The sequence below is a fragment of the Streptomyces sp. NPDC101194 genome (genome assembly GCF_044767885.1).
GTDB lineage: Bacteria > Actinomycetota > Actinomycetes > Streptomycetales > Streptomycetaceae > Streptomyces.
On the sequence record NZ_JBIWOS010000001.1, the window covers coordinates 792,815 to 906,117 of the forward strand.

Annotated in this window: 100 protein-coding genes, 1 other RNA gene, 2 pseudogenes and 1 riboswitch (2 of these 104 running past the window's edge); of the genes and pseudogenes, 44 read left to right on the forward strand and 59 right to left on the reverse strand. The window is 71.8% G+C overall.

Features of this window, described 5'->3' with window-relative positions; genetic code table 11:
- On the reverse strand, window positions 1-231 hold the beginning of the coding sequence (locus ACIRP2_RS03495; protein ID WP_404247149.1) for a DUF2330 domain-containing protein. The gene continues 864 nt to the left of window position 1, outside the view; only the first 231 of its 1,095 coding nucleotides appear in the window; its start codon is at window positions 229-231; its stop codon lies off the left edge, out of view.
- A gap of 335 nt (window positions 232-566) precedes the next feature.
- Here ACIRP2_RS03495 and ACIRP2_RS03500 point away from each other — a divergent pair, with 335 nt between their 5' ends.
- The gene (locus ACIRP2_RS03500; protein ID WP_404246084.1) at window positions 567-2,600 is read left to right on the forward strand and encodes a bifunctional glycosyltransferase 87/phosphatase PAP2 family protein; all 2,034 of its coding nucleotides are present in this window, start codon (window positions 567-569) and stop codon (window positions 2,598-2,600) included.
- Between the two features lie 148 nt (window positions 2,601-2,748).
- Here the strand turns inward: ACIRP2_RS03500 and ACIRP2_RS03505 are convergent, their stop codons facing one another.
- Both ACIRP2_RS03505 and ACIRP2_RS03510 read right to left on the reverse strand, forming a co-directional pair.
- Complete coding sequence (locus ACIRP2_RS03505) at window positions 2,749-3,741, reverse strand: AEC family transporter (RefSeq protein WP_404246086.1); 993 nt, start codon at window positions 3,739-3,741, stop codon at window positions 2,749-2,751.
- Between the two features lie 132 nt (window positions 3,742-3,873).
- A complete protein-coding gene (locus ACIRP2_RS03510; RefSeq protein WP_404246089.1) occupies window positions 3,874-5,151 on the reverse strand; it encodes a cytochrome P450 in 1,278 nt (425 codons plus the stop codon).
- 281 nt (window positions 5,152-5,432) lie between these two features.
- On the opposite strand from ACIRP2_RS03510, the gene ACIRP2_RS03515 reads away from it, so the two are divergent.
- Window positions 5,433-6,602 (forward strand): steroid 3-ketoacyl-CoA thiolase, encoded by a 1,170-nt coding sequence (locus tag ACIRP2_RS03515; protein WP_351086656.1) that lies wholly within the window; start codon window positions 5,433-5,435, stop codon window positions 6,600-6,602.
- A 141-nt stretch (window positions 6,603-6,743) separates the two neighbouring features.
- The gene (locus ACIRP2_RS03520) at window positions 6,744-8,027 is read left to right on the forward strand and encodes an alpha/beta hydrolase (RefSeq protein ID WP_404246092.1); all 1,284 of its coding nucleotides are present in this window, start codon (window positions 6,744-6,746) and stop codon (window positions 8,025-8,027) included.
- 73 nt (window positions 8,028-8,100) lie between these two features.
- Here ACIRP2_RS03520 and ACIRP2_RS03525 read toward each other — a convergent pair whose 3' ends face one another.
- From ACIRP2_RS03525 to ACIRP2_RS03565, 9 genes are all read right to left on the reverse strand, one after another.
- The gene (locus ACIRP2_RS03525) at window positions 8,101-8,715 is read right to left on the reverse strand and encodes a hypothetical protein (RefSeq protein WP_404246094.1); all 615 of its coding nucleotides are present in this window, start codon (window positions 8,713-8,715) and stop codon (window positions 8,101-8,103) included.
- A 260-nt stretch (window positions 8,716-8,975) separates the two neighbouring features.
- Complete coding sequence (locus ACIRP2_RS03530; protein WP_404246096.1) at window positions 8,976-9,416, reverse strand: transglycosylase SLT domain-containing protein; 441 nt, start codon at window positions 9,414-9,416, stop codon at window positions 8,976-8,978.
- 321 nt (window positions 9,417-9,737) lie between these two features.
- Window positions 9,738-10,589: an ECF transporter S component gene (locus tag ACIRP2_RS03535; RefSeq protein WP_404246098.1), complete on the reverse strand. Its 852-nt coding sequence runs from the start codon at window positions 10,587-10,589 to the stop codon at window positions 9,738-9,740.
- The gene (locus tag ACIRP2_RS03540; RefSeq protein WP_404246100.1) at window positions 10,586-12,310 is read right to left on the reverse strand and encodes an ATP-binding cassette domain-containing protein; all 1,725 of its coding nucleotides are present in this window, start codon (window positions 12,308-12,310) and stop codon (window positions 10,586-10,588) included. The genes ACIRP2_RS03535 and ACIRP2_RS03540 overlap by 4 nt, the downstream gene beginning before the upstream one ends.
- The gene (locus ACIRP2_RS03545) at window positions 12,307-13,482 is read right to left on the reverse strand and encodes an energy-coupling factor transporter transmembrane protein EcfT (protein ID WP_404246102.1); all 1,176 of its coding nucleotides are present in this window, start codon (window positions 13,480-13,482) and stop codon (window positions 12,307-12,309) included. Before ACIRP2_RS03545 ends, ACIRP2_RS03540 begins: the two co-directional genes overlap by 4 nt.
- Window positions 13,479-14,165, reverse strand: a complete 687-nt coding sequence (locus tag ACIRP2_RS03550; protein WP_404246104.1) for an SCO2322 family protein — start codon at window positions 14,163-14,165, stop codon at window positions 13,479-13,481. The genes ACIRP2_RS03545 and ACIRP2_RS03550 overlap by 4 nt, the downstream gene beginning before the upstream one ends.
- On the reverse strand, window positions 14,162-15,436 hold the full coding sequence (locus ACIRP2_RS03555; RefSeq protein ID WP_404246106.1) for a prenyltransferase/squalene oxidase repeat-containing protein: 1,275 nt from the start codon (window positions 15,434-15,436) through the stop codon (window positions 14,162-14,164). Before ACIRP2_RS03555 ends, ACIRP2_RS03550 begins: the two co-directional genes overlap by 4 nt.
- A gap of 107 nt (window positions 15,437-15,543) precedes the next feature.
- Window positions 15,544-15,679: riboswitch (cobalamin riboswitch) on the reverse strand.
- Between the two features lie 176 nt (window positions 15,680-15,855).
- Window positions 15,856-16,911 (reverse strand): MBL fold metallo-hydrolase, encoded by a 1,056-nt coding sequence (locus ACIRP2_RS03560; protein WP_404246108.1) that lies wholly within the window; start codon window positions 16,909-16,911, stop codon window positions 15,856-15,858.
- Between the two features lie 379 nt (window positions 16,912-17,290).
- Window positions 17,291-17,713, reverse strand: coding sequence for a lipocalin-like domain-containing protein (locus tag ACIRP2_RS03565; RefSeq protein ID WP_404246110.1), 423 nt, complete (start codon window positions 17,711-17,713; stop codon window positions 17,291-17,293).
- A gap of 316 nt (window positions 17,714-18,029) precedes the next feature.
- Here ACIRP2_RS03565 and ACIRP2_RS03570 point away from each other — a divergent pair, with 316 nt between their 5' ends.
- Window positions 18,030-19,490 carry an aldehyde dehydrogenase gene (locus ACIRP2_RS03570; protein WP_404246112.1) on the forward strand — a complete coding sequence of 487 codons (1,461 nt, stop codon included), beginning with the start codon at window positions 18,030-18,032 and terminating at the stop codon, window positions 19,488-19,490.
- The gene (locus ACIRP2_RS03575; RefSeq protein ID WP_404246114.1) at window positions 19,490-19,723 is read left to right on the forward strand and encodes a ferredoxin; all 234 of its coding nucleotides are present in this window, start codon (window positions 19,490-19,492) and stop codon (window positions 19,721-19,723) included. Before ACIRP2_RS03570 ends, ACIRP2_RS03575 begins: the two co-directional genes overlap by 1 nt.
- 155 nt (window positions 19,724-19,878) lie before the next feature.
- Here ACIRP2_RS03575 and ACIRP2_RS03580 read toward each other — a convergent pair whose 3' ends face one another.
- Together ACIRP2_RS03580 and ACIRP2_RS03585 are read right to left on the reverse strand one after the other, a co-directional pair.
- Window positions 19,879-20,331, reverse strand: a complete 453-nt coding sequence (locus ACIRP2_RS03580) for a hypothetical protein (RefSeq protein WP_404246116.1) — start codon at window positions 20,329-20,331, stop codon at window positions 19,879-19,881.
- A gap of 429 nt (window positions 20,332-20,760) precedes the next feature.
- Window positions 20,761-22,233, reverse strand: a complete 1,473-nt coding sequence (locus tag ACIRP2_RS03585) for a PHB depolymerase family esterase (protein ID WP_404246118.1) — start codon at window positions 22,231-22,233, stop codon at window positions 20,761-20,763.
- A 226-nt stretch (window positions 22,234-22,459) separates the two neighbouring features.
- Here ACIRP2_RS03585 and ACIRP2_RS03590 point away from each other — a divergent pair, with 226 nt between their 5' ends.
- Window positions 22,460-23,446: an aldo/keto reductase gene (locus ACIRP2_RS03590; protein WP_404246120.1), complete on the forward strand. Its 987-nt coding sequence runs from the start codon at window positions 22,460-22,462 to the stop codon at window positions 23,444-23,446.
- Between the two features lie 363 nt (window positions 23,447-23,809).
- Here the strand turns inward: ACIRP2_RS03590 and ACIRP2_RS03595 are convergent, their stop codons facing one another.
- The 5 genes from ACIRP2_RS03595 to ACIRP2_RS03615 are packed head-to-tail and all read right to left on the reverse strand — an operon-like array spanning window position 23,810 to window position 30,174.
- Window positions 23,810-24,745, reverse strand: a complete 936-nt coding sequence (locus ACIRP2_RS03595) for an ROK family protein (RefSeq protein WP_404246122.1) — start codon at window positions 24,743-24,745, stop codon at window positions 23,810-23,812.
- Entirely contained in the window at window positions 24,742-26,451 is a 1,710-nt protein-coding gene (locus ACIRP2_RS03600) for a dipeptide ABC transporter ATP-binding protein (RefSeq protein ID WP_404246124.1), read from the reverse strand. Before ACIRP2_RS03600 ends, ACIRP2_RS03595 begins: the two co-directional genes overlap by 4 nt.
- Complete coding sequence (locus ACIRP2_RS03605; protein WP_404246126.1) at window positions 26,448-27,347, reverse strand: ABC transporter permease; 900 nt, start codon at window positions 27,345-27,347, stop codon at window positions 26,448-26,450. Before ACIRP2_RS03605 ends, ACIRP2_RS03600 begins: the two co-directional genes overlap by 4 nt.
- On the reverse strand, window positions 27,344-28,303 hold the full coding sequence (locus ACIRP2_RS03610; protein ID WP_404246128.1) for an ABC transporter permease: 960 nt from the start codon (window positions 28,301-28,303) through the stop codon (window positions 27,344-27,346). The genes ACIRP2_RS03605 and ACIRP2_RS03610 overlap by 4 nt, the downstream gene beginning before the upstream one ends.
- A 50-nt stretch (window positions 28,304-28,353) precedes the next feature.
- Complete coding sequence (locus ACIRP2_RS03615; RefSeq protein WP_404246130.1) at window positions 28,354-30,174, reverse strand: peptide ABC transporter substrate-binding protein; 1,821 nt, start codon at window positions 30,172-30,174, stop codon at window positions 28,354-28,356.
- 282 nt (window positions 30,175-30,456) lie between these two features.
- Here ACIRP2_RS03615 and ACIRP2_RS03620 point away from each other — a divergent pair, with 282 nt between their 5' ends.
- From ACIRP2_RS03620 to ACIRP2_RS03640, 5 genes are all read left to right on the forward strand, one after another.
- Window positions 30,457-31,677, forward strand: a complete 1,221-nt coding sequence (locus tag ACIRP2_RS03620) for an ROK family protein (RefSeq protein ID WP_404246132.1) — start codon at window positions 30,457-30,459, stop codon at window positions 31,675-31,677.
- Between the two features lie 22 nt (window positions 31,678-31,699).
- Window positions 31,700-33,223: a M81 family metallopeptidase gene (locus ACIRP2_RS03625; protein WP_404246134.1), complete on the forward strand. Its 1,524-nt coding sequence runs from the start codon at window positions 31,700-31,702 to the stop codon at window positions 33,221-33,223.
- Window positions 33,220-33,975, forward strand: coding sequence for a copper homeostasis protein CutC (locus ACIRP2_RS03630; protein ID WP_404246137.1), 756 nt, complete (start codon window positions 33,220-33,222; stop codon window positions 33,973-33,975). Before ACIRP2_RS03625 ends, ACIRP2_RS03630 begins: the two co-directional genes overlap by 4 nt.
- Window positions 33,976-34,349: 374 nt before the next feature.
- A complete protein-coding gene (locus ACIRP2_RS03635) occupies window positions 34,350-35,192 on the forward strand; it encodes a 3-hydroxybutyrate dehydrogenase (RefSeq protein ID WP_404246139.1) in 843 nt (280 codons plus the stop codon).
- Window positions 35,193-35,222: 30 nt separating this feature from the next.
- A complete protein-coding gene (locus tag ACIRP2_RS03640) occupies window positions 35,223-37,199 on the forward strand; it encodes a helix-turn-helix domain-containing protein (protein ID WP_404246141.1) in 1,977 nt (658 codons plus the stop codon).
- A gap of 53 nt (window positions 37,200-37,252) precedes the next feature.
- On the opposite strand, the gene ACIRP2_RS03645 is transcribed toward ACIRP2_RS03640, so the two are convergent.
- From ACIRP2_RS03645 to ACIRP2_RS03680, 8 genes are all read right to left on the reverse strand, one after another.
- Entirely contained in the window at window positions 37,253-38,173 is a 921-nt protein-coding gene (locus tag ACIRP2_RS03645) for an alpha/beta hydrolase (RefSeq protein ID WP_404246143.1), read from the reverse strand.
- A complete protein-coding gene (locus ACIRP2_RS03650) occupies window positions 38,170-39,324 on the reverse strand; it encodes a branched-chain amino acid ABC transporter permease (protein ID WP_404246145.1) in 1,155 nt (384 codons plus the stop codon). The genes ACIRP2_RS03645 and ACIRP2_RS03650 overlap by 4 nt, the downstream gene beginning before the upstream one ends.
- Complete coding sequence (locus ACIRP2_RS03655; RefSeq protein WP_404246147.1) at window positions 39,321-40,208, reverse strand: branched-chain amino acid ABC transporter permease; 888 nt, start codon at window positions 40,206-40,208, stop codon at window positions 39,321-39,323. The genes ACIRP2_RS03650 and ACIRP2_RS03655 overlap by 4 nt, the downstream gene beginning before the upstream one ends.
- Window positions 40,208-40,951 (reverse strand): ABC transporter ATP-binding protein, encoded by a 744-nt coding sequence (locus ACIRP2_RS03660; RefSeq protein ID WP_404246148.1) that lies wholly within the window; start codon window positions 40,949-40,951, stop codon window positions 40,208-40,210. Before ACIRP2_RS03660 ends, ACIRP2_RS03655 begins: the two co-directional genes overlap by 1 nt.
- Complete coding sequence (locus ACIRP2_RS03665; RefSeq protein WP_404246149.1) at window positions 40,948-41,739, reverse strand: ABC transporter ATP-binding protein; 792 nt, start codon at window positions 41,737-41,739, stop codon at window positions 40,948-40,950. Before ACIRP2_RS03665 ends, ACIRP2_RS03660 begins: the two co-directional genes overlap by 4 nt.
- A 3-nt stretch (window positions 41,740-41,742) precedes the next feature.
- Window positions 41,743-42,990: a substrate-binding domain-containing protein gene (locus ACIRP2_RS03670; RefSeq protein WP_404246151.1), complete on the reverse strand. Its 1,248-nt coding sequence runs from the start codon at window positions 42,988-42,990 to the stop codon at window positions 41,743-41,745.
- Window positions 42,991-43,181: 191 nt separating this feature from the next.
- Window positions 43,182-43,532 (reverse strand): DUF4190 domain-containing protein, encoded by a 351-nt coding sequence (locus ACIRP2_RS03675; RefSeq protein WP_404246153.1) that lies wholly within the window; start codon window positions 43,530-43,532, stop codon window positions 43,182-43,184.
- A gap of 92 nt (window positions 43,533-43,624) precedes the next feature.
- Window positions 43,625-44,254 carry a TetR family transcriptional regulator gene (locus ACIRP2_RS03680; protein WP_404246155.1) on the reverse strand — a complete coding sequence of 210 codons (630 nt, stop codon included), beginning with the start codon at window positions 44,252-44,254 and terminating at the stop codon, window positions 43,625-43,627.
- Between the two features lie 230 nt (window positions 44,255-44,484).
- Here ACIRP2_RS03680 and ACIRP2_RS03685 point away from each other — a divergent pair, with 230 nt between their 5' ends.
- The 3 genes from ACIRP2_RS03685 (at window position 44,485) to ACIRP2_RS03695 (ending at window position 47,704) form a co-directional block, all read left to right on the forward strand.
- A complete protein-coding gene (locus ACIRP2_RS03685) occupies window positions 44,485-45,816 on the forward strand; it encodes a glycosyltransferase family 4 protein (RefSeq protein ID WP_404246157.1) in 1,332 nt (443 codons plus the stop codon).
- 62 nt (window positions 45,817-45,878) lie between these two features.
- Window positions 45,879-46,634 (forward strand): class I SAM-dependent methyltransferase, encoded by a 756-nt coding sequence (locus tag ACIRP2_RS03690; protein WP_404246159.1) that lies wholly within the window; start codon window positions 45,879-45,881, stop codon window positions 46,632-46,634.
- Complete coding sequence (locus tag ACIRP2_RS03695) at window positions 46,631-47,704, forward strand: prenyltransferase (protein ID WP_404246161.1); 1,074 nt, start codon at window positions 46,631-46,633, stop codon at window positions 47,702-47,704. The genes ACIRP2_RS03690 and ACIRP2_RS03695 overlap by 4 nt, the downstream gene beginning before the upstream one ends.
- Window positions 47,705-47,823: 119 nt before the next feature.
- Here ACIRP2_RS03695 and ACIRP2_RS03700 read toward each other — a convergent pair whose 3' ends face one another.
- Window positions 47,824-48,021 (reverse strand): hypothetical protein, encoded by a 198-nt coding sequence (locus ACIRP2_RS03700; RefSeq protein ID WP_404246163.1) that lies wholly within the window; start codon window positions 48,019-48,021, stop codon window positions 47,824-47,826.
- Window positions 48,022-48,374: 353 nt separating this feature from the next.
- On the opposite strand from ACIRP2_RS03700, the gene ACIRP2_RS03705 reads away from it, so the two are divergent.
- The 5 genes and pseudogenes from ACIRP2_RS03705 to ACIRP2_RS03725 all read left to right on the forward strand — a co-directional run bounded on the left by ACIRP2_RS03705 (window position 48,375) and on the right by ACIRP2_RS03725 (window position 54,701).
- On the forward strand, window positions 48,375-51,344 hold the full coding sequence (locus ACIRP2_RS03705) for a BTAD domain-containing putative transcriptional regulator (protein WP_404246165.1): 2,970 nt from the start codon (window positions 48,375-48,377) through the stop codon (window positions 51,342-51,344).
- A 189-nt stretch (window positions 51,345-51,533) separates the two neighbouring features.
- Window positions 51,534-52,085 carry a hypothetical protein gene (locus ACIRP2_RS03710; RefSeq protein ID WP_404247151.1) on the forward strand — a complete coding sequence of 184 codons (552 nt, stop codon included), beginning with the start codon at window positions 51,534-51,536 and terminating at the stop codon, window positions 52,083-52,085.
- Between the two features lie 40 nt (window positions 52,086-52,125).
- Window positions 52,126-52,902, forward strand: a complete 777-nt coding sequence (locus ACIRP2_RS03715) for a maleylpyruvate isomerase family mycothiol-dependent enzyme (RefSeq protein WP_404246167.1) — start codon at window positions 52,126-52,128, stop codon at window positions 52,900-52,902.
- A 111-nt stretch (window positions 52,903-53,013) separates the two neighbouring features.
- Window positions 53,014-54,094 (forward strand): annotated as a pseudogene (locus tag ACIRP2_RS03720) (PHP domain-containing protein).
- Between the two features lie 4 nt (window positions 54,095-54,098).
- Window positions 54,099-54,701 (forward strand): VOC family protein, encoded by a 603-nt coding sequence (locus ACIRP2_RS03725; protein WP_404246170.1) that lies wholly within the window; start codon window positions 54,099-54,101, stop codon window positions 54,699-54,701.
- 93 nt (window positions 54,702-54,794) lie between these two features.
- Here ACIRP2_RS03725 and ACIRP2_RS03730 read toward each other — a convergent pair whose 3' ends face one another.
- From ACIRP2_RS03730 to ACIRP2_RS03770, 9 genes are all read right to left on the reverse strand, one after another.
- Complete coding sequence (locus ACIRP2_RS03730; protein WP_404246172.1) at window positions 54,795-55,802, reverse strand: LLM class F420-dependent oxidoreductase; 1,008 nt, start codon at window positions 55,800-55,802, stop codon at window positions 54,795-54,797.
- A 122-nt stretch (window positions 55,803-55,924) separates the two neighbouring features.
- Window positions 55,925-56,752, reverse strand: a complete 828-nt coding sequence (locus tag ACIRP2_RS03735) for a hypothetical protein (RefSeq protein ID WP_404246174.1) — start codon at window positions 56,750-56,752, stop codon at window positions 55,925-55,927.
- Window positions 56,753-56,942: 190 nt separating this feature from the next.
- Window positions 56,943-57,884: an N-acetylmuramoyl-L-alanine amidase gene (locus ACIRP2_RS03740; RefSeq protein WP_404246176.1), complete on the reverse strand. Its 942-nt coding sequence runs from the start codon at window positions 57,882-57,884 to the stop codon at window positions 56,943-56,945.
- Window positions 57,885-57,908: 24 nt separating this feature from the next.
- On the reverse strand, window positions 57,909-58,565 hold the full coding sequence (locus ACIRP2_RS03745) for a class I SAM-dependent methyltransferase (protein ID WP_404246178.1): 657 nt from the start codon (window positions 58,563-58,565) through the stop codon (window positions 57,909-57,911).
- 230 nt (window positions 58,566-58,795) lie between these two features.
- Window positions 58,796-60,058: an MFS transporter gene (locus tag ACIRP2_RS03750; protein WP_404246180.1), complete on the reverse strand. Its 1,263-nt coding sequence runs from the start codon at window positions 60,056-60,058 to the stop codon at window positions 58,796-58,798.
- Window positions 60,059-60,387: 329 nt separating this feature from the next.
- Window positions 60,388-61,038: a GntR family transcriptional regulator gene (locus ACIRP2_RS03755; RefSeq protein WP_404246182.1), complete on the reverse strand. Its 651-nt coding sequence runs from the start codon at window positions 61,036-61,038 to the stop codon at window positions 60,388-60,390.
- Window positions 61,039-61,398: 360 nt separating this feature from the next.
- Window positions 61,399-62,727: a M20/M25/M40 family metallo-hydrolase gene (locus ACIRP2_RS03760; RefSeq protein ID WP_404246183.1), complete on the reverse strand. Its 1,329-nt coding sequence runs from the start codon at window positions 62,725-62,727 to the stop codon at window positions 61,399-61,401.
- Entirely contained in the window at window positions 62,724-64,112 is a 1,389-nt protein-coding gene (locus ACIRP2_RS03765; protein ID WP_404246185.1) for a cytosine permease, read from the reverse strand. Before ACIRP2_RS03765 ends, ACIRP2_RS03760 begins: the two co-directional genes overlap by 4 nt.
- Window positions 64,112-65,065 (reverse strand): DUF1177 domain-containing protein, encoded by a 954-nt coding sequence (locus ACIRP2_RS03770; protein WP_404246187.1) that lies wholly within the window; start codon window positions 65,063-65,065, stop codon window positions 64,112-64,114. Before ACIRP2_RS03770 ends, ACIRP2_RS03765 begins: the two co-directional genes overlap by 1 nt.
- A gap of 173 nt (window positions 65,066-65,238) precedes the next feature.
- On the opposite strand from ACIRP2_RS03770, the gene ACIRP2_RS03775 reads away from it, so the two are divergent.
- Window positions 65,239-66,069 carry an IclR family transcriptional regulator gene (locus tag ACIRP2_RS03775; protein ID WP_404246189.1) on the forward strand — a complete coding sequence of 277 codons (831 nt, stop codon included), beginning with the start codon at window positions 65,239-65,241 and terminating at the stop codon, window positions 66,067-66,069.
- 44 nt (window positions 66,070-66,113) lie between these two features.
- A complete protein-coding gene (gene pepE / locus ACIRP2_RS03780; protein ID WP_404246191.1) occupies window positions 66,114-66,842 on the forward strand; it encodes a dipeptidase PepE in 729 nt (242 codons plus the stop codon).
- A gap of 45 nt (window positions 66,843-66,887) precedes the next feature.
- Here the strand turns inward: pepE and ACIRP2_RS03785 are convergent, their stop codons facing one another.
- A complete protein-coding gene (locus ACIRP2_RS03785; RefSeq protein WP_404246193.1) occupies window positions 66,888-68,702 on the reverse strand; it encodes an MFS transporter in 1,815 nt (604 codons plus the stop codon).
- 366 nt (window positions 68,703-69,068) lie between these two features.
- Between ACIRP2_RS03785 and ACIRP2_RS03790 the strand changes: the two genes are divergently transcribed.
- The 3 genes from ACIRP2_RS03790 (at window position 69,069) to ACIRP2_RS03800 (ending at window position 73,991) form a co-directional block, all read left to right on the forward strand.
- Window positions 69,069-71,246, forward strand: a complete 2,178-nt coding sequence (locus ACIRP2_RS03790; protein WP_404246195.1) for an acyl-CoA dehydrogenase — start codon at window positions 69,069-69,071, stop codon at window positions 71,244-71,246.
- A gap of 39 nt (window positions 71,247-71,285) precedes the next feature.
- Window positions 71,286-72,482, forward strand: a complete 1,197-nt coding sequence (locus tag ACIRP2_RS03795; protein WP_404247153.1) for a lipid-transfer protein — start codon at window positions 71,286-71,288, stop codon at window positions 72,480-72,482.
- Between the two features lie 78 nt (window positions 72,483-72,560).
- Complete coding sequence (locus ACIRP2_RS03800; protein WP_404246197.1) at window positions 72,561-73,991, forward strand: MFS transporter; 1,431 nt, start codon at window positions 72,561-72,563, stop codon at window positions 73,989-73,991.
- A 56-nt stretch (window positions 73,992-74,047) separates the two neighbouring features.
- On the opposite strand, the gene ACIRP2_RS03805 is transcribed toward ACIRP2_RS03800, so the two are convergent.
- Genes ACIRP2_RS03805 through ACIRP2_RS03820 form a run of 4 tightly spaced genes read right to left on the reverse strand, consistent with a single transcriptional unit; the run spans window position 74,048 to window position 77,599 of the window.
- Window positions 74,048-74,680 (reverse strand): response regulator, encoded by a 633-nt coding sequence (locus ACIRP2_RS03805; RefSeq protein WP_404247155.1) that lies wholly within the window; start codon window positions 74,678-74,680, stop codon window positions 74,048-74,050.
- A gap of 5 nt (window positions 74,681-74,685) precedes the next feature.
- Window positions 74,686-75,918 carry a sensor histidine kinase gene (locus ACIRP2_RS03810; RefSeq protein WP_404246200.1) on the reverse strand — a complete coding sequence of 411 codons (1,233 nt, stop codon included), beginning with the start codon at window positions 75,916-75,918 and terminating at the stop codon, window positions 74,686-74,688.
- 11 nt (window positions 75,919-75,929) lie between these two features.
- Window positions 75,930-76,649 carry an ABC transporter permease gene (locus tag ACIRP2_RS03815; protein WP_404246202.1) on the reverse strand — a complete coding sequence of 240 codons (720 nt, stop codon included), beginning with the start codon at window positions 76,647-76,649 and terminating at the stop codon, window positions 75,930-75,932.
- Window positions 76,649-77,599: an ABC transporter ATP-binding protein gene (locus tag ACIRP2_RS03820; protein ID WP_404246204.1), complete on the reverse strand. Its 951-nt coding sequence runs from the start codon at window positions 77,597-77,599 to the stop codon at window positions 76,649-76,651. Before ACIRP2_RS03820 ends, ACIRP2_RS03815 begins: the two co-directional genes overlap by 1 nt.
- 271 nt (window positions 77,600-77,870) lie before the next feature.
- Here ACIRP2_RS03820 and ACIRP2_RS03825 point away from each other — a divergent pair, with 271 nt between their 5' ends.
- From ACIRP2_RS03825 to ACIRP2_RS03835, 3 genes are read left to right on the forward strand one after another with little or no spacing between them, the layout of a single operon-like run.
- Complete coding sequence (locus ACIRP2_RS03825; protein ID WP_404246206.1) at window positions 77,871-78,743, forward strand: MaoC/PaaZ C-terminal domain-containing protein; 873 nt, start codon at window positions 77,871-77,873, stop codon at window positions 78,741-78,743.
- A gap of 43 nt (window positions 78,744-78,786) precedes the next feature.
- On the forward strand, window positions 78,787-79,863 hold the full coding sequence (locus ACIRP2_RS03830; protein ID WP_404246208.1) for a Zn-dependent alcohol dehydrogenase: 1,077 nt from the start codon (window positions 78,787-78,789) through the stop codon (window positions 79,861-79,863).
- Window positions 79,864-79,913: 50 nt separating this feature from the next.
- Entirely contained in the window at window positions 79,914-80,855 is a 942-nt protein-coding gene (locus tag ACIRP2_RS03835) for a 3-oxoacyl-ACP reductase (RefSeq protein WP_404246210.1), read from the forward strand.
- A 77-nt stretch (window positions 80,856-80,932) separates the two neighbouring features.
- Here ACIRP2_RS03835 and ACIRP2_RS03840 read toward each other — a convergent pair whose 3' ends face one another.
- Both ACIRP2_RS03840 and ACIRP2_RS03845 read right to left on the reverse strand, forming a co-directional pair.
- A complete protein-coding gene (locus tag ACIRP2_RS03840; protein WP_404246212.1) occupies window positions 80,933-81,106 on the reverse strand; it encodes a hypothetical protein in 174 nt (57 codons plus the stop codon).
- Window positions 81,107-81,219: 113 nt separating this feature from the next.
- Entirely contained in the window at window positions 81,220-82,578 is a 1,359-nt protein-coding gene (locus tag ACIRP2_RS03845; RefSeq protein ID WP_404246214.1) for a hypothetical protein, read from the reverse strand.
- A 194-nt stretch (window positions 82,579-82,772) separates the two neighbouring features.
- Here ACIRP2_RS03845 and ACIRP2_RS03850 point away from each other — a divergent pair, with 194 nt between their 5' ends.
- The 4 genes from ACIRP2_RS03850 to ACIRP2_RS03865 all read left to right on the forward strand — a co-directional run bounded on the left by ACIRP2_RS03850 (window position 82,773) and on the right by ACIRP2_RS03865 (window position 86,906).
- Window positions 82,773-83,816, forward strand: a complete 1,044-nt coding sequence (locus tag ACIRP2_RS03850) for an ABC transporter substrate-binding protein (RefSeq protein WP_404246216.1) — start codon at window positions 82,773-82,775, stop codon at window positions 83,814-83,816.
- A 221-nt stretch (window positions 83,817-84,037) separates the two neighbouring features.
- Window positions 84,038-84,880 (forward strand): Nif3-like dinuclear metal center hexameric protein, encoded by an 843-nt coding sequence (locus tag ACIRP2_RS03855; protein WP_404246219.1) that lies wholly within the window; start codon window positions 84,038-84,040, stop codon window positions 84,878-84,880.
- Window positions 84,877-85,620, forward strand: a complete 744-nt coding sequence (locus ACIRP2_RS03860) for a zinc ribbon domain-containing protein (protein ID WP_404247157.1) — start codon at window positions 84,877-84,879, stop codon at window positions 85,618-85,620. The genes ACIRP2_RS03855 and ACIRP2_RS03860 overlap by 4 nt, the downstream gene beginning before the upstream one ends.
- A complete protein-coding gene (locus tag ACIRP2_RS03865; protein ID WP_404246221.1) occupies window positions 85,620-86,906 on the forward strand; it encodes a bifunctional RNase H/acid phosphatase in 1,287 nt (428 codons plus the stop codon). The genes ACIRP2_RS03860 and ACIRP2_RS03865 overlap by 1 nt, the downstream gene beginning before the upstream one ends.
- A 78-nt stretch (window positions 86,907-86,984) precedes the next feature.
- Here the strand turns inward: ACIRP2_RS03865 and eda are convergent, their stop codons facing one another.
- Both eda and yaaA read right to left on the reverse strand, forming a co-directional pair.
- The gene (gene eda, locus ACIRP2_RS03870; protein ID WP_404246223.1) at window positions 86,985-87,605 is read right to left on the reverse strand and encodes a bifunctional 4-hydroxy-2-oxoglutarate aldolase/2-dehydro-3-deoxy-phosphogluconate aldolase; all 621 of its coding nucleotides are present in this window, start codon (window positions 87,603-87,605) and stop codon (window positions 86,985-86,987) included.
- A gap of 73 nt (window positions 87,606-87,678) precedes the next feature.
- Window positions 87,679-88,479, reverse strand: coding sequence for a peroxide stress protein YaaA (yaaA, locus tag ACIRP2_RS03875; protein WP_404246225.1), 801 nt, complete (start codon window positions 88,477-88,479; stop codon window positions 87,679-87,681).
- Between the two features lie 134 nt (window positions 88,480-88,613).
- Here yaaA and ACIRP2_RS03880 point away from each other — a divergent pair, with 134 nt between their 5' ends.
- Complete coding sequence (locus ACIRP2_RS03880; RefSeq protein ID WP_404246227.1) at window positions 88,614-90,056, forward strand: RNB domain-containing ribonuclease; 1,443 nt, start codon at window positions 88,614-88,616, stop codon at window positions 90,054-90,056.
- Here the strand turns inward: ACIRP2_RS03880 and ACIRP2_RS03885 are convergent.
- Complete coding sequence (locus ACIRP2_RS03885; protein WP_404246229.1) at window positions 90,001-90,864, reverse strand: hypothetical protein; 864 nt, start codon at window positions 90,862-90,864, stop codon at window positions 90,001-90,003. The two genes, ACIRP2_RS03880 and ACIRP2_RS03885, sit on opposite strands and share 56 nt — an antisense overlap.
- Entirely contained in the window at window positions 90,861-91,604 is a 744-nt protein-coding gene (locus ACIRP2_RS03890; RefSeq protein WP_404246231.1) for a MerR family transcriptional regulator, read from the reverse strand. Before ACIRP2_RS03890 ends, ACIRP2_RS03885 begins: the two co-directional genes overlap by 4 nt.
- 179 nt (window positions 91,605-91,783) lie before the next feature.
- Between ACIRP2_RS03890 and ACIRP2_RS03895 the strand changes: the two genes are divergently transcribed.
- A complete protein-coding gene (locus ACIRP2_RS03895; protein WP_404247159.1) occupies window positions 91,784-92,353 on the forward strand; it encodes a Uma2 family endonuclease in 570 nt (189 codons plus the stop codon).
- A 52-nt stretch (window positions 92,354-92,405) separates the two neighbouring features.
- Window positions 92,406-92,807, forward strand: an RNA gene (gene rnpB / locus ACIRP2_RS03900) — RNase P RNA component class A.
- A 107-nt stretch (window positions 92,808-92,914) separates the two neighbouring features.
- On the opposite strand, the gene ACIRP2_RS03905 is transcribed toward rnpB, so the two are convergent.
- Window positions 92,915-94,069 (reverse strand): glutathione-independent formaldehyde dehydrogenase, encoded by a 1,155-nt coding sequence (locus ACIRP2_RS03905; protein WP_404246233.1) that lies wholly within the window; start codon window positions 94,067-94,069, stop codon window positions 92,915-92,917.
- A 432-nt stretch (window positions 94,070-94,501) separates the two neighbouring features.
- Between ACIRP2_RS03905 and ACIRP2_RS03910 the strand changes: the two genes are divergently transcribed.
- The 3 genes and pseudogenes from ACIRP2_RS03910 to ACIRP2_RS03920 all read left to right on the forward strand — a co-directional run bounded on the left by ACIRP2_RS03910 (window position 94,502) and on the right by ACIRP2_RS03920 (window position 96,614).
- Complete coding sequence (locus ACIRP2_RS03910) at window positions 94,502-95,392, forward strand: metallophosphoesterase family protein (protein WP_404246235.1); 891 nt, start codon at window positions 94,502-94,504, stop codon at window positions 95,390-95,392.
- 43 nt (window positions 95,393-95,435) lie between these two features.
- Window positions 95,436-95,537, forward strand: a pseudogene (locus ACIRP2_RS03915) (glycosyltransferase family 2 protein); the annotation flags it as partial.
- Between the two features lie 264 nt (window positions 95,538-95,801).
- On the forward strand, window positions 95,802-96,614 hold the full coding sequence (locus ACIRP2_RS03920) for a class I SAM-dependent methyltransferase (RefSeq protein ID WP_404246237.1): 813 nt from the start codon (window positions 95,802-95,804) through the stop codon (window positions 96,612-96,614).
- 15 nt (window positions 96,615-96,629) lie between these two features.
- On the opposite strand, the gene ACIRP2_RS03925 is transcribed toward ACIRP2_RS03920, so the two are convergent.
- Window positions 96,630-97,292 carry a ScbR family autoregulator-binding transcription factor gene (locus ACIRP2_RS03925; protein ID WP_404246239.1) on the reverse strand — a complete coding sequence of 221 codons (663 nt, stop codon included), beginning with the start codon at window positions 97,290-97,292 and terminating at the stop codon, window positions 96,630-96,632.
- Window positions 97,293-97,425: 133 nt separating this feature from the next.
- Between ACIRP2_RS03925 and ACIRP2_RS03930 the strand changes: the two genes are divergently transcribed.
- The gene (locus ACIRP2_RS03930; protein WP_404246241.1) at window positions 97,426-98,478 is read left to right on the forward strand and encodes a ScbA/BarX family gamma-butyrolactone biosynthesis protein; all 1,053 of its coding nucleotides are present in this window, start codon (window positions 97,426-97,428) and stop codon (window positions 98,476-98,478) included.
- A complete protein-coding gene (locus tag ACIRP2_RS03935) occupies window positions 98,475-99,404 on the forward strand; it encodes an NAD-dependent epimerase/dehydratase family protein (RefSeq protein WP_404246243.1) in 930 nt (309 codons plus the stop codon). Before ACIRP2_RS03930 ends, ACIRP2_RS03935 begins: the two co-directional genes overlap by 4 nt.
- Window positions 99,405-99,426: 22 nt before the next feature.
- Here the strand turns inward: ACIRP2_RS03935 and ACIRP2_RS03940 are convergent, their stop codons facing one another.
- The 3 genes from ACIRP2_RS03940 to ACIRP2_RS03950 all read right to left on the reverse strand — a co-directional run bounded on the left by ACIRP2_RS03940 (window position 99,427) and on the right by ACIRP2_RS03950 (window position 101,773).
- Entirely contained in the window at window positions 99,427-100,308 is an 882-nt protein-coding gene (locus ACIRP2_RS03940) for a PhzF family phenazine biosynthesis protein (protein WP_404246245.1), read from the reverse strand.
- 79 nt (window positions 100,309-100,387) lie between these two features.
- Complete coding sequence (locus ACIRP2_RS03945) at window positions 100,388-100,855, reverse strand: lamin tail domain-containing protein (RefSeq protein WP_404246247.1); 468 nt, start codon at window positions 100,853-100,855, stop codon at window positions 100,388-100,390.
- A gap of 147 nt (window positions 100,856-101,002) precedes the next feature.
- Window positions 101,003-101,773 (reverse strand): SDR family oxidoreductase, encoded by a 771-nt coding sequence (locus ACIRP2_RS03950; protein WP_404246249.1) that lies wholly within the window; start codon window positions 101,771-101,773, stop codon window positions 101,003-101,005.
- Window positions 101,774-102,035: 262 nt separating this feature from the next.
- On the opposite strand from ACIRP2_RS03950, the gene ACIRP2_RS03955 reads away from it, so the two are divergent.
- On the forward strand, window positions 102,036-103,664 hold the full coding sequence (locus tag ACIRP2_RS03955; RefSeq protein WP_404246251.1) for an alkaline phosphatase D family protein: 1,629 nt from the start codon (window positions 102,036-102,038) through the stop codon (window positions 103,662-103,664).
- A gap of 45 nt (window positions 103,665-103,709) precedes the next feature.
- Here ACIRP2_RS03955 and ACIRP2_RS03960 read toward each other — a convergent pair whose 3' ends face one another.
- Window positions 103,710-104,714, reverse strand: coding sequence for a Gfo/Idh/MocA family protein (locus tag ACIRP2_RS03960; RefSeq protein ID WP_404247161.1), 1,005 nt, complete (start codon window positions 104,712-104,714; stop codon window positions 103,710-103,712).
- A gap of 87 nt (window positions 104,715-104,801) precedes the next feature.
- On the opposite strand from ACIRP2_RS03960, the gene ACIRP2_RS03965 reads away from it, so the two are divergent.
- On the forward strand, window positions 104,802-106,124 hold the full coding sequence (locus ACIRP2_RS03965) for a multidrug effflux MFS transporter (RefSeq protein ID WP_404246253.1): 1,323 nt from the start codon (window positions 104,802-104,804) through the stop codon (window positions 106,122-106,124).
- Between the two features lie 166 nt (window positions 106,125-106,290).
- On the opposite strand, the gene ACIRP2_RS03970 is transcribed toward ACIRP2_RS03965, so the two are convergent.
- Window positions 106,291-107,598: a hypothetical protein gene (locus ACIRP2_RS03970; protein WP_404246255.1), complete on the reverse strand. Its 1,308-nt coding sequence runs from the start codon at window positions 107,596-107,598 to the stop codon at window positions 106,291-106,293.
- A 141-nt stretch (window positions 107,599-107,739) separates the two neighbouring features.
- On the opposite strand from ACIRP2_RS03970, the gene ACIRP2_RS03975 reads away from it, so the two are divergent.
- Window positions 107,740-108,747, forward strand: a complete 1,008-nt coding sequence (locus ACIRP2_RS03975; RefSeq protein WP_404246257.1) for a small ribosomal subunit Rsm22 family protein — start codon at window positions 107,740-107,742, stop codon at window positions 108,745-108,747.
- Window positions 108,748-108,783: 36 nt separating this feature from the next.
- Here ACIRP2_RS03975 and ddaH read toward each other — a convergent pair whose 3' ends face one another.
- Window positions 108,784-109,599 (reverse strand): dimethylargininase, encoded by an 816-nt coding sequence (gene ddaH, locus ACIRP2_RS03980; RefSeq protein WP_404246259.1) that lies wholly within the window; start codon window positions 109,597-109,599, stop codon window positions 108,784-108,786.
- A gap of 171 nt (window positions 109,600-109,770) precedes the next feature.
- Here ddaH and ACIRP2_RS03985 point away from each other — a divergent pair, with 171 nt between their 5' ends.
- Together ACIRP2_RS03985 and ACIRP2_RS03990 are read left to right on the forward strand one after the other, a co-directional pair.
- A complete protein-coding gene (locus ACIRP2_RS03985; RefSeq protein ID WP_404246261.1) occupies window positions 109,771-110,409 on the forward strand; it encodes a TetR/AcrR family transcriptional regulator in 639 nt (212 codons plus the stop codon).
- Between the two features lie 122 nt (window positions 110,410-110,531).
- A complete protein-coding gene (locus ACIRP2_RS03990) occupies window positions 110,532-111,278 on the forward strand; it encodes a bifunctional DNA primase/polymerase (RefSeq protein ID WP_404246263.1) in 747 nt (248 codons plus the stop codon).
- 115 nt (window positions 111,279-111,393) lie between these two features.
- Here the strand turns inward: ACIRP2_RS03990 and ACIRP2_RS03995 are convergent, their stop codons facing one another.
- The 3 genes in view from ACIRP2_RS03995 to efeB are tightly spaced (at most 17 nt apart) and all read right to left on the reverse strand, a layout consistent with a single transcriptional unit that may run on beyond the window.
- Entirely contained in the window at window positions 111,394-112,326 is a 933-nt protein-coding gene (locus ACIRP2_RS03995; protein WP_404246265.1) for a hypothetical protein, read from the reverse strand.
- Window positions 112,259-113,230, reverse strand: a complete 972-nt coding sequence (efeU, locus tag ACIRP2_RS04000; RefSeq protein WP_404246267.1) for an iron uptake transporter permease EfeU — start codon at window positions 113,228-113,230, stop codon at window positions 112,259-112,261. Before efeU ends, ACIRP2_RS03995 begins: the two co-directional genes overlap by 68 nt.
- 17 nt (window positions 113,231-113,247) lie before the next feature.
- Window positions 113,248-113,303: the 3' portion of an iron uptake transporter deferrochelatase/peroxidase subunit gene (efeB, locus tag ACIRP2_RS04005; protein WP_404246269.1), read on the reverse strand. Its footprint extends 1,222 nt past the window's final position; only the last 56 of its 1,278 coding nucleotides appear in the window; the start codon falls outside the window, past its right edge; it ends in the stop codon at window positions 113,248-113,250.

Sequence of the window (113,303 nt, forward strand, 5' to 3'; positions counted from 1 at the left end):
ATCACCGAGCTCCACGCTCGCCCGGTGCGGTACCGGCATGATCCAGGCCGCCTCGGGGGCGTCCCCGCGCACCGTGAGCCGCATGACGATCTGCTCGGTACGGCCGTCCCAGTCCACCACCGAGGTCTCCCGGTCGACCGAGACCTGCGTCGCCCTGCTCGGGACCATCGCCCCGCAGCCGCACGCGTAGGCCGGGCTGATCAGCGATCCCAGCTGCAGCGACACCAGCATCAGCACCAGCGACAGCGCACGAACCGCCCATGAGCGCCCCTCGTCCCCGGCGCTCCGCTTCCCGCCCGCGCATCGCATGTCCCGTCTTCCTCCCCCGTGATCGACGAACACGGGGGAGGACGTGGGAACCACCGGTCCGGTTCCGGCACGGCCGCCCGACCGGTTTGCCCTTCCGGACGTTCTTTCGGGAAAAGGCGAACGACAGTCAGGCGAAGAGATGGGGGATTGTGTCTATTTCATAGCGCAATGCGAAGGTTTCACAGCACGCCCGGGTCGAGGGACGGCTACCGAAACGGCGGGAGGGTCGGCGCAGCGTGGCGAATGCGGAGCACAGCGTGAGCGGAGACGCGGCGACGGGGGCGAGGACCAGGGCTGCTCGGGCCCTGCTCTGGATCGTGGTGGCCGCACTGGCCGTACGGCAGGCGGTGGTGGTGCTGCGGCAACCGCCGGAGGAGCGGCTCACCGACCTGGAGACCTGGACCGGTGAGAACGGTGTCCTGCATGTCACGGGATCGCTGTACGACACCGACCGCTTCACCGGCACGCCGTTCGCCGGGCTGGTGCTGAAGCCACTGACCAGGGCGGCGGAGCAGAGCCTGGGTGTCGCCTGGACCTTCGGTTCGCTGCTGCTCGTCGCCGCCCTGGGCATCATCGCGGCCCGCGCGCTGCCGGGCCCGGTCACCCGCCGCGCCGCTCTGCCGGCCGCCCCTGTCGCGATCAGCCTGCTGATGCTCTCCCTGCCGGTCCGCAACACGTTCCACCTGGGGCAGACCAGCATCCTGCCGGTCCTGCTGGTGCTGCTGGCCTGTTTCACGGTGCGCGGAGAACGCGCCTCGGGTCTGCTGATCGGCCTCGCGGCCGCGCTCCAGCCGACCGTGCTGCTCTTCGCGATCCTGTTCCGGCTCACCGGCCGCAGGCGGGCGGCCGTGACCGGAAGTGCCGCGTTCGCCGCCTGCACCGCGCTGGCCTGGGCCGCGATGCCACGCGACTCGTGGACCTACTGGGTGCACCATGTCGCGGGCGCCGGGCTCGGCGACGACCCGGACAGCCTCGCCAACCAGTCCCTGCACGGCGCGCTGCTCCGTTTCGGACTGGCGGGACCGTTCGAGATCGTGCTGTTCGTGGTGCTCGCCGTCGTCGTCTGCTGTCTCGGACTGCGCCGAGCCGTACGGTACGCGCGCGACGGGCAGCTGCTCCTCGCTGTCGCCGTGACCGGCTGCGTCGCCGTCGCCGTCTCCCCGACCGCTTGGCAGCACCAGCTGCTGTGGCTGCTGCTCGCCGTGGTCGGCCGGGTCGGCAGGCGGGCCTCCGACCGGCTGATGTGGCCCGGGGTCGTGGTGCTCGTGATCACGCTGCCGGCGCAGATGCTGCTGCCGGGCATGCCGGTGCTCTTCCCCGTTCGCGACAACGCCCTGCTGCTCGCGGCGCTCGGTGCGGCCTGTGCCGCTCCGTTCCTGTCGCGCACCTCGCCGTACTGGCAGCAGCCGATCCCCGCGGACCACGCCGTTCTGGCCCCGGCCCGCTGGAGCCGTGTCCCCCTGCTGCCGTTCCGGCGGCGGGTGCTCGGCCGACCCAACCTGCTGCTGGAGCTGCTGCTGATCAGGGTCGTGTACTCCGTGTACGTGGAGGTCAGGCTCGCGGCGACGGCCGGCCGCGCCACCGCCGAACACCACGGCCGCCAGATCCATGCCCTGGAGCAGTGGCTCCACATCGACATCGAGCACTGGGCCAACCACGCGGTCGTCGAGGTCGTCCGGCTGAGGGACTTCTTCGACTTCTACTACTCGACGTTCCACTTCATCGTGCCGCTGACGGTCCTCGGCGTGCTGTACGTACGGCGTCCCGCGGACTACCGCTGGGTCCGCAGTTCCATCGGCTTCGCCACACTCCTCGCGCTGGTCGGCTTCTGGCTCTGTCCGCTGGCCCCTCCACGGTTGATGCCGGGGCTCGGCTTCATCGACACGGTCCACGGCGTCCAGGACTTCGCGAAGCCGGACTACGGAACGCTGACCTCGATGACCAATCAGTACGCGGCGATGCCCTCGCTGCATTTCGGCTGGTCGCTCTGGTGCGCAGTGGTCGTCGTCATGCTGGCCCCGAAGGTGTGGATGAAGGCGCTGGGGTTGCTGCACCCGTTGTTCACGGTCTCCGCGATCATTGCCACGGCCAATCACTGGGTGCTGGACGCGGTGGGCGGCGCGGTCGTCGTCGCGCTCGGCTTCGGACTGACCCACCTGCTGTCGGGGCCCCGGAAGCTGCGCTTGCCGACCGTGCCGGCGGCGGCAGGACCCCTGGACGACCTGGCGGTTCCGGTTCAGCGTCCGGCCGCGAGGCCGACCGGCGACGCGGTGGGCGGCAAACGCAGGTGACCACGCCCGGGAGAGTGCCGTCCGGGTGCTGAACCCCGAGGCGCCGAAGGGGTACCGGGGACGAACCCGTCGTTCCCCGCACCCCTTCGGCATGGATCGCCGCTCGACCAGCATCCGTCCATCCGCGCCGGACCGCCACTCGAACGGCTCAGGGGGCCGACCCCAGGGCCCAGGTGGCGAGGGACAGCGTGGCCATGGACACCACGGTCGAGGCCACCACCGAGTTGCGGGCCGGGCGGGTGTCCAGGCCGTACTGCTGGGCGTAGATGAAGGCGTTCTGAGCAGTCGGCAGCGCCGAGCAGAGCACGACGGCCAGCAGCTGATGGTCCGGCAGACGCAGCAGCGGGCCGCCGACGACGAAGGCGGTCAGGGGCTGGACCAGCGTCTTGAGGGCAACCGCCACCACGACCTCCGCACGCCGCGTGCGCCCCGCTCCTTCTTCGCGCTCACCGCCGTTCGCGGGTTCCGTCGCCGGACCGTCGGTCGGACGGCCGTTCAGGGAGAGGCCCAGCGTGATCAGGGCCGTCGGCACCGCGGCGGCGCCGAGCAGGTCGCAGGAGTGGGTGAGGGCGTGCGGCAGCCGGACTCCGAGCGCGGAGACGACGACACCCAGCAGCGAGGCCATGATGACGGGGTTGCGGACCGGCATGGTCAGCATCCGCCGGAGCACGACGCCCTTTCGGGTACCCGGCCCCTGCCCCGTGCCCGCGTCCAGCAGCGTCAGGATCACGGGAGAGACCAACAGCACCTGGAACAGGATGATCTGGGCGACGAACGACGCGTCACCGAGGACCTGGACCGCCACCGGGATGCCGAGATTGGCGGAATTGACGTAGCCGGCCGTCATGCTGCCGATCGCCCGGTCGGCCGTGCCCCGGCCGAAGAACCGGCTGGCCACCACGAAGCCGAGACCGCAGACCAGCGTCGTACCCGCCGCGAAGGCCACCATCGACGCGTCGGCGAAGTCGGCCGGCCGTGCCCCGGAAACCATGACGAACAGGGCCGCAGGCATGGCCACATGGAAGACGAACCGGCCGAGCACCGCTTCCGCCTGAACGCCGAGGAGACCGCTGCGGCCGGCCGCGCAGCCGATGGCGGTGAGGATCCAGATGGGGGCGAAGGCGGAGAGCAGATCGTGCATTCCCGCCATGATCCTCGCGCGGATGTGCTTGTTCCGCGTGGGGGTTCGAGCGGTACGGGGCTTCCGGTACGGGCGGCGGGGGCCGGGGCGTGAGGGAGGCGGCCCCCGCCGTCCGAAGCCGGAACAGGGTCGTCAGTCCCCGGCGGTACCGATGCCCGCACCGCGTGCGGCGGTGCTGACCTGCAGTTGCTTGATCCCGTTGAGCCAGGCCGAGCGCAGCCGCCGGGGGTCGCCGACCAGTCGCAGGTCCGGCAGCACGTCGGCGATCGCGTTGAAGATCAGGTCGATCTCCATCACCGCGAGGGACTTGCCGAGGCAGAAGTGCGGACCGCCGCCGCCGAAGCCGAGGTGGGGGTTGGGATCGCGGGAGATGTCGAAGGTCTCCGGGTTCTCGAAGACCTCGGGGTCGTTGTTGGCCGAGGAGTAGAACAGCCCGACCCTGTCGCCCTTCTTGATGTGCTGTCCGCCGAGTTCGAGGTCCTGGGTGGCGGTCCGCTGGAAGGAGACCACGGGAGTGGCCCAGCGGACGATCTCCTCGGCGGTGGTCCCCGGTCGCTCGCGCTTGTACAGCTCCCACTCGTCGGGGTGGGTGAGGAAGGCGTGCATGCCGTGGCTGATGGCGTTACGGGTGGTCTCGTTCCCGGCGACGGCGAGCAGGATCACGAAGAAGCCGAACTCGTCGGAGGAGAGGTTCCCCTGTCCCTCGGCGGCGACCAGTTGGGAGACGATGTCCTTGGCCGGGCACTCCTTGCGGGCGGCCGCGAGGTTCATCGAGTACGAGACGATCTCCATGGCCGCCTCGGTGCCGACCTCCTCGGTGATCGCGTACTCGGGATCGTCGTACGCGGCCATCTTGTTGGACCAGTCGAAGATCTTGGACCGGTCCTCCTGCGGTACGCCGATGAGCTCGGCGATGGCCTGGAGCGGCAGTTCGACGGCGATGTTGGTGACGAAGTCGAACGAACCGTCGTCGTCGGCGGAGGCGAGAGCCGCCTCGACGATCGAGCGGGCGCGGCTGCGGAGGGCCTGTTCCAGGGAGCGGATCGCCCGGGGCGTGAAGCCCCGCTGGACGATCTGGCGGACCCGGGTGTGTTCGGGCGGGTCCATGTTCAGCATGATCAGCTTCTGGACGTCGATCTGGTCGCGGCTGATCGACTCGTTGAAGCGGATGACCGCCGTATTGATGTGCGAGGAGAACAGTTCGGGGTGGGTGGAGACGTACTTGACGTCCGCGTGCCGGGTGACGACCCAGTAGCCCTCGTCGTCGAAACCGGAGATACCGGCCGGCTGGGTGCACCACCAGACCGGTGCGGTCTGCCGCATCTGTGCGAACTCCGGGTGCGGAATGCGGGCTTGGAGCAGGTCGGGGTCGGTGAAGTCGAACCCTTCGGGCAGATGGGGGCAGGGCATCGGCAACTCCAGGTCGGTCCGAGAGCCGCCCGAACGATGTCTGACGACCCATCAGAAGTTGCCCGAAACGTAGTAACGAGTTCTACAACTGGCAAGAGGGGTGGCCCGATCTGTTGCGTGAAGAGTGGGTGAGGCAGGTATGAAGCGGGCGCAAGGTGCGTGCAAGACCCTTGCGTACCCGGGGTAAGGCTCATAAGACTGCTCGAAGAACTAGAACGCGTACTAGTTCCCTCCGTGGGCGCCGGGACGCCCCTGCGGAAGGGCGAGGAGAGGACGAGCTCATGGCCGCGGAACCCGTCATCGTCGAAGCCGTACGCACCCCCATCGGCAAGCGCGGAGGCGCGCTCGCCAATCTGCATCCCGCCTATCTGCTGGGCGAGACCTACCGGGAACTTCTCGGTCGCACCGGCATCCACGCCGACTGCGTGGAACAGATCGTCGGCGGTACGGTCACCCACGCCGGCGAACAGTCCATGAATCCGGCCCGCAACGCCTGGCTCACCGTGGGCCTTCCGTACGAGACCGCCGCCACCACCGTGGACTGCCAGTGCGGATCCTCGCAGCAGGCCTCGCACATGGTCGCCAACATGGTCGCGGCCGGAGTGATCGACATCGGCATCAGCTGTGGTGTCGAGGCCATGTCGCGGGTGCCGCTGGGCAGCGGCTCCAAGCACGGACCGGGAAAGCCCTGGCCCGACGAGTGGAACGTCGACCTGCCCAACCAGTTCGAGGCGGCCGAGCGCATCGCCCGCAACCGCGGCCTGACCCGGGAGAACGTCGACTCGCTCGGGCTGATCTCGCAGGAGCGGGCGGCCGTCGCCTGGGCCGAGGAGCGGTTCAAACGGGAGACGTACGCGGTACAGGTGCCGACCACCGAGGAGGAGCAGGCGGCCGGTGAGGGAATGTGGCGTCTGGTCGACCGGGACGAGGGGCTCCGGGACACCACGATGGAGGGCCTCGGCCGGCTCAAGCCGGTCATGCCCACCGCGATCCACACCGCGGGCAACTCCTCCCAGATATCCGACGGCGCCTGCGCGATCATGTGGGCGTCCAAGCGGATGGCGCGCGCGCTCAAGCTCAAGCCGCGCGCCCGGATCGTCGCCCAGGCGCTCGTCGGCTCCGACCCGCACTTCCACCTCGACGGACCGATCGACGCGACCCGCGCGGTGCTCGGCAAGGCCGGGATGTCGCTCAAGGACATCGACATCGTCGAGATCAACGAGGCCTTCGCCTCCGTGGTGCTGAGCTGGGCCCAGGTCTTCGGGCAGGACCTCGAGAAGGTCAATGTCAACGGCGGGGCCATCGCCCTCGGCCACCCGGTGGGCGCCACCGGTGCCCGCCTGATCACCACGGCACTGCACGAACTGGAGCGCCGGGACAAGGAGTTCGCGCTGATCACGATGTGCGCGGGCGGCGCGCTGGCCACCGGCACCATCATCCAGCGGCTCTGACGTCGAGTCGGCGGGCGGGATTCGGCGGCTGCGACACCGCACCGACGGGGAAGGCCCCTGGCCGGGGTGTCGTCAGGTGTACCTCCGGTCGGGGGCCCAGGCCGATACCCGTGCCGCGTCCGGCTGCATAGCGTCATGGGCATGGAAAACAACAGCTCGACGCACCAGTCGACTCGGAACGAGCGACGCCGCACCGCCCGCCGCGGACTGGCCGCCGCCACCGTGGTCGTCCTGGCCGCACTCGGCACCGCGCCCGCCGTCGCCCAGCAGCCCGCCGACGCGGCCGGGTCCTCCCGCACGGTCACGGCACGAGACAGGGGGGACCTGCTGTCCCTCACCTCCGTGGCCGACCTCGGCCGCGCCGACGTGGCCCGTTTCCTCGCCTCCGGGGGGATGGCGACCGACACCGTCCGCCACGGCCTGCGGGCCTACCGCATCACCTACCGCACCGTCACCCCGCAGGGCGCCCCCACCACCGCCACCGGACTCCTCGTCCTCCCCAAGGGCGGCCCGCACCGACTGGACCTGGTCTCCGACACCCACGGCACGATGGCCCACCGCGACTACGCGCCGTCCGTCGGCGAGGACTTCGGCCGCTTCGCCCCCTATCTCCACGCCTCGGCGGGCCGTGCCGTCGCCGCCCCCGACTACCTCGGGCTCGGCAGGGGGCCGGGCCGCCACCCGTACATGGACACCAAATCCGCCGTCACCGCCTCCGTCGACATGCTGCGGGCCTCCCGCACCGCCGCCCAGCGGCTGGACCGCCCGCTCACCGGCGACGTGTACGCGAGCGGCTTCTCCCAGGGCGGCCAGGTCGCGATGGCCCTGGGCAGAGCCCTCGACAACGGCGCCGACCGGCACTTCAGGCTCCGTGCCCTCGCCCCCGTCTCCGGGCCGTACGACATCGAGCATGCCGAGATGCCCGCCCTGTTCGACGGCCGGGTCAACGACATCAGCGGCATCTTCTACATGACGTACTTCCTCACCGCGCAGAACAGGATTCACCCGCTCTACAAGGATCCCTCCGAAGCATTCCGGGAGCCGTACGCCGGAATCGTCGACGACCTGTTCGACACCAACCACGTCGAGGAGCAGATCATCCCGGCGCTGCCCGGCACTCTGAAGGAACTGCTCACCGACGACTACTACCGGCAGGTCCAGCACCCCACCGGTGCTCTGCTGGCCGCGGTGCGCGCCCAGGACGGCACCTGTGCCTGGAAGCCGGACGTGCCCGTGCGCCTGTACTCCTCGTCGGGCGACACCGATGTGCCGATCGCCAACGCCCGCAACTGCGCGGCCGACCTGGCGGCGCGTGGTGTGCGGGCCCGGGTGGTCGACCAGGGGACGACCGACCACAACACCACGTACATGAAGTCGGGGCCCCAGATCGTGTGCTGGTTCGACACGGTCGCCGCGCGGCACTGATGCCGGCGGGAGCGGATCCGGCCGGGGTCCCGGCCGGATCCACGCCGCGGGGGCGGCGGGCAAAGACGCCCGCTCAGTACGGCACGTGGGTGGGGAAGGTGGCCGTGGGGCTGAACAGTGCCGCGTACCCGTCCTCGTGGTGGCGGCGGTGCCGACCGGACCGGCTCACCTCGGCGACCGGGGTCGCGAGCGTGAGCAGCCCGTCGTTGGCGAGCTCCTGCACGCGCATCAGCAGCGCCCTCACCTCCAGGCCGAGTTCGGCGGCGACCGTCTGCAGGTCCAGGCCGGACTCCCAGCTCCACAGCAGCACGGAGTCCATGCTGGGCGACCAGAACACCGTGTTCTCCACCTCGACGGGCGCTGCCGCGGCAGGGGCGGGGGCCGGCGGTGCCATGTCCGGTGGCGGGACGACCATCTCCTCACGCGGGTGCGGCAATGGGATCTCGGGCACCGCGGGGGGTTCTTCCGTTGGCTCCGGCGCCGTCTGCGGCGGCCGCCGCAGGAGTTCCTCGGCGAGCGACCGCGCGTCGGTGCGACCCACCGTGCGACGTGCTAATCGCACCTCGCGTTCGTTGAGGCCCATCAAGTCCGCGATCGAGCCGTCGTCGCCGACCGTGACGGCGAATGCCGCGAGCGTCCTGCTGCGCTCGGCCTGCGCCTCGTCCAGCAACGCCTGTGCCTGACGCATGCGTTCGTCGCTGGCACAGAAAGCTTCCGCCAGGACGGTGTTCCGATCCCAGAATTCACGAGGTTCCACGTAGGTGACAACGCTCCGGCGGCCGTCGGGAACGGACGGCTGAGCAAAATGCGCCTAGATGGACCAACGGGTAATTATGTTGGCCAAGTTATATGAACTAATCCGTTTGCCAAGTCTTGAAGCGGTCCTGCGGCGTGGCGAAGGCCCCGACCGGTGGTCGGGGCCTTCGGGCGGGCTCGGGAGCCGCCGACTCAGTACCAGTGGTTGGCCTGCCAGAACGACCAGGCGGCGCACGGGCTGCCGTAGCGGGACTTCATGTAGTCCATGCCCCACTTGATCTGGGTCGTGGGGTTGGTCCTCCAGTCGGCGCCCGCGGAGGCCATCTTCGAACCGGGCAGGGCCTGAACGAGGCCGTACGCGCCGGACGAGGCGTTGGTCGCACCGGGGTTCCAGTTGCTCTCGCGCTGGACGATGTTGCTGAAGCACCGGAACTGCGCGGCGTCGCCGATCATCGACCTGGCCGTGTCCTGCGCGCCTGCCGCGAGGGCCGTCGGCGCGGTGGCCGGTGCGGCCACGGCCGGGGTGACGCCGAGGGCCACACCGGTGGCGCCGAGAAGCACGGCGGTGCCGGCGACGGCGGACTTGCGGCGGGCGGTGCGGGGCAGGGCGAGGATGTCACGGGTGAACGGCACAGGAGTCCTTACGTCGGGTACGGGGGAGTCGCGGACCGGTCCGGATCGTGCGCTCGTGCGGTGGACCGGTCTTCGTCGACCGCGGTCCGTTCGCGAGGGATCCGGCGGCGCTCGGCGACGTGATCCAGTGTGAGCGGCGGCTTTCGGTCGTGGCAACGACCTCCGGTACGAACCCGTCTCGCACCCGGAGCCGAAGGTCCCGCACGGTCCGGACCACCCCGAAGGGCTCCTGAGCAGGTCGGAGCCGATGCGGGACGGTGCCCACCGCGGCCGCGGGGCCACTACCCGGCTTCGTGGAGGACCAACGCCCTGTGGGAGCCCTCACCCACCGGAGGCGTCGAATGTGACCCGGGCCTCGAAGGCGGCCCGGCGCGTGGCCCGGCGCAGCGCCTTCAGCAGCGTCGGGCCGATGGCGAGGGTCAGCACCACGGTGAGTACGGCCCGGCCCAGGTCCCAGCCGAGCGAGGTCGCCGTGCAGTACGCGAGGAAGCGGACCAGGTTCTCCGCCAGCGGGTCACCCGCGTGGAACGAGATCCCCGAACCGAGACCGGGCACGATCGTCCAGCCGTACAGGTTCATCACCGTGCCGTACGCGAACGCCGCCACGAACCCGTACACCGCGAGCATCAGCGACTCGGCCCGACCGCGCAGCCGGTCCGGCCCCGGCAGCAGGCCCGCGCCCATCGTGAACCAGCCCATCGACAGCATCTGGAACGGCATCCACGGCCCCACTCCGCCGGTGAGCAGCGCGGAGGCGAACATCGTCACCGAGCCGAGCACGAAGCCGAAGCCGGGCCCGAGCACCCGGCCGCTCAGCACCATCAGGAAGAACATCGGTTCCAGCCCCGCCGTGCCCGCGCCCAGTGGACGCAGCGCGGCGCCGACCGCCGCCAGCACCCCCAGCATCGCCACCGCCTTCGCGTCGAGGCCAGAGTCCGCGATCACCGCGACGACCACGCCGACCAGCAGCGGCAGCAGCGCGGCGAACAGCCACGGCGCGTCCCGGGAGTGCGCCAGACCGGAGTCCGCGCCGGCCAGCAGCGGCCAGCCGAACGCGACCACGCCGATCGCGCTGATCAGGACGAGCGCGGCGATCGCGCGCGGCCCCAGACGGATCGGCCGTACCGGGCGCCGGTTTGTGGTGCGGCCCTTCTCGCCGGCCTTCGTGCTCATGCCCCGGCTCCCAGTGCGCGACGCACCTGTGTCACGGTCAGCCACTCCTGCGGGGCGAGGATCTTCGCGGTCTGCGGGGCGAACGCCGGGGAGGAGACCACCACCTGCCGGGTCTCCCCGTCCGCGACGATCTCCCCGTCGGCGAGTATCACCACGCGGTGCGCCAGCTCGGCGGCGAGCTCCACGTCGTGCGTGGCCAGGACGATCGCGTGGCCCTCGGCCGCGAGCGCGCGCAGCACCGTGACCAGCCGGGCCTTCGCCGCGTAGTCCAGGCCCCGGGTCGGCTCGTCCAGGAGCAGCAGTGGAGGTCTCGCGGTGAGCACGACGGCCAGGGCGAGCGCGAGCCGCTGGCCCTCGGACAGATCACGGGGGTGGGTGTCGTCCGGCACACCGGGCAGCAGCTCGGAGACCAGGGCCCGGCAACTGCCCGCCGCGGCGCCCGCGTCGGCGTCGGCCGCGGCGCACTCGGCGGCGACCGTGTCCGCGTACAGCAGATCGCGCGGCTCCTGCGGTACGAGCCCGACCCGGCGCACCATCTCGCGCGGCTGCGTGCGGTGCGGGGTCCGGCCGCCGACGAGGACGGTGCCGGTGGTGGGCTCGACCATCCCCACGAGCGCGGCCAGCAGGGTGGATTTGCCCGCACCGTTGCGGCCCATCAGGGCGACCGTCTCGCCGGCGGCGACGGTGAGCGTCACCCCGCGCAGCGCCTCGACGCGTCCACGCCGTACGCCGAGCCGCTCGACGCGGGCCGGGATGTCGCCCACGGGACCGGGAGCGGCGGTGGTGGTCCGGGCGCCGCGGCCCAGCAGCCGGGCGAGGGCACCGTGCCGCGCCGGTGCGGGGACGGCGGGCAGCGGGGCCACCGCGGTCCCGGCCGGTCCGGACGGCGCGGCGGGCGGCCGTGCCGACGCCAGCCGTTCGCGCAGACCGGCCGCGCGGCGCCGGGCGTCGCGGACCGAGAGCGGCAGCGGTTCCCAGCCCGCCAGCCGGCCCAGCGCGACGACCGGCGGGTGGACCGGGGAGACGGCCATGATCTCCGCGGGCGCGCCCATGACCGGTGCCGCGCCCGGTGACGGCAGCAGGACGACCTGGTCCGCGTACTGCACCACCCGCTCCAGCCGGTGCTCCGCCATCAGGACCGTCGTACCGAGGTCGTGCACCAGCCGCTGGAGCACGGCGAGGACCTCCTCGGCCGCCGCCGGGTCCAGCGCGGACGTCGGCTCGTCGAGGACCAGGACCTTCGGGTGCGGGGTGAGCACCGAGCCGATCGCGACCCGCTGCTGCTGGCCGCCGGAGAGCGTGGCGATCGGCCGGTCGCGCAGCCCGGCCAGACCCAGCAGGTCGAGGGTCTCCTCGACCCGCCGCCGCATCACGTCGGGGGCCAGACCCAGCGACTCCATCCCGTACGCCAGCTCGTCCTCGACCGTGTCGGTGACGAAGTGGGAGAGCGGGTCCTGACCCACCGTGCCGACCAGATCGGCGAGTTCGCGTGGTTTGTGGGTACGGGTGTCGCGCCCGTCGACCGTGACCCGGCCGCTCAGCGTGCCGCCGGTGAAGTGCGGCACCAGGCCGGAAACGGCGCCCAGCAGCGTCGACTTGCCGACCCCGGACGGGCCGACGAGCAGCACCAACTCGCCCTCCGGGACGGTCAGATCGACCCCGGACAGGGTGGGGCGCTCGGTGCCCTCGTAGCGCACCGAGACATGCTCGAACCGGATCACTGGCTCTCCTTGGAATGCGGGGCGCCCACCGGGGGCGGCACGGGCGCCACCACGGCGGGCAACAGCCCGATCAGCACCGCCGCCGCGGGCCACAGCGGAAGCACCGGCGCGGCCAGCGGTACGACGCCCGGCCGCAGCGCCTCCGCGTCGACACCGCCCGCCCAGACCATCGCCACGGCCACGGCGACCCCCGAACCCGCCACCAGCCAGGCCCGCACACCCCACCGGTCGGGCCGGTAGCGGGTGCGGACCGAGCGGGCCCCGCCGAGCCGCAGCCCGGCCATCGCGGCGACCAGCCCGGCGATCAGCAGCGGCAGTCCGTACACCGCGCCCTGCGCGGCCAGCAGCCCGTACGTGCCCGCGCACACTCCGAGCAGTCCGCCGAGCGTGAGGACGTTCGTGGTGTGCCGGACGGCGGGCGGGACCTGGGCCGTGCGCCCGTATCCGCGCGCGTCCATCGAGGCCGCCACCGCCACCGACCGCTCCAACGCACCCTCCAGGACCGGCAGTCCGATCTGGAGCACCGCCTTGACGCCACCGGTCGGACGGCCCCGCAGCCGCCGTGCGGTGCGCAGCCGCGCCACGTCGGCGACCATGTTCGGCGCGAACGTCATGGCGACGACGACGGCGACCCCCGCCTCGTACAGCGCACCCGGCAGCGACTTCAGCAGCCGGGCCGGGTTGGCGAGCGAGTTCGCCGCACCGAGGCAGATCAGCAGGGTCGCCAGCTTCGCCCCGTCGTACAGCGCGAAGACCAGTTGCTCGGCGGTGACCCGGCCGCCGATCCTGACGCCCTTCGCCCAGTCGGGCAGCGGCACCTCGGGGAGCGTGAACACCGGATGCGTCCCGGGGATCGGCGAACCGAGGAAGACCGAGAAGACCAGCCGCACACCGACGACGAACAACCCGATCTTGATGAACGCCCCGTACGAACGGGCCCACGGCGCGTCCGTGCGGCGCGCCGCGACCACATAGCCCGCGACCCCCACCAGCAGCCCGAGCAGCAGTGGATTGGTGGTCCGGGACGCGGCGGTGGCGAGACCGAGCGCCCACAGCCACCAGGCCCCGGCGGGCAGGGCGTTGCTCCGGGTCGCCCCGGGGGCGCGCAGCGGCCGGTGCGGCCGGACGGTGCCGGTGGCGCCGGTCACCGGGCCGCTGGTCGGGGCGGTCATCCGCGGCGGCGGCGGGCCTGCACGACTGCGGCGATGCCGAGGAGGAGAACGGCGCCGACGCCGACGAGCACCCCGGCGGACGGCCCGCCGCCGGAGCCGCCCGACCCGGCGGAGGCGGCGGCGGGGGCGGAGGCGCCCGGGGACGCCGCCGCGGAAGGTGTCGCGTGGCCGTCGCCCGAGACCTGTTCGCCGCAGCCCGAGCCCGGATAGCCGGAGATGGCGCAGAGCAGCGCGTCGCTGCTGTAACGCAGCGGTCCGGCCACCGAGGCGAGCGCCTCGGCGGTGCTCGCGTCCGGGGCGACCCGCGCGCACGCGGTACGCGGGGCGGGCGGCGTCTCGTCGGCCGGGGCGTCCGCCGCCGTACCCGGGTCGATGACCAGCGCGACCCGCTTGGTGCCGTCCTGGGCCGGGGTGTCCGCGCAGATCTTCGCGAAATCGGGGGAGCGGCGCGGCTTCGCCGAGTCCTGGGAGTCCTCGCTGACCGAGAACCGGAAGCCCTGCACCGTGCCGTCGTCCGGCCGGACCAGGGAGGGGCCCTGGGTGGCGTACGTCCAGCCGGTGCCGGAGCTCTCCCAGAACGACCAGTACCGGTAGCCGGCCGCCTGGGCCGTCCCCGCGCCGAGCACGGTCAGGACGGCAGCCAGGGCCACCAGCAGCGCGGTGGCCCTTCCCGCCCGCCTCACAGCTGCCGGTTCTTGCGCCGACCGCTGATCAGGAAGGCCGCGGCCGCGGCGACGACGAGGCCGATGCCGATGAACCACCACACGCCACCGATCACGTCGTCGCCGCTGTGCACCTGGTCCTTCTCCGTGGCCTCGTACCCGGTGTCGGCGGACGGGTCGGGCGTCGTGACGGCCGCGGGCGTGGGACCGGTCGCGTTCAGCCGGTCGACGAGGTCGACGCCGTTGAAGTCGCGCGCGTCGGAGCCGGTCGCGTGCGCGGCCAGGACCAGCTGCGCGTAGGCGGCGGGACCGTTCTGCTCGGCCCAGGGGCCGGAGTTCTTCTTCAGCCAGGCCACGGCCTTGGCGGCCTTGTCCTGGTGGCCCGCGGCGGACAGGGCGACGACCGCGTCCGCGGTGTTGCCGAAGTCGGGCTGCGGGGTGGTGTCGGTGGCGCCGGGCATCGGGGCCAGGTCGAGGTGGCCGCTCGTGGCGAGGGCGTTCGCGAGGTAGTGGGCGCCGTTCTGGGCGGCCTGCTCGGGCGTGGGATCGGACCCCGGGTGGCAGCTGGTCCCCTTGACCGCGGCGTTGTTCCCGACGGCCAGCGCCTTGCCCATCGTGCCGAGCACGGCGGCCGCGGTGGCGTCCGCGTTGGCGGCGAGCTTGCCGGCCTTGTCGGGCTGGTAGGCGAAGGCGCCGCCGTCCTTGCCGCCGCACGGGATCGCGAGCGCGAGCAGCGGGGAGTAGGGGGTCTTGCCGCCCGGTGTGGTGATGTCCGCGAGCCGCTGGCCCTGCCGGGCGAGGGCGCCGATCACCAGCGAGGTGGAGTTGGCGTCGCTGGGCGCGCCGGCGGTGTAGCCCCAGCCGCCGTCCTCGTTCTGTACGGACTTCAGCCAGCGGACCGAGTTGTTCACGGTGTCCCGGTGCCCGCCCACCTCGACGAACGCCTGGACGGCGGCCGCGGTGGCATTGGTGTCCAGCACCGTCTTCTCGGTGCAGGGCCGGGAGACGTCGGGCCGGTACGCGGCGTAGGCGCCGTTGCCGCACTGCTGGGCGATCAGCCAGTCCACCGACTCCGTGGCGGGCGTGACGCCCTCCAGCCGCTGGGCGAGGAAGGCCAGCGACTGCCGCCAGACACCGTCGTAGGTCGGGTCCTTCGTGCCGTACAGCCCGGACGGCAGGGCGACGGACGGTGAAGGGGAGGGGGACGGCGCCGCCACCGCGACCGGGGCAGCGGCCGCACAGAGCACGGTGGCGATGGCGGCGAGCGTTGCCGCGCTGCGGCGTACGGTCATGGCGGGCGGGGCCTCTCCTGCGGGGAACCGGGCACAGGCACGCTCAGGCACCAGGCTCCGGCTCCGTATACCTCGACGGTGCCGACCACCGGGGTTCCGGAGGTCGCGAGCCGGTCACGACCGGGGACAGGGCATTCCGACTCACCGTCTGCGACGACGGTTCACGGCTGCGTGGTCAGCGCCGGATTCGCACCGGCTTCCCCCTGAACGGGCATGATGACGACCCGCACACTCTACCGGGCGGGGTCGGACGGGTTCCGGGGCCGTCCGGGGCCCGTCCCCCACGGGACGGCCGGCGGCCCGGTGCGGCCCCCGGCGGGCGACGGTTCACCGCGCCTGCCGGAAGCCCGGCCCGTGCCGGAGCCCGAGCGCCCGGGAGAGGCCGGACGAGCCCCCCGCCCGACGGCCCGCCGCGCCCTTCACACCGCGATGTACGTCACCGGCTCGCTCCCCGCCACCGCCTCCGCGCGCCCCAGCCTGACCAGACGCCGCAGGTGAGCCTCGGCCTCCGAGACGGCGATGTTCCGCGAACCGTGCGAGATCTGCTCCCACGGCCGGTTCCACTCCATCCGCTCGGCCAGCTCCCACGGCGTGAGCGGTGCGGCCAGCAGCTTGAGCAGTCCGGTCAGCCGCTCCTCGTGATGGTCCAGGAGTTCCCGTACGCGCCCCGCGGCGTCCGTGAACGCGTACTGGTGGGCGGGCAGCACCTCCGCCACGCCGAGCCGGCCGATGTGCTCCAGCGAGCCGAGGTAGTCACCGATGGGGTCTCCCCCGGCGGCGGGGGCGGCGCCCTGCGCGGCGTCCGGGTCCTCGTACAGCCCGATGTGCGGGCTGATCCCCGGCAGCAGATGATCCCCCGAGAACAGGCGCCCCCGGCCCGGCAGATTCCCCGGATGCTCCTCCTCCAGATGCAGACAGACATGACCGGGCGTGTGCCCCGGAGTCCAGATCGCCCGCAGTCGGCGGCCCGCCAGGTCGAGGAGCTCACCCGGAACGATCTCCCGGTCCGGGAGCGCGGACCGCAGCCCCGGCAGCGTGCGCATCCGACCGCCCTCGACCGCGGCCCGCAGCGGCGCGAGATGCTCCTCGGGCGCACCGACCGCGGTGAGCTTCGTCAGGAGGTACGACAGCCAGGTGCCGGGCCGGGCCTCACGGGTGCGTCGCACGATCGCGGCGTCCGCCGCGTGCATGGCGATCCAGGCCCCGGACGCCTCGCGCACCTGACCGGAGAGGCCGTGGTGGTCGGGATGGTGATGGGTGATGACCACCCCGTGGATGTCGCCGATGCCCGTACCGATGGCGTCGAGCCCGGCGGTGAGGGTGTCCCACGCCTCCGGATCGTCCCAGCCCGTGTCGATCAGGACCGGCCCGCGACCGGTGTCGAGGACATGGACGAGGGTGTGGCCGAGCGGATTGTCCGGGATGGGGACCTTGATGCTGTGCACGCCCCCGCCATGGTCGGTCACCTGCGTCATGGGCTCCCCATCTCTCTTCGAGGCCTGGTCGGCGCACCGGACGTACGGGTGTGCGGCGCACCGCGCCCACTGTAACGAGAACTTGTTTCAGTAGTAGCCCCGGTCGACCATCTGTCGGTACGTCCATCTGCCCTGCGCAGCCGGGGAGTTCGGAGTGCCCGGGATCGCGGGACGGCCGCCGACGGCCCGCGGGGCGGCCGCGCCGGTGGGATGCCGGGCGCGGGCCGCCCCACGTTCTTGCCCGTGGCCCGTGGCCCGTGTGCGTCCTGCGCCGCGCGGGCCACGGTCCATGCGTCGGCGCGGGGCGGTCCGTACGGCCGGAGCCCCGCGCCGGGCGGTGGATCCGGGTCACCGGCCGGTGACCCGGATCACTCGTCGATCAAGCGGCGTCCGTGGCCGGCCGGTGCCACACGAGTCGCGGGGTGCGCGCGCCGTCGCCGGTTCCCTCGGTCGGGGGGAGCAGGGTTAATCGGTCCCCCTCCACCCGCCATCGGCGCTCCTGAGTGGTGCCGACCCATGGGCGCAGGGATGCCACGTGCAGATGGTGGACGACCCGGTCGCCCGTCACCTCGTAGGTGCCCGCGTACCCCAGGTACGGAGAAGTCCTGAACAGGGTCGCGGTGTCGACCGGTCCGGCCGCCCCCTCCGGGGCGGACTCGGGGTCCGGGTTCAGCATGCTCACCGACATGTGGCCGTCGGCGGTGTAGGTGATCAGCCCTGTCGGACTCTGCCCGAGGGGGTGTTCGAGCGTGTCGCCGGAGGCGTCCATGATGGCGACGGTGCTCAGCAACCAGGCGCCCACGAGGGGGTGTTCGGAGGTTCCTGGCCCGGGGGTGGATGGGCGATTCGGTTCGGTGCGGGATGGGGTGTGCACGTGATTCCCTTCTGAGCTGGTGGAATTCGGAACGTCTGGAGCGGGTGCGTGGGGGACGTGGTCGTTCTCGTCCCTACCCGTGCGGCACGCCGTGGAAGCGAGGGGCCTGTCGCGAAAGCCCGGGTGGCGCGACGACGGCCGTCCGGCCGCGCGCGTCGTCGAAGCCGTGGACTCCTGGAACTGGAACTGGTATCAGTTCTGACACAGAGTCAGGTAACGTGCCGGGTCGCGGGAGGCAGCAGCCATGACCGAGCTTGTCGAACACGGAAAACTGTTCATCGGCGGGGAGTTGGTCGATCCGCTGGGCCGGGATGTCATCGAGGTCGTGTCGCCCCACACCGAACAGGTCATCGGCCGGGTGCCGCACGCCTGCGAGGGGGACGTGGACCGGGCCGTCGCCGCCGCCCGGCGGGCGTTCGACGAGGGGCCCTGGCCGCGGATGGCCCTGGACGAGCGGATCGCGGTGATCACCCGGATCAAGGACGCGTTCGCGGTGCGGTACGAGGAGATCGCCCGGGTCATCAGTTCGGAGAACGGCACCCCGTACACGTCGAGCGTCATGGTGCAGGCGCTCGCCGCGATGATGGTGTGGGACGCGGCGATCACCGTCGCCCGCACCTTCCCGTACGAGGAGCGCCGGGACGGGGCTCTCGGTCCGCTGCTGGTGCGCCGGGAGCCGGTCGGGGTGGTCGCGGCCGTGGTGCCGTGGAACGTTCCGCAGTTCACCGCCGCCGCGAAGCTCGCGCCCGCGCTGCTGGCCGGCTGCTCCGCCGTGCTCAAGGTCTCGCCCGAATCCCCTCTGGACGCCTACATCCTGGCCGACATCGTGGCCGAGGCCGGGCTGCCGGAGGGGGTGCTGTCGATCCTGCCCGCCGACCGCGAGGTCAGCGAGTACCTGGTGGGGCACCCCGGCGTCGACAAGGTGTCGTTCACCGGGTCCGTGGCCGCCGGGCGGCGGGTGATGGAGGTCGCGTCCCGCAACCTCACCCGGGTCACACTGGAACTGGGCGGCAAGTCCGCCGCCGTGATCCTCCCGGACGCCGATCCGGGGACGGCCGTCGCCGGGATCGTCCCCTTCGCCTGGATGATCAACGGCCAGGCGTGCGTCGCCCAGACCCGCATCCTCGTCCCGCGCTCCCGCTACGACGAGACGGCCGAGGCGTTCGCCGCCGCCGCGAGCGCGCTGCGGGTCGGCGACCCGCTCGACCCCGCCACCGAACTCGGCCCCCTCGTCGCGCGGCGCCAGCAGCAGCGGTCGCTCGACTACATCAGGATCGGCCAGGACGAGGGCGCCAAGATCCTCACCGGCGGCGGACGTCCGGCGTCACAGGACCGGGGCTGGTACGTGGAGCCGACCCTCTTCGGTGACGTCGACAACTCCATGCGCGTCGCCCGCGAGGAGATCTTCGGTCCCGTCATCTGCCTCCTGCCGTACGGTGACGAGGACGAGGCCGTACGGATCGCCAACGACTCCGAGTACGGCCTCAGCGGCAGTGTCTGGACCGCCGACACCGAACGCGGCATCGACATCGCCCGCCGGGTCAGAACGGGCACGTACAGCGTCAACACCTTCAGTCTCGACATGCTCGGTCCGTTCGGCGGTTACAAGAACTCCGGTCTGGGCCGGGAGTTCGGGCCCGAGGGATACGCCGAGTACTTCGAGCACAAGATGATTCACCTGCCGGCCGGATACGAGGGGGCGTGATGGGCGACCGCTGGGCCGTGGAGGTCGACCGCGGGATCTGCATCGGTTCCGGAATGTGTGTGAACCACGCCCCGGGGGGATTCGCGCTGGATTCCGCCCGGCAGTCCCGTCCGTCGGCCCCGGAGACCGACGCCAACGAACAGGTGCTCGCGGCGGCCGAGGGATGCCCGGTCGAGGCGATCACGATCACGCTGGCCGGCTCGGGGGAGGTCGTCTTCCCGCCGGAGGACTGAGGGTTGCCCCCCCCGGCGGGCGCACGACGACGGCTTCGGCACCTCGCCGCGTCGTCGGGACGTCCGCATGCATCCGGCATGCGGACGTCCCTTCGGGAGGGGTGTTGCGGGAAACGGCCTGCGAGCCGGCCCGGAGGCGGGCGGGCGCGTCCGGATCAGCGGGAGGGGAAAGGTGCCAGGCGGCGGTCCCATTCGTCCGCGGCCCGGCGCAGTTCCTCGGTGCTGGTCCTGATCTCGATGACGTACTCGTCCTGTCCCTTGTCGCCGTCCCGCCACGCGGGCGACGCCTCGTAGCAGAGGTGCACGCGGACCGCCCCGGCGCCGTGGTCCCCGGCGGCGTGGCTGAAGGACAGAACGGGCTCCAGGAAGGCGAGATCCGGCAGCGCGCCCGTCAGCGTCTCGCCTCCGGCCGCACGCAGCCACGGCGATATCTGACGGGCCTCGCCGGTCAGCAGGCACGGGTCGGTGAAGGACCAACTGGCCTCGGGTGTGGTCACCTCACCCTCGACGACCAACCAGTTGTCGTCGTACCGGTCGCCGACGACCACCGGGAACTGATAGCGCAGCGGGCGTAATTCGATGCGGTGTTCCTGATCCGTGAGCAGCACCGCCCAAGGGTGTCACGCACCATGGCGCACACGAACATGAATAAACGCAAAACAAGCCGAATGTGGGAGACCGCGGATCCCGGAACGCGCGGCCTTCCTCCGTGAAACGGTCTCCTCAATGGTGAGTTGGCTGATTTCGATGCCGATGTACCGATAGTCGGCCGGGAGTTCGCGAAGTGTGCGGGCTTCTGGGCCGCCTTGATCCCCATGGCGAGGGGGCGGACGGGTCGCACGCCGGCATCGAAGGACAGCACGGGACGAAATCGTCGGTAGTCCTGATAGGCACGAAAGGAAACCGCCTGCGACGACAATCGGTGCAGCCCGTGTTCCGGAAGTCGTGAGTGAGTACGACGATGTCATGGCGACGGGATTGCCCGGCGCGGCCACGACGTCTCCGCCCCGCGATACCCGCCCGATCGCGGACCCGGTTCAACCGGCCGTGCAGCCACGGTCCGCGACCACGAAATACCCTGCCGGCGACTCCTTCAGCGTGTGCGTGACGAAGACGTTGTACAGGCCCATGTCCTCGCCCGAGCCGTTGGCGTACACGTACCCGCCCGTGGTGTGCGCCCTCCCCGCCGTCACCTGCGCGTAGTTCGTCGCCGTGAAGCAGCGCGCGGGTGCGGAGCCGTCGGTGGTCGCCGTCACCGGCGGTGAGGCGGCGCCGGACGTGCCCGATCCGTCCACCGCCGTCACGGTGTACCGGTAGGCGGTGCCGGCCGCGAGCCCCGTGTCCGTGTACGTCGTGGAGGCGGGGGAGGCGACCTTCGCGCCGTCGCGGTGGACCGTGTAGGAGGCCGCGCCCGGGACCGCGTTCCAGGACAGCGAGGCGCTGTTCGCGGTGACGGACGCGACCTGGAGGCCGGACGGGGCGGGGAGTTGTCCGCCGCCGCCGGGTGCGCCCCGGTCCAGGCCCCAGAAGACGCCGGTGTGGTACGTCGAGCAGATGGCGTTCAGGAAGTACGCGGCGGTCGTACCGCACTGGTCGGTGCCCGATCCCGGACCCACCGCCAGGCCGTGGCCCATGCCGGAGACGGAGTACGTCACCACGGCGGGCCTTCCGGAGGCGTCGTCGTAGACGCTGCGCGTCGTGTTCCCGGGGAGCGAGTCCGTGGACGACGGGGTCTGGCCGATGCCCCAGACGTCGGTCCACTGGTCGCGCAGGGCCGTGGCGTTGGCGGGGTACACGGTGTAGTCGGAGGTGCCCTGCCAGATCGCCACGCGGGGCCAGGGGCCCGAGTAGCCGGGGTAGGAGCCGCGTACCTTGTCGCCCCACTGCGCGGGTGTCAGTTTCTGCGGGCCCGTCTGGCAGCCGGACGCGGCGGACTGGCTCGTCGCGCACTGGGCGGGCAGGCCCGAGGCCACGGAACCGCCCGCGAACACGTCCGGGTACGCCGCCAGCAGGTCGGCCGTCATCCCGCCGCCCGCCGAGAGGCCGGTGACGTACACCCGGCGGGCGTCCGAGCCGTACTGCTGCTTCGCGTACTCGACCATCTGCACGATCGAGGCGGCCTCGCCCCTGCCCCGGGTGTCCTCGGCCGGGTCGAACCAGCCGAAGCAGGACAGCGCGTTGTTGGCGGACGTGGTCTGCGGGAAGACCACGGCGAAGCCCCACAGATCGGCGTACTTCGGCCAGCCCGAGTTCGTGTAGTAGTCGTCGGCGGTCTGCGTGCAGCCGTGCAGGGCGATCACCAGCGGCGCGTCGGCGGCCAGATCCGCCGGGGCGTACTCGTACATCCGGAGGTTGCCGGGGTTCGAGCCGAAGCCGGTGACCTGCTGCAGACCGCCGGCGGCAGCGGCCGGCTGTACGGCTGCGACGGTGCTCGTCGTCGCCGTGACGAGGGCGAGGGCGGCCGTGGTCGCGACGCGCCGGAGCAGGCGTCGCAGGGTCGATGGGCGCACGGGTGCCTCCCTGAGTGAGGTCCGGACAGTGGGGGCTGTCCGATGCGGGCGAGTGCGGGGCGGACGCTATGAGCAGTTGTCCGCCGCGCCCATGGGCCCCGCGGACACTGCCCGCGCACGGCTGTGTGCGCCGCCCCTCTTGCGCCCGTTGACATGGAGCGCGCTCCAACATGCAGACTCCCCGTCGACGCCCGTACAGACACGGGCAGTTGGGAAAGGACCCCGCATGCGATACCGCACCATCGGCACCGACCCCGCCGGCCGCCGGGAGGTGAGTGTGCTCAGCCTCGGCGCGATGCTGATGGGCACACGCACCGACGAGGCGACGTCGTTCGCGATTCTCGACCGGTACGCCGAGGCCGGCGGAACCTTCATCGACACGTCCGACAACTACGCGTTCTGGATCAACGGCACCCGGGGCGGGGAGAGCGAGCAGCTGCTCGGCCGCTGGCGCCGCAGCCGCGGTGTCGGGGACGAGATCGTCATCGCCACCAAGCTCGGGGGGCGGCCGAACGTCCCGGCCACCGATTTCTCCCAAGGCATCGAAGGGCTCTCGGCCCAGGTGATACGGGAGTCCGCGGAGCGCAGCCGGGAGCATCTCGGCGTGGACAGGCTGGATCTGCTGTACGCGCATGTCCAGGACCGGAGCGTGCCGATGGCGGAGACCGTCGAGGCCTTCGCGGAACTGGTCACCGAAGGCACCGTCGGCCTGCTCGGGGTGAGCAACCACTGGGCGTGGCAGGTGGAACGCGCCCGCAGGATCGCGGCGGACGCCGGGCTGCCGGGGTACGACGTCCTCCAGTACCACCACACCTATCTGCGCAGGCGCACGGACGCGCCGAGCCGGCGTTCCCCCGACGGCCAGGAGGGCGTGGCGGGCGGGGACCTGCTCAGCTATCTGCGGGACGAGCCCTCGCTCGTGCCGGTGGCCTACTCACCGCTGCTGGCCGGGGCCTACGTCCGCGCGGACAAGCCGCTGGGCCCGGAGTTCGACCACCCGGGCACCCCCGTCCGGCAGGCGGCGCTGCGGGCGGTGGCCGAGGAGACCGGGGCGACCGTCAACCAGGTGGTGCTGGCCTGGCTCATCGGCGGCGACATCCCGTTCGTCCCGCTGGTCGGGGCCTCCTCGGTCGCGCAGCTGGACGAGAGCCTGGCCGCGGTGGACCTGGAGCTGACCGCGGAGCAGCGGGCGGCGCTGGACGCGGCTCACTGACAGCCCCGGACGGGCGCCTTGATCGCCCCGGACGTCGCCCGCCGACAGCCCCCGGCGAGGGCCCGCACCGTGCACGCCGCCATCATGCCGAGGTACGACGGTGTGTGCACCGACCCGGCGCGACGCGGGCTCCGGCCTCCTCACGGTGACGACCGGCGAGGAGAGCCGCCCGGCCGAAGGCGGGCACGACGATGTCGATGTCGCTCCGGTCGGAGCCGCGGGCGACGCCCTGCATGGTCGTGAACAGCCGCGGCAACCATGTCGTCCTGCGCAAGCCCGGATCCGCGAGGCCGCGGCGTATCCGGGCTCGACAGCCATCGGAGAGGCATCGGAGCGTAGGTGCGGGACCCCCGACCGGCCTCCTCAGACTTCGACCCCCGTCGCGAGTTCCTGTCGCACCCGTGCCGCGGCGCCGACCGGTACGGCGTCGGCCCCCAGGGCGGCCCTGACCAGCCGGACAGGGTGGCCGCTGACCGGCGGGTCGGCGGCCAGCGACGCCAGGATGAGGGGGTTCAGCAAGGGCCAGGCGTGGCTGACCCCGCCGCCGACCACCACCGTGGTGATGTCCACGACGCCCGCTGTCATCACGATCGCCCGTGCGATCCCGGCACCGGCGGCCCGGTACACCGCGAGGGCGTCCTGGTCACCGCGGCCGGCGGCCTGCGCGACCTCGCGGGCGGTCAGTCGGCGGCCGGTGCGGTCCGCGTAACGGGCGCCGATGGAACGGCCGGAGGCCAGGGTCTCCAGATGGCCCCGGCCGCCGCACGAGCAGAGCAGATCACCGAAGCCGGGGATGTGCCCGATCTCGCCGGCCGCACCGTGCGGCCCGGCGAACAGCGCGCCGCCGGTCCACAGCGCGCCGCCGACCCCGGTGCCCAGCGTCATCCCGAGGACGTCCGACTCGCCGCGCACGGCGCCGCCGGACACCTCGCCGTAGAGGAAGGCGTTGACGTCGTTGTCCAGGAACGCCGGGACACCCAGTGCCTCCTCGACGGCGTCCGTCACCGCGAAGCCGGCCCAGCCGGCGAAGGAGTCGCTGGCCACCAGGATCCGGCCGGTGGCGGAGTCCACCACGCCGGCCGCGCCGACCCCGCAGCCGGCGAGCCGGCCGGGGGTGCGCTCCAGCAGCGGGGCCAGCGCGGCCAGGGCCGCGCCGATCATGGCCCGGCCGCCGTCGGCCGCCGGAGTCGCCACCTCCGCGCGGTCCAGTACGGTCAGGTCCTCGGCGCAGACCACCACCTGGGTCGTGGTGCCGCCGATGTCCACTCCGGCGAAGAGCGTACGGTCACAAAGGCTCATACCTGCGCCTCCATCCGGCCGGCCGCGAGGGTGGCCAGACGTTCGGCTCTGCGGCCGCGCTGGATCACCGGGTCGGGCACCGGCACGGCGGCCAGCAGCCGACGGGTGTAGTCGGTCTCCGGGTGCAGCAGGGTCGCCCCGGTGGGGCCCTGCTCCTCGATCCGGCCGGCCCGCATCACCACGACGCGCTGCGCGAAGTGCTGTACGACGGCCAGGTCGTGGGAGACGAAGAGACAGGCGAAGCCCAGCTCGTGCTGGAGCTCGGAGATCACTTCGAGCACCGCCTCCTGCACGCTCACGTCGAGCGCGCTGGTGGGCTCGTCGGCGACCAGCAGCCGGGGCTCCAGGACCAGGGCGCGGGCCAGGCTGACCCGCTGGCGCTGACCGCCGGACAGCTCCCGGGGTGCGCGCCGGGCGAGTTCGCGCGGCAGCCGGACCCGGTCGAGGACGTCGGCGACCTTGCTCTGGCGGTCCTTGGCGGAGAGCTCGCGGCGGTGCACCCTGAGCGGTTCGGCGATGCATTCGCCGACCGTCATCCGGGCGTCCAGCGAGGCCACCGGGTCCTGGAGGACCACGCCGATACCGGCCCGCAGCGCCCGGCGGGCGCGGGACCGGGTGCGGCCGAGGTCGGTGCCGAACAGCGAGACGGTGCCGGAACTCGGCGGGATCAGACCGAGCGCGACCCGGGATGCGGTGGACTTTCCGGAGCCCGACTCGCCCACCAGGCCCAGGGTCTCCCCGGCGTGGACGGCGAGCGAGACCCCGTCGAGGGCGCGCACGGCGCCCTTGCCACGGCCGAACACCACGGAGATGTCGCGGAGTTCGACCACCGGCTCGGTGTCCGGGCGGTCGGCGGCGGCCGGCGCGGACGGCGGACCCGCCTCGGCGACCGACAGCCGTGGCACCGCGGCCAGCAGCCGCTCGGTGTACTCGTGGGACGGGCGGAGCAGTACGTCCTCGACCGGTCCGGTCTCCACGATCTCGCCGTGGTACATCACGGCGACCCGGTCGGCGAAGTCCGCGACCACGCCCATGTTGTGGGTGACCAGCAGGACGCCGGTGCCGGTCTCGACGGCGAGCCGGCGCAGCAGGTCGAGGATCTCGGCCTGCACCGTGACGTCCAGCGCGGTGGTCGGCTCGTCGGCGATCAGCAGGGCCGGTTCGTTGGCGATGGCCATGGCGATGACCACCCGCTGGCGCTGTCCGCCGGAGAGCTGGAACGGGTAGGCGGTGGCCCGCCTCTCCGGCTCGGGGATGCCGACCTTGCGGAGGAGTTCGACGGCTTCGGCGGCGGCCTCCTTGGCGGACACCTTGCGGTGGTTGCGGATCACCTCGGCGATCTGCCTGCCGATCCGGGTCAGCGGGTCGAGCGCGGTGGCCGGCTCCTGGAACACCATGGAGACGGTCCGGCCGCGCAGCGCCGCCAGGTCGGCCTCGCGGGCGCCGACCACCTGGTTGCCGGCGATGGTGGCGCTGCCGGTGGCACGGGCGTTGCCGGCCAGCAGGCCCATCGCGGCCAGCGCGATGGTGGACTTGCCGGAACCCGACTCGCCGACCAGGGCGAGCGTCTCGCCGGGGCGGACGTGCAGGGAGACGCCCCGGACGGCCGGCACCTCGCCGGTCTCGGTGGTGAAGACGACACCGAGGTCGTCGAGTTCGAGAATCGGCCCGGCCGGCGGGGCGGCGGAGCCCTGGGTGGCGGTCATCCGCGTCCCCTCACATCGAATGCGTCGCGGAGTCCGTCCCCGATCGCGTTGAACGCCCACACCACCAGGATGATGGCCAGGCCCGGCGGCAGGATGAGCCACCAGTAGCCGGAGTAGGCGGCGGTGAGACCGGCCGAGAGCATGCCGCCCCAGTCGGTGGCCGGCGGCTGGACGCCCAGGCCCAGGTAGGAGACGTAGGCGACCAGCAGGATGGCGTCGGCGATCTGGAAGGTGGCCGCGACGATGATGGTCGAGACCGAGTTCGGCAGGATGTGCCGGGTGATCGCCCGGGCGTGCGTCCCGCCGATGGCGCGCAGGGTCAGGACGTAGTCGCGGTTCTTCAGGGAGAGCGTTTCGGCCCTGATCAGCCGGGACGGCACCAGCCAGGAGACGAAGCCCAGGATGACGATCAGTCCGGTCAGGCCCGGGGTGGTGATGGCGGAAACCACCAGCAGGATGAAGAGCGCCGGGATGGCGATCCCCGCGTCCACGATCCGCATCATGACCGCGTCGACCCAGCCGCCCGCGTAGCCGGCGACGGCACCCCACAGCGTGCCGATCACGGTGGCCAGGATGCCTGCGGCGAGGCCGACGATCAGCGACACCTTGCCGCCGTACATCAGTCGGCCCAGCTCGTCGTGGCCGACCGCGTCGGTGCCGAGCCAGTGCGAACCGCTGGGGGCGAGGTTGACCTGCTGGAGCATCGTGTGGGTCTGGTCGGTGGAATACACCAGCGGACCGGCGAAGCAGAGCAGGAAGAAGAAGACTACGACGCCGAGCCCGACCACGGCGAGCCGGTTGCGCAGGAAGCGCCGGACGGCGAGGCGGGAGCCGGACGCCGTGGCGACGGTGGTGGCCGTGCCGGGCACCTGGCCCGGCTGGATGACGGCGCTCATGCCCGGCCTGCCTTCACTCGGGGGTCGATGATCCGCTGGACGACGTCGGCGAGCAGCGTGCCGACCACCGTGGCGGTCGCGATGACCAGCACGCAGCCCAGCAGCACCGGGTAGTCGGAGGACTGCGCGGCGGTCCAGAAGAGCAGCCCCATACCGGGGTAGTTGAAGAGCTGCTCGACCACCAGGGCGCCGCCGAACAGCACCGGCACGTAGTAGCCGAGCATGGCGACCACCGGCGTCAGCGAGTTGCGGAACACATGCCGCCACAGGATGGCGCGGGAGCGGGAACCGCCGGCCCGCGCCGTCCTGACGTAGTCCTCGGAGAGGTTCTCCAGGGTGGCCGCCCGCATGTAGCGGCTGAACACCGCGATCATCGAGGCGGCACCGGCGACGACCGGCAGCACCAGCGCCTGCGGTTCGGAGAACACCTGGGCGAGCGTGTCGCCCTGCGGGGCCTGGGACGGGAACCACGGCAGTACCTGACTGAACACCAGCACCAGGATCAGCCCGAGGAAGTACACGGGCGTGGAGTAGGCGATGAAGCTCAGCGTGGTGATGACGTAGTCGACCGGCTTGTTGCGCCGGACGGCCTGCCACATGCCCAGTGGGATGGCCAGTGCGAGGCCGAGAAACGCCGACAGGGCGGTGAGGAGCAGGGTCTTGGCCAGCCGCTCGGTGATGAGCTGGGAGACCGGCTCATTGAGGGTGTACGAGGTTCCGAGGTCGCCGTGCAGCAGCTGGTTCAGGTAGTAGAAGTACTGCACGGGAAGTGGCTTGTCGAGGCCCTGCTCGTGGTTGAAGGACGCGATCTGCTGCGCCGTGGCCTGCGGGCCGAGGATCCCGCGAGCGGGACCCCCGGGCAGGGCGTGCAGCAGACCGAAGACCACGATCGTCACGATGACGATCACCACGAGGGCTTGGAGGACCCGCCTGATCAGGTACGAGGAAGTGCTCATGTGTTTTCCGGTCGCTTCGGCTCAGTGGTACGCGGGGTCACCGGCCGGGCTCACTTGGTCGTCCACTTCCACATGGCGGGGTGGAAGTTGGCGAGCGAGTCCTGGGCGAAGCCGCCCAGCCCCTTCTTGACCACGGAGACCTGGTAGTCCGGCTCGGGCAGCCAGATGACCGGGAGGTCCTTGGCCAGGGCCGCGCTGTACTTCTGCACCGCCTCGTCGGAGGAGGAGGTGGTGGTCTGGGTGACCAGCTTGTCCACGGCGGGGTTGGAGTAGCTGCCGAAGTTGGAGCCGCCGCCGGTGGAGAAGAGCGAGTCACCGCTCGGGTAGGCCGGGAAGTACCAGCTGCCCGCGGTGCCGAAGAACGACAGCTGCCACTTGCAGGCGGCCTGGTCGGCCTTGCACTGGCCGGCCTGCGAGAGGACCGAGTTGACCGGGGCGGTCTTGATGGTGAAGTCGATGCCGGTCTTGGCGAACGACGACTGCAGGGCGCTCATCATGTTGTCGGTCACGGTCGAACCGGACTGCGAGAGCACCTGCATCCGGAACTTGGTGCCCTTGTCCACGCCGGCGCCGCACTGGTTGTCGCCGGTGCCCGGCGCGGTGCACACCATGGTGCCGTTCTGCTCGGTCCAGCCGTGGTCGGTCAGCAGCTGCTTCGCCTTGGAGGTGGAGAACGGGTACGGGTTGTTCTCCTGCTCCGACGAGACGAAGGACGAGCTCTGGCCCTGCGGGATCGGGCCGTAGGTGGGGACCGCGGTGCCGTTGAAGACGACCTTGGAGAGGGTGGTCTGGTCCACCGACATCTGGATCGCCTGGCGGGCGTAGAGCTGCTTGAACACCGCTCCCATGGCCGGGTTGTTGAAGTTGTAGGGCATGTACGTGATGGCCCAGCCGGACCACGGCTTCAGCGTGTAGCCCTTGGCGGTGAAGGACGACTCCTGGCTGAGGTTGGTGGCGTTGATGTAGCCGTAGTCGACGGTGCCTGCCCGGAGAGCGTTCTCCTCGGCGTCCGTGGTGGTGAACGGCAGCAGGTTCACGGTCTTGATGTTGGCCTTGCCGCCGCCGTCGTACTTGGCGTTGGCCGTCAGCTGGACTTTGCCGGCCGTGGAGAACGACTTGATGGTGTACGGGCCGCTGACCGTCTTCCAGAGCGGGTCGGTGGCGTAACCGGAGATCTTCTTGGCGGCGTCGTTCAGGTACGTCCAGACCTTCTTGGCGCCCGCTGCGGTGCGGTCGAGGTCCGACACGCTGCCCGAGTCGCTGGTCTTGTCCCAGACGTGCTGCGGCATCGGGCGGATCATGCTCAACTCGTTGCCGAGCATCCACTGCTGGTTGTAGGCCTGGTCGAAGGTGATGGTGAAGTGCGTGTCGTCGACGATCTTCAGCGAGGTCCAGTTGTCCGGCGCCTTGCCCGGGCTGTAGCTGGCCCAGTCCGCCTTGTTGGCCTTGACCAGGTTGAACCAGAACTCCACGTCGCGGGAGGTGATCTGCTTGCCGTCGCTCCAGTGCCGGTCGCCGAGCGTGATCGTGACGCTCTTGCTGTCCTTGGCGAAGTCGGCGGCGGTGGCGAGCGAGTTGTCCTTGTTCCAGCCGACCTTGCCGGTGGAGCCGTCGTACGCGATCAGCGGCTCCCAGAGGGACTGGGATATGGAGGAGTTGTTGGTGTTCAGGTGTGCGGCGGTGCCGACCGGGAGGATCCAGTTCGGCGTGAAGTTGGCCGGCAGTGCGTAGTTGATGCTGTCCGACGAGCCGGAGGCGGACGACGACGAGGTGCCGCCCCCGGAACAACCGGTCAGCAGAGCACCTGTGGTGACAGCGGCGCCCACGACAAGGGCCCAGCGGCGGCTGTTCGCCGTGTGAGCAAGGAACATGACTCTCCTCAGAGTGAAAGGACCCGTATGTCCGGGACCGGCACTGCGTTCACGACAGCTAACGCCGGACACGTCGAAGAAACAAACAAGAATTAGTAAAAAGTAAGTTACTGCACCTCTGAAAAAAGCCCTCTCGCCTCGATCACTCCCCTCTGTTGGGGGTGTTTGGGTGGATTGAATGGGTTTCAGGTAGGGCCTACTTCCTTCGCGAAGCTGTTCCCCCGTGCCGAGCGCGGGCGTATTGTCTTCGCCACACCCATCGTTGCGGAAGTTACTTCGTACATGACTGAAATAAGTGCATGGGATCGCAGGGCCGCAAAAGGCACTCCAGCCCTCGCCGCGCGGGTCCTGGAACTCGTCGCATCGGGCCAGGCCTCGTCACGCGCCGAACTCGCCGGACTGCTGGGGGCTGCCGCCTCCACCATCTCTCTCACCGTGGCCCATTTGGTGGAGCGCGGGCTGATCGCCGAGGAGGGCACCCAGTCCTCCACCGGCGGACGCCCCCGCAAAGTGCTGAGACTGGGAAGCAACGACGAGTTCGCGGTCGCCGCCGACCTCGGCGGTCGGCACGCCCGGATCGGTGTGGTGCTGCCCGGCGGCGGTCTGACCGATGTCTCGACCGTCCCCTTCGAGATCGCTGACGGCCCCGAGGCGGCTCTGCCCCGGCTCGCCGAGACCCTGGAGGCGCTGGCCGAGCAGCGCGGACGTGGCCGGCTGCGCGGGGTCGGGCTCTCGCTCCCGGGGCCGGTGGACATCGCGTCGGGGTCGGTCGTCCTGCCGTCGCGGATGCCGGGCTGGAACCGTTTCCCGGTCACCGCCTGGCTGGAGGAACGCTTCGGCGTCCCGGCCGCCGTGGACAACGACGCCAACTGCATGGCGGTCGGCGAGCACACCGTACGGCCTGCCGGGCACCGGCAGACGATCATGGTGAAGATCGGCTCCGCGATCGGCGCCGGCGTCATCGTCGACGGACGCCTCTACCGGGGCGGTACCGGCGCGGCCGGTGACATCACCCACATCCGGATCGACGCCGGCGCCGACACCCCCTGCTCCTGCGGCAACACCGGCTGCCTGGAAACCGTGGCGTCCGGCGCCGCCCTGGTCCGCATCCTGCGCGAGCGCGGGGCCGATGTCAGCAGCCCCGAGGATGTGGCCCGGCTGGCCATGGACGCCGACCCGGAGGCCACCCGCGCGGTCCGCAGGGCCGGCGACTACCTCGGCCAAGTGCTCGCCGCCAACGTCAACTTCTTCAATCCGGACGCCGTCTACCTCGGCGGCATCCTCTCCACCCTGGAACCGTTCGTCGCCGCCGTGCGCAGCCAGCTCTACGAGAGCTGCCACCCGCTCGTCACCGAACACCTCATCATCGAGCGGGCCGGCCTCGGCGCCGACGCCGGACTGGTCGGCGCAGGGCAGTTCGCCCTGCAGCGCGCCCTGGCCCGCGCCCTGAGCGAGGTCGGCGCCGCCGACCGGTTCCGCACCCCAGCGCCCCGTCACGTCTGACGCCCCACCCCTACGAGGAGCCATGTCGCAATCCCGCACCGCCGCCGCCCGCCCGGTCATAGCCATCGCCGGACTCGGCATCGAGTCGTCCACGTTCTCCCCCGCTCGCACCCGGGCCGCCGCCTTCCACCCCTCGCGCGGTGCCGAAGTGCTGGACCGCTACCCCTTCCTGGCCCCCGGTGAGGAACTGCGCGAGGCGGCCGACTGGCACGGCGCCCTGGTCGGCAAGTCGCTGCCGGGCGGCACCGTCACCGCCGCCGCCTGGGCCGAGCTGACCGACGAGCTGATCGAACGGCTCGCCGCGCTTCCCCGGCCGGACGGCCTCTGGTACGACATCCACGGCGCGATGACCGTGGAGGGCGTCGACGACGCCGAGGCGGTGCTGCTGGAGCGCATCCGCGCCACCGTCGGCCCCGACGTGATCATCTCCACCTCGATGGACCTGCACGGCAACGTCTCCCGCGAACTCGCCCACGGCAGCGACCTGATCACCTGCTACCGGATGGCCCCGCACGAGGACCACATGGAGACCAAGGAGCGGGCCGTCCGCAACCTGGTGGACCTGCTGGTCTCCGGCGCGCCCCGCCCGGTCAAGGCCTGGGTGCCGGTGCCGGTGCTGCTGGCCGGCGAGCAGACCTCCACCCGGATCGAGCCGGCCAGGAGCGTGTACGCGGCCGTGGACGAGGTCGAGGCCACGGACGGCGTGATCGACGCCGCGATATGGGTCGGCTACGCCTGGGCCGACGAACCGCGCAACCGCGCCGTGGTGGTGGTGACCGGCACCGACCGGGCCGCCGTGTCGGCCGGTGCCGAGCGCCTGGCCGAGGGCTTCTGGAAGGCCCGCGACGACTTCGACTTCGTCGCCCCGACCGGCACCTTCGACGGCATCCTGGACGAGGCCCTGGACTCCGACCGGCGCCCGTACTTCATCAGCGACACCGGGGACAACCCGACCGCCGGCGGCGCCGGTGACGTGACCTGGGGCCTGACCCGGCTGCTGGCCCGCCCGGAGTTCCAGAAGGACGACGGTCCGACCGTCGTCTACGCCTCGGTGCCCGGACCGGCCGCGGTCGAGACCGCCGTCGCCGCGGGGATCGGCGCCACCGTCACGGTCACCGCCGGCGCCGAGGTGGACGACCGGCACGCGGGCCCGGTCACCCTGACCGGCACGGTGCACGCCATCCGGCACGGAGATCGCGACGCCCGGACCGAGGTCGTGATCCGGGTGGGCAGCGTCTACGCGATCCTCACCGAGCTGCGCAAGCCCTACCACCACGAGCACGACTTCACCGACCTGGACCTCGACCCGCGCGGCGCCGACATCGTGATCGTGAAGATCGGCTACCTGGAGCCCGAACTCTTCGACATGTCGGTCGGGTGGAAGATGGCGCTCACGCCCGGCGGTGTGGACCAGGACCTGGTGCGCCTGGGCCACCACCGCATCCGCCGCCCGATGTTCCCCTTCGACCGCGAGATGGCCGACCCGGATCTGTCGGCCCGCATCATCTCCGCCTCCGACCAGCCGCTGACCGGGGACGACGAGTGACCGCGCGCCCCGCCCTGGAGATTGCCGTCACCTCACCGGCCGGCGCCCGGACCGCCCGGGAGCACGGCGCCGACCGGGTCGAACTCTGCGCCGCCCTGGAGCTGGGGGGCCTGACCCCGTCGGCAGCCCTGGTGGAGGCGGTCGCCGCGGAAGGGCTGCCGGTGCAGGTGCTGGTCAGGTGCCGGCCCGGCGACTTCGTCCATGACGCGGAGGAGATCGAGCTCATGGCCGCCGAGGTGCGGTCCGTCATCGCCTCCGGTGCCTCCGGTGTGGTGATCGGCGCGCTGACCGCCGACGGCGCCCTGGACACCGTGGCGGTCGCCCGGCTCGCCGAAGCGGCCCGCGCCTCGGGCCGCCCGGTGGACATCACCCTGCACCGCGCCATCGACCAGGCCGCCGACCCGGTGGCCACCGCCGCACTGCTGCCTTCACTCGGTCTCACCCGGGTCCTCACCTCGGGCGGCGCTCCCGCCGCGGCCGACGGGCTGGCGGCGATCGCCGCGATGGCCGCCGCCGCACCCGGGGTGCAGGTGATGGCCGGCGGCGGCGTGCGCCCCGCCGACATCCCGGCCCTGACCTCGGTCGGCGTCGCCGCTGTCCATCTCTCCGCCAAGGCGAGGGCGCTGCCCCGGCGCGGCGGCACGTGGATACCGCTCGGCGCCGGGGGCGCGTCGGCCGAGCAGGACACCCACTTCGTCACCGACCCCGAAGTGGTGGCCGAGGCACGACGGGCGGTGGAGGCGGCGGGCTGACCTCGGGCCGGGGCACGAGCCGGCGGTACGCGACGGAGTCGCCCTGCCCCCGTCCCGGCGGGGGCCCCGGCACCATGCCCTCCTGCACCTCTGCCGTAACGACATCCGTTCGTCCCGCCGGCCGGCGCCTCCTTCGCCGCGCAGCTCGACGACAGCCCGGCCGCCGTGGACGTGGAGCTGACCACCGAGCAGTGGGCGGCGCTCGACCCGGCTCACCGGCAGCCCCGGTCCCGGTGCCCCGATCGCCCCGGACGCCGCTCGCCGACAGCCCCCGGCGAGGACTCGCACCATGTACGCCGCCACCATGCCGGAGCGCGTCGGTGTGTGCACCGACCCCGTGTGACGTGGGCTTCGTCCTCCTTACGGTGACGACCATGGAGACTCCTCAGAGCCCGGACCACGGGCCAGGCGCGCACGCCGCCCCGCTCACCGTCCCGTCGCCCGCCGCCGGCTCCGCGCAGGCATCCGCAGACCGGCCCCTCGCCGGGCGCACCGCCCTGGTGACCGGTGGTGCGAGCGGCATCGGGCGGGCCTGCGCACAGGCCCTGGCCGCCGCGGGCGCCCACGTCCATGTGGTGGACAAGGCCGCGCGAGCCGCCGGGGACCTGGCCGAGACGCTCGGCGGGACGGCGTGGGTGGTGGATCTGTCGGTGCCCGAGGCGGTGGACACGCTGCCCGCGGACGCGGACATCGTGGTCAACAACGCCGGGCTCCAGCACGTGGCCCCGGTGCATGAATTCCCGCCGGACCGCTTCGCGCTGATCCAGCGCGTCATGGTGGAGGCCCCGTTCCGCATCTTGCGCCGGACCCTGCCGGGCATGTACCAACGCGGCTGGGGGCGCGTGGTCAACATCTCGTCCGTGCACGGCCTGCGGGCCAGCCCCTACAAATCGGCCTATGTGACGGCCAAGCACGCACTGGAGGGACTCAGCAAGGTGGTCGCGCTCGAAGCGGCGGAACACGGGGTGACGAGCAACTGCGTGAACCCCGGGTACGTACGCACCCCCCTGGTCGAGAACCAGATCGCGGACCAGGCCCGTACGCACGGCATCTCCGAGGCGGAGGTGGTGGGCCGGATCATGCTGGAACGCAGCGCGATCAAGCGGCTCATCGAACCCGACGAGGTCGCCGAGGCCGTGCTGTGGCTCTGCGGACCGCGTACCGGGCACATCACCGGCACCTCGCTCTCCATGGACGGCGGCTGGACCGCCAACTGACCTCCCGCCCCCTACGAACGCTGGCCGCCCATGTCTGAACCGTCCGCCTCCGCCGCTCCCCATCTGCGGCGTCTGTTCGAACTGCTGGCCGACGACGCCCCCGCCGAGGCACTGGGCGCCGTCTCCTCGCAGGCACGGGCCGCCGGCGTGCCCGCGGGCGATCTGGCGGAGGTGGAGCGGGCCACCGCCACCGCCCTGCGGATCAGGGGCGCCCTGCGACAGCACCGGCGCCGCGAGCTCCAGCTCACCGCGCTCTTCGACACCGCGGGTGATCTCGCCGCCTCCCGCGACCTGGACGAGGTGCTGAAGGCCATCGTCCGCCGGGCCAGGATGCTGCTCGGCACGGACACGGCGTATCTCACGCTCCCCGACGAGGAGGCGGGGGACACCTACATGCGGGTCACCGACGGGTCGGTGTCGGTGCTCTTCCAGCGGTTGCGGCTGGAGCTCGGCCATGGGCTCGGCGGTCTGGTGGCCCAGACCGCGAGCCCGTACGCGACCCACGACTACCGCACCGACGACCGCTTCCACCACACCCGCAACATCAACGCCGGGGTGCTGGACGAGGGGCTCGTCGCGATCCTGGGCGTGCCCCTGCTCCTGGGCTCCAGCCGCGGCGGTACGGGAAAGGTGATCGGCGTCCTCTTCGCGGCCGACCGCGCGCCCCGCGTCTTCAGCCCCGACGAGGTCGCCCTGCTGTGCTCCCTCGCCGCACACGCCGCCATCGCCATCGACACCGCCCGCGCTCTCGCCGACACCCGGTCCGCCCTGGACGAACTGGCCGGGGCGAACGCCGAACTGGCCGAGGCGAACGCGGCCGTGCGGGCGCACTCGGCGGCCATGCGGCGGGCCGAGGAGTCCCACGACCGGCTGACCGACCTGGTCCTGCGCGGCCGCGACGTCAAGGACGTCGCCGAGGCGGTCGCGGGGCTGCTGGACTCCCCGCTCACCATTCACGACCCGGGCGGCCGACTGCTGGCGGCCGTCCGGCCCGACGGCGCGGACTTCGCCGCCGACAGCACGGACGCCGGATGGCTGGCCGAGACCGCCGAGGCGTCCCGTACCGGAGCCCGTGCCGTGCACCGCGACGGCCGGTGGATCTGTGCCGTCCTCGCCGGACAGGAACTCCTGGCCGGTCTCGTCCTGCACCGGCGCGAGCAGCTCGACGACTCCGACCGGCGGCTGTTCGAACGGGCCTCGGTGGTCACCGGACTCCTTCTGCTGCTGCGCCGCACGGTCGCCGAGACCGAGAACCGGGTCCGCGGCGAGCTGATCAGCGACCTGCTGACCGACGCGGACCGCGACCCGGCCGGACTCGCCGAACGCGGCCGACGCCTCGGCATCGACCTCGACCGTCCGCACCTGCTGCTGGTGGCCGAGGGCGGAACCCGGGAGCGGCTGGCCCCTGCCGCGATGCGCTATCTGTTCGGCGGGGACATCCATGGGGTGAGCGCCGAACACGCCGGGCACGTGGTGCTGCTGATAGCGAGCGACGGCCCCGCCCCGGCCGCCGGTGACGCGGCGCGCTCGGCCGCCGCCCAGCTCGGGCAGCTGATCCAGGCCCCGGTCACCGTCGCCGCCACCGGACCGGCGCGCGGCGCCCGCGAGCTGGCCTCCGCCTACGGGGAGGCCGCCCGCTGCCTGCGCGCCATGCGAGTCCTGGGGCGTACCGGGGAAGGCGCGTGCGTCGACGAACTCGGCTTCCTGGGCGTGGTGCTGGGCAATGCCCAGGACGTCGACGGGTTCGTCTCGGCGACGCTGGGGCCGCTGCTGGAGTACGACGCGCAGCGCGGCACGCAGCTCGTGCGGACCCTCGGCGCCTATTTCGGTTCCGGGGGCAGTCTCATCCGCGCCAAGGACGAACTTCACGTGCACGTCAATACGGTGGTGCAGCGCCTGGACCGGGTGCAGGTGCTGCTGGGACGGGACTGGAACGAGCCGGGGCGAGCCCTGGAGATCCAACTCGCCCTGCGCCTGCACCGGTTGGCGGGCGGCCGGGATCGGTAGCGGGCGCCCGGCCGCTCGGGGCGGGCCTGCGCGAGTGGGTTCGCGGAGGTGGCTCAGGTCCCGGGCGGGGCGGTGGCGCCGGACGCGCTCGGGATCCCGGTCAGGGCCAGCAGGCGGCGGGCGATCTCCTGCGCGCCCGCCTCGCCCGTCAGCAGCGTGTAGTGGTTGACGTCCCGTACGGGCACCGGCGTCACCTCCGTGTCGCCGAGCCCGGCCGCCGCCAGGCGGGTCTCGTCGTACAGGCCCTGCTCCTCGTCCATCAGCCCCCGCTGCGCCCACAGCAGCGTCGCCGGGGCGGGCAGTTTCCGTACCGCCGTCAGCACCTCCTCGTCGAAGAGGCCGATACCGTCGGTGCGTACCGCCTCGATCCGGCAGGTCGAGCGCATGGCGGGCTCGTCCCCGGTCAGGTCCCGCTGGATGTACGCGTCCACCTCGGCCGACCAGCCGGCCGCGAACGCGGGGTGCGCCTGCCAGAACGAGCGGTACGCGGCCCGGTCGGCGAAGGTCATCGACAGCCGGTCCATGGCCGGGCCGATCACGGCGGTCATCAGTTCGTCCGGGGAGAGATGGGTGGGGGCGGGGAAACCGATGCCGCCGTCGACCAGCAGGAGCGGCCCGAACCGTCCCGGATGCCGTACGGCGGCCAGCGCCGCCACGAACGCGCCCATCGAATGGCCCGCCAGCACCACCCGGTCCAGCCCCAGCGCCTCGGCCAGGGCGGCGGCGTCATCGGTGTGCGCGGCGATCCCGTACGGACCCGGCAGGGCCGAACTCCCGGCCCGGCCGCGCAGATCCGGGGCGATCAGGGTGAGGCGGCCCTCCAGCCGCCTCGCCACCGCGGCCCAGGACAGCGCGTTGGCCGTGATGCCGTGCAGGGCGACGACGGTCGGCGCGTCCGGATCCGCGGCCGGCCACCGCAGTACCGCCAGCTCGCCCCCGGTCACGGGGACCTGAATCTCTTCGTACGCAATCACGGGCGTCCGTTCTCCTTCCGGGCCTGCACGGCCGGGAGCGTTTCGGTGGCGGCGGGCCCGCGGCGCACCGCGGCCAGTCGGGACGGCAGCCGGGCCAGGCCGCCGGGCAGCAGGTGTACCACGGCCACGAACAGCACACCCAGCAGGAACAGCGGCTGGGAGAGCGGGACCCGCAGTACCGCGGGCAGGTCGGCGACCGCGCCCGACCCGGCCAGATCGCCGAGCCGGTGATCGGCCCAGGTGTAGAGGATGCCGCCGACCATCGGGCCCCAGCGGGTGCCCGATCCGCCGAGCACCACCATCACCAGCAGGGACAGCGTGAAGTCGGAGGTGGTCGTCTGCGGGGTCGAGCCGCCGGTGAGCAGCAGATGCACGAGTCCGCCCAGCGCGGCCAGCGCTCCCGCCAGGACGAAGGCCGTCAGCTTGAATCCGTACGGCTTCAGCCCCAGCACCTCCACCCGGCGTTCGTTCTCCCTGATGCCCTCCCAGACCCGGCCGGTGGGGGAGCGGACCGCCCAGTGGACGACGGCGAGGGTGAGGACGAGGTAGGCGAGCGCCACCCAGTAGAGGTTCGCGGTGTGTTCGATGCCGACGAGCCCGGACGGCAGCAGATCGGCGGGGGCGGCCCGCCCCTCCTCGCCGCCGGTGAGGCCGCCGGGGTTGCGCGAGACCAGGATCGAGCCCGCCTGGGCGAAGGCCAGCGTCACCATGGAGAAGCCGATGCCGGTGACCCGCAGGCTCACCGATCCCAGCACCAGCGCGAGCACGATCCCGGAGCAGAGGCCCAGCAGCGCGGAGACGGCGAACGGGAGGCCCGCCTCCAGCAGGAACACATTGGTGGCGTAACTGCCCACGGCGAAGTAGAGCGCATGCCCGAAGGAGAGCAGCCCGGTGCGGCCGAGCAGCAGGTCGTATCCGGTCGCCAGGGCGCCGAACAGCAGGCAGGTGGCCAGGAGTTGCAGACTTCCCGGGCTGCCGAGGGGGCCGTCCAGGAGGCCGGGCAGCGGCAGTGCGCTGTACGGCGCGACGGCGAGGACCAGCAGGGCGGCGGCGGGCCACCAGCGGCGCAGCAGCCGGGCCGTGTTCCCGGGCGCCGGAACGACCGTGTGCCGGTCGCCGGTGCGGTCGTGTGTCTCGGTGGCGGTGCTCACGCGAGCCTCCCGGTCAGTCCGCGCGGACGCAGAAGCAGCAGCGCGGCGAGCAGGACGACGACGGCCAGGTCGCCGAGACCCGCTGCGGTGTAGTAGTTGGCGAACTGCTGGACCAGGCCGATGACGACGGACGCCACGGCGGCGCCGGTCACCGAGCCCATGCCTCCGGTGACCACGACGACGAACGCGAAGATCAGCAGCGAGGTGCCCTGCCGGGGGTCGACCGAACCGAAGTACAGCCCGCCCAGCGCCCCGCCGAGCGCGGCGGCGCAGCCACCGATCGCGAAGACCAGTGTGAACGCCCGTCGCACGTCGATGCCGAGGGCGGTGACCATCGCCCGGTCCTCGACCCCGGCCCGCACCACCAGACCGTGCCGGGTGCGGCCGAGGAAGAGCCGCAGCGCCACGAGGACGACGACCGCCGCCGCGACCAGCACCAGCCGGTTGACCGGGACCTGTGCGCCGAACAGGCCGAAGGTGCCGGACAGCGCCTTCGGTCCGGGGAAGGTCCGGGCGTCCGAGCCCCAGATCCCCGACAGCAGCGCGGGGACGGCGAGCCCCACCCCGACCGTGGCGAGCACCTGCTCGCGCGGCCGGGTGTAGAGCGGGCGGACGACGGCGAGTTCCAGCAGCACGGCGGCGGCGGCGCCCACCGCCGTACCGAACAGGACCGCGAGGACGAACCCCGCTCCGCCCGGTCCGGCGCCCGGCAGATGGCCGGACGCCGCCCACCAGGTGCCGTACGCGCCGATGGAGAGCAGCGCCCCGTGCGCGAAGTTGAGCACGTCCATCAGGCCGAAGATCAGTGAGAGTCCCGACGCGATCAGGAAGTAGAGCGCCCCCAGGCCGAGTCCGGTCATGGTGAGCAGGACGACGGTGGACATCAGGAATCCGCCTCCACGGTGTGTGCGGTGAGCGGGCCGTGGCCCACACCGAGCAGCCTGCGGGCCGCCTCCGCGTCGCCCAGCAGCTCGGTGGCCGGCCCCTGATGGGCCGTCCGGCCGTCGGCGAGCACCGCGCAGTGCTCGGCCAGGCGTCGCACGACGGCCAGGTTCTGCTCCACGAGCAGTACCGGCACCGCCTCGGCGGCCCGCTCCAGCACCTGGGCGACCTCGGTGACCACCTTGGGCGCCAGGCCCTTGGTGGGTTCATCGGCGATGATCAGCCGGTTCCCGTTCAGGAGGGTCCGCCCGATGGCCACCATCTGCTGCTGCCCGCCGGACAGCGTCCCGGCCAACTGCCGCTCGCGTGCCTTCAGTTCGGGAAAGAGCTCATGGACGAGCGGGTAGTCGGGCCCGTCCGCGCCGCGCCGCTCGGCCAGGCGCAGGTTCTCCGCCACGGTCAGCCCGGCGAAGACGCCCCGGTCCTCGGGGGCGTAGCCGATGCCCAGCCGCACCACGGTGTGGGTGGGCATCGACACGGTCTCCGCGCCGTCCAGCCGGACGCTGCCGGTGCGCGGGACGAGACCGAGGACGCCGCGCACGGTCGTGGTCTTCCCGGCGCCGTTGCGGCCGAGGAGCGCGGTCACCCCGTGCCGGGCGACGTCCAGGTCCACGCCGTGCAGGATGTGCCGGCCGCCGATCAGGACCCGCAGGTCCCGTACGGCGAGCAGGGTCCCTGTCGTCACAACCCCTCCCCGAGGTAGGCCTGTTGCACGGTCGGGTCGGCGGTCACGGCGTCGGGCGTGTCCAGCGCCAGCAGCCGTCCGTGGTGCATCACGGCGAGCCGGTCGGCCAGACCCAGCAGCACGTCCATGTGGTGCTCGACCATCAGGACGGTGCGGCCCTCGTCCCGGTGCAGGGTGCGGATGAGTTCGGTCAGCGCGGGGACCTCCTCGGCGCTGACCCCGGCCATCGGCTCGTCCAGCAGCATCAGCCGCGGCTCGCCCACCAGCAGCACCGCCAGCTCCAGCTTCCGCTTCTCGCCGTGCGACAGCTCGGACGCCGGGGCCGCGGCCCGGTGGCCGAGGCCGGTGCGCTCCAGTACGCCGGTCACCTCGGCCGTGTACGGGCGGGCACGCCGCCACAGCCGGTACGAACCGCCCCGGGCGGCCTGCGCGGCGAGCCGGACGTGGTCGGCCACGGTCGTCCCGGGCCAGAGGCTGGACGTCTGGAACGTGCGGCCGATGCCGTGCCTCGCCCGCGCGTGCGCGGGGCGGTCCGTCATGTCCGTACCGTCCAGCTCGATGGTGCCCGACGTGGCCGTGGTCAGCCCGCTGATCAGGTTGAACAGTGAGGTCTTGCCCGCCCCGTTGGGGCCGATGAAGGCGAGGAACTCGCCCTCGTGGACGCTCAGGGTGACGTCCTCGACGATCGTCGCCCCGCCGACGCCCCAGCCGAGGCCGGTCAGCCGGAGCACCGGAGCCGTGGTCCGCGCCCCGGCCGGCTGTTCCGCGGTGGTGTCCGGTGCGGCCATCGGTCAGCCCGCCGAGGGCTTCACGGGCGGCGCCACCTTGTCCATCGGCTCGGTGCCCACCAGCTCCGGCCGGGCACCGGACCCCTTCCCCCGGAGCTTCGCGACGAACATCGGCTGCACCAGTGCGTGGTCCTCCGCACGGATCTCCTCCTTGCCCTTCACGCCGTCGAAGCTCCAGCCCTCCAGGGCCTTGACCATGGCGGCGGAGTCGGTGGCGCCGCCCTCCTCCACGGCGCGCACGACCATCTGCGCCGCGGTGAAGCCGTCGGGGGTGAACAGGTCAGGGGTGCCGCCCGCCTCGGTGACCGCGTCGAGCATGGACTTCTCCACGGCGTTGCCGCCGCCCGCGCCGGGGAAGTAGTGCGCCAGGAACGACACCTTGGAACCGGCGTTCCCGAAGACCGGGTACGAGGCCGTTCCGGCGAGGCCGGTGACGACCTTGCTCGCGCTCAGCACGCCCTGCTGGTCCAGCGCGGTCCACAGCGCCGGCGCGGTGGACCCGGCCCAGGCGACGAAGACCAGATCGGGCCTGCCCGCCTTGACCTGTCGGGCGAAGGGGGTCAGGTCCGTGGCACTGGGCGGAGCCAGTACGGAGCCCACCTTCGCGCCCTCGGCCCCGAGGACGGCCTTCACGGCGGCGACGTTGGCCTGGCCGAAGGTGGAGTCCTGGGCCAGCACCGTGACCTTCCTGCCCTCGGCCTCGCCGAGCATCGCCCCGGCGGTGAGGATGTCCTGGTAGGACTGCCGGCCCGAGCGGAAGGTGTACTCGTTGATCCCGGTGACGGCGTCGGTGGCGGCCGGGCCGCTGATGTACAGCACCTTGTTCTGGGCGGCGAGCGGCGCCATCTGGAGGGCCACCCCGGAATCGGTGGTGCCGGCCAGCACCTTGTAGCCCTTGCCGATGAGGTTCTTGGCCGCGGCGACCGCCTTGCCCGGGTCGCCCGCGTCGTCCTGCTCGGTGACCTCGATGCGGTGCCCGGCGACCTTGCCGGTGCCCTTCGTCGCATGGGCCAGGCCCGCCATGAACCCGTCGCGGTACTGCTTCCCGTAGTCCGCGAGCAGCCCCGTACGGGAGTAGACCAGGCCCACCTTGACGGTCTGGTTCCCCGCGTCCTTCCCGGACGCGGAATCGGTCTCGCCCGCCTTCCCGGCGGCGGTGCACCCGGCCAGCAGAAGACCGGCCGAGGCCAGTGCGACGGCGGCGGAGAGGGATCTGTGACGACGGACACTGCCTGTGGCTCTGCGACGCATGATGACCGGCTCCTCGGCGTGTTCATGTGATGTCGCCGAACCGTATGAACACCCTGCCGCCGTCGACATGGTGCAGGGCACCCCACCTGACGCGGTGCGCATGTGGGGGCCGCACATGGGCCGCGCCCCCGGGACGGGATCCGGTCCGGGGGCGCGGTGTGCGAAGCGTCAGTGCCGCGGGCGGCGGCCCGTCACGCGGCGCCGATCGCCTGGAGCGTGGCGACGGTGAAGCCGACCGCGGCGAACGCGATGCCGATGATGCCCATCACCATTCCGGCGGTCGCCATGCCGCGGCCGCCGCCCTCGCCCCGGTCGGCCATGCGCCGGGCCGAGACGCCGAGGCACAGCGCGATGATCGGCAGGATGATCGGGATCAGCACCAGCCCGAGGATGCCGAGCACCATCGAGGCCGTCGCCTTGCCGCTGGGCAGTGAGGCACCGCCGGGGTAGCCGTAGCCGGTCGGGGGCTGGACGCCGTATCCCGGCCCTCCCGGGGCCTGTGCCCCCGCCGTGACGCCTGCGCCGCCTGACTGGTCAGTCATGTCTTCCTCTCCATCGGTGCTGGTCAGGACCATGTTAGGGAGAGGTTTGTGGCGCTCTCGGGTGGAACGGTGAGGGATTTGTGATGAACCTGTCAGGGCGTGCCGGAGCGCCCGGACGCCTTCCGGGGCGCCGTCACGTCGATCAGTCGGCACACCGTCTCGATGTCTATCTTCACCTGGGCGATCGACGCCCGCCCCGACAGCCAGGTGATCAGTGCGGAGTGCCAGGTGTGCTCGATGACCCGCACCGCGGACAACTGCTCCGGTGTCGGATGCTCCAGACCCATCGCGTCCAGGATGATCGTCGTCGTGATCCGCGAGACGGTGTCCACCTCCGGGCTGACGCTGCGGTCCGCGAAGGTCAGCGCCCGTACCATCGCGTCCGCCAGATGCGGTTCGCGCTGCAGTGCGCGGAACGCCCGCATCAGGGTGTCGGCGACCCGCTGCGCCGCGTCGTCCCCGGCCGGGGGGCGCTTGTGCAGCGTCGTGTGCATGTGCTGGAGCTGGTCCTGCATGGTGGCGACCAGCAGATGGATCTTCGAGGGGAAGTAGCGGTACAGCGTGCCCAGGGCGACCTCGGCGGCCTCCGCGACCTCGCGCATCTGCACCGCCTCGAACCCGCCCCTGCTGGCGAGCTGGGCGCTGGCGTGCAGGATGCGGCGGCGACGGGCCTCCTGGCGTTCCGTCAGCGGCGGCGATGCCGGCCTGGCTTCCGCTGTCATGTGTCCCCATCCATGGCTTCTGTCCGCAACCGGAGGGAGGTGCTCGGTCTCCCGGCGGCGCACAGCATGCCAGGGTGCCGGGCCGTGGCGCGAATCACCCGGTCCGGCCGTTGCACCGACGCTACCTGCCGGTAGATTCGTAGCTCATTGAACGATCCAGTCTGAAACTTGTTCTAGATTAGCGTGAGCGGTTACGCTCCGGCGAACACGCAGTGAGAAGGGGGCCGAGTGTGACCGCTGAGGCCATAGAGTCGGGCCCCCGCACGGGCAGCGACGTGTCGGGCAGCCCCGGCGAACGCCCGCTGCGCATCGCACTCCTCACCTACAAGGGAAATCCTTTCTGCGGCGGCCAGGGCGTCTATGTGCGCCACCTCGGCCGTGAGCTCGCCCGCCTCGGCCACAGCGTCGAAGTGATCGGCGCCCAGCCCTATCCGGTGCTCGACGAGGGCGTCCCGCTCACCGAGCTGCCGAGCCTGGACCTCTACCGCCAGCCCGATCCCTTCCGCACCCCGAAACGCGGCGAGTACCGGGACTGGATCGACGCCGCCGAGGTCGCCACCATGTGGACCGGTGGCTTCCCGGAGCCGCTCACCTTCAGCCTCCGCGCCCGACGCCATCTCGCGGCCCGACGAGGCGAGTTCGACGTCATCCACGACAACCAGACGCTCGGGTACGGGCTGCTGGCGGACCTCGGTGCCCCGCTCGTCACCACGATCCACCACCCCATCACGGTCGACCGGCAGTTGGACCTGGACGCCGCCGCGACCCGCCGTCGACGCGCCTCCGTACGCCGCTGGTACGCCTTCACCCGCATGCAGAAGCGGGTCGCGCGCCGGCTGCCGTCGGTGCTCACCGTCTCCGGCTCCTCCAAGCAGGAGATCGTCGACCACCTCGGGGTGCGCGAGGGCCGTATCCATGTGGTGCACATCGGCGCGGACACCGAACTGTGGTCGCCCGATCCGTCCGTCGCCGAGGTCCCCGGCCGGATCGTCACCACCTCCAGCGCCGACGTCCCGCTGAAGGGCCTCGTCCACCTCGTCGAGGCGCTCGCCAAGCTCCGCACCGAGAACCCGCGGGCGCACCTCGTGGTCGTCGGCAAACGGGCCGAGGACGGACCGGTGGCGCAGGCCATCGAGCGACACGGACTCCAGGACGCCGTCGAATTCGTCAAGGGCATCAGCGACGCCGAACTCGTCGACCTGGTGCGCAGCGCGCAGATCGCCTGCGTCCCCTCGCTCTACGAGGGGTTCTCGCTGCCGGCCGCCGAGGCCATGGCCACCGGCACGCCGCTGGTCGCCACCACCGGCGGCGCGATCCCCGAGGTCGCGGGCCCGGACGGCGAGACCTGCCTGGCCGTCCCGCCCGCCGACGCCGGGGCGCTGGCCGACGCGCTCGCCCGGCTGCTCGGCGATCCGGAACTGCGTGCCCGGCTCGGCGTCGCGGGCCGTGCCCGGGTGCTGTCCCGGTTCACCTGGAAGCAGGCCGCCATCGGCACCGCCGCCCTGTACCGCGAGGCGATCGCCGCCCGCGCGGGCACCACGCGCCCCGGCGGGCGACGGTGACCCCGCAGTCCGCCCACGCTGTCCCCGCCCCCTGACCCCCTCGACCGCGAAAGCAGGCATTCGTGCTGACCGTGGACTTCACCCGCTTCCCGCTCGCCGCAGGCGACCGAGTGCTCGACCTGGGCTGCGGCGCCGGACGCCACGCCTTCGAGTGCTACCGGCGCGGCGCCCAGGTCGTGGCCCTCGACCGGAACGGTGAGGAGATCCGCGAGGTCGCGAAGTGGTTCGCCGCGATGAAGGAGGCCGGGGAGGCACCCGAGGGCGCCACCGCCACCGCGATGGAGGGCGACGCGCTCAACCTGCCGTTCCCCGACGCGTCCTTCGACGTCGTGATCATCTCCGAGGTGATGGAGCACATCCCCGACGACAAGGGCGTGCTCGCCGAGATGGTCCGGGTGCTCAGGCCCGGTGGCCGGATCGCGATCACCGTGCCGCGCTACGGCCCCGAGAAGGTCTGCTGGACGCTCTCCGACGCCTACCACGAGGTCGAGGGCGGCCACATCCGCATCTACAAGGCCGACGAACTGCTCGGCAAGATCCGCGGCGCCGGCCTCAAGCCGTACGGCACCCACCACGCCCACGCCCTGCACTCGCCGTACTGGTGGCTCAAGTGCGCGTTCGGCGTGGACAACGACAAGGCGCTGCCGGTCCGCGCGTACCACAAGCTGCTGGTCTGGGACATCATGAAGAAGCCGGCCGTCACCCGGGTCGCCGAGCAACTGCTCAACCCGGTCGTCGGCAAGAGCTTCGTGGCGTACGCGACCAAGCCGCACCTGCCCGTGGCTGCCGCCGAGGATCTCCCCAAGGCCGAGGCGTGACCGTTCCCGAGCAGACAGAACACCTCGTACTGCCCGGAGTCCTCACCGCCGAGCAGGCCGCCGAGACCGTCGCCGCCCTCCTCGCCGCGCAGTGCGAGGACGGTGCGCTGCCCTGGTTCCGCGGTCACCACCTCGACCCGTGGGACCACACCGAGGCCGCCATGGCCCTCGACGCGGCGGGCGAGCACGCCGCCGCGGAACGCGCGTACGACTGGCTGGCCCGGCACCAGAACGAGGACGGCTCCTGGTACGCCGCTTACCACGACGGCGACCCGGAACGGCCGACCGACCGGGGCCTGGAGACCAACTTCTGCGCGTACGTGGCCGTCGGCGTCTGGCACCACTACCTCGCCACCGGGGACGACGCGTTCGTCGACCGGATGTGGCCGACCGTCTACGCCGCCGTCGAGTTCGTGCTGCGGCTCCAGCAGCCCGGCGGCCAGATCGGCTGGAAGCGCGAAGCCGACGGAACCCCTGTCGACGACGCGCTGCTGACCGGCTGTTCCTCCATCCACCAGGCGCTGCGCTGCGCACTCGCCATCGCCGAACGGCGCGAGGAGCCGCAGCCGGACTGGGAGTTGGCGACCGGTGCGCTGGCCCACGCGATCCGCAGCCACCCGGAACGCTTCCTGGACAAGAGCCGCTACTCGATGGACTGGTACTACCCGGTCCTCGGCGGCGCGCTCACCGGGACGGCCGCCAAGGAGCGGATCGAGGAGGGCTGGGAGCGCTTCGTGGTGCCCGGCCTCGGGGTGCGCTGTGTGCTGCCCAACCCGTGGGTGACCGGCGGGGAGAGCTGCGAACTCGCCCTGGCGCTCTGGGTGATGGGCGAGTCCGACCGGGCGCTGGAGATCCTCCAGTCCGTCCGGCACCTGCGCGCCGACGACGGCATGTACTGGACGGGGTACGTCTTCGAGGGCAACCGGGCCTTCTGGCCGGAGGAGCTCACCACCTGGACCGCCGGCTCGCTGCTGCTCGCGGTGGCCGCGCTCGGCGGCGACGAGGCGACCACCGCGGTCTTCGGCGGCGAACGGCTGCCGCGCGGGCTGGAACCGGACTGCTGCGGTTAGGGCCTGTCCGGCGGATCAGGGCCGGACGGGGCTTGGTGCGGGAACCAGCCGCGTGACCGGGGGAAGCGGCGCTTGTACCGCCGCTTCCCCCGAGCCGGGTACGTACCCCGCGCGGATGCCTATGCCGCGGTGCTGAGCGCGGCATACAGGGCGTAGAGCACCACGGGAAGCGCGCCCACGAGCCCCGTCACGGCTGCGATCACCGAGGGCAGCCGCTTGTTGGACCTCAGTGACCTGATGAGGTAACCGACCAATACGAAATAGGCCAGAGTGACCACGACTCCGGCCCAAAGTGCAGGTGGACTGATTGGTTGCATGACAATGCTCGTTCTCCCTATGACGGTGCCCAGTCCGGATCTGCTGCGCGCACCAACAGGCGGACCGTGTAAGGCCCTTGGCAGGGGCCGGTCCACCAGCGGCTCGCGGCAACGGGATGACGGTAGCTCAAAGTCACTTGACTGAGCTAGAGTTGATGAAAAGCGCAGCGCGAATTGATCGGCTGTCAGGCCGGGCGGTCGGGGCCCGGGATGCCACTCCCGGGAGCCCCGCCTCGGCGCAGCCCCGGACTGGGCAAGTCACAGAGTGCGATGCCTCGATGGTCGCAGGTGCCGATAAACGATCCATATACGTCTGCTAAACGAGTTGATACGCTGCCGAAAGGGGGGCAGCAATGGATGACGTGTCACGGGCGCTGGAGCACCGCCCCGTCACGTCGCCCGACGGGCCGGCGGCACTGCGTTTCAGCGTGCTCGGCCCGGTGCGCGCCTGGCGCGGAACCGAACAGCTGTCGACCGGATCACCGCAGCAGCGTGGCCTGTTGGCCGCCCTGCTGCTGCGCGAGGGCCGCACGGCGACCGCGGCAGAACTGATCGACGCGCTGTGGGGCGACGAGCCCCCGTCGCAGGGTCTGGCTGCCGTCCGGACCTATGCCTCCCGTCTGCGCAAGGCCCTCGACCCGGGCGTCCTGGTGAGCGAGTCGGGCGGTTACGCGATCCGGGGCCTGCCCGACGGAGCCCTGGACCTGGCAACGGTGCGGGATCTCGCGGAGCGGGCGGAGCGGGCCAGACACGGTGGGGAGCTGAGCCGGGCGCGCGATCTGCTCCGCAGGGCACTGGCCCTGTGGGACGGCGAGCCGCTGTCGGGGGTGCCGGGCCCGTACGCGGAAGCTCAACGCAGCCGTCTGGAGGAGTGGCGCCTCCAGCTGATCGAATTCCGCCTGGACATGGAGCTCGAGCAGGGCCACCACGCGGAAGCGGTCTCGGAACTCACATCGCTGACCGCGGTGCATCCCCTGCGAGAGCGGCTGCGGGAGCTGCTGATGCTGGCGCTGTACCGCAGCGGCCGCCAGGCGGAGGCGCTGGCGGTGTACGCCGACACCAGGCGGCTGCTGGCGGACGAATTGGGCGTGGACCCCCGCCCCGTCCTGACGGAGCTGCAGCGCCGGATCCTGCAGGCGGACCCGGCCTTGGCAGAACCATCCGCTCCGGAGCCCGAGTCGCTTGTGGTCCCTGTCCGACCCGCCCAACTCCCCGCGACCGTGCCCGACTTCACGGGTCGTGTGCCGTACATGGAGGAGCTGGGGGAGGTGCTGGCATCGGCCAACGGCCAGGTCATGGCGGTGTCGGCACTGTCGGGAATCGCGGGCGTCGGCAAGACGACGCTGGCGGTACACGTCGCTCACCGGGCACGCCGGGAATTCCCCGACGGTCAGCTGTACGTCGACCTTCAGGGCCAGCGGGCGACGGGGGCGGAGCCCGAGACGGTTCTGGGGTCCTTCCTGCGCGCTCTGGGTACGCCGGACGCGGCGATCCCCGACTCCCTGGAGGACCGGGCGGCCTTGTACCGCTCGGTCCTGGACGGGCGGCGGGTGCTGGTGCTCCTGGACAATGCGCGCGAAGCCGCCCAGGTGAGACCGCTGCTACCGGGTACGGAGGGATGCGCCGCGCTGATCACGTCCCGGGGACACCTGGGCGACCTGGCGGGCGCCCGTCTGGTGGACGTGGACGTGCTGAGTCCGGAGGAGGCCCTGCACCTGTTCACCAGGATCGTCGGCCGTGAACGCGTCGACGGCGAGCGTGCGGCGGCACTCGACGTCGTTGCCGCGTGCGGCTTCCTGCCGTTGGCGATCCGGATCGCGGCGACGCGGCTCGCGGTGCGGCGGACCTGGACCGTTTCGGTACTGGCCGCGAAGCTGGCGGACGAGCGGCGGCGACTGGACGAGCTGCAGTCCGGGGACCTGGCGGTGGAGGCCGCCTTCGAGCTGGTTTACGGGCAGCTGGAAGGCGCGCAGGCACGCGCGTTCCGTCTGCTGGGTCTGACCGACGGGCCGGACATCTCTCTGTCGGCTGCCGCGTCCATGCTCGACCTTCCCGTGGAGGACACCGAGGAACTCCTGGAGACCCTCGTCGACACGTCGCTGGTGGAGTCGGCGGCACCGGGCCGGTACCGGTATCACGACCTGCTCCGCCTCTACGCACGTGCTTGTGCGGAGAGGGACGAGGAGCTGCCGGGTGAGCGGGCGGCGGCCCCGTCCCGGTTGCTCGACTTCTACCTGGCCACCGCGGCGGGCGTGTACGCGCTGGAGCGGCCCGGTGACCGCCTGATCGAGCACCTGGAGCCGACCGCGGGCGACGGGCTGTGCTTCACCAACCGCTCCGAGGCGTTGGACTGGCTGTTCGGTGAAGCAAGGGCACTGCTGTCCGCGGCCCATCAAGCCGTCGACACGGGCGAGTTGCGCAAGGCGGCCGATCTGCTGCTCGTGGTGCGGGACCTCGCCGAGTCCGGCAGTGAATTCATGCGCTACGAGTCGGTGGTCACGGCCCTGCTGGGTGCCGCCGCGGCAACCGGCGACGAGCGGACCGAGGGCCGGACGCGAGCCGCGCTCGCCCACCTGCACTTCCTCGCGGGTCGCTTCCGGGAGGCGGACCACGAAGCGCGCGAGGCGGTTCGGCTCGGCGGTTCCACCGGCGACTCCTGGACCATGAGCGACGCGCTCAACAGCAGAGGCGTCATCGCGCTTTACCAGAACCGGCACGAGGACGGGGAGACGCATCTCTCCCGGGCCATCGAGTGCTTCCGTGCGCTCGGTGACCGTCCCGGAGAAGCCGCCGTCCTGTGCAACCTTTCGCGCACGTACCTCGCGACCGGTCGGACCGCGAGCGCCATCGCGCTGGCACGGCAGGGCATCGAGATCTACGACGCGATGGGCAGTTCCGTGCGCGGCGCCAACGGCCGCTACGCGCTTGCTCTGGCCCTCACCCGGAGCGGCGAACTGGACTCCGCGAGCGACTGCCTCCACGAGGCACTGGACATCTTCCGAGAGGGCCGTCAGAAGCTGTGGGAAGGCATGACCCTGTTCCGTCTGGCCGAGGTCGACCTCGCCGCGCAGCGCCCGGCACAGGCAGCGGCCAACGCCGAGACGGCGCTGATCGCGTTGGGCGGAATCGGTGGGGAGTGGCGTCGGGCCCATGTGTTGACCGTACTCGGCCACGCACTTTCGGCACTGGGCCAGACCGGCCGCGCCCTCGCCTCGTGGAACGAGGCGCTCGACGTCTACGAGCGGTTGCACGCCCCGGAGGCCGAGGCGGTGCGCACGTTGCTCCTCGACGGGCACCCTGGTCGGACGCACAGCGTCGCCTGACGGATCGCTGCACCGGCCGGTCCTCATGCTCCGTCGCGTGTCCCGGCGGCGTGGACCCGGACGGCGTTTCCCGACCGGCACGTCGTCCCGGGCCGGGCGAATCTCACCCGGAGTGGCCGAGATCGCCACTCAACGTGGAGATCGCCCTGATGCGCCCGGCCAGGGAGGCCCGCAGTGCCCGGTTCCGCCGTGACCGGTCCCGTGCCGCTCCGCCGTCTCGTCGTCGCGCCGCTGCTGTGCTGCGCCCCGGTCGTGGGCGCCACCGGGTGCGGCGGGGGTGACAAGAGCGGTGCGAGCAGCTCCGCCTCCCCGAGCGGTACGTCGTCGACCGAGGCGCAGAAATTCGCCAAGACGCGGTTCGTCGCCGACGCCGGGCTCGCCGCCGGTGCGACGTACCAGTGGATCGTGAAACCGTACCGGGCGGACACGTTCGAGAAGGGCGCGGACGGGCGGACGTTCGCCCTGGTCAAGGCCGGGCCGGCGGGCGGCTTCACCTGCAACCGGCTGAAGGCGGCGGTGACCGACGCCAAGGGCGATCCGCTGCTGTCCAAGGCGGTCGCGCCGCTGACGGCGGGCATCGAATCACTCAAGGGACTCGGCGACAAGCTCCGCAGGGGCGAGGCCGGCGCGGGCGACATCGGCGCCTTCGAGAGCGCGATCAACGGCATCAGGTCGGCCGGCGGCGGCGCGGGTGCCGAGGCGAAGGACAAGGTACCCAGCGCCTCGCAACTCGGCGGGTAATCGATGGGGTTCAGCTCTTGATCGAACTAGGGTGCGTGGCATGAGCCAACTCACGCATGACCGATACTGCGACGAAATCGTCGCCCGCACCGACGCGTTGAGGGCCACGATCCGCGGCGCGGATCTCGGTGCCACCGTCCCGACCTGCCCCGACTGGACCCTGCGCGAACTCGCTCTCCACGTCGGCAGGGCCCACCGCTGGGTCGGCGAGATCATGCGCACCCGCGCCACCGAGGCGGTCCCCTTCGAGCAGGTGCCGCAGAACGCCCCCGGGAGCGACGACCCGGACGCGCTCGACGCCTGGCTGGAGGAGGGCGCCGCACGGACCGCCGAGGCGCTGCGGGCCGCGGGACCGGACGAGAAGGTGTGGTCCTGGGCATGGGAGCGGAGCACGGGCTTCTGGGCGCGTCGCATGGTGCACGAGACGATCGTCCACCAGGCCGACGCCGCGCTCACCGTGAGCACCGGCTACGAGGTGGCACCCGAGCTGGCCGCCGACACGATCGAGGAGTGGCTGGAGATCGTCGCCTTCGTGCGGGCCGCGGGCCACGAGAAGGCGGCCGAGCTCGTCGGCGCCGGGCGCTCGATCCATCTGCACGCCACGGACGTGCCCGGGGCCGAGTGGCTGATCGAGCTCGGCGAGGACGGCTTCACCTGGCGGCGGGCCCACGAGAAGGCGACCGTGGCGCTGCGGGGCCCGCTCACCGACGTCATGCTGGTCTTCAACCGGCGTCTTCCGGCGGACAGCGACCGGGTCGAGGTGCTGGGGGACGCGGGGCTGCTGGACTTCTGGCTGGAGCACTCCGCGTTCGGCTGAGCCGCCGCAGGCCGCAGTGGAGCACCGCCCCGTCCGCTGTGCGGGCGGGGCGGTGCTGGGCCAAGCTGGAAGCGACAGCCCGTGTGTCCGGCGGCCCCCGTGGAGGTGCCGATGGAGCCCGTCCGCGCCCTGAGACGGATCGCCTTCCTGCTGGAACGCGGCAGGGCCGACACCTGTCGCGTACAGGCGTTCCGCAGGGCCGCCGACGCGGTGGGACGGATGGCGGACGGCGAGATCGGGCAGCGGGTCGCGGACGGCTCGCTGAAGTCGGTCGAGCACATCGGGCCGAAGACCGCACAGGTGATCAGGGAGGCGGCGGCCGGGGAAGTGCCCGGCTACCTGGAACGGCTGGAGAAGGAGGCACGTGACGTCCCGCTCGGCGAGGGCGGCGCGAGCCTCCTCGCACTCCTGCGGGGCGACTGCCATCTGCACTCCGACCGGTCGGACGGCGGCAGCCCGATCCAGGAGATGGGCCGCACGGCGGCAGAGCCGGGCCACGAGTGGGCGGTCCTCACCGACCACTCGCCCCGGCCGGCCGGGGCGAACGGGCTCTCCCCGGAGCGGCTGCTGCGGCAGCTGGAGGCGAGCGCCGGGCTCAACGAGCGAGGGGCACCGTTCCGGCTGCTCACCGGCATCGAGTGCGACATCCTCCCCGACGGCTCCCTCGACCAGGAGGACGGACCGCCGGCGCGACCGGACGTCGTCGTGGTCTCCGCGCACTGCGCACTTCGGACGGACCCGGCACCGATGACCAGGCGCCTGCTCGCGGCCGTCCACCATCCGCGGGCGAACGTCCTCGGGCACTGCACCGGACGGCTGATCACCGGCCGGGGGCGCCCCGAGTCGCGGTTCGACGCGGACGAGGTCTTCGCCGCATGTGCGGAGGCGGGCACGGCGGTGGAGATCAACAGCCGGCCCGAACGGCTCGGCCCGCCCCGTCGGCTGCTGCGCCGAGCCGTCGCGGCGGGCACCCTGTCCGCCATAGACACCGACGCACACGCGCCCGGTCAGCTGGACCGGCAGATCCACGGCTGCGCCCGCGCCGAGGAGTGCCGCGTCCCGGCGGAGCACCGTCGTCTCCACCTGGCCGGCCGACGAACTGCCGGCCTGGTCGCGCGCGGGCACGACCCCGGAGCGGGCCCGCTCCGGGGCGGACGGGACGCATCGGCGCGGCCCGGGACAGGAACGGTGAACCCATGACGGCCACAAGCGTGCGCGGCATCGACCACATCGGGGTCACGGTCCCCGATCTGGAGACCGCGACCCTCTTCCTCACCAGGGCGTTCGGCGCCGAGGTGCTCTACGACACCCTGCGCCGCCACGACGAACCGCTCGGCGGTCCGGATGTCGAGCGGCGGCTCGGCGTCCCGGCGGGCACCCGGCAACTGGCGATCCGGATGCTGGCCCTCCCCGGCGACGGTCCGGCCATCGAGCTCTTCGAGTTCCAGGGCCCCCGCCGGGAACCCCCGGTGCTGCCCTGCGACTTCGGCTGGCAGCACGTGGCGCTCTACGCCGACGACCTGGACGCGGCCGTGAGGGACTGTGTGGCCGCGGGCGCCTCGCTGCTCGCCGAGGCGCAGCCGCTGCCGGGCCCCGAGGCGGGGGCGCGCAACCGCTTCGCGTATCTGCGCACTCCCTGGGGCAGCACGCTGGAACTCCTCACGTACCCCGACCCCCAGCCCTGGGAGCGCACCGCATCACGTCGGCGGGTGCGTCCCGCCCCGGTCTGCACCGGGACCTGGCCGACGGACCCGGCCCGGCCGGGGCCCGGGGTCCTTCACGCGGATCGGGCCGGATGAGCGAGTACGCCGCAGTATGCGGATGCCCCTGCAGCGTGCGGTACACCGCACCCGACGCCGCGCGCCGATCCGCCGGGCACCGCGGGACAGCCCTCAGTTGAGTTCCGCGAGCACGCGCAGCGTGTGCGGGTCCGGCGCCGTCACCAGCAGATCGGTCACCGGCCCCTTGCGCCACAACTCCAGCCGCTCCGCTATCCGTTGCCGGGGTCCGACGAGCGAGATCTCATCGGCGAACGCGTCCGGCACGGCCAGCACCGCCTCCTCCTTGCGCCCTTCGAGGAAGAGCCGCTGGATCCGCCGTGCCTCCTCCTCGAAACCCATGCGTGCCATCAGATCGGCGTGGAAGTTCCGGGCCGCGTGCCCCATCCCCCCGATGTAGAAGCCGAGCATCGCCTTCACCGGCAGCAGCCCCTCGGCGACGTCGTCGCAGACCCGCGCGCGGGCCATCGGCGCGATCATGAACCCGTCGGGCAGGTCCGTGAGCGACGCCTCGTACACATCGGTGCGCAGCGGTGACCAGTACAGCGGCAGCCAGCCGTCGGCGATCCTCGTCGTCTGCGCGATGTTCTTCGGCCCCTCCGCTCCGAGCAGCACCGGGAGCCGGGGTCGCAACGGATGGGTGATCGACTTCAGCGGCTTGCCCAGGCCGGTGGCGTCGGGGCCGTTGTACGGGTGGGGGTGGAAGCGTCCGTCCAGTTCGACGGGGGCCTCGCGGCCGAGCACCTGGCGGATGACGTCGACGTACTCGCGGGTGGCGGTCAGCGGACTCCGCGGGAACGGCCGCCCGTACCAGCCCTCCACCACCTGCGGCCCGGACAGGCCGAGGCCGAGCATCATCCGGCCGCCGGAGAGATGATCGAGGGTGAGCGCGTGCATCGCGGTCGCGGTCGGGGTGCGCGCCGCCATCTGCGCGATGCCGGTGCCCAGCCGGATGCGGGAGGTGTGTGCGGCGATCCACGTCAGCGGAGTGAACGCGTCGGAGCCCCAGGCCTCCGCCGTCCACACCGACCCGTACCCCAGCTCCTCGGCCTGACGGACGAGCTCCAGATGGGCCGGGTCGGGGCCGCGGCCCCAGTAGCCGAGCGCGAGTCCGAGCCGCATTCCGCCGCCTCCCAAGGGTTCTGACGCTACGTCAGATCATTGACGCACGGACGGAGGGTACGACAGCGGCCCCTCGCCCGGAAGGGGCGGGGGGCCGCTGTTCGTGCTGCGGGCGGGCGTGCTCAGCCGCGCTGGATGCCCGTGGTGTCCTGGAGCACGCCACGACGGCCGTCCTGCGTCTGGGCGATGAGGCTCGCACCGCGCTGCTCCACCGCGAGGTACCAGGTGCCCGGAGCCAGCTCGGCGATCGGCGACGGCGAACCGTCCTCCCCGTACAGCGGGCGGGCCACCGGCACCGCGAACCAGAACGGTGTGAAGTCACCGGACGGCGCACCGGCCGCCGGAGCCTGCTGCGGCTCCGGTCGGCCGGGCTGGGGCTGACCGGCCTGCGGCTGCGCGCCGTACGGCTGCTGCTGGCCCGGCTGCGCACCGTACGGCTGCTGCTGGGCGCCGGGGTAGCCGTAACCCTGGCCGGGCTGCGGCTGGCCGCCGTACGGCGACTGCACGGCCTGCGGGCGCGGGGCGCCCATCAGCGGAGCCTTGAGTGCGGGAATCAGCGGAGTCCCGACCGCGCCGACCGCGAGCACGGCCGTGCCCAGCAGGCCGAGGATCAGGCCGGCGCCCGCGTTGCTGGCGTCGATGGTCGACCAGAACGCGGTCCACAGCGTGAAGACGCTGAAGGCGGCGCCGAGTTGGCCGAGCTCGAAACCGAGGACCTTGCGGGCCGGCATGGTGCGGCCCACCACGACCAGTGCCGCGGCGATGATGCCGCCCAGGTAGATGCTCATGAGGGCCGCGAGCGCGTCCCAGGCGTTCGGGGCCGAGTAGCCGGAGCAGTTGAGGCCGGAGGGGCACTCGTAGCCGTAGAGGTGGAGGAAAGAGGCGATGAACAGCACCACCGCTGCTCCGATCACCACGCCGTCGCCTCGAGTGAGGGAGCGCATATTCACGTAAAGGTCCTTAGTCGGTCGTCTCGTCGGGGTGGTCGTCGCTGCGGCCCGCCGGGGTACGGCGAGGGCGCAAGGCTCGGGGGTGGCTCCCCAATCGTACGGATGAATCTATCGTCTGCCCGGCAGAGTTGTGCCCCTGCCCGGACCCTGGACGCACTTCCCCCCAATTTCGCCTCAGAACAACCTCTTGTTACCCCTTGAGGTAGCTGCTGATGCCGTCGGCGATGCCCTGCGCGGCCTTCTGGCGCCAGTTCGCGCTGGTGAGCAGAGCGGCGTCCTTCGGATCACGCATATTGCCGCATTCGATGAACACTTTGGGCACGGTCGACAAATTAAGTCCGCCCAGATCCTTGCGGATGTCCAACCCGGTATTGCCGCCGATGTAATTGGAAGGCGCACTTCCGGTATCGCGGACGAAGAGACCGGCGATCCGGGTACCGAGTTCGCGGGACGGCTCGACGATCTTCGTGGTGTCCGCCTTCCCTCCCCGCACCGGTCCGGGGAGGATCACATGGAAGCCGCGGTTTCCGGCCGCGGAACCGTCCGCGTGCACCGAGACCACCGCATCCGCCTTGGCCTCGTTGCCGATCCGGGCCCGCTCGTCGACACACGGGCCGTACGGACGGTCGTTGTCGTACGTCAGCACGACGTGCGCGCCCTGCGCTTCCAGGAGCGTGCGCAGTCGGTGCGACACATCCAGGGTGAACTCGGCTTCCGGATAGCCGGAGTTGGTCGAGGTGCCGGTGGTGTCGCACTCCTTGTGCGCGGTGCCGATGTCGACCTGGCGGTTGATCTCGCGGGTGTGCAGACGGTTGTTCGGGTTGTGCCCGGGGTCGATGACGACGGTTCTGCCCGACAGCGGCCCGGAGGCCCGGCCGCCCGCGGACCCGGAGGGCTTCGCGGAAGGGGCGGGGGAGGCGGACGTCCTCCCCGGAGCCGGAGCGGTCTTCGACGGCGAGGCAGGCGGCGCCGCGGAGGTGCCGCTGCCGCCCTGTCGGGGCTCGGCCCGCACTCCGCCGCTGTCGTCGCCCGCGCCGCAGCCGGCAGCGGTCAGGCACACGGTGGCGAGCACGGCGGCGGCGAGCAGGGGCCGGCGGCGCGGGGTGGGGGGAACGCTCTCGTCGTACGGCACCACGCGATGCTATCGGGGCGCGCCTCAGATGCCCGGTCCCGTGCGGCGCAGCACACGCAGCGAATCCGTTGCCGAGACCTCGGTGAATGCGCCGGAGGCCAGCGCCCGCAGATAGATCCGGTACGGCGCCTGGCCGCCGTGCGCCGGGTCCGGGAACACGTCGTGGATCACCAGCAGCCCGCCCTCGGCGACATGCGGCGCCCAGCCCTCGTAGTCACCGCCCGCGTGCTCGTCGGTGTGCCCGCCGTCGATGAAGACGAAGCCGAGCTTCCCGCCCCACACGGCCGCGACCTGCGGGGACCGTCCGACCATCGCCACGACGTGGTCCTCCAGCCCCGCCGCGTGCAGGGTCCGGCGGAACGTGGGAAGCGTGTCCATCCGGCCGACCTCCGGATCCACCACGGTCGGGTCGTGGTACTCCCAGCCCGGCTGCTGCTCCTCGCTGCCGCGGTGGTGATCGACGGTGAGGGCCGTCACACCGGCCGCACGGGCGACGTCGGCGAGCAGGATGGTGGAGCGTCCGCAGTACGTTCCGACCTCGAGGACCGGCAGCCCCAGCGCGGCGGCCTCGGCGGCGGCCCGGTACAGCGCGAGTCCCTCGACCACCGGCATGAAGCCCTTGGCGGCCTGGAAGGCGGCGAGAATCTCGGGCGACGGCTCGGCGACGGACTCGGCGGGCACGGGTTCCTCCTGGTGGGTGCGGTGGGGCAAGTGGGGGGCGGCGCTTCATCGTGCCGTACGCCCCGGGCGGGGGCGCGGGCGGGGCGTGCGGGCAGGGTCGTCCGCGGTGTCCCCGGCACGTTCCGGACGGTCCCGGGTGCCGTCGCACGTCTCCCTTCGACAGGTCCGGCCCGTGCCGTACGCCGGCCCGGACCGCTGCGTGCGCGGCCCGGGCGGCCCCGCACGTCGTCTCAGCCCTCCCGCACGTCTTTGCCGCTGAACCTCAACAGGTCCGGCACCCGCAGCGTCAGGACCACCAGTGCGACGACGAGGAGGAGTCCGGCACCGAAGACCGTCCTGTCCAGCCCGGCCCGTTCCGCGATCGCACCGAGGACGAGGGTGGCCATCGGCATGATGCCGATGGCGAGTTCCTGGAGTCCCAGTGCCCGGCCGTGGACGGCGGGATCGGTGGTCAACAGCAACAGGGTGGTCTGCAACACCCCGAACGCGGCGCTGCTGAGGCCGATGACGCACATGAGCACGAACGACAGCGGCACACTGCCGGACAGTGCGAACAGCACCCACAGGGAGGCCCAGACCGCGGTGCCGACGACGAACACGGCACCCTTGTGCCGGAAGTCGCCCAGGCCGGCGATGACGAGCGAACCGACGAGCCCTCCGATGCCGCAGCAGGTCAGCAGAGCACCCAGCCCCGCCGCGTCGAGCCCGAGGGACTCCTCGGCGAAGACCGGCATGAAGGACTGGTACACCGGCCACAGCAGCGTGTTCGCCGCCAGGGTGACCAGGAGCACCGCCACCGCGAGCCGGTTGCGCCCGATGATCCGGAACCCGCCGACCACCATCGCCAGGACCGACTGGGCCTGGTCGTGGACAGCCTTCCCGTACCCGCGCAGCGGCAGGAGCAGCGCCAGCGAGGCCCCGTACCAGGCCGTGGACACCCACAGTGCGGCAGGTGCGCCGACCGCCGCGATCAACGCGCCTCCCAGCCCCGGACCGATCACCTGCGTCATGTTCAGTGCCATGGCGTTGAGCGCGTTCGCGTTGGAGAGGTTCTCGCGGCCCACGAGTTCGAGGACCAGCGAGGCGCGGGCCGGCTGGGAGGGCGACTGGGCGAGGCCGATGGCGAGCCCGCCGACGACGAGGACCCAGTACGGCAACAGGCCGGCCGTGGCCAGGGCCGCCACGACGGAGACCGCGCCCATGGCCCACGCACAGGCGACGACGAGCAGCCGGACGCGGTTGTGCCGGTCGGCGAAGGCACCGGCCACCGGGCCGAGGAGCATCGGCGCCAGGCGGGCGGCGGTGAACACCGCGACCAGGAACTCCGAGTGCGTCATGTCGAAGGCGAGCCAGCCGAGCACCAGGGTCTGCGTCCACACCCCGCTGAAGAAGAACACATTGGAGAACCACAGCCGTTGGAAGGGCCGGTTCCCCCGGAGCGACGCCAGTGCGGCGCGCAGACCCCGGTCGTTGCCGGTGGAATCGGTCGTCACGGGCGACACCTGGATCACGGCTCCTCTCGGCAGGGCTGCGGGCGGACGGGCTCGCCGGCGCAGGAGGTCACCGACGCGGACGGCGGGACCGTGGAGAACGCACCGGGCCCGGCGGCAACCGGTTCGGTTCCTGCTCCGGTACGCGGACCGGCGCGTCCGGGACGTTCTCAGCGTTCGGCACATCAGCGACAGCCGTCACAGCGGTGACAGCCGGGGCGGCCGAGCCCAAATGGTATCCCATTTTTGTTGTCGCGGGCGGCCCACACGAGGCGGCCCCGGCAACCCCGTCGTGACGGGGATGCCGGGGCCGGGGGAGGGGCGGAGCCCGCTCAGGTCCGCTGCTGCCTGCGGTGGCCCGTGGCCGCCGTGCGACTGCTCGCCAGGTGTTCGAGGACCAGGGCCTCGACCCTGGGCACGTCCCGTGCGGCGAGGGCTTCGTAGAGCGCCTCGTGCTCCCGGGCGACTCCGAGCAGGTCGTCGTGCTGGGAGAGGAGCCAGCGCAGTCTGCTGCGCAGGACGCGTTCGAAGTCGGTCAGCAGCTCGTTGGCGGCCAGCGAGGTGACCGTCTGATGGAAGTCGCCCGCCGCCCGCCGCGCACGCACCGCATCACCGGCGAGGGCGGCTTCGAGTTCCGCGTCCACGTCGGCCCGCAGCCGCTTCAGCCCCTCGCGCGTGTGCCGTTGCGCGGCCAGCCGGAACGCCAGGGTCTCCAGCGCCGACCGCACCTCGTCGAGGTCCGCGACATCGCTGTTGGTGAACTCCCGTACGACCGCCCAGCTCCGCGGACGCGGCGTCACCAGGCCCTCGGCCACGAGAGCCTTCAGGGCCTCCCGCACGGGGAGCCGGCTCACGCCCAGCGCCTCGGCCAGCTCCCGCTCGACCAGTCGGCTGCCGGGCTGACGCACTCCGTCGAGGATCTCGTCGCGCAACTGCCGCGTCACCCGCTCGGACTCGGGTGCGAACTCCTCCGACGCGGCCATCCCCGACCTTCTTTCTCTCGCTCTCTCGTCGCCCTCGCCCGGCACGGTACGCGGGTGTGCTCTGCCCGCCTGCGAAGAATCACGATGTCGGTGTCGAACAGGCCCTGATCGTACCCAGCGCGCCGGTTCGGCCGCACGGGCCGCGAACCGATCGTCGCTGTGGTCATGGGATCCCATCCTTCGATGGGTTTCGTCTCGTCGGCGGTGACCCGACGAGGACCGTCCCCCGGGCCGCTCCCGGGACCGTGCACCCGCCGCACCGGTGGTGCGACGCAATGCCGTACGCCCCCGCCGAAGGAATCGGCGGGGGCGTACGAGGGGTGAGCCCGGGTCGGGGCGCCTCGGCGGGGCTGTGAGAGGTCAGCAGCTCTGCCAGAGTCTGGTCATGACGCGGACGCCGAAGCGCAGGCCCTCCAGCGGGACGCGCTCGTCCACGCCGTGGAAGAGGCGGCCGTAGTCCAGGTCGTGCGGGAGCTTGAGGCCCTTGAAGCCGAAGCAGCGGATGCCGAGGTGGGTGAACGCCTTGGCGTCGGTGCCGCCGGGGTTGCAGTAGGGGACCGGGTGGCCGTCCGGGTCCTCGGCGCGTACGGCCGCGCACATGGCGTCGACCAGCGGGCCGTCGAACGTCGTCTCCATCGCGATGTCGTGGTTGACCCACTCGCGGCTGACCGACGGGAGGAGGAGCCTGTCGATCGTGTCGATCAGCTCCTGCTCGTGGCCGGGCAGGAAGCGGCCGTCCACCCGGGCGGTCGCCTTTCCGGGGATGACGTTGGTCTGGTAGCCCGCACGGAACATGGTGGGGTTCGCGGAGTTGCGGAGCACCACCTGCATGAAGTCGGAGACCGGGCCCAGCCGCTCCAGGCTGCCCTCGATGTCGTTCTCGTCGAACTCGACGCCGTAGAGGCGGGCGGCCTCTTCGAGCAGGGCGCGGACCGGTTCGATCAGGCGGATCGGGAAGGTCTCGCGGCCGATGCGGGCCAGGGACTCCGCGAGATCGGTGACCGCGTTCTCGTCGTTGGGGGACGAGCCGTGGCCGGCCCGGCCGGTGGCGGTGAGCTCCATCCAGGCCATGCCGCGCTGGGCGTTCTCGATCGGGTAGAGGCGACGGGTGTCGTCGATGGCGAAGGAGAAGCCGCCGCCCTCGCCGATCGCCTCGGTGACCCCGGAGAAGAGCTCGGGGCGGTGCTCGACCAGCCAGTGGGCGCCGAACTTGCCGCCCGCCTCCTCGTCGGCGAGGAAGGCGAGGACCAGGTCGCGGGACGGCTTGGTGCCGGTACGGGCGAAGTGGCGGGCCGTCGCCAGCATGACGGCCACCGTGTCCTTCATGTCGATCGCGCCGCGGCCCCAGAGGTAGCCGTCGCGGATCTCGCCGGAGAACGGCGGGACCTGCCACTCGGAGGCGTCGGCGGGGACCACGTCCAGATGGCCGTGGACCAGCAGGGCGCCGCGCCCGGAGTCGCTTCCCGCGATGCGCGCGACGACGCTGGCGCGTCCCGGCGCCGACTCGACCAGTTCGGAGTCGATGCCCACCTCGGCGAGGCGGCTCACCACCCAGTCGGCGCTCGCGCGCTCGTCGCTGGTGGGGTTGGAGGTGTCGAACCTGATCAGCTCGGCGCAGAGTCCGACGACCTCTTCCTGTGCCTCGTCGGAGGCCGGGACGAACGAGGCGGTGGGGTCGGGGGTGGTCATGCTGCTCCCACAGTGGTTGTCGCGCGGGCGGCGGGGACGTCGGCGTCCTCGTCGTCCAGGGCGGAGGTGCCGTACGGCCTCACCCAGCCCAGCAGGCCGAGGACGCTGTACAGGGCGAAGGCGGTGGCCAGCGAGTTCAGGGCCGGGATGCCGCCCTCGTAGAACTTGCCGACGCAGAACGCCGCGATCCAGATGGCGATGGACATCGGCACCCAGGTCGGCGAGGACTTCGGCAGGGTCTCGGACTCCCGGGTTTCGTCCAGCGGCTTGCGCATCCGCTTCACGACCCAGTACTCGGCCACGATGATGCCGCCGATCGGCGGGATCGCGACGCCGAGGATGGAGAGGAACTCGGTGAAGTGGGTCATGATCCCGACCGCGGACAGGACCGTGCCGGCGATGCCGAGGACGATCGTGACCGCGCCGCGGTGGATCCGCTTGCCGAAGACGACCTGGAAGAAGTTGACGACGCCGAGCGAGGAGCCGTACAGGTTCCAGTCGTTGATCTTGGCGGTGGACATCAGGACCACGATCACACCGAAGGCACCCGATGTGGAGAGCACGATGTGCGAGACCTCGTTGCTCTTGACCAGGTGGCCCAGGAGCACACCGGTCATGCCGACGATGTACTCGGAGAGGATCATCGACGAGGCGCTCTGCAGGAAGACGTGCGAGCCCTTCGTGTTGTACCGGGTCATCTCCGGGGCCACGATCGCGCCGGTCATGAAGCCGCCCGCGATGGCGGTGGCGGCGACGGCGAGCGGAATCGTCTGGCCGGGGGCCGGCGAGTGGATCAGATCGCTGATCGAGTGGTCCTTCAGCGTGGAGACGATCGACCAGGCGACCATCGCGAAGAAGAGCGGAGTGACGATCTTGGCGAAGACGGCCATGTACTTGAAGCCGAAGATCACCAGTGCGGTGATGGCGATGCCCGCCAGGACGCACCACATCCAGGACGGGCCGCCGACCAGCGCCGAGACGCTGTTGCCGAAGATCGTGTTCTGGACACCGAACCAGCCGACCAGACTGACTGCGATGACGAAGCTGACCAGTGCCGAGCCGTTGCGGCCGAAGCCGACCCAGCGGGTCAGCATCGGGGTCGCCAGACCCTCGCGCATACCGGCCAGACCGATCGCGAAGATCACGATCTCCAGGATCACCGCGCCGAGCGTGAAGGCGAGGAAGGCATTGCCGAAGGTCATGCCGACACCGATGGTGGCGCCGAGGGTGAACTGTGAGATCGAGCCGGACTGGGCCAGCCACTGGAGCAGCATGGACCAGAAGCCGAACCGCTTGTCACGGGGGACGCGGGAGAGCGCGTAGTCGTCGCTGCCGATGCTCTTGGTCTCGTGGGCCACGGCCTCGGCCTGCGGGGCGGCTGCCATCAGGACTCCTGGGGTGTACGGCCGAGGGTCTGGAGGTGAGCCAGCGACCCGTAGCGGTTGACGAGGTTGTCGAACTCCACCGCGTCGTGGAAGTCCAGGTGGCCACTGCCGTAGGCCTTGGCGACCTCCACGGCGTAGCGGGCGGCGGACGCGATGTCCGTCTCGTGGCTCGCGCCCGTGCCGCAGCCCGGTACCGCGGCGGCCGAGGTGATGGCCAGGCCGACGACCGGAGCGGCCGTCGCGGTGGCGGGCTGCAGGATCGAATTGATGTGGTGTGCCCCGTTACCGTACGGGGTGATGTCCTGCGTGGTCACGGGGTACGTGACCAACGGCTCACCGGTCACCACGGCGAGCAGCTCGCCGAGCTGCTCGCTGACCCGCAGTACCCAGCCCTCCTTGACGGTGGGTGACAGGGCGAGGCCCTTGTGGTTGATGATGCGGTTGCCCTTGGTGGTGTCGATGGAGAGCACGGCCTCCATCTCGCCGGTCACCTCGTGGCGGTTCATGGTGGCGATGTCCACGGGCGAGCCCATGAACGGCACCGGGTCGTGCGGTTCGGTCGGCGCGTCCGGGCAGATGTGGGTGGCGACGATCACGTCGCCGGGCAGCACGTCGCCGCGGCGGCGCATGTCGAGCAGCTTGGCGGCGGTGGCGATCGCGGAGACCGCGCCGTCGGCGTCGGAGACCAAGCCGGTCACCTCGGGCCGGGCGCCGATGCCGCCGAGCCGGCCCACCACGCCGAGCGTGCGGGCACTGCCCCCGGACGTGCGTCCTCGGGAGCCGGGGATGCGGACCATCACGAAGTCCGTCGAGCCCCGCTCGCCGGTGACCGTGGTGACCTGGGCGGACGATCCCTCGGCCCCGCTCACGGAGTCGAGGTACTCGGCGACCGTCTTGCCATTGACCTGGGGATCGTCCAACAGCTCGACGACGTCCAGCACGTACTTCAACATGGGGGGCCTTTCTCACTCGTCCGGACACCCGGGGCGGCGCAGTCCGGGCACCCGGGCCGGCGCTCGACGGGGGAAGCGCGGGGCGGGGTGCTGAGGCAACATTCGGGATCGGATAGCGTTGGACGCAACTGTTTCCCGTTATTTGCAATTCAGGTCTGAATGGTGAGATGACGATGGCGGACTTCGATCTGGACCGGCGCACCCCCGCCGGGGCGCTGCAAACCGTCGACCGGGCGCTCCTGGTGCTGCTCGCCTTCGAACGGACCCGGCCCGACTGGGGCGTCACCGAGGTCGCCGAGGAGTTCGGCTGGGACACCTCGGTGGCCCAGCGGCTGCTCGCCACGCTCGCCGGGCGCGGCTTCCTGGTCTCCGACCCCGCCACCCGCCGCTACCGCATCGGCCCCGCCGTGCTGCGCCTGGGCAGGCTCTGGGAGCGTTCCGGCTCGCTGGAGCTGCTGGCCGGGCCGGTCCTGGAGGAGCTGCGCCGGGTCACCGGCGACACCGTCCTGTTCTGCCTGCCGGACAGCTTCCACATGCGGTGCGTCGCCGCGGAGGAGGGCGAGGCCGGGCCGCTGCGCTACTACCCGCTGGTCGGCGAGCTCTACCCGGCGCACGCCGGGGCGACCAGCAAGTCGTACTACGCGTATCTGCCCGACGACCAGCGCCACCGGCTCTTCCGGGGCCGCCCGATGGCACGCTTCACCGACCGGACGGTGACCGACCCGGACCGGCTGGAGGAGGAGTTCCTCAAGGTCCGCGCCCAGGGGTACGCCTTTACGGTCGGCGAGTACGACACCGGCATCGCGACCGTCGCCGTACCGGTGTTCCTCGGGCGCGAGCCGTACGGGAGCCTCAGCCTCGGCGGCGCCGAGGAACTCTTCCGCGGAGCGCCCGAGGACCGGCTCGACGCCCTGCGCCACGCGGCCCAGCTGCTGGAGCGGCGGCTGACCCAGCCCCCGCAGCGGCCGAAGCCCCGCGCCCGCCGCCCGCGCACCGACCGATGAACCGGAACAGAACCAAGAACCGGAACAGAACCAAGAGGAATCCTGTGAATCTGCTGCTGCTCTCCAACTCCACCCAGTACGGGCGTGGTTATCTGGAACACGCCCTCGACACCGTCACCGCGTTCCTGCCCTCCGGCGCCCGGCTGGCCTTCGTCCCCTACGCGCTCGCCGACTACACCGCGTACACCACGCGCGTCCGCGACGCCCTCGAGCCGTCCGGCATCAGCGTCCGAGGGGTCCACGAGAACGCCGACCCGGTCGCCGAACTCGCCGCGTCCGACGCCGTGTTCATCGGCGGCGGCAACTCCTTCCGGCTGCTGAGCGCCCTGTACCGGACCGGTCTGCGGGACGCCGTGACCGAAGCGGTGCGCGGCGGGCTGCCGTACATGGGCGCCAGCGCGGGGACGAACATGGCGGCGCCCACCCTCCGTACGACCAACGACATGCCCATCGTTCAGCCGCCGTCCTTCGAGACCCTCGGCCTCGTCCCCTTCCAGATCAACCCGCACTACCTGGACCCGGACCCGGAGAGCACCCACAAGGGCGAGACCCGTGAGGAGCGGCTCACCGAGTTCCTGGAGGAGAACGACGTACCGGTGCTCGGCCTGCGCGAGGGTTCCTGGCTGCGGGTCGACGGGCGCCAGGCCCGGGTGCAGGGCGCCCACCCCGCCCGGCTGTTCACCCGCGGCGCGCGGCCGCAGGAGCTTTTGGCGGGGTCGGACGTCTCTCATCTGCTCACGACGACACCGCGGTTCGACGCCCCGGTGCGCTGAGGCCCATCGTCCGGACCGGGCCGGATCAGGGCGGATCGGACCGGATCAGGGTGCGGTGCCGGGGCCCGCGAGCCCGGCGTGATCCAGGCGGGAGGCCCCGGCCGTCAGCACCAGGTCCGCGTCGACCGGCAGTCCGTTGCCCGGGTAGACCGCCGGCCGGGCGCGCGGCGCGTACCCGGCGGCCGATCCGGCCAGCACGTAGCTGCCGCCGGACGGTGCAGCCAGCATGTAGTGGCCGTCCTCGTCCGCCACGGTGAGACCTGCCTGCCGGCCCCGGTGGTCGATCAGCGTGACATTGGCGCGGGCCACCGGCGCACCGTCCGCGTCCAGCACCCGGCCGCGGAAGCCGCCCGAGCCGGTGACCGGGCGGGAGGCGGAGCGTGCGGCGACCGGCGCGTCGTCGTCGCTGCTCGCCAGCAGGGCCGGGCGCATGGCCTCGCGCCGCGACGGCAGGAACGAGGCCAGCACCAGCCCGACCACCACCGCGCCCGTCGCGATCAGGAACGAGATGCGGAATCCCTCCATCGAGGGCAGCGACACCCCGCCCGTCCGCACCGAGGTGTTGGCCAGCACCATGCCGATCACCGCGCTGGACACCGACGTGCCGATCGACCGCATCAAGGTGTTCAGACCGTTGGCCGCACCCGTCTCCGACGGATCCACGGCTCCGATGATCAGCGCGGGCAGCGAGGAGTACGCGAGTCCGATACCGGCCCCGAGCACCACCGCGATCACGACGGTCTGCCAGGCGGCGCTCATCAGCCCGAGCCCCGCCCCGTAGCCGATCGCGATGATCAGCATGCCGAGCATCAGTGAGACCTTGGGGCCCCGGCGGGCGGACAACCGGGCGTACAGCGGGGCGACGAACATCATCGTCAGACCCAGCGGCGCCACGCACAGACCCGCGACGACCATCGACCGGCCGAGTCCGTACCCCGTCGACTCCGGCAGCTGGAGCAGCTGCGGCAGGACGAGCGAGACGGCGTAGAACGCGACCCCGACCATGATCGAGGCGAGGTTGGTGAGCAGCACCTCGCGCCGGGCCGTGGTCCGCAGATCGACCAGCGGAGCCGGGCTGCGCAGCTCGAAGAGGCCCCACAGGACGAGGATCACCACGGCGGCGGCGATCAGCCCGAGCGTACTGCCCGAGGTCCAGCCCCAGTCACTGCCCTTGGTGACGGGCAGCAGCAGACAGACCAGGCCGAGGGAGAGCCCGAGCGCGCCGATCAGGTCGAACCGCCCGGGAGCGCGCAGCGTGGTCTCCGGTACGACGAGGACGGTGAGCGCCATCGAGAGCACGCCGAGACCGGCCGCGCCGAAGAACAGGGTGTGCCAGTCGGCGTGCTGGGCCACCAGCGCGGCGGCGGGCAGCGCGAGTCCACCGCCCACCCCGATCGAGGAGCTCATCAGCGCCATCGCCGAGCCGAGCTTCTCGCGCGGCAGTTCGTCGCGCATGATGCCGATGCCCAGCGGAATGGCACCCATGGCGAAACCCTGGAGCGCGCGCCCCACGATCATGATCACGAGATCGTCGGTGAAGGCGCATATCAGTGAACCGATCACCATCACGGCGAGACTGGCGAGCAGCATCTTCCGCTTGCCGTAGAGGTCGCCGAGCCGCCCCATGATCGGGGTCGCGACGGCCCCCGCGAGCAGGGTCGCGGTCATCACCCAGGTGGCGTTGGACGGATCGGTGTGCAGAAGGGCGGGCAGGTCCTTGATGACGGGGACGAGCAGGGTCTGCATCACCGCGACGGTGATACCCGCGAAGGCGAGTACGGGGACGACCCCGCCGCCCGCCCTGCGCGGCCGCGGATCGGGGAGTTCCCCGCTGTGCTGTTCGTTCGTCGGCTGTGGCATCCGTGCGGCCTCCGGGCGGCGTGATCGAGGGTGTGGAACGGGGTGCGGATCCGGCGCGGGCAGCGCCGACCGCCAAGTATGTGCAGGGTGAAACCTTCCTTGTCGCCGGGGTATTCCGGTGAACGAGGAGCGAACGGGGCACGACGGCGCGAACGAGGCACGGCCGCGCACTCGGCCCGGAGCGTGCGCCGATCCGGCCGCCCCGAACCGCCCCTCTGTGCGTTCACCGACCGGCCCCCCGCCGTTCCCCGGTCATTTCTCCGGCCGCCCCACCGGCCTCCATCCGGCCCTGCGCTGACCTTCCGTCAGAATGAAACGTGTTCTACTCTTGCGCCGTTCCAGTGGCTGCGACCGGCGAGGATCCGCATGGGCATCGGAATCACCGAAGAACAGAAGGAGTTGGCGCAGGCCGTACGGGGGTGGCTGGCACGCGCCGTACCGCCCGAGGAGATCCGCAAGCTCCTCGACGCCGACGCCCCCGGCGCCCCCGGTGTTCGTCCCGGATACTGGGACGGGCTCGCCGAACAGGGCCTCCTCTCCATCCATCTGCCCGAGGCCTGCGGCGGCGGGGGCGGTCAACTCCTCGATCTGGCCGTGGTGCTGGAGGAGGCGGGCCGGGCCGCGCTCCCCGGTCCGTACCTCGCGAGCGCCCTCGCCTCCGCCGTACTGCACGCGGCGGGCGCGGACGAACAGGTACGCGGCCTCGCGGCCGGTACGCGCATCGGCGCCGTCGCCCTCGGCCCCGGCACCCTCACCGCCGTGGAGCACGGGGACGGCCATCTCCTCGACGGCACGGCCCCGCCGGTCCTCTCCGGCGCCGACGCCGACCTCCTCCTGCTCTCCGCCGAAACGGCCACCGGCACCCTGTGGTTCGCCGTCGACGCCGACCGCCGAGGGCTGACCGTCCGCCCGCACCGCGGCGCCGACCCGACCCGCCCCACGGCCGAGATCCGTGCCGAGGGCGTACTCGTCCCCGCAGGGCGCGTCGTACGGACCGACACGGCGCACGTCCGTGACCTCGCCGCCGTCCTCTTCTCCGCCGAAGCGTGCGGAACCGCGGCCAGGGCGCTGCACACCGCGGCCGAATACGCCAAGGTCCGCGAACAGTTCGGCCGCCCCATCGGGCAGTTCCAGGGCATCAAGCACCTCTGCGCCGACATGCTCGTACGGGTCGAGCGGGCCCGTGCGCTGGTGTGGGACGCGGCCCGCGCCGCCGACGAGGAGGACCCGGACGTACGGTCGATGGTCGCCGCCCTCGCCGCGTCGGACGCCCTCGACGCCGCCTACGGCTGTGCCAAGGACTGCGTCCAGATCCTCGGCGGCATCGGTTTCACCTGGGAACACGACGCCCATCTGTATCTGCGCCGGGCCCTGGTGGCCCGGCAGTTGCTGGGGGCCGGCGACGCCCACCGGCTGCGGGCCGCCCGGCTGGCCGAGGGCGGGGCGCGCCGCGAGCTCGTCCTCGAACTCCCGGCCGAGGCCGCCGCCCACCGTGCCGAGGCGCGCGAGGCCGTGGCCACCGCCCGGGGGCTCGACCCGAAGGCCGCCCGCCGCGCCCTCGCGCCCACCGGCCACGCCGCCCCGTACCTCCCCGCCCCCTACGGTCTGGGCGCCGGCCCCGTCCAACAGCTGGCCGTACAGCAGGAGCTGAGGGCTCAGGGGGTGAAGCTGAGCGATCTCGGGATCGCCACCTGGGTGGTGCCCTCGCTCCTCGCCCACGGGACGCCGCAGCAGCAGGAGCGCTATGTGCTGCCCACCCTGCGCGGCGAACTTCTCTGGTGCCAGCTGTTCTCCGAACCCGGCGCGGGCTCCGATCTCGCCTCGCTCCGCACGAGGGCGGAGCGGACCGAGGAGGGGTGGCGGATCAACGGACAGAAGGTGTGGACGAGCGCCGCCCGATCGGCCGACCACGGAATCCTGCTGGCCAGGACCGACCCGGACGCCCCCAAACACCGGGGACTCAGCTACTTCCTCGTCGACATGAAGAACACCGAGGGCATCGACATCCGCCCGCTGAAGGAGATCACCGGCGACTCCCTCTTCAACGAGGTGTACTTCGACGACGTCCTGCTGCCCGCCGACGCCGTCGTCGGCGAGATCGACGACGGCTGGCGGGTCGCCCGCAACACCCTCGGCAACGAACGCGTCCACATGGCCGACCAGATGACCTTCGACACCGGCCTGGAGGCGTTGATCGCCCGCTCCGGCGAACTCGACGGCACGTACCGGGCCCGCATCGGAGCACTCGCCGCCGAGGCCCACGCACTCGCCTGCATCGGGCTGCGGACCACCCTGCGGCAGGTGTCCGGTCTGGAACCGGGCGCGGGGGCTTCCGTCCGCAAACTCGTCCAGACCACCCATCAGCAGAAGGTCGCCGAACTGGCCCTCGAACTCCTCGGCCCGGCCGGCGCGATCGGCGAAGGCGCGGGGGAGCGGGCCGTGCACGGCTTCCTGATGTCCCGCTGTCTGACCATCGCGGGCGGCACCACCCAGGTTCAGCTCAATGTCGTCGCCGAGCGCATCCTCGGCCTCCCGCGCGATTGAAGGGACTTGCCCATGAAACCCATGAAGCCGATGAAGCTCATGAAGGCGTACATCGTCGGTGTCGGCATGACGAAGTTCGAGAAGCCCGAGACCCGCGACTGGCAGTACTGGGACATGGCGAAGGAGGCCGGGACGGCGGCGCTCGCCGATGCCTCGCTCACCTACGACCAGATCCAGCAGGCTGTCGTCGGCTACTGCTTCCAGGCATCCACCGCCGGTCAGCGCGCCGTGTACGGACTCGGGCTGACCGGAGTGCCCGTCTACAACATCAACAACAACTGCGCCACCGGGTCCACCGCGTTGATGACGGCCCGGCAGTTCGTCGAGGGCGGCGGCAGCGACTGCGTCCTCGCGCTCGGCTTCGAGAAGATGGCGCGCGGCGCGCTCGGTGGCGGCGGCGCCGACGGCGGGGCTTCGGACTTCAGGACATCGCCGGTGGCCCGGCACTACGGGATCATGGCCGCCGCCCACGGCTTCGGGGCGAGCCCGCCCACCGCCCAGATCTTCGGCAACGCGGCCCGTGAGCACATGGAGCGGTACGGGACGACCGAGGCCCAGCTCGCCGCGGTCGGCGCGAAGAACCACCGGCACTCGGTGAACAACCCGTACGCCCAGTTCCAGGACCCGTACACGGTCGAGGAGATCCTCGCCGCGAAGACCATCCACCGGCCGCTGACCAAACTCCAGTGTTCACCCACCTCCGACGGGGCGGCCGCCGCGGTCGTCGTGTCGGAACGCTTCGTCGAGAGCCACGGCCTGGGCGACCGGGCGGTCGAGATCGCCGCCCAGGCCATGACCACCGACACCGACGACTCCTTCGCCTCGGGCACCTGCATCGACGCCGTGGGACAGCCGATGTCGCGCGCCGCCGCCCGGCAGGTGTACGAGGCTTCGGGGCTCTCGGCCGCCGACCTCGACGTCATCGAGCTGCACGACTGCTTCTCCATCAACGAACTCCTCACGTACGAGGCGCTCGGCCTGTGCGGCGAGGGCGAGTCCGGGAAGCTCGTCGAGTCCGGGGCCACCACGTACGGCGGCCGGTGGGTGGTCAATCCCTCCGGCGGGCTGATCTCCAAGGGGCACCCGCTCGGCGCCACCGGAATCGCGCAGGCCGCCGAACTCACCTGGCAGCTGAGGGGGGAGGCGCAGGACAGGCAGGTGAAGGACGCGCGGGTCGGTCTGGCGCACAACATCGGGCTCGGCGGCGCGGCGGTGGTGACGCTGCTGCGACGCTGACGGTCGGCACGCGTCCCGCCACGCCGCCGGACCGGGGACAGCCCCTGCCGATGTACGGGCCCCGGTACGGCTGCGAGGATGACCGGCATGGTTGACGTCACGACCCCCGCACCCCGGCTGCACCGACCCGGGCCCCGCACCTGGGCGGCGGTGCTCGCCGCCTGTACCGGCCAGTTCCTCGTCGTGCTCGACGTGTCCGTCGTCAATGTCGCCCTGCCGTCCATGCGCTCCGACCTCGGGATGAGCGCGACGGGACTGCAGTGGGTGCTCAACGCCTACTCGATCGCGTTCGCCGGATTCATGCTCCTCGGCGGACGGGCCGCCGACATATACGGGCGCAAGCGGATGTTCCTCATAGGCCTCGGGCTGTTCACCGCGGCCTCCCTGGGCGGCGGACTCGCCCAGGAGGGCTGGCAGTTGCTGGCCGCCCGTGCCGCGCAGGGGCTCGGTGCCGCCGTGCTCGCCCCCGCCACCCTCACCCTGCTCACCGCCGCCGTCCCCGAGGGCCCGGCCCGGACGAAGGCGATCGGCACCTGGATGGCCGTCGGTGCGGGCGGCGGCGCGGCGGGCGGGCTGATCGGCGGAGCGCTCACCGATCTGCTCTCCTGGCGGTGGGTGCTGCTGATCAATGTGCCGATCGGTGTACTCGTCCTGGCCGGTGCCGCCCTCTGGCTCGCCGAGGGACGGGCGGGCGAGCGGAGGCGGATCGACCTCCTGGGCGCGGTCCTCGTCACGGTGGGCCTCGCCTCCGTCGCGTACGGCATCGTGCAGACCGAGGAGTCGGGCTGGGCCGCCGCCGCGACCCTGGTGCCGCTGCTCGGCGGGGTGGCCGTGCTCATCGCCTTCGTGGCGGTGGAGGCCGGGACGGCCGAGCCGCTGATGCCGCTCAGGGTGCTCGGTGCGCGGGCGGTGACCTCGGCGAACGCGGCGATGTTCGTGATCGGCTCCGCGACGTTCTCCATGTGGTACTTCATGACGGTGTACGCCCAGACCGTGCTGGGCTACACCCCGCTGGAGGCCGGACTCGCCCTGATGCCCACGTCGTTGGCCGTCGTGCTCGGATCGAAGTGCGCGCCCCGCGTCATGGCCCGGGTCGGTGCGAAGAACCTGGCGCTCATCGGTACGGCCTCGGCCGCCGCGGGCTTCGGCTGGCAGTCCACGATGGGGGCCGACGGCTCCTATCTCACCTCGGTCTGTCTGCCGGGCGTCCTGATGATGGCCGGTGCCGGCCTGGCGTCCACCCCGCTCGCCTCGCTGGCCATCACGGGCGCGGCCCCCGGTGAATCCGGTCTGGTCTCCGGCCTCGTCAACACCTCCCGCACGATGGGCGGTGCGCTCGGTCTCGCCGCGCTCTCCACCGTCGCCGCGGCACGCACCGCGGGTGGCACCGGGCCGGCGGAACTCACCGCCGGGTACGCGCTGGCGTTCCGCACGGCCGGCACGGTGCTGCTGGGCGGGCTGCTGCTGATGGCGCTCTGGCTGCCGCGCCACCGGTCCGCTCCGCACTGACCCGGACGGAGCCGTCCGGCCCCGCTCCTCAACCCACCCCCCATGTGCCGGTCGGTCTAAAGCCACCCCTGCTGCCGCGCCGCGCGCACCGCCTCCATCCGGTTGCGCGTCCCCGTCTTGCCGATCGCCGACGACAGATAGTTCCGCACCGTCGACTCGGACAGATGCAGCTTCGCCGCGATGTCGGCGACCGCCGCCCCGTCCACCGAGGCGTTCAGCGCGTCCCGCTCCCGCGCGGTCAGCGGGTTGGGACCGGCGCTGAGCGCGGCGGCGGCCAGCGCCGGGTCGATGACCGTCTCGCCCCTCAGCACCCGGCGGATCGCGTCGGCGAGCTCCTCGACCGGTCCGTCCTTGACCAGGAACCCCGCCGCCCCGGCCTCCATCGCGCGGCGCAGATAGCCGGGGCGGCCGAACGTGGTGAGGATCAGCACCCGGCAGTCCGGCACCTCCTCGCGCAGATCGGCGGCGGCGTCCAGACCGCTGCGGCCGGGGAGCTCGATGTCCAGGAGCGCCACATCGGGGCGGGAGAGCAGGGCGGCGTCCACGATCTCGTCCCCTGCCGCCACCTGGGCCACCACCTCGATGTCCGGCTCCAGCCCGAGCAGCAGCGCGAGCGCGCCGCGCATCATCCCCTGGTCCTCGGCGAGGAGGACGCGTACGGACGTGGTCGGACGGTGATCCTGCGGCATCTCGTTCACGGGCCCAGCGTATGGCTCGGGGTGCGTCCGGCGGCCGGATTCCCGTCCGCCGGGTCCGGCCCGTCCACCGGCAGTTGGGCGGTGAGCACGAAGCCGCGCCCCGGCCCCGGGCCGGCCTCCAGAAAGCCGCCCGCCGCGGCGAGGCGCTCGTTCAGACCGGTCAGTCCGGTGCCGCCGATGCCGGGTGTGGCCGGTGCCTCGGGGTCCGGTCCGTAGCCGTCGTCCGTGACCGTGAGCCGGACCCGTCCGGGTGTGCCGTCGACCACGAACGTGCAGGTGGTGGCGCGGGAGTGACGTACGACATTGGTGACGGCCTCCCGCACCACCCAGCCCAGCAGCGCTTCCGCCTGCGGGGCGAGCGGCGGTCCGGAGCGGCGGAGCACCGGTTCGATCCCGGCGGCGGCCAGCGCGGAGCGGGCCCGGTCCAGTTCGGTGGCGAGGCTCCCCTCGCGGTAGCCGGTGACGGCCTCACGGATCTCGGTGAGCGCCTGGCGGCCGACGGACTCGATGTCCGCGACCTGGAGGAGTGCCGCATCCATGTCGCGCGGTGCCAGTCGGCGCGCGGCCTCCGACTTGACCACGATCACGGAGAGCGTGTGTCCCAGCAGATCGTGCAGATCGCGGGAGAACCGCAGACGCTCCTTCTCGACGGCGGTGCGGGCCAGTTCCTGCCGGGTCGCGCGCAGTTCCATCACGGTCTCCGCGAGGGTGAGGATCGCGGCGGTCACGGCGCCGGAGATGAAGGTGCCGTACCCGATGGTCCACGGGGTGGAGCCGCCGTCCCCGCGCCACACGGCGGTGATCGTGGCCGCCACGGAGAGCGAGAGCAGACCGGCGGCCAGCCGCCGGTTGCGCAGTATGGTGCCGCAGGCCAGCGAGAGCAGCGGGAAGAACAGCAGCCAGCTTCCGCCGTAGCCGATCGCGAGCCCGAACGTGACCACGGCCATCGCCGCGAGCAGCCGGTACGACACCGGGCTCTCGCGCTTCTTCTTGTCGAAGCCGCGGAACACCACGGATATGTAGAGCGAGTTGAAGACGAACAGCCCGACACCGCCGAGCCAGGGGTTGGGCGCCTCGCCCTGGAAGAGGTTGGAGAAGGCGCCCATGCCCATCAGCAGCCAGGGCAGCAGGGTGTACGGCCCGGGCGGGCCCGGACGCCGGTTCTCACATCGCTGTGCGCGCCGTTCCCGATGCGTACTTGTCCACCGATCCGTCCGGTTCCTGGCCATGTCCACTCCTGTCAGACGGTCCTGGCGGACCGACGGTACGAGATCACGGCGTACGTACCGAACAGCAGGAGCCACGCGCAGAGCACGGTGATCGTGCCGGTGCCGGGCGCGTGTCCGTCGGTGGTCGCCCAGCCCAGGTCGGCGAACCGGTTGGCGGGGGTGAACCGGCCGATCGAACGCAGCCATCCGGGCAGCAGTTCCAGGGGGAACCACAGCCCGCCGGCGATCGCGAAGCCCATCAGGCAGGCCATGTTGACGACCCCGGTGCCCTGCGGAGTGAGCCGGTAGCCGTTGCCGAGACCGAGCAGGGTGAAGGGGAGCGCCCCGATCCACAGCAGCAGCGTCAGGGCGGTCCACTGCCAGGCGGACAGCCGTACCCCGTTGACCAGTCCGCCGGCCAGCAGCACCGTGAGGATCGTCGGCAGTACGGTCACCGAACCGCTGATCGCCCGGCCCACGACCGCGTGCGAAGGGGCGAGCGGAGTGACCCGCAGCTGCTGCAGCCAGCCGAGGGTCCTGTCGGAGGCGACCCCCGTACCGATCGACATGGCGGAACCCAGTGCTCCGTACGCGGCCATGCCGACCATCGAGGCCGTCTTCCAGCCATCGTCGGCGCCACCGCCGATGTTGGTGAAGAGCAGGTACATCATCACCGGCATCCCGGTCCCGAAGATCAGGAAGAAGCCGTCACGCAGGGTCCGGCGGACCTCCAGCACGATGTAGCGGAACATCACGCGATCTCCTTCTCGGTGTCGGTCGGGGCCGCCCCGGCGGCCGGTGCGGTGAGGGAGAGGAAGGCGTCCTCCAGCGTGGCCCGGGAGACCTGGAGGCCGCGGATCAGGCCGAGGCGGGCCAGCTCCACGACGGTGGCGTCCGAGTCGTCCGTGTGCAGCAGCGCCCGGTCCCCGGTCACCTCGACGGTGACGACGCCGGGGAGCAGTTCCAGGCCCTCGGTCGGCCGGCCCGCCAGGTCGAAGGAGACGAGGCTGCTGCCGGCCGAGCCCCTGATCGCGTCGCCGTTCCCGTCCGCGACGATCCGGCCCCGGTCGATGACGACGATCCGGTCGGCGTTCTCGTCGGCCTCCTCCAGATAGTGGGTGGAGAACAGGACGGTGTTGCCGCGCCGGGCGTAGGCCCGCATCGACTCCCAGAACGTCCGGCGCGCCTCCACGTCCAGGGCGGCGGTCGGCTCGTCCAGGACGATCAGCTCCGGGTTGCCGGCCAGCGCGACGGCGAATCGGACGCGCTGGGTCTGGCCACCCGAGAGCTTGTCGACGCGCCGGTCCGCGTACTCGGTGACGCCCGCCAGGGAGAGCGCCTCGGCCACCGGCATCGGCCGCGGGTAGGTCGAGGCGACGAAGGTGATCAGTTCGCGGACGGTGACCCGCTGGATGGGCCGCCCGTCCTGGAGCATGGCGCCGACCAGCCCGGCCCGGACCGCCTGCTCGGCGGTCCGGCCCAGCACCCGCACACTGCCGGAATCCGGCTCGTCCAGCCCCAGCAGGAGGGCGATGGTGGTGGACTTGCCCGCGCCGTTGCGGCCGAGCAGGGCGACGGTCTCGCCGCGGCCGATGGACAGGTCGATCCCGTCCACGGCCCGTACGGTCCGGCCCGCCCGGCCGAAGGTCTTGACCGCCCCGGTGAGGACCACCGCGGCCTGACTCCCCGTTGTCTGATTCATGGCCACGACGCTATGGAACGGGGCCCGGGGCCCGGCAGGGGTGTGCGTACGGACTTCGCGATGACATTTGTCATGGGTGGGCGGCGCCAACGGATCTGACGCAGCGTCAGCAGTGGTCTTCACAACTGCTGGGCGCTGCGTTATACATGGGGTCACCGGCTAGAACGCGTTCTAGAACGGGGCGTGGCGGCCGGTCCCGCACGACCTCGGTGCGGCCGACGGTGCGGACGGCCGCGCCGAGGTCTTCCCACCATCAAGGAGCGGCTTCCCCATGCCCATCGATGCCGAAAAGGCTGTCGCCGCCGAACCGCGGTCCACCCGGATCAGCTGGGACCACAAGGACGTGCAGCTCTACCACCTGGGGATCGGCGCCGGAGCCGATCCCGGCCGGGCCGACCCGGCCACCGACCCCGGTGAACTGCGCTACACCCTGGAGTCACGGCTCCAGGTGCTGCCCTCCTTCGCCACCGTCGCGGGGGCGGGCGCGGGTGTCGTCGGCGGGCTCTCCTCACCCGGTGTGGACGTCGACCTGGCCGCCGTCCTGCACGGCGGGCAGTCCGTACGCGTGCACCGGCCGATCCCCGTGAAGGGCACCGCCGTACAGACCTCGAAGGTCGCCGCGGTGTACGACAAGGGCAAGGCGGCCGTACTGGTGCTGCGTACCGAAGCCGCCGACGGCGAGGGCCCGTTGTGGACGAACGACGCCCAGATCTTCGTCCGGGGCGAGGGCGGCTTCGGCGGCGATCGCGGACCGTCCGAACGGGCCGCGAGTCCCGAGGCCGCGCCCGACCATGTGGTGGAGCGGCCGATCCGGCCCGACCAGGCGCTGCTGTACCGGCTGTCCGGGGACTGGAACCCGCTGCACGCCGACCCCGAGTTCGCCCGGCTGGCCGGCTTCGACCGGCCGATCCTGCACGGGCTGTGCACCTACGGAATGACACTGAAGGCCGTCACCGACACGGTGCTCGGCGGCGACGTGACCCGTATCCGCTCCTACCGCACGCGTTTCGTCGGGGTCGTCTTCCCCGGCGAGACCCTCCGCATCCGGATGTGGACCGGCGAGGACCGCGTCCGGGTCGAGGTGCGGGCCGCCGAGCGGGACGACGCCCCGGTCCTCGGCGACACCTTCGTCGAACACTCCTGAACCAACTCCAAGAGGTCCACGGACCCACGAGGGGAGCCGCACCATGCGCGCAGCCGTACTGCACGAGATCGGTCAGGACAAACTGGAGGTCCTCGACGACGTCGAGGCGGTGGGCTTCGGCCCCGGCAAGGTGAGGCTCCGCATCCGGGCCACCGGACTGTGCCACTCCGATGTCTCCGCGATGAACGGGGTGCTGCCGCAGCCCGCCCCCTTCATCCCGGGCCACGAGGGCGCGGGCGAGGTCGTCGACGTCGGCGACGGCGTCACCGGGCTGAGCGCGGGGGACCGGGTGCTGGTCTGCTGGCTGCCCGCCTGCGGGGCGTGCCCGTCCTGCAAGCGCGGCCAGACGCACCTCTGCCTGGCCGGTTTCATGAACGCAGGCACCCCCAACTTCAAGCGCCCCGGGGGAGATGTCTTCGGCTTCGCGGGCACCGGCACCTTCACCGAGGAGGTCGTGGTCGGCGCGGGCTGCGCGGTGCCGATCCCCGACGACGTGCCGTTCGAGATCGCCGCACTGATCGGCTGCGGGGTGACGACGGGGCTGGGAGCGGCGATCAACACCGCACAGGTGGAGACGGGTTCGTCGGTCGCGGTCATCGGCTGCGGAGGAGTGGGCATCTCCACGATCCAGGGCGCCAGGGTGCGGGGCGCCGCCCAGATCGTGGCCGTGGACCCGGTGGCCTCCCGGCGCGAGGCGGCGCTGCGGTTCGGCGCGACCGAGGCCGTGTCCCCGGACGAACTCACCGACGCCAAGCAGCGGATCACCGCGGGCGAGGGCTTCGACTACGTCTTCGAGGTCGTCGGCAAGTCCGCCACCGCCCGCACGGCGTACGAGAACACCCGGCGCGGTGGCACCCTCTGCATCGTCGGCGCGGGCGCGATGGACGACAACTTCCAGGCCAACATGTTCGAGCTGTTCTTCGACGAGAAGCGGATCCTGCCCTCCATGTACGGGGGAGGGGACGTGCTCCGGTCGTACGAACGGGCCATTGCGCTCTGGCGGGCCGGCCGGATCGACCTGGAATCGATGATCACCCACCGGGTGCGGCTCGACGGCATCAACGACGCCCTCGACCAGATGAGGACCGGCGAGTCGCTGCGCACCTGCGTCGAACTCTGATCCCGCCCTGCTCCCTCCTTGTTCCCAGTTGAGAGGACTCCGAGATTCCGATGTCACTTCCCCTGGACGGCATGTCCGCGATCGTCACGGGCGCGGGCCGCGGCCTCGGACGCGCCGAGGCACTGGAACTGGCGGGGCTCGGCGCGTCCGTCGTCGTCAACGACTACGGGCAGCCGGGCCGCGACGGCTCGGGCGAGGCGTCGGCGACCCCGGCCGAGGAGGTCGCCGAGGAGATCCGGGCGGCGGGCGGGCGGGCGGTCGCGCACCTGGGCGACGTCTCCGACCACGACCAGGCACGCGCCCTGGTGGAGCTTGCCGTCGACACCTACGGAAAGCTCGACATCCTGGTCAACAACGCCGGGATCCTGCGCGACCGGATGATCTTCTCCATGACCGAGGACGAATGGGACTCCGTCATCCGGGTCCACCTCAAAGGGCACTTCAACACCACGCACTTCGCCGCGTCCCACTGGCGCGCCCGCTCCAAGGAGTCCGGCGGCCCGGTCTACGGCCGGATCGTCAACACCTCCTCGGAGGCGTTCCTGGCCGGATCGGCGGGCCAGCCGAACTACGCGGCGGCCAAGGGCGGCATCGTCGGCCTCACCACCTCCACGGCCCTGGCCCTGGCCAAGTACGGCGTCACCGCCAACGTCATCTGCCCGCGGGCCCGTACCCGGATGACCGAGGACGTCTTCGCGGGCTTCCAGGAACCGGCGGACGGCCGGCTCGACGCGCTCGCCCCCGAGCACGTCTCACCGCTGGTCGGCTATCTGGCCTCCCCGGCGGCGGCCAAGGTCAACGGGCAGCTGCTCGTCGTGCACGGCGGGATGGTCGCGATCGTCGAACGCCCCAGGGTGGCGGCCAAGTTCGACTCGTCGAAGGAGACGTTCTCCTTCGACGAGCTGGACGAGCTGATCTCCCCCCACTACGAGGACCGGCCGCCGAACGAGACCTTCGCCGCGGCCGAGGTGCTCGGCCTGAAGCGGGGCTGACCGGCACGGGCACGGGTGGGCCCCGGCAGCCGTCCGGCTGCCGGGGCCCACCCGTCCCTCGTTGATGTTCCGCGCGGTCAGGCCGCCCGGCCGTCCCCCTCGGAGAGGCGCCGGTGGCGGCCGTGCGGCTGTGCCGACGCGTCCTCCGCCGACACACCCCCTCGGTGCTTTCCGGAGCCGCCGGCTTCGGCCCGTTCCGCGTCCGCCACCGGCGGATGCGTCTGGGTCGTGTCGGTTCGGGCTTCAGACATGTGGGAAGTCACCCCGTTGTGATCGCTTACGTGTGTGTCACCAGGGCCGATCACGCCACCGCGACACGGCACGGTCGCCGTCGGCGACGGCTGCGTGGCCCAGGCCCAGGATTCTAGAGTGTCCACCGATTCGGGGACGGTGCCCGCCCCCCTGGATCGCCGACCGCTCCGGCGGGCGCCGTGCGTCCTGTGAGAGGCGCCTGCGCCAGTGGAACCGGCCTGCACACAGGAAGAGTCCCAGCGGCGGCGGACGGTTGCATACCGCTTTCCCCGCCCGCCTCCTTCGCCGGTTCCGCGCCGTGTTCCCCTTCCTCCGGCGCCTCCAGCAGCGCCACCCCGCACGCCACGTTCTCGTTGGCGTACGGAAGTCTGAGCACGCCGTCCCGGGTCCACACCCCGCGACCGGCCTGCCACCCCTCGGGTGCGGCGAGTTGATGCAGTCGGCGCCCCCTGGGACGCCACACCCCGACCCAGCTGCCCCCCGTCCCGTCGATCCGCAGCGCCACCGCGCAGCTCTCCGGCATCAGGGTCTGCCCCGGCTGGACGGCGAACGGCGTCACCGCGACATCCGCCGGGCTCAGGCACTCCGGGAACCGCACCGGCAGACAGCTGCCCAGCACCCCCCATCCGAGCCGGTCGTGCCCCGGCGCGTCCGAGCGGATCAGCAGCAGCCCGCTGTCCGCGTCGGCCAGCAGCAGCCGGTCGTTGCTGTCCGGTGCGATCTGCAGCAGCGGTGTCGTCCCGCCGCCCCGCTCCAGGTCCACGGCGACCGCCTTGACCGGACCGCCGCCCGGCATCTCCCGGTCCAGGGCCAGCATCCGTCCCGCCCGGTCCAGCCAGATCCCGCCGGAGCAGAACCCCGGCACTTCCGCGACCCGCTCGGGGCCGAGGGCGCCGCCCGCCACCAGCCAGACGGTGGTCGAGTGCGCGCCGACGGACAGCGCGTACGCGCTCGCGCCGTCCGGTGACGGCGGCAACAGGGTCAGATCCGCGCATCCGACCGCGCCGAGGGGCAGTTCACCGGTACCGGGACCGGTCGGATAGAGCAGCGAGAAGGCATGCCGGTCCGCGACCCGGCGCCGGATCAGCACCCGTCCGTCGGTCAGCGGCAGTACTTCGGAGTCCGGCTCCTCCGGCTGGTCCAGGGGAAGCGGTACCGCGTACGGCTCGTGCCCGTCGAGGGTCCAGCGCTCCACGAACCATGCCCGGGTGGCCTCGTCGGACGGCTCCGTGGCGACATCGCGCAGGGCGAGCCGGGCCGCGTACGAACCGTCGGCGGCGATCGTGAACGAGGCCGGGGCGGGGGCTGCCCCGCAGGGCGTGGCGGATCCGCCCCACGTACCGGGGGCGGCGGCCTGCTCGTGCGAGATCTCCGCCCCGCCGGTCGCGACCGGCTCGTCGTCCGCCGGGGACGTCTCCCCGGCAGCCCCGGCCGGTCCCCCGGTCCCGTTCTCGATGGCACAGGCAGTCATGGACTGGTCACCTCCGGCAACCGAAGCTAGTTTTCGCACTTCCTGCCGAACAACGCGAGACCTGTCTCTTCACACATAAGGGTGGTGATGGCTGGATTCGCCTGAGCGGGAGGGGGTGCCTGTGCTCGCCGCGAAGCGGGTGACTAAGGTTAGGCATTCCTAAGCAAGCTGTGTGATCTCGACTGGAGCAAGTGATGTCCCTTCGTCGCCGCGGTACTGCCGCAGTCGGCCTGGCGGTGGCCGCCGCCCTTTCCCTCTCGGCCTGCGGCAGCGACGACGGGGGCTCGGCCGGCTCGGCCAAGTCCGAGGGCGGCGGTGACAAGAAGGCGGCCGTCGCGACGGGCGGCAAGGACTTCGGTGACGCCGCGAAGAAGACGGCGGGGTACGGGACGGACGCCAAGGCGGGCCAGTTCCCCCGGACCCTCACCCACGCCATGGGCACGACCGAGATCAAGTCCGCTCCCAAGCGCGTCGTCGTGCTGGACGTCGGCGAGTTCGACAACGTGGTCTCGCTGGGCGTCAAGCCGGTGGGCTACGCCCCCTCCGAGGGGGACGCGGCCATTCCCTCGTACCTGAAGAAGGACGCGGGCAACCCCAAGAACGTCGGCACGATCAACAACCTCAACCTGGAGGCGATCGCCGGCCTGAAGCCCGACCTGATCCTCGGCAGCCAGCTGCGCGCCGCGGACAAGTACGACGCCCTCTCCAAGATCGCGCCGACCGTGTTCTCCATCCGTCCGGGCTTCACCTGGAAGGAGAACTACCTCCTCAACGCGGCGGCGCTGGACAAGACCGCCAAGGCGAAGAGCGAGCTCGCCGACTACGAGGCGAAGGCCGAGAAGCTCGGCGAGGACATCGGCCCGGACAAGCCGACCATCTCCATGGTCCGCTACCTGCCGGACCGGATCCGGCTCTACGCCAAGGCGTCCTTCATCGGCACGATCCTCGAGGACGTCGGTCTGCCGCGGCCCAAGAACCAGCAGATCGACGACCTCGCCGCGGAGATCAGCCCGGAGAAGATCGACGAGGCCGACGCCGACTGGATCTTCACCGGCGTCTACGGGGACGTGAAGGCCACCAAGCGCGACACCACCCAGTCCAACCCGCTGTGGAAGAACCTCAAGGCGGTCAAGGAAGGCCGGGCCAAGGACGTCTCCGACGAGACCTGGTATCTCGGACTCGGTGTCACGGCGGCGAATCTCGTCCTCGACGACCTCCGCGCCGACCTCGTGAAGTAGCGATTTCCCCGTTTCCGTCGTCGGGCCGCCCGTCGGCCGCACGACCCCGGGCACGCACGCGCGCGGCCCCCGGCGCCCCCGCTCACGGCGCCGGGGGCCGCGCGGTCGTCCTCCGGGCCGCCGCGGCCTCCCGCCGGACGGGCCCGGCGGGCCCCCGGCCCGTCCGCACGGGTCGCCGAGGCCATGGGCGGCGGGGCACGGAGGGCAGGTAGCCTTTCCTTGTGCCCCGTCTGTCTGAAGTCCTCGCCGAGCTCGACGCTCTCTGGCCGCCCGAGCGGGCCGAAGGATGGGACGCGGTCGGCACCGTCTGCGGAGACCCCGGTTCCGAGGTCGACCGTGTGCTCTTCGCCGTCGACCCCGTCCAGGAGATCGTCGACGAGGCGCTCAGGCTCGGCGCCCAGCTGATCGTCACCCACCATCCGCTCTATCTGCGGGGTACGACGACGGTCGCGGCCGACACCTTCAAGGGCCGGGTCGTGCACACCCTCATCAAGCACGACGTCGCGCTGCACGTCGCCCACACCAACGCCGACACCGCCGATCCGGGTGTCTCCGACGCCCTCGCCGGCGCGCTCGACCTGCGCGTGGAGGGCCCCCTCGTACCGGACCCGGCCGATCCCGGGGGCCGTCGCGGCCTCGGCCGGATCTGTGTGCTCGACCACCCCGAGAGCCTGGCCGACTTCGCCGCCCGCGCGGCGGCGCGGCTGCCCGCCACCGCGCAGGGCATCCGGCTCGCGGGCGACCCGACCGCGACGGTGCGCACCGTCGCGGTGAGCGGCGGCTCCGGCGACAGCCTCTTCGACGCGGTGCGCGCGGCGGGCGTGGACGCCTTCCTCACCGCCGACCTGCGCCACCACCCGGCCTCCGAAGCCATCCAGCACTCCCCGCTCGGCCTGATCGACGCCGCGCACTGGGCCACCGAATGGCCCTGGTGCGAACAGGCCGCGGCGCAGCTCGACGCGATTTCCGACCGCCATGGATGGGGCCTTCGGGTCCATGTCTCGAAGCAGGTCACCGACCCCTGGACCACCACCACCCACCACTCTTCTGGAGCCCCCAACTGAACGCCGCGCCCGCCGACCAGATCCGACTCCTCGACGTCCAGGCCCTCGACGTACGTCTGTCGCAGCTTGCGCACCGGCGCAAGTCGCTGCCCGAGCACACCGAGATCGAGACGCTCACGAGCGACCTCGCGCAACTGCGTGACCTGCTGGTCGCCTCGCAGACCGAGGAGAGCGACACCGCCCGCGAGCAGACGAAGGCGGAGCAGGACGTGGACCAGGTGCGCCAGCGCGCCACCCGCGACCAGCAGCGCCTCGACTCGGGCGCGGTCACCTCCCCGAAGGACCTGGAGAGCCTCCAGCGCGAGATCGCCTCGCTGGCCAAGCGGCAGGGCGACCTGGAGGACGTGGTCCTCGAAGTGATGGAGCGCCGCGAGTCCGCCCAGGAGCGCGTCGCCGAACTGTCCGACCGGGTCTCCGCCGTCCAGGCCAAGACCGACGACGCGACCGCCCGCCGCGACGCCGCGACCAAGGAGCTCGACGCGGAGGCCGCGACCGTCACCAAGGAGCGCGAGCTCGTCGCCGGTTCCGTCCCCGCGGACCTGCTGAAGCTGTACGACAAACTCCGCGTCCAGCAGGGCGGGGTCGGTGCCGCCCGCCTCTACCAGCGCCGCTGCGAGGGCTGCCGTCTCGAACTGAACATCACCGAGGTCAACGATGTGAAGGCGGCCTCCCCGGACACCGTCCTGCGCTGCGAGAACTGCCGCCGCATCCTGGTCCGTACGGCGGAGTCGGGCCTGTAATGACCCAGCCGCGCCAGCTCGTCGTCGAGGCCGACGGCGGATCCCGGGGCAATCCCGGGCCCGCCGGTTACGGAGCGGTCGTCATCGACCCGGTGACGGGGGAGACCCTTGCCGAGGCCGCCGAGTACATCGGCGTCGCGACGAACAACGTCGCCGAGTACAAGGGCCTCATCGCGGGCCTGAAGGCGGCGAAGGCACTGGTGCCGGACGCCTCGGCGGACGATGCGCCGCGGGTGCGGGTGCGGGTGCGGATGGACTCCAAGCTGGTCGTGGAGCAGATGTCGGGCCGCTGGAAGATCAAGCACCCCGACATGAAGCCGCTCGCGGCGGAGGCCGCCAGGATCCTGCCGGCCTCCGTCGTCACGTACGAGTGGATCCCGCGCGAGCAGAACAAGCACGCGGACCGGCTGGCCAACGAGGCGATGGACGCCGGCAGGCGCGGCAGGCAGTGGGAGCCGTCGTCATCGACGGCCGCCCTCGACACCCCGCGGCCCACGACGACCGCCGAGCTGCCGCCCGTCTCCGGCCCGCCCGGTGACGCGGCGGCGGGTGCGGCCAGGGCCCGTGCGGCACTGTCCGCCCGCCCGGGAGCCGGAACGGCGGCGGAACCGGCCGCGGCGCCGTCCGCCCCGCGGCTCGGCTGGGGTGCGGCGCCCGATCTCGGGGCGCCCGCCACCTTCGTACTGCTCCGGCACGGCGAGACGGCCCTCACTCCTGAGAAGCGGTTCTCCGGCAGTGGCGGCGGCGACCCCGAACTCTCGGAGACCGGCCGCCGCCAGGCGGAACTCGTCGCGGGGGCGCTGGCCGCCCGGGGCACGATCGAGGAGATCGTCAGCTCCCCTCTGCGCCGCTGCCGCGAGACGGCGGCCGCGGTGGCGGCCCGGCTCGGTCTGGAGGTCCGGATCGAGGACGGCCTGCGCGAGACGGACTTCGGCGCCTGGGAGGGGCTGACGTTCGCCGAGGTGCGTGAGCGCCACGGCGCCGACCTGGACGCCTGGCTCGGCTCCGCGAAGGCGGCCCCCACCGGCGGTGGCGAGAGCTTCGCCGAGGTCACCCGTCGCGTCGCCGCCACCCGTGACCGCCTCACCGCACGCTACGCGGGCCGCACGGTCCTCCTGGTCACCCATGTGACGCCGATCAAGACCCTGGTCCGGCTGGCGCTCGGCGCCCCGCCGGAAGCCATGTTCCGGATGGAACTCTCGGCTGCGTCGGTGTCCGCGGTGGCGTACTACGCGGACGGGAACACGTCGCTCAGGCTGCTGAACGACACGTCGCATCTGAGGTAGGAGGCAGGGGGCGCGGCAGCGGGCGTCCGCAACCGGCGCCGCGCCGGGAGCCGGCCGTCGTGCCCGCGCCCGCCCCCGTCAGCCGCGCAGCGCCGCCGCCTCGCTCGCCAGCCGTTCCACCCGGGCCCAGTCCTTCGCCGCCACCGCGTCCGCCGGGATCATCCAGCTGCCGCCCACGCAGCCGACGTTGGGAAGCTCCAGATAGGACGGTGCCGAGGCGGGCGAGATGCCGCCCGTCGGACAGAACCGGGCCTGCGGCAGTGGTGAGGAGAGCGCCTTCAGATACGCCGTGCCGCCCGCCGCCTCGGCGGGGAAGAACTTCATCTCGGTGATCCCGCGCTCCAGCAGCGCGACCACCTCGGACGTCGTGGACACGCCCGGCAGGAACGGCACCCCCGACGCCTTCATCGCTTCCAGCAGCGCGTCCGTCCAGCCGGGGCTGACCAGGAACCGGGCCCCCGCGGCGACGGTGTCGGAGACGTTCGACACGGAGATCACCGTGCCGGCGCCGACCACCGCGTCCGGCACCTCGGCCGCGATGGCCCTGATCGCCTCCAGGGCCGCGGCGGTGCGCAGCGTCACCTCGATGGCCGGGAGTCCACCCGCGACCAGGGCCCTGGCGAGAGGCACCGCGTCGGCGGCGTCCTCCAGGACGACAACGGGGACGACGGGGGCAAGGTCCAGCGCAGAGGAGGTCATGCGCCCCATCTTGCGCGCCCGCAGCATCGTACGCAACGAGCGTTGCGCATGCTGCAATGCATGGACTCCCGGATCAGTGGATCTCGGTGACCACGACATCGAGCGACCACGCCCGCCCGGCCCGCGCGGGAGCCTCCGCCTCCACCGTGTATCCGAGTTCCCGCAAGGTCTCCACCAGCTCCGCGGGCCCCTTCGGTCGTGCGCCCGCCACCAGCAGATCGCGGACCAACCGCCCCTTCGTCGCCTTGTTGAAGTGGCTGACCACGGACCGCTTCTCGACCCCGTCCACCATCTGGGAGTGCAGAACGCGCACACTCGCCGTGCGCTCTGCGACCTCACCCTTCGGCTTCCATGCCGCGGTGTACGCGGACGACCGCAGGTCCAGAACGAGCCCGTCCCCCGCCGCCTCCGGCAGGACCTGCGCCATCGGGCCGCGCCAGTACGCCCCGAGCGCCCCGAGCCCCGGCAGCTTCACGCCCATCGAGCAGCGGTACGAAGGAATCCGGTCGCCCACCCGCACGGCGCCCCACAGTCCGGAGAAGACCAGCAACGACCTGCCGGCCCGTCGGCGGGCCGCCGCGTCCAGGGAGGCCAGGTCCAGGGCGTCGTACAGCACCCCTGTGTAGATCTCGCCGGCCGGACGCGTCCCCGCCGTCCGCAGTTCGACGTTCTTCGCGATCTCGCCGCGCAGCCCCTCGCTCAGCCCGAGCACCCCACGGGCCTTCTCCTCGTCCGCCGCGCACAGCTCGACCAGTTCGTCGAGGACCGCGGCCCGTGCCGCGGCCAGACCCGGCAGCGACAACGACTCCGGCTTCAGGGGTGCTCCGCGCCCCGACGCGGCCTTTCCTTCGGAGGGCGGCAACAGCACGAGCACGGCGGTTCTCCTTCTTGCGGACAGGCGGGCGGGCCGCGGAGGCCCGCGCCCAGCGTACGGGGGCGCCCGGGGCCGGCCGGAGCCTGTCCGGCACCCGGGATGCCGCCCCGGCCGACCCGCCATACGCTCGATCCATGCCCCGCCGCCATCTCCACATGACCGGGCCGGCCGACACCCCGCTGAGGGCGGCCCTGCGCAAGCTGCGCACCGAACTCGAACTGCCCCACGGCTTCCCGCCCGACGTCCTCGCCGAGGCGGCGCAGGCAGCGGTGGCCCCGGCGGTCTCGGGCCACCGGGACGCGACGGACCTGCCGCTCTTCACCGTCGACCCGCCCACATCGGCCGACCTCGACCAGGCCGTGCATCTCGAACGCCGCCGTCACGGCTTCCGCGTGCACTACGCCATCGCCGATGTCGCCGCCTTCGTACGCCCGGGTGGCGCACTCGATGCCGAGGCCCACCGCAGGGTGACGACCCTCTACTTCCCCGACGGCAAGATCCCCCTCCACCCCACCTCGCTCTCCGAGGGCGCCGCCAGCCTCCTTCCCGGGCGGACCCGCCCCGCCGCGCTCTGGCAGATCGACCTCGACGCCGAGGGCGCCGTCGTCGCCGCCTCGGTGCACCGGGCCCTCGTCCGCAGCCGCGCGAAGCTCGACTACGCGGGCGTCCAGCGGCAGATCGACACGGGTACCGCCGAGGAGCCCGTGGCGCTGCTCCGGGACATCGGACGGCTCCGCGAGGAGCAGGAGGTCGCCCGCGGCGGCATCTCCCTCAACGTGCCCGAGCAGGAGGTCGTCGCCCACGACGGCGCATACGGCCTGGAATACCGCGCTCCGCTGCCCGCCGACGGCTGGAACGCCCAGATCTCCCTGCTGACCGGCATGGCCGCCGCCCACCTCATGGCGGAGACCGGAACCGGCGTCCTGCGCACCCTGCCGGTCGCGCCGGACGGCGCCGTGGCCCGGCTGCGCCGCTCGGCCGAGGCGCTGCACATCGACTGGCCGCACCACGTCCCGTACGCGCAGGTCGTCCGCTCCCTCGACCCGAGGAGGGCCGACCACGCCGCGTTCCTCCAGGAATGCACCACACTGCTGCGTGGGGCCGGCTACACCACCTTCGAACACGGTGAACTCCCCACCCCCGCCGTCCACGCCGCGGTCGCCGACCTCTACACCCACTGCACCGCCCCGCTGCGCCGCCTGGTCGACCGGTACGCGGCCGAGCTGTGCCTCGCCGCGGTCGCGGAACACGACCCGCCCGAATGGGTCCTCGCCGCCCTGCCCGGCCTGCCGAAGGAGATGGCGGACGGCACCAGGCGCGCCAACACGGTGGAGCGCGAGTGCGTCGACGTGGTCGAGGCCGCGCTGCTCAGGGACCGGATCGGCGAGGTCTTCGACGCGTACGTGGTCGACGTGCTGGACCAGGAGCCCACCACGGGCACCGTCCACATCGACGTCCCGGCCGTCGTCGCCCGGATCGAGGGCGGCACGGAGAAGCTTCCGCTGGGGGAGCGGCTGCGGGTCAGGCTCGCCCAGGCGGATCCTGGCACCGCGAAGGTTCTCTTCGCCCCCGTGTGAGCGCGGCCACGGCGGCGCCCGGGTCATCCGCATGGAACCGCACCGTCCGCGCCCACCCGCGCTTCCCGAGCGGCCGGACGAACTCCACCGGGGACCCCAGCTCCACGGTCACCGTCGTCTGACCGCCCACGACGAGGTCGAGCACCCCGTCCGTCTCCGTCCGCACCGGTCCGCCCTCGGGGTATCTCCGCTCGACCCGCGCACCCGCCACCGCGCCGGCGGGAACCCGCAGGTCGAACAAGCCCCCGTACCGAACGCGCAGCGCGCCGTCGGCGTCCACGACATGCGGCCGGGTCACACACGCGGCGTGGAAGGCGAGAACCAGGAGCACCCCGTACACATCGAGTACGAGCAGTACCGCGTGCACGACCGGCCACGGGACCAGCAGCGCCAGCATCACCGTCTCGACCACGGCGACGAAGGCCAGGCCGTACAGCATCGCGGTCTGCGGCCCGGTGTACGGGACGGCGAGGGCGCCCCGCGGCACACCGTGCCGCCGCCGCAGCACCCACAGCCCGAGACTGTGCAGGCCGCGCACCTCGTGCGCGACGAGACGGCGTGCCTTGTCGGGTACGACGGCACGGAGCGCCGCTCCCATCGCCTCCCGCCGTCCTGCACCGGCCCGCCGCCCGGCCCGCCAGAGCCGCCACAGGGCGATGGCCTCGAACCCGAGCACGCCGATCACCAGGGCCTCGGCCCCGAGCAGAACCGCCACCGGAACCCGGACGCCCGCCAGCAGACAGCCGACCAGAGCCAGTTCGACGGCCGGTACGGCCCCCACGGCATACCGTGCAATGCGCACACTCATTCTTTTCCCCTCTCCGCCACACGCGCCGCCAGGGCCGCCATCACCCGGCGCACCACCTCGGCCTGGGCGGGCGCGTACTCGTTGAGCAGCGCCTCGCCGAACCCCTCCGTGACCGGCCCGTCGGAGGGGATCGCCGCCAGCACCTCGTCCGGCACGGCGGCGGTCAGATCGGCGGCGAGCGGTGCGATCCGGGGGTCGTCCACGGGCGCCCCGACCAGCGCGTCCAGCCGCTCGTACAGCGCGTTCGCGGCCGGGTGCTCGGCCAGCGGCCTCAGCGCGGCGTAGACCTCGCTGCCGATACCCACCGTGTCCAGGAGCGCCAGGTGCTCGCGGTCCTTGGCGGCCGCCGGGGAGCCGGTGGTCGCGGCCGCACCCAGCAGTTCTGCCAGCGCGGGCGAAACGGGCTCCTCGGCGCTCACCGGTCCGTCCAGCAGCCGGGCCAGCCGACGCCGCCGCTCCCGGATCTCGCCCTCCTGCCGGGCCAGGTCGGCATCCAACTCGACGATCACGTCGACGAGTTCACGCCCGGAGTCGTCCGCGAGGACGTCCCGTACCTCGTCCAGTCCGAGCCCGAGCTCGGTGAGACGCCGGATCCGGGCCAGCACCACGGCGTCACGCACGCCGTAGGCGCGATAGCCATTGGGTCGGCGGGCGGGCTCGGGAAGCAGCCCGATGTGGTGGTAGTGCCGGATCGCCCGCGAGGTGACCCCGACGAGCGCGGCGATCTCTCCGATGCGCATGAGTCCAGTAGAAACGTTGACGCAACGGCAGGGTCAAGTACTCACCGCACCCGTCCGCATCTGACAACTCCGCACCCTCCTGTGCCACGATCGAAGGAAGTACTCCCCTCTCACGGACGGCTGATCCACTGATGTCCCAATCTGGCGAGCGACCGAGGAAGGGGCGTGACATGACTGCCATGCCGCACGAACCGCTCACGCAGGCGGACGTCCTGCTGGAGGGCTTCCTGGCGCTGGATACGCCGGAGGGCTTCCGGGCCGAGCTGATCGAGGGGGAGATTGTCGTGACGCCGCCGCCGGACGGGGACCACGAGGACTGCATCGGCCTGATCCTGGAGCAAGTGATCACCCGTGCCCGCACCAAGATGCAGTTTTCCGGGAACAAGGGGCTGAAACTGAAAAGCGGTGGACGCTGCCCCAGGAACCACGTCATCCCCGATGGCACCTTCGCCCCCACCGAGCTGCGTCTGTACCGGGGAGCGGACCCCTGGATGCCGTGCGAGGGAGTGGCCCTCGTCGTCGAGGTCACCTCGTCCAAGCTCCGGGCCGGCCGCACGGACAAGCGGCACTGCTACGCCCGCGGACCCATCCCCCTGTACCTGCTGGTCGACCGCGAGGAGTCCTCGGTGACGCTCTTCAGCGACCCGGAAGGGGACGACTACCGTCAGCACTGCACGATCCCGTTCGGCAAGTCGCTCACCCTTCCGGCCCCCTTGGCCTTCGACCTGGAGACCGAGGCGTTCATCTGAGCGCCCCGTCCGGCGGCTGCCGCCAGGCGGGTAGCATGGTCGGCACGGCAGACGAGCCGGGCGGACGGCCGCGTGGGGATCCTCGGATCTCCCCGAGGAACGTCCGGGCTCCACAGGGCAGGGTGATGGCTAACGGCCACCCGGGGTGACCCGCGGGACAGTGCCACAGAAAACAGACCGCCGGGGATCTCGGTCCTCGGTAAGGGTGAAACGGTGGTGTAAGAGACCACCAGCGCCTGAGGTGACTCAGGCGGCTAGGTAAACCCCACCCGGAGCAAGGTCAAGAGGGACCGTCGCGAGACGGTCCTGCGCGAATGTTCGAGGGCTGCCCGCCCGAGTTCGCGGGTAGACCGCACGAGGCCGGCAGCAATGCCGGTCCTAGATGGATGGCCGTCTCCCCGGCCGCCGCGAGGCGACCGGGCGACAGAACCCGGCGTACAGCCCGACTCGTCTGCCGTCCCGACCTGTCACAGGTCGGGACGGACTTTTCGTTGGGGGAACGCCGGCGGGCTCCTTCGCGCTCGCCCCCGGGCTCCGGCCCGAAGGGCGAGCGGCCCGGGTTCAGCCGGTGCCGTCGGGGTGGAGGACGACCTTGGTCCAGCCGTCGTCCCGGGCGTCGAAGTGCCGGTAACCGTCGGGGGCCTGGTCCAGCGGCAGCTCGTGGGAGACGATCCACGAAGGCTTCGCCTTGCCCTGCTCGATCAACGCGCACAGCCGGCGGTTGTAGGCCTTGACGTTCGCCTGCCCCGTGCCCATGGACTGGCCCTTGAACCAGTACAGGCCGTAGTCGAAGGCGACCTCGCCGTCCTCCTTGTAGAGCTTGTCCGGACTGCCGGGATCATGGGGCAGGAAGACACCCACGACCCCGATGGTTCCGGTGAACTTCACCGAGTGCACCAGGTTGTTCAGCGTCAGATTCGGGTGCTCGCGCCCCTGCGGGTCGTGAGCCTGGTAGCCCACGCACTCGCACCCGCGGTCCGCGCCCAGCCCGTTGGTGTGCTCGTTGATCTGGTCGACCGGTGAGACCTCGGAGTCGTCGATGGGGATCGCGCCGATCTCCTCGGCCAGACGCAGCCGGTCGGGATGACGGTCCACCACCATCACCTTCGCGGCACTCTTGAGGGTCGCCGACAGCGCCGCCATCAGGCCGACGGGGCCGGCACCGTAGATGACGACGGTCTCACCCGGCTGCACCCCGGCGAGTTCGGTGCAGTGCCAGCCGGTCGGGAAGATGTCGGACAGCATCACGTAATCGGTCTGCTTCTCCCGGGCCTCTTCCGGGAGCACCAGGCAATTGGAGTCGCCGTACGGGACCCGCAGGAACTCCGCCTGACCACCGCTGTACGGGCCCATCCCCGCGAAGCCGTACGCGGCACCGGCCATCTTGGGATCCGCGGGCGTGGTCAGACAGAACGCCGTCAGTCCCCTGTCGCAGTTGCGGCAGAACCCGCAACTGATGTTGAACGGAAGGCAGACAAGGTCCCCCACCCTGACCCGGTCCACACCGTCGCCGACCTCGACGACCTCACCCATGTTCTCGTGGCCCAGGACACGCCCCGTCTCCATGTCCGTACGCCCTTCGTACATGTGCAGGTCCGACCCGCAGATGTTCGTCGAAGTGATCCTCACCAGCACATCCGTCGGCCGCTCGATCCTCGCGTCCGGCACGTCCTTCACACTCACCGAATGCGGACCCTCGTACACCAGCGCCTTCATGAGTGACCCTCCTTCTGTTCGGCGTTCCGGATCTCGATCGAGGGGATTCACGGCCTGTGATCTCTGTACCTGCGCGGTACCGGCACGAACTCTCGGAGAAAACCTCGTCGAAAGAGATCGAAAGAAGTGGAGGCGGCGAGAAGCATCACCGTGAGCCTCACATCGGTACCGGCCGACCCGGTTCCGCCGACTCGCCGGTCGCAGCCTGGAGGCATGGCCCTGCCGGGCAACCCCTTCAAGCGTCCCACCGGGGCACTGCATGTCAACCGGGGAACGGCGAGGAGCATGTGGCCGCACCCGCCACGTCGTCGTGCAGGAAACACCTGAGACACAGGCGCGACAGCCGAACAAGGGGTGATGTGCCGGGCCGCTTCATGGGGCACGATCTTGTTCAGGCGTTCCTACGGGACGGCCCTCAGGGAAAGGTTCTCCATGACCGATCGTGCCAATGGGAAACGCGGGTCTCTGCTGGCGGTGAGCGACCTTCACGTCGGGGTCACGGACAACCGTCCCATCACCGAGTCCCTGCGGCCGGAATCGGACGAGGACTGGCTCATCGTCGCCGGTGATGTCGCGGAGCGGGTCGAGGACGTGGAATGGGCGCTGAGGCTGCTCGCGGGCCGGTACGCGCAGGTGATCTGGACCCCCGGGAACCATGAGTTGTGGACGACCAACCGTGACCGCGTGCAGTTGCGGGGCCAGGAACGGTACGAGCATCTGGTCGAGTTGTGCCGGGGACTCGGGGTGGCCACTCCGGAGGACCCCTACCTGCTGTGGCCGGGCCCCGAGGGGCCGGTGGCCGTCGCGCCCGTGTTCGTGCTGTACGACTACAGCTTCCGGGCCCCGGGCACGACGACCAAGGAGGAGTCCCTGGCGTACGCGCACGGGACGGGGGTGGTGTGCACCGACGAGTTCCTGCTGCACCCCGACCCGTACCCGAGCCGTGATGCCTGGTGCCGGGCGCGGGTGGCCGAGACGGAGCGGCGCCTGGCCGCACACGATCCGGAGGTTCCGCTGGTCGTCGCCGGCCACTGGCCCCTGGTCCGCCGACCGATGGACGTCCTGACGTATCCCGAGTTCGCCCAGTGGTGCGGCACCGAGCTCACCGCCGACTGGCACCGGCGCTTCAATGTGGCAGCCATGGTCTACGGACATCTGCACATCCCCCGTACGACCTGGTACGACGGGGTGCGCTTCGAGGAGGTCTCCATCGGCTACCCCAGGGAGTGGCGCCAACGGGGCCACCCCAGGGGACTGCTGCGGCGGATCCTCCCGTACGACGAGGCCGTCACCGCGCCGGATCCGGCCGGGCGGGCGACGTGACCCGGCCGTGGGCCGTGACCTCCCGGGGCCCGGCGGACCGTAGGGGTTCGGCGAGGGTATGCGGACGTCCTGCGGCCCGCGCAGGGCGATGAAGTGGCGCACGGTGTGGCGTATGACTCGGCTGGGGCGTCCGCCGATCCTCTGAGTGGCCGGTCCGGCGCCGCGCTCCCCTGCCCGAAGGGCTGTCTGCGCGACGAGCGCACCTCGCCGCGACCGGTGACCGCCCGGCCGCCTCGCCGGGAACGGTCGACGGCTGCCTCACCGGCACCGGCACCGGCCTGGACAGGGCGATGCGTGGTTCAGGCACCCTGTCGTCGCGGTGTCATGCCGCGCGGTCCTTCACCGGGGCGCGGCCCATGGTGAGTGGGTAGGGTGACCCGGCTGCCGATCGACGAGCCGAGGGGCACCCGTGACCTCAGAAGAACACCGCGACACCCGCAGGACGGTCTTCGGCGAGGTGGCCGAGGCGTACGACGCCGGCCGCTCCGGTTACGCGGAGCCGATGGCCGCCGAGGTCCTCGCGTACGCGGACCTGGGGAACCGCGGGGCAGTGGAGGTCGGCGCGGGCACCGGCAAGGCCACGGTGCCGTTCGCAGCACGGGGGGTTCCGCTGGTGTGCGTCGAACCCGATGCGCGCATGGCCGAGGTGCTGCGCCGCAACACCGCCGGACATCCGAACGTCCGGATCGAGGTCGGCGACTTCGAGCAGTGGCAACCGGGCGGTCGGCGCCACGGGTTGCTGTTCGCCGCCTCGGCCTGGAACTGGCTGGACCGCGAGCGCCGCTGGGACCTGGTGCACGCCGCTCTCGCACCCGGCGGGGCGACGGCGCTGATCTTCGGCCCGCACGGAATCCATGACGCGGGGCTGCGCGCCGCGCTGGCGGACATCGGTGCCCGCCACGGTGTGAAGGGTTCCCCGCACCGGTTCCTGGCCCGTGACCTCTCGGGCGGCGAGCCGGGGAGCTGGGACCGGCGCTGGCCGGAGGCGGAATGCCGCCGCGACGGCCGCTTCACCGAGTTGCGTTCGGTCCGGTTCGGGCGGGATCTGCGGTACGGAACCGAGCGGTACCTCCGCCATCTGAACTCGCTCTCCGCCTATCGCGGGCTGCCCGCCGAGAGCCGGGCACAGGCGCTGGAGGAGATCGGCCGACTGCTCGACGCGCACGGCGGCGGCATCGACGTGCACCAGGTCACCGACATCTTCCTCGCCCGCGCCCGCTGACCCGGCTCCGCTCCGTCAGCCCGGTGCGCCGGCCTGGCTGGGAACCGACCCCATGGTGCTGATCAGACGCTCGCCCCGGTCCTCGGCCATGTCGAGCGTGGCCAGCACCGCCGGGGTCGAGATGCTCGGCAGCACGTAGTGCAGCAGGACCGAGATCCTTCGGCCCAAGTCCTCGCGCTTGCAGAGGGCTTGGGACATCACCTGAATGCCCGAGAAGGAGCCGGCCAGCATTTCGGCGGTCTCGCGTGGTTTGACGTGCGGCAGGAGCTCGCCCTGGTTTCCCGCGGCGGTCAGCAGATTTTCGAGCCGGTCTATCCAGGCACGGAACGGGGTGCCCCGGTCGAGCCCCTCCACCGCCTGGTCCATGGCCAGTCCGACGCTGGCGCGGACCAGCGGCTCATGACGGAGCCGGTGGGCGAGCAGCATGCCCTGATCGACCAATTCCTGAAGCTTCGTCAGCTGAGGGGGGAGCGGATCACTGTCCAGTTGTACATCCATCACCCCGAGAGCCAGGTCTTCCTTCGAAGTGAAATGGAAGTAGAGCGCACCCTTGGTGACACCCGCGCGCGCGAGGATCTCGCTGATGGTGGCGCTGCTGTAGCCGCGTTCATCGAAAACGGCGGCGGCCGCCACCAGGATCGACCGTCGAGTCTGGATCGCGCGCGCCTGCTGTGCCATCAGCTACGAGTCTCTCTCAGTCGTGGCGTGGTCAGCACCACTGGGATATGGCTGGATAGGAAAACCGGACTGTCAGTATCTTACTGCGGGGGCTGCCTGCCCTCCCGGTATGCATCCTCTGGGAGGAAAACTCATGGTTCAGCTCACCTCGCACAGTGCTTCGTTCTCCGTGGAGGGTGTCGGGTCCGCCGAATCCACCGGGATCCCCGGAGCGGCGGGGACGGCGTCGAGGGGAAGACGGGCCGAGGCGGACCTTTTGGGGCCGCTGGTCCACCGGTCCGACGGCGAGGACGTCTTTCCCACCGGCTGGACCCGGCAGACCGAGACCCAGTTCTCGGTGTCGGCCCGCTGGCCGCACGCGCACCGCTTCTTCGTCCCTGTGTCGGGCCGCCACCAGGACCCGCTGCTGATCGCGGAAACCATGCGGCAGACGACGATGCTCCTGGGTCACGCGGCGTTCGACGTCCCGATGGGGGACCAGTTCGTGATGTGGGAGCTGGCGTACGTCTCCGACCCCGATCAGCTGCTGGTGGGGGAGGCGCCCTGGGACATCACCGTGGACGTGTCCTGCTCCCGGATCCGGCGGCGCGGCCGGAGCATCGGCTCCATGCACGTCGAGCTGCTCCTGCACCGCCTCGGTACCGTCCTCGCCAGCGGGGGCGGACGTATCAGCTGCACCTCGGCCAAGGTGTACGGCAGGCTGCGGGGCGACCGGCGGCACGTCGTCGGTGCCCCGATACCCCTCCTGCCCGCCGTCGCGCCGGGCGAGGTGGGCAGGAGCGACGAGCGCGATGTCGTCCTGGCGCCGACGTCGCGGCACAACGTCTGGCAGCTTCGGCTCGACACCACGCATCAGACGCTCTTCGCCCGGCCCAACGACCATGTGCCGGGCATTCTGCTGCTGGAGGCGGCTCGTCAGGCGGCCGTCGCGGTCACCCCCGGCCGCTACTTCCTCCCGGTCTCGGTGAAGACGGACTTCGTCCGGTACGTGGAGCTCGACCGCCCGTGCTGGGTCGAGGCCCGGCCCGTGCCGGCCGGCGACCGCTCGGCGGCCGGGGTGCGGGTCTCGGCGACGCAGGACGGTGAGACGGTCTTCAGCTGCACCCTCGAATCCCCGGACCCGCGGCACGACGCGGCGGGCGATCGGCACAGCCGGCAGGGCGACCGGCAGAATGACCCGTCATGACATCGCGCATACTCATCACCGGAGCGACCGGTTTCATCGGCGGCCACGTGGTGGCCGAGGCCCGGTCCGTCCCCGGTCTCCGGCTGCGTCTGATGACCCACCGGACCGCCCTCGCCGCACCCATCGGGCCCGTCGCCGAGACGGTGTACGGGGATCTCGCCGATCCCACGACGCTGCGCGGCAGTTGCGAGGGCGTCGACGCGGTGATCCACTGCGCCTCCTCGATCGGCGGTGACGAACCGACCGCCCGGTCCGTAAATGATCAAGGAACTCGGGCGCTGGTGGAAGAGGCGGCCCGCTGCGGGGTCACCCGGATCATTCATCTGAGCACGGCATCCGTCTACGGCAGGGGGCCGTTCACCCGGCTGCGGCCCGGACAGGCCGAGCCCGCCCCGGCCTCGGCCACCAGCCTGACCCGGGCCGCCGCCGAGCGGCACGTCCTCGAGGCCGGCGGCGCCGTCGTGCGGCCGCACCTCGTGTACGGGGCCGGGGACCGCTGGGCCGTGCCCGGACTGGTCGGGCTGCTCCGGCAGCTCTCGGCCGGTCTGAGCGGGTGCGAGGCACGGCACTCGATGATCGACGCCGGGTCGCTGGGGAGGGCGCTGCTGAGTGCGGCGCTCTCCCCCGAGGAGACGGCCGGGGTCTACCACGTCAACCATCCCGAACCGGTGAGCTGTTCGCAGCTGCTGTCCACGGTCGTCGACGGGCTGCGGCTGCCCTGGGGAGCCACGGGTGTCGACGTCGACACGGCCCGTGAACGGCTCGCCGGTGTCCCGTACGCCCTGCACCACCTCGGCATGCTCGCCGTGGACCACTGGTTCACGGACGAACGGGTCGGCCGGGACTTCGACTGGGAGCCGGGCGAGGGGTTCACGGCCGCGTTCGCCCGGCACGCCCCGTGGTACCGCGGTCACCTCGGCCGGTGACCGCCCGCGGGGCGTGGCCGTGTCAGTCCGCGATCCGGGTGCCCGTGCCGCTCACCCGCACCCGGGCGTCTCCCGCCCGCAGTTCGACCGTGAGGGTGCCGGGACGGCCCATGTCCTCGCCCTGGTGAAGGGTGATGACCGTGGCGCCGGGGACGAGTCCCAGGGCTCGCAGATAGGCGCCGAAGGCGGCCGCCGCCGCACCCGTGGCGGGGTCCTCGACCACACCGCCGACCGGGAACGGGTCGCGGACGTGGAAGACGTCCGGCGCTGCCCGCCACACCAGCTGCAGGGTGGTCAGGTCCAGCCGGTGCATCAGGGCTTCGAGGCGCGCGAAGTCGTAACGGAGGTCGGCGAGGCGGTCGCGCGTCGCGGCGGCCAGCACCAGGTGGCGGGCGCCCGCGTAGGCGATCCGGGGCGGCAGGGCCGGATCGAGATCGGCGGCCGGCCAGTCCAGGGCGGCCAGCGCCTCCGCCAGGTCGTCCGGAGCGACGTCCATGACGTCCGGTTCGACGCTGGTGAGGGTCGCGCGGAGCTCGGTGCCCTCCCGGGTGACGGTGACCGGGACCGTACCCGCGGGGGTGCTGAACACCAGATCGCCGGGGCCGTCGCGCTCGGCGAGTGCGAGCGCGGTCGCCACGGTGGCGTGGCCGCAGAACGGGACTTCGGCCTTCGGGCTGAAGTAGCGGATCGTGTACCCCCGGGCGGCGGGCGGCTCCTCGTCACCCGGCTCGTACCGCCCGGTCAGGAAGGCCGATTCGCTGTAGCCGAGCTCCGCCGCGACGGCGAGCATCGCGGCGTCGTCGAGGCCGGACGCGTCGAGGACGACTCCTGCCGGATTGCCGCCCTCGGGGTCGGCGGAGAAGGCGGTGTAGCGCAGGATCCCGGTGGCTGGGTTCTGGGTCATGCCGAAGGTCAACTCCGCCGAGGCCCGGGGCATTCCCGGCCGGTGGGCCGGACGGGGCCCCGGGCCGCGGCAGCCGGGCTCAGTGGCAGTTCTTGACGCCCTTGTCCGACCTGGTCCAGGAGCAGGAGTCCTGGAGCTTGCCGCTCGGCTTGATCAGCCGGGCCTTGTCACCGGTGTTGTTCCAGACGTACGAACCGCGGTTCCAGTAGACGTGGCCCGACCCGTTCCTGCCCTTGCCGGTGTGGACCTTGACGGTCTTGCCCGCGCCGACGGTGTAGCTGCCGAAGGTGTACGTGTAGCCGGTGTCGTCCTTGAGCTTGTACCCCTTGAGCTGCAGCTTCGACTTGCCGTTGTTGTGGATGTCCACCCACTCGGCGTTGAGGGAGGCGTTGGTGCGGGTGTCCTTGCCGGGGCTGTCGTACTGGATCCTGCCGAGGTGCAGCCCGCCCTGGTGCGAGGCGGCCGAGGCCGGGGCCGTGAGGAGCAGCGAGCCGGTCAGGGCGGTGGCGGCGGCCAGAGCGAGCGGTGCCGCGGTGGGTATGCGCATGCTGTGATCCTTGCGTGGAGTTCCGGTGAAGAACTGTGAGCATAAGGGCAGCGCGCACCCGTCCGGCCGGAAACGACGCAATCCGGCCGAGGTGTGGTCGTCCGGGCGGCAACCGCCCGCGCCGGAAGCCCTGTTCGGGCGGATTCGTCAGCCGCGTCCCACGTACGGCATGGCCGTCGCCAGGACCGTCGCGAACTGCATGTTCGCCTCCAGGGGCAGCTCCGCCATGTGGAGCACCGTCCGGGCCACGTCCGCCGCCGCCATCACCGGCTCCACCGCCAGTTCGCCGTTGGCCTGGAGGGTGCCCGTCCGCATCTGCTCGGTCATGTCCGTGGCGGCGTTGCCGATGTCGATCTGGCCGCAGGCGATCCGGTACGGACGGCCGTCCAGCGACAGCGACTTCGTCAGGCCCGTCATGGCGTGCTTGGTCGTGGTGTAGGCGACCGAGTGGGGGCGCGGTGCGTGGGCGGAGATCGAGCCGTTGTTGATGATCCGGCCGCCCTGCGGGTCCTGAGTCTTCATCAGCCGGTACGCCGCCTGCGCGCACAGGAAGGCGCCCGTCACGTTCACGTCCACCACCGCGCGCCAGTCCTCCGGCGAGACGTCCTCGACCGGGACGGAGCGCGGGCCGAACGTGCCCGCGTTGTTGAAGAGCAGATCGAGGCGGCCGAAGCACTCCCGTACCGAGGAGAAGAGGGCGGCCACGTCCTCGGGACGGCAGACGTCGGCGGGAACGGTGATCACCCGGGCCTTCTCCCCGGCCAGCGCGGCGGTCTCGGCGAGGGGTTCGGGGCGTCGGCCCGCGAGCGCCACCGACCAGCCGGCGCCGGTCAGGGCGAGGGCCACCGCGCGGCCGATTCCGGAGCCCGCGCCCGTCACGACCGCCGTCTTCGAGTCGTTCAACAGTTTGTTGCTCATGGCGCCGCAGCGTACGCCTTCGCGTTCCGCGGGTCGCGTGGGGCCGCATGGGGTCAAGAGGGAGTGGGGGGTGGCGGGTTCGCGCTGCGGACGGCGTGCGGTGATGATCATGGTTCCCGTCCCGAATGCGCCGTTCGCCCCGGGGATCCATTCCTGCCGCGTTCCTCATCCGCGCGACGCCGGAGCGACGCGAACACGACAACAGTTCGATGTGCTGGACCGGTGGACTCTACGAGCACACCACCAGCCAGGGGAGGGACAGATGACGTACTCATCGCACCAGCAGGAGATGCGCGACGCCGCCAGGCACGTCGGACGCCGCCGTTTCCTCACCGTCACCGGTGCCGCCGCCGCGCTCGCCTTCTCGGTCGGTCTGCCGGCCGCGGGCACCGCGAGCGCCGCCGAGCTGGACGCCCGGAGGATCGGCGACGACCCGTTCACGCTCGGCATCGCCTCCGGCGACCCGCTGCCCGGCTCGGTCCTGCTGTGGACGCGACTCGCCCCGCGACCGTACGAGCCCGGCAGCGGACTGCCCCGGGCCCGCGTCCTGGTGCGCTGGGAGCTCGCCCGCGACGAGCGCTTCTCCCGCATCGTCCGGCGCGGAGCGGCCACCGCCCACCCGGAGTTCGACCACAGCGTCCACGTCGAGGTCAAGGGCCTCGAAGCCGACCGCGTCTTCTACTACCGCTTCCGCGCCGGGGCATGGACCAGCCCCGTCGGCCGGACCCGCACCGCACCCGCCCGCGGCGCCCGCAACAGCACCCTGAGCCTGGCCGCCGTCTCCTGCCAGGCCTACCACGACGGTTACTTCACCGCGTACAAGCACCTCGCCCAGGAGGACGTGGACGTCGTCTTCCACCTCGGCGACTACCTCTACGAGTACGCCGTCGACGCGACCGGCGGCGCCCGCAACCAGACCGACCACACGCTCCCCGCCCACTTCGACAAGGAGACGGTCACGCTGGAGGACTACCGGCTGCGGTACGGCCTCTACAAGTCCGACCCCGATCTGCGCGCCGCCCACGCCGCGCACCCCTTCGTCGTCACCTGGGACGACCACGAGACCGAGAACAACTACGCGGGCGACACCCCCGAGAACGGCGTCCCGCCCGAGGAGTTCCTGCTGCGGCGCGCCGCCGCCTACCGGGCGTACTGGGAGAACCAGCCGCTGCGCACCCCGCAGCGGCCGACCGGTCCCGACATGAAGCTCTACCGGCGCCTGCACTTCGGCGCCCTCGCCCAGTTCGACATCCTCGACACCCGCCAGTACCGCAGCGACCAGGCGTACGGCGACGGCTGGCAGAAGCCGGGACCGGAGTCCGAGGACCCGTCGCGCACCATGACCGGCGCCGCCCAGGAACGCTGGCTGCTCAGCGGCTGGCACGCCTCGCGCGCCACCTGGAACGTCGTACCGCAGCAGGTCACCTTCGCCCAGCGGCGCGATGTGCCCACCGACGCGTTCAAGCTGTCCATGGACGCGTGGGACGGCTACCCCGCCTCCCGCGACCGGGTCCTGAGGGGGGCCGAGGCCGCCGGGATCCACAACCTGATGGTGCTGACCGGCGACGTGCACGTCGGCTACGGCTTCGACCTGAAGCAGGACTTCGACGACCCGTCCTCCCGCACCGTGGGCACGGAGATCGTCGCCACCTCCATCACCAGCGGCAGGAACGGCTCGGACAAGCCGGCCGCCTGGAACAACCAGATGCGGGCCAACCCGCACATGAAGTTCTTCAACGGCCGCCGCGGGTACGCCGTCGTCACGCTGGGCCGCGAGCGGGCGCGAGCCGACTACCGCACGGTGGCGGCCGTCACCACACCCGGCGCGCCCGTCGCGACGGCCGGATCGTTCGTCACGGAGGTGGGGAACCAGGGCCTCACGCCCGCGTGAGAGATTCCGCGAGCTCCTGCGAGGCCCCGCGCGGAGAGGTCCCGGTCAGCCGAGGTCGTCGGCCGGGTAGCGGACGCCGATGCGGTCACGCACCGCGTCGAGCGTCCGCATCACGGCCAGGGAACCGTCCAGCGGCACCAGCGGCGACTCCGTCTCGCCCGCCCGCAGCGCCCGCGCCACCTCCGCCTGTTCGAACTGCATCCCGCGCAGCCCCGCGCCCGCCGCCCCCGCAGTGAACTCCTCCGGCTCCTGTCCCGGCCGGTGCAGCACGAAGCGCTCCGGATAGAAGAAACCGTGCGGGAAGTCGATCCGTCCCTTCGTCCCGGTGATCGCCGCGGTGACCGGGGTGTCCCCGACGATCGAACAGTTCAGCAGCGCCGAGGCGCCCGCCTGCGACCAGCTCAGCAGCATCGACGTGTTCAGATCGACGCCCTCCGGGGAGAGCAGCGCGTCGGCCTGCACCCGGTCCGGCTCGCCCAGCAGCAGCTGGGCGAACGACACCGGGTAGACCCCGAGGTCCAGCAGCGCTCCACCGCCCAGCGCCGGGTCGCGCAGCCGGTGTTCGGGGCCGAAGTCGCCCGCGAAGCCGAAGTCGGCCTGCACGGTGCGGATATCGCCGATGGCGCCGTCCCGGACGAGCTCCGTCATGCGCCGGATCACCGGGTTGCAGTACGTCCACATGGCCTCCATCAGGAAGAGGCCGCGGTCCCGGGCGAGCTTCACCAGCTCCCCCGCCTCCCGCGCGTTGAGCGTGAACGCCTTCTCGCACAGGACGTGCTTGCCGGCCTCCAGGCAGAGGGCGGCCGCCTCCCGGTGCGCCGAGTGCGGCGTCGCGACGTACACCACGTCGACCTCGTCGTCGGCGGCGAGCGCGGCCCAGCTGCCGTACGCCCGGGGTATCCCGAACCGCTGCGCGAACGCCTGCGCCGAGGCGTCCGATCGGGATGCGACGGCCACCACCTCCGCGTCCGGCATCGCCCGCAGATCCTCGGTGAACGTCGCGGCGATGCCACCGGTCGCCAGTACGCCCCAACGCACGGACCCGTTCATGCCTGTCATGACTGCTCCCCAAAAAGGTCTCGACCAGTGCGGCTGAGCTGAGAGCATAGAGGCGGATTCAATGACATGGAGATGAGAATGCCGGAGAGCGGCGCAAGCCGGGCCCAGCAGGAACGCACACACATATCGACCACCGGGACCGGGGCCGAGGAGTCCGCGGCCCCCGGCGCACCTCCCGGGACCCCGGCCGCCACCGAAGCGGCCCGGCGCACCGGACTCCTCGTCACCCTGGTCCTCGGCGGCCTCACCGCGCTGCCGCCGCTCTCCATGGACATGTACCTCCCGGCGCTGCCCGCGGTCACCGACTCCCTGCACGCCTCCGCCGCGACCGTCCAGCTGACCCTCACCGCCTGCCTCACCGGCATGGCGCTCGGGCAGGTCGTCGTCGGACCGATGAGCGACCGGTGGGGGAGACGCAGGCCGCTGCTCCTCGGCATGATCATCTACGTCGTCGCGACCGCGATCTGTGTCTTCGCCCCCACCACGGAACTCCTCATCGGCTTCCGTCTCCTGCAGGGCCTGGCCGGTGCGGCGGGGATCGTCATCGCCCGCGCGGTGGTGCGCGACATGTACGACGGCGTGGAGATGGCCAGATTCTTCTCCACCCTGATGCTGATCTCCGGCGTGGCGCCGGTCGTCGCCCCGCTGATCGGCGGCCAGGTGCTGCGGTTCACCGACTGGCGGGGGATCTTCGCCGTCCTCACCGTCGTCGGCGTGGCCCTCACGCTGATCGTCTGGAAGTGGCTGCACGAGACCCTGCCGCCGCAGGACCGGCACACCGGCGGCATCGGCGACGCGCTGCGCACCATGCGCGGGCTGCTCGCCGACCGGGTCTTCACCGGCTACATGATCGCGGGCAGCCTCGCCTTCGCCGCCCTCTTCTCGTACGTGAGCGCCTCGCCGTTCGTGGTGCAGGAGATCTACGGGGCCTCGCCGCAGACGTTCAGCCTGCTCTTCGGCATCAACTCGGTCGGCCTGATCGTCGTGGGCCAGATCAACGGCAAGGTGCTGGTCGGCCGGATCAGCCTGGACAAGGCGCTCGGCTTCGGCCTCTCGGTCATCGTGCTGGCCGCGGCCGCGCTGCTGCTGATGACCTCCGGGGTCTTCGGGGACGTGGGACTGGTCCCGGTGGCGGCCGGCCTCTTCGTGCTGATGTCGGCGATGGGGCTCGCGATGCCGAACACGAACGCGCAGGCCCTGATGCGTACGAAGAGCGCGGCCGGGTCCGCCTCCGCGCTGCTCGGCACGTCGTCGTTCCTGATCGGGGCCGTCGCCTCGCCGCTCGTCGGGATCGCGGGCGAGGACACGGCCGTCCCGATGGCTCTCGTGCAACTGGTCTGCGCGGCGGGCGCGATGGCCTGCTTCCTGGGGCTGTGCCGGCCCTGGCGGCGGGCGGCGTAGCGGGCTCGGCCCCTGGTGCGGCCGCCGATCAGGTCCGGTCCGAGGTGGCGGGAGCCGGGGCCCGTCGTCCGGATCAGGCCGACGTGATCCGGACGAGAGGCCCCGAGACACGGCCTTGGGGCTGTCCCGTACTCCCTGGCGCCCGCCACGGAGTACGGGACAGCCCTCAGTGGGCGCCCGGGTAGCCGATCAGATGCGGGCGGTCCTTCTCGTCCGTCCAGTGGAACAGCCCGACACCGTCCGACGTCACCGCGCCCGGGACCAGTTGGTTCGAGGGCAGGGCCCCCGTCGTGCCGCTCCTGATCGCGACCGCGACGGGGGCGCCGCCGCCGGCCAGTACGTCCGCCGCGTTGCGGGCGTTCGCCGCGCCGTACGCGATGCCGTCGTCGTTCACCGACGCCAGCGTCAGCGGCTTCGTGCCGTCCGTCCCCTCGAAGCAGAAGCCCCGCTTCGTCAGCAGGTCGAAGGCGAGCGGCCCGGCCACCAGGAAGTTCCCCGAGGGGGCGGAGACGAGCTGCGGGTACTGGCCCGGCTTGATCGCGGGCTTGCTGCACTCCACCGAGGCGAGCGGCTTGCCCGTCTCCACGTCGTGCACCGTCCACAGGTCGTGGGTGGTGGCGCGCTTGGCTCCCTTCGCGAGCTGCCACTTCGCCAGCACCATGCCCGGGATCACCGAGGTCGGGATGCCGCTGAGCCGGTCGGTGCCCTTGGGGGCGATATCGCGGCTGAACCAGCCGCCCTGCACCCAGAACTCCTTGGCCCCGCTGACCAGCAGGCCCTTCTCCGTCATGCCGACCACCTCGGTGAGCTGCTTGCAGCTCGTGCAGCCCTTCGGGTACTTGAGCGCGGGGGCGGTGATCGTCGACACCCGGCCGGTCACCGGGTCGACGACCGCGCTGTTCGTCCGGCCGTCGCTGATGAGGATGCCGGGGCCGGTGGTGGAGACCGTCGGCACGGAGTTCCACGGCACCTCGACGCGTCGCCGGGAGCCGTCCTCCACGTCGTAGACATCCAGCGAGACGATCGTGTCGGCGGGGGTCAGCGCGTTCTCGCCGACCTTCCCGTACGCCCACGTCACGAAGTACTCGTGGTCGGCCACGGTGACCGGGACGAGCTTCGGGAAGTGCTGCGGGGACGGGGGCCGCCAGGAGTCCCCGTGCCAGCCCGCCTCTCCGGTCTCCGGGTCGATGGTCCGCAGCTGGTACTTGCCGTCCGAGACCCGCGCCAGGTAGGCGAGAGCGCCCGTCGTCCGGGAGATCGCGTAGTCGGGCGAGGTGCCGATGAGCTCCCAGCCGCGCTCCGGCGCGAACACGGAGGGAACGGTGAGCCGCGTCACCGCGGACGCACTCGTCCTCACCTGCTTCTTCGACCTGTCGGTGCTCTTCTCACCGCTGCCGCAGGTGGCCAGCAGAAGAAGCATGGCAAGCAGGAGAACTCCGCCGACCAGAACCAGGCGCACGATCTTCTGTCTCATGGTTTCCCTCGATGGGCGATCCCGACCTCGCGCCGGTCAGCGTAGCAACTGGCGCAGGGCTCGCGGCAGTTCGCAGGCATTGTGGTTCGCCACCGGTGCCGGGCCGGAAGCGGGTATGTGGCCTGCGCCTACAATTCGTCGGTGAACGCCACCCTCCCCACCGCGGAAACCCTGCGCACGGCGCTGGCCGCACTGCTCGACGGGCTGCCGCCCAAGCAGGCCGCCCAGGCCGTCGACCGGCTCATCGCCAACTACCGCGGGACCACCCCCACCGACGCCCCGGTGCTCCGCGACCGCTCCGACGTCGCCGCGTACGCCGCGTACCGGATGCCCGCGACCTTCGAAGCCGTGCGGTCCGCCCTCGCCGCGCTCCAGGAGGCCGCCCCGGACTGGGCGCCCGCCACGCACACCGACATCGGCGGCGGTACCGGAGCGGCGAGCTGGGCCGTGGCAGGGGCCTGGGAGGGGCCGCGGACGACCGTCCTGGACTGGGCCGAGCCCGCACTCGCCCTCGGCCGTGAACTGGCCGCGCTCTCCGGCGTCGCCGCGCTGCGCGCCGCCGAGTGGCGCCGGGCCCGGATCGGCGCGGACCTCGACCTCGCTCCCACGGACCTGGTCACCATCTCCTACGTCCTCAAGGAACTGCCCGCGGACGTCCGCACCGGCCTCGTCGACACCGCGGCGGCCGCGGCACAGGCGGTCGTGGTGGTCGAGCCGGGCACCCCCGACGGCTACGCCCGGATCATCGAGGCCCGTGACCGGCTGATCGCCGCCGGGCTGAAGGTCGCCGCCCCGTGCCCGCACGACGACGCCTGCCCCATCGAGCCGGGCACGGACTGGTGCCACTTCTCGGCCCGGGTCAGCCGGTCCTCGCTGCACCGGCAGGTCAAGGGCGGCTCGCTGCCGTACGAGGACGAGAAGTTCAGCTACGTCGTGGCGACCCGTTTCGGGACGGAGCCCGTCCGGGCGCGGGTCACCCGCAGACCGCAGATCCGCAAGGGGCAGGTACTGCTGGACCTGTGCACCCGTGACGAGGCGCTGCGGCGTGCCACGGTCACCAAGCGGCACGGCGAGCTGTACCGGGCCGCCCGGGACATCGCGTGGGGCGACGCATGGCCGCCGCACGACGCGGGACGCTCCGGCGACTGAACGGCCGCCGGACGCCCGAACCGCCGGACGGGCCGGCTACCCGCGCAGTTCCTGCGTGCAGCACTTCACGCTGCCGCCGCCCTTCAGCAGCTCGCCCAGATCCATCGGCACGGGCTCGAAGCCGCGTGCCCGCAACGGATCGAAGAGTCCCGTGGCCGCCTGCGGCAGCAGCACATGGAGCCCGTCGCTCACCGCGTTCAGGCCGAGTGCCGCCGCGTCCGCCTCACCGGCGATCAGCGCGTCGGGGAAGAGCCGCGCCAGCACCGACCGGCTGCCCGGCGAGAAGGCGCCCGGGTAGTACATGATCTCGTCCCCCGCCTCGTCGAGCACGCACAGCGCCGTGTCCAGGTGGTAGTAGCGCGGGTCGACCAGATCGAGCCCGATCACCGGGCGGCCGAAGAACTCCTGCGCCTCGTCGTGCGAGAGCGGGCTGGACCGGAAGCCCCGACCGGCCAGGAGGTACGAAGCGGTGACCGCGAAGTCGCCCTCGCCCTCGTTGACGTGGGCCGGTTCGTGGATCTCGGTGAAGCCGTGGGCCCGGAACCACTCACGATGGGCCTCCGCCTCCTCGAACCTCTCCCGGTACGCGAACCGGGCACCCAGGACGCGGCCGTCGACGACGGTGGCGCCGTTGGCGGCGAAGACCATGTCGGGCAGCTCGGGCCGGGGCGTGAGCAGCTCCACGGTGTGGCCGAGGGCGCGGTAGCGGTCGCGCAGGTCCTCCCACTGGGTCTGGGCCAGGGGGAGGTCCACGGGCTTGCTGGGGTCCATCCAGGGGTTGATGGAGTACGTCACCCTGAAGTGGGCGGGAGCGCACATCAGGTAACGGCGGGGTGTGGCTTCACGAGGCAATGAAGGCTCCTCACGAACACGGCAGGGGTGGCCTGCGGGGGACTTCGCACGGGTGTGTGCGTGAGCCCATGGTCCGCTCTCCGGGGCCGGTTGTGCAGTGATCCGATCGGGTGGTTCCCGGCGGCGATGAGACGATACGTATCGACTCGTGCCGCTGCTAGATTGACAGACATGGCAGAGAACAGGTCGCCCGACTCCAGCCGCCGCAGCGAGAGCTCGCGCCGCGCGATCCATGACGCGGCTCTCGGCCTGGTCGGTGAGGTCGGCTACCCCAGGACCACCATCGAGGCCATCGCCGCACGGGCCGGCGTCGGGAAGCAGACGATCTACCGCTGGTGGCCCTCCAAGGCGGCCGTCCTCCTGGACGCCTTCGTCGCCCTCGGCGACCGGGCCGCCGAGCAGAGCGGCGGGGGCGAGGCGCAGGGAATCCCGGACACCGGTGATCTCGCGGCCGACCTCAGGGCCGTGCTGCGGGCCACCGTCGACGAGCTGACCGACCCCGCCTTCGAGGCGCCGACCAGGGCGCTGGCGGCCGAGGGGATCGTCGACCCGCGGCTCGGCGCCGAATTCGTCCAGAAGCTGCTCGATCCGTCGCTCCAGCTGTACGCCGCACGGCTGCGCGCCGCCCAGGAGGCGGGCCAGGTGCGCGCCGACGTCGACCCGCGGATCGCCCTGGAGCTCCTCGTCGGACCGCTCACCCACCGCTGGCTGCTGCGGACCCTCCCGCTCACCCATGCGTACGTGGACACGATCGTCGACTACACCCTGCGTGGGCTGACACCGCACCCAGACGCACCCGTCATTTCATGACAAGAAGTGTGATAGCGCCCAGCCCATCGCGCTGTCCGCCGTACCCCGCTTCGCAACTCCGGCCACCCGAGGCGCAGGATGGTGGGACGATGGACAGGGGCAACGCAGAGGTGAGGGGATAGATGGGCGCCGATTTCGGCCGTTATCGCGGCTCCGAGAGCAAATTTTCCCAATGGCTTCGCCGCCGACCCAAACCGCAGCAGCGCGAGGTCGACGACACCGCCCGGGAGGCGCTGCTCCTGGCTGTCGCCGAGGCCGGAATGCCGATCGCGCCCGCCGCCCACCCGGTCGGCTACCGATGTTCCTGTGAACGCATCGGCTGTCCCACTCCCGCGCGGCACCCCGTCTCCTTCGCCTGGCAGACGCAGTCCACCACCGACCGGGCCCAGATCGAGCGCTGGGCACGCAGTCAGCGCCAGGCCAACTTCATCACGGCCACCGGCATGATCCACGACGTGCTCGACGTCCCGCTGTCCGCGGGCGACCAGGCACTGGAGCGGCTCCTCGCCGCGGGCATCGATGTCGGCCCCGTCGCACGGTCCGGCGACGACCGGATGCTCTTCTTCACCGCCACCCGTGGTACCCCCGAGGACGAGGACGAGTGGTGGCCGTGCGAGCTGGACTGCCATCCCGAGACCATGGACGAGCACCCGGGACTGCGCTGGCACTGCCGCGGCAGCTACGTACTCCTGCCGCCGGCCAGGCTTCCCGGTGAGCTGGACGTGGGGTGGGTGCGGGGGCCGGAGAACCCGCTGCCCGATCCGCTGACGCTGCTGGAGACGCTCACCGACGCGTGTGCGCAGTACGCGGACGCGGCGGGCCAGGGCGATCTCGATCACGGTTCGGTGGCGTGGCCGATGAGCCGCTAGGCCGTGTCCTGGTGCCGCTCCCGGAGAGGTTCACCGGCTTTCCGGCCGCAGCACCGGACGGTCCGGCGGACCGTCCCGGACGGATCCTGGGCGGTGGGACCGGCTCCGCCCCCGGTCACGAACCCTTGGCCGAAGTCAGGCCCGGCAGCCGGTTCAGCATGACCACCTTGTCGTCCTTCGCGCCCTTCTTCGGGACCAGCACCAGCTGACTGGAGATCCGCTCCTTGGTGAGGGTGGACCGCACCTCACCGGTCAGCAGCGCCTCCACATCCGCGTTGAGCGGCGGACGCAGCCCCTTCGCCGCGGTCTGCCGCTCGAAGTGCTTGCTGCTGAAGAAGACCAGCGCCCCGCCGTCGTCCGTCCGCAGGCCGAGCGGGGCGAACGTGCCGCCGTCCAGCGGCTGGTCGATGTACTGGTACGAGAAGCCCGCCCGCCGGGTGGTGCGACGCGCCTCCCGCCAGCCCGAAGTGGCGGCGCCGGGGGCGAAGACGTCCGGGGTGCCCTTCTGCAGGTACTCCGTGTACCGGGTGCTCAGATCCTCCGGTGCCACGGTCAGTTCGGGACTGTCCGGGGCCACCGGTTCGGCCCGGCCGTCGGCGTCCTTCGAGAAGCGGGGCACCTGGGACGACGGGACGACCGACAGATACGAGGTCTTCCAGCCCGCGCCGGGCCCGGACTTGACGAAGACGAGCAGCCAGCGGGTGTCCAGCTTCCCGGTGTCCTCGTCGCGGTTGGAGTCGGTGTCCGCGAGGAACCAGCGCGGCCAGCCGGCCTTCTTCGGGATGAGATACCTGGCGTCGGTCAGCTCCAACGGCTTGTGGTTCGCGTTGCCGTCCGGATTGTTCTTCTGCCGCGCCCGAAGCCCGGCCTGGTTGATCGCGCCGAGCGGGCCGGCGACCCGGTCCGCGTCCAGGGCCGGGTCGTAGGCCTTGTCCGCCGCGTTGTACGCGGCGGTGAAATCCTTCAGTGCCCGGGCCGCCTCAGACCTGGTTGCCGCCGGCACCACTTCCAGCTCGCCGTGCACCGTCACGCACCCGCTCGCCGTCAAGGACAGCACCGTCACCGTCGCGAGCCCCGTCGCCAGCCGAATCGGCCTCAGGCTTCTCATCCGTTGCTTTCCGCGCCTTCTGATCCGTCGCCCCCACTGACCGTCCGAACCCTACCGGGGCAAGGAACAGCGCGAGAGTGGGGATCAGATACAGCGCCCACACCGTGATCTGGAGAACGGTCGGGTCCGGCTGGAAGTTGAACGTGCCCTTCAGCAGTGTGCCGTACCAGCTGTCCGGCGGAATCGTGGAGCTGATGTCGAACGCCTGGTTGTGGATACCGCCCAGGAACTCGGCTTCCTGCAGGTCGTGGACGCCGTACGCGAGCACGCCCGCGGCGACGATCACCAGCATGCCGCCGGTCCAGGTGAAGAACTTCGACAGGTTGATCTTCAGCGCGCCGCGGTAGAACAGCCAGCCCAGCACCACGGCGGCCGCGATACCGAGGAAGGCGCCGATCATCGGGTGCCAGCCGTCGTCGGCCGCGTGCACCGCACGCCACACGAACAGCGAGGTCTCCAGGCCCTCCCGGCCCACCGCGAGGAGCGCCGTGGCGACCAGTGCGCCGGTACCCATCGCGAGCGCCGCGTCGAGCTTGCCGTGCAGTTCGGTCTTCAGATGCCGCGCGGTGCGCCGCATCCAGAAGACCATCCAGGTGACCAGGCCGACCGAGATGATCGACAGCGAACCGCCGAGCGCCTCCTGGGCCTTGAACGTCATCTCCTGCGAACCGAATTCGAGACCGGCGCCGAACGCCAGGCTGACGACGACCGCGATACCGACACCGATCCAGATCGGCACCAGTTTGTTCTTGTTGCCGGTCTTCACCAGATAGGCGATGAGGATGCAGACGACCAGGCTGGCCTCGAGGCCCTCGCGCAGGCCGATCAGGAAATTGCTGAACACGTCTCGGTTCTCCTTCTCTACGAGAACAGCGCCCGGCCCCACCAGTCGTCCTTGTCGCGGACGCCCGGCGGGA

Bases quoted from the DNA above. Each gene is read 5' to 3' on its own strand.
- ACIRP2_RS03505 (WP_404246086.1), bottom strand. From the start codon at position 3,741: ATGCACGATCTGCTCTCCGCCTTCGCCCCCATCTGGATCCTCACCGCC.
- ACIRP2_RS03510 (WP_404246089.1), bottom strand. From the start codon at position 5,151: ATGCCCTGCCCCCATCTGCCCGAAGGGTTCGACTTCACCGACCCCGAC.
- ACIRP2_RS03515 (WP_351086656.1), top strand. From the start codon at position 5,433: ATGGCCGCGGAACCCGTCATCGTCGAAGCCGTACGCACCCCCATCGGC.
- ACIRP2_RS03520 (WP_404246092.1), top strand. From the start codon at position 6,744: ATGGAAAACAACAGCTCGACGCACCAGTCGACTCGGAACGAGCGACGC.
- ACIRP2_RS03525 (WP_404246094.1), bottom strand. From the start codon at position 8,715: ATGCGTCAGGCACAGGCGTTGCTGGACGAGGCGCAGGCCGAGCGCAGC.
- ACIRP2_RS03535 (WP_404246098.1), bottom strand. From the start codon at position 10,589: ATGAGCACGAAGGCCGGCGAGAAGGGCCGCACCACAAACCGGCGCCCG.
- ACIRP2_RS03545 (WP_404246102.1), bottom strand. From the start codon at position 13,482: ATGACCGCCCCGACCAGCGGCCCGGTGACCGGCGCCACCGGCACCGTC.
- ACIRP2_RS03555 (WP_404246106.1), bottom strand. From the start codon at position 15,436: ATGACCGTACGCCGCAGCGCGGCAACGCTCGCCGCCATCGCCACCGTG.
- ACIRP2_RS03560 (WP_404246108.1), bottom strand. From the start codon at position 16,911: ATGACGCAGGTGACCGACCATGGCGGGGGCGTGCACAGCATCAAGGTC.
- ACIRP2_RS03570 (WP_404246112.1), top strand. From the start codon at position 18,030: ATGACCGAGCTTGTCGAACACGGAAAACTGTTCATCGGCGGGGAGTTG.
- ACIRP2_RS03575 (WP_404246114.1), top strand. From the start codon at position 19,490: ATGGGCGACCGCTGGGCCGTGGAGGTCGACCGCGGGATCTGCATCGGT.
- ACIRP2_RS03590 (WP_404246120.1), top strand. From the start codon at position 22,460: ATGCGATACCGCACCATCGGCACCGACCCCGCCGGCCGCCGGGAGGTG.
- ACIRP2_RS03595 (WP_404246122.1), bottom strand. From the start codon at position 24,745: ATGAGCCTTTGTGACCGTACGCTCTTCGCCGGAGTGGACATCGGCGGC.
- ACIRP2_RS03600 (WP_404246124.1), bottom strand. From the start codon at position 26,451: ATGACCGCCACCCAGGGCTCCGCCGCCCCGCCGGCCGGGCCGATTCTC.
- ACIRP2_RS03605 (WP_404246126.1), bottom strand. From the start codon at position 27,347: ATGAGCGCCGTCATCCAGCCGGGCCAGGTGCCCGGCACGGCCACCACC.
- ACIRP2_RS03610 (WP_404246128.1), bottom strand. From the start codon at position 28,303: ATGAGCACTTCCTCGTACCTGATCAGGCGGGTCCTCCAAGCCCTCGTG.
- ACIRP2_RS03615 (WP_404246130.1), bottom strand. From the start codon at position 30,174: ATGTTCCTTGCTCACACGGCGAACAGCCGCCGCTGGGCCCTTGTCGTG.
- ACIRP2_RS03620 (WP_404246132.1), top strand. From the start codon at position 30,457: ATGACTGAAATAAGTGCATGGGATCGCAGGGCCGCAAAAGGCACTCCA.
- ACIRP2_RS03625 (WP_404246134.1), top strand. From the start codon at position 31,700: ATGTCGCAATCCCGCACCGCCGCCGCCCGCCCGGTCATAGCCATCGCC.
- ACIRP2_RS03635 (WP_404246139.1), top strand. From the start codon at position 34,350: ATGGAGACTCCTCAGAGCCCGGACCACGGGCCAGGCGCGCACGCCGCC.
- ACIRP2_RS03640 (WP_404246141.1), top strand. From the start codon at position 35,223: ATGTCTGAACCGTCCGCCTCCGCCGCTCCCCATCTGCGGCGTCTGTTC.
- ACIRP2_RS03655 (WP_404246147.1), bottom strand. From the start codon at position 40,208: ATGTCCACCGTCGTCCTGCTCACCATGACCGGACTCGGCCTGGGGGCG.
- ACIRP2_RS03665 (WP_404246149.1), bottom strand. From the start codon at position 41,739: ATGGCCGCACCGGACACCACCGCGGAACAGCCGGCCGGGGCGCGGACC.
- ACIRP2_RS03670 (WP_404246151.1), bottom strand. From the start codon at position 42,990: ATGCGTCGCAGAGCCACAGGCAGTGTCCGTCGTCACAGATCCCTCTCC.
- ACIRP2_RS03675 (WP_404246153.1), bottom strand. From the start codon at position 43,532: ATGACTGACCAGTCAGGCGGCGCAGGCGTCACGGCGGGGGCACAGGCC.
- ACIRP2_RS03680 (WP_404246155.1), bottom strand. From the start codon at position 44,254: ATGACAGCGGAAGCCAGGCCGGCATCGCCGCCGCTGACGGAACGCCAG.
- ACIRP2_RS03700 (WP_404246163.1), bottom strand. From the start codon at position 48,021: ATGCAACCAATCAGTCCACCTGCACTTTGGGCCGGAGTCGTGGTCACT.
- ACIRP2_RS03705 (WP_404246165.1), top strand. From the start codon at position 48,375: ATGGATGACGTGTCACGGGCGCTGGAGCACCGCCCCGTCACGTCGCCC.
- ACIRP2_RS03715 (WP_404246167.1), top strand. From the start codon at position 52,126: ATGAGCCAACTCACGCATGACCGATACTGCGACGAAATCGTCGCCCGC.
- ACIRP2_RS03725 (WP_404246170.1), top strand. From the start codon at position 54,099: ATGACGGCCACAAGCGTGCGCGGCATCGACCACATCGGGGTCACGGTC.
- ACIRP2_RS03730 (WP_404246172.1), bottom strand. From the start codon at position 55,802: ATGCGGCTCGGACTCGCGCTCGGCTACTGGGGCCGCGGCCCCGACCCG.
- ACIRP2_RS03755 (WP_404246182.1), bottom strand. From the start codon at position 61,038: ATGGCCGCGTCGGAGGAGTTCGCACCCGAGTCCGAGCGGGTGACGCGG.
- ACIRP2_RS03760 (WP_404246183.1), bottom strand. From the start codon at position 62,727: ATGACCACCCCCGACCCCACCGCCTCGTTCGTCCCGGCCTCCGACGAG.
- ACIRP2_RS03765 (WP_404246185.1), bottom strand. From the start codon at position 64,112: ATGGCAGCCGCCCCGCAGGCCGAGGCCGTGGCCCACGAGACCAAGAGC.
- ACIRP2_RS03770 (WP_404246187.1), bottom strand. From the start codon at position 65,065: ATGTTGAAGTACGTGCTGGACGTCGTCGAGCTGTTGGACGATCCCCAG.
- ACIRP2_RS03775 (WP_404246189.1), top strand. From the start codon at position 65,239: ATGGCGGACTTCGATCTGGACCGGCGCACCCCCGCCGGGGCGCTGCAA.
- ACIRP2_RS03785 (WP_404246193.1), bottom strand. From the start codon at position 68,702: ATGCCACAGCCGACGAACGAACAGCACAGCGGGGAACTCCCCGATCCG.
- ACIRP2_RS03790 (WP_404246195.1), top strand. From the start codon at position 69,069: ATGGGCATCGGAATCACCGAAGAACAGAAGGAGTTGGCGCAGGCCGTA.
- ACIRP2_RS03795 (WP_404247153.1), top strand. From the start codon at position 71,286: ATGAAGGCGTACATCGTCGGTGTCGGCATGACGAAGTTCGAGAAGCCC.
- ACIRP2_RS03800 (WP_404246197.1), top strand. From the start codon at position 72,561: ATGACCGGCATGGTTGACGTCACGACCCCCGCACCCCGGCTGCACCGA.
- ACIRP2_RS03805 (WP_404247155.1), bottom strand. From the start codon at position 74,680: ATGCCGCAGGATCACCGTCCGACCACGTCCGTACGCGTCCTCCTCGCC.
- ACIRP2_RS03810 (WP_404246200.1), bottom strand. From the start codon at position 75,918: ATGGCCAGGAACCGGACGGATCGGTGGACAAGTACGCATCGGGAACGG.
- ACIRP2_RS03815 (WP_404246202.1), bottom strand. From the start codon at position 76,649: ATGTTCCGCTACATCGTGCTGGAGGTCCGCCGGACCCTGCGTGACGGC.
- ACIRP2_RS03820 (WP_404246204.1), bottom strand. From the start codon at position 77,599: ATGAATCAGACAACGGGGAGTCAGGCCGCGGTGGTCCTCACCGGGGCG.
- ACIRP2_RS03825 (WP_404246206.1), top strand. From the start codon at position 77,871: ATGCCCATCGATGCCGAAAAGGCTGTCGCCGCCGAACCGCGGTCCACC.
- ACIRP2_RS03830 (WP_404246208.1), top strand. From the start codon at position 78,787: ATGCGCGCAGCCGTACTGCACGAGATCGGTCAGGACAAACTGGAGGTC.
- ACIRP2_RS03835 (WP_404246210.1), top strand. From the start codon at position 79,914: ATGTCACTTCCCCTGGACGGCATGTCCGCGATCGTCACGGGCGCGGGC.
- ACIRP2_RS03840 (WP_404246212.1), bottom strand. From the start codon at position 81,106: ATGTCTGAAGCCCGAACCGACACGACCCAGACGCATCCGCCGGTGGCG.
- ACIRP2_RS03845 (WP_404246214.1), bottom strand. From the start codon at position 82,578: ATGACTGCCTGTGCCATCGAGAACGGGACCGGGGGACCGGCCGGGGCT.
- ACIRP2_RS03850 (WP_404246216.1), top strand. From the start codon at position 82,773: ATGTCCCTTCGTCGCCGCGGTACTGCCGCAGTCGGCCTGGCGGTGGCC.
- ACIRP2_RS03865 (WP_404246221.1), top strand. From the start codon at position 85,620: ATGACCCAGCCGCGCCAGCTCGTCGTCGAGGCCGACGGCGGATCCCGG.
- eda (WP_404246223.1), bottom strand. From the start codon at position 87,605: ATGACCTCCTCTGCGCTGGACCTTGCCCCCGTCGTCCCCGTTGTCGTC.
- ACIRP2_RS03880 (WP_404246227.1), top strand. From the start codon at position 88,614: ATGCCCCGCCGCCATCTCCACATGACCGGGCCGGCCGACACCCCGCTG.
- ACIRP2_RS03885 (WP_404246229.1), bottom strand. From the start codon at position 90,864: ATGAGTGTGCGCATTGCACGGTATGCCGTGGGGGCCGTACCGGCCGTC.
- ACIRP2_RS03890 (WP_404246231.1), bottom strand. From the start codon at position 91,604: ATGCGCATCGGAGAGATCGCCGCGCTCGTCGGGGTCACCTCGCGGGCG.
- ACIRP2_RS03895 (WP_404247159.1), top strand. From the start codon at position 91,784: ATGCCGCACGAACCGCTCACGCAGGCGGACGTCCTGCTGGAGGGCTTC.
- ACIRP2_RS03905 (WP_404246233.1), bottom strand. From the start codon at position 94,069: ATGAAGGCGCTGGTGTACGAGGGTCCGCATTCGGTGAGTGTGAAGGAC.
- ACIRP2_RS03910 (WP_404246235.1), top strand. From the start codon at position 94,502: ATGACCGATCGTGCCAATGGGAAACGCGGGTCTCTGCTGGCGGTGAGC.
- ACIRP2_RS03925 (WP_404246239.1), bottom strand. From the start codon at position 97,292: ATGGCACAGCAGGCGCGCGCGATCCAGACTCGACGGTCGATCCTGGTG.
- ACIRP2_RS03930 (WP_404246241.1), top strand. From the start codon at position 97,426: ATGGTTCAGCTCACCTCGCACAGTGCTTCGTTCTCCGTGGAGGGTGTC.
- ACIRP2_RS03935 (WP_404246243.1), top strand. From the start codon at position 98,475: ATGACATCGCGCATACTCATCACCGGAGCGACCGGTTTCATCGGCGGC.
- ACIRP2_RS03940 (WP_404246245.1), bottom strand. From the start codon at position 100,308: ATGACCCAGAACCCAGCCACCGGGATCCTGCGCTACACCGCCTTCTCC.
- ACIRP2_RS03945 (WP_404246247.1), bottom strand. From the start codon at position 100,855: ATGCGCATACCCACCGCGGCACCGCTCGCTCTGGCCGCCGCCACCGCC.
- ACIRP2_RS03950 (WP_404246249.1), bottom strand. From the start codon at position 101,773: ATGAGCAACAAACTGTTGAACGACTCGAAGACGGCGGTCGTGACGGGC.
- ACIRP2_RS03955 (WP_404246251.1), top strand. From the start codon at position 102,036: ATGACGTACTCATCGCACCAGCAGGAGATGCGCGACGCCGCCAGGCAC.
- ACIRP2_RS03960 (WP_404247161.1), bottom strand. From the start codon at position 104,714: ATGAACGGGTCCGTGCGTTGGGGCGTACTGGCGACCGGTGGCATCGCC.
- ACIRP2_RS03965 (WP_404246253.1), top strand. From the start codon at position 104,802: ATGCCGGAGAGCGGCGCAAGCCGGGCCCAGCAGGAACGCACACACATA.
- ACIRP2_RS03970 (WP_404246255.1), bottom strand. From the start codon at position 107,598: ATGAGACAGAAGATCGTGCGCCTGGTTCTGGTCGGCGGAGTTCTCCTG.
- ACIRP2_RS03985 (WP_404246261.1), top strand. From the start codon at position 109,771: ATGGCAGAGAACAGGTCGCCCGACTCCAGCCGCCGCAGCGAGAGCTCG.
- ACIRP2_RS03990 (WP_404246263.1), top strand. From the start codon at position 110,532: ATGGGCGCCGATTTCGGCCGTTATCGCGGCTCCGAGAGCAAATTTTCC.